Origin of the sequence: Acidithiobacillus caldus ATCC 51756, from assembly GCF_000175575.2 — a bacterium.
Taxonomy (GTDB): Bacteria; Pseudomonadota; Gammaproteobacteria; order Acidithiobacillales; family Acidithiobacillaceae; genus Acidithiobacillus_A; species Acidithiobacillus_A caldus.
In genome coordinates, this window is the sequence record NZ_CP005986.1 from 733,623 (window position 1) to 847,807 (window position 114,185).

Genomic DNA, 114,185 nt, shown 5'->3' on the forward strand with positions numbered 1-114,185 from the left:
GCGGCCCGCCACCAGAGATACCCTGTCCACATTGGGGTTGCTCTGGGCAATACGCATCAGATCGCGACCGACGCGCATGGTCTGGGTAATTCCGCTGCCTACGGGCGTGCGAAAAGGGACCACAAAAATGCCCTCATCCCAATGGGGCAAAAATGCCGTCGGTAACTGCGTACCGGCAATCCCACCCACCAGGATCAAGCCCAGCACCATGGGGACTGCCAGCCACGGTCGACGCATGCCCCGGATCAGCCACCGCCCGTAGTGACGCCGCAGCCAGCGCTCGCCCACGAGGCGGTGAACCCGTCTGGCGCGAGTGGCAATCCACAGGGCAAACACCGGACTGACGGTCATGGCGATGAGCTGAGATGTGATCAGGGCAACGACGATAGCCACGGCCATATGCCGAAAGAGTAGACCAACGGTGCCGGAGAGAAATATCAGCGGCAGGAACAGCACACAGGCGGTCAGAGTTGCCAGCGTCATCAGGGGGATGATGCCGCTGATCCGGCGCAGGGCCATCTGTCGCCGCTCTTGTGCATCGCCCTCCAGCCCATGGACCCCGCGTTCGACTATGACGATGGCATGGTCGATGAGCGCACCGATGGCCGCGGTAATACCGCCCAGCGTCATGATGTCGATACCGAGACCAAGGCCGTGCAGTACCAGCATGGTCGCCGCAACCGCCAGCGGCACGACGGCCAGTGTTGCCAGTGCGCCATCCCAGCGGCCCAGAAAAAGGTAGACGATGACAAAAGCAATCAGCGTGCCGAGGCCTAGCGCGGTCCACACGTCGCTCAGGCTGGATTGGATGAGGTGGCTAAGGTCATATATGGGTACCAGATGCATTCCCGGTGGCAGGGCGGCTTTCAGGGACTGCATACGCGCCTGCACGGCCCGGGCCACGGCGACCTGGTTTGCACCCTGCTGGGCAGACACATCGATCAGCAAGGCATGGCGATACCCGGCAACGGCGGCCTGCCGAATCAGGGGTGGTGGACCGATGCCGATCTTTCCCAGGGCGCCCAGTGCCAAAGGCGCATGTACTCCTGCGGCATTCGCCGGTCCCAGCGGCAGAGTGACCTGCGCAAGGCCGTGGATATTGACCGGACGCGGTACCGTGGCCAGTACAAACTGCTCGTGAAAGGCATTCAGCACGCCCGAGAAAAAAGGCCCCTGTTGATCACGCAGCGCCGATACGACCTGCGCTGCCGTCAGGTGGTACTGTGCCAGACGGCGCGGATCGAGCTGAACCCTTACCTCCGGCCAACCCCGTCCTGTCGCGTCCACGTGGTAGACGCCGGGTATGGAAAGCAGCGCCGGTCGGATGGCGAAGGCAAAGGTGGGCATCATCGCCGAACTGTCCACTCGATTCGAGACCAATGCGTATTCCGACAACGCGTAGATATTTGGCGTCATCAGACGCACGCTCATTTTTGCACCGGGGGGCAAGACGATGTGCGACAGGCGCGCCTGTAGCATCAGATAAGCGAGATCCGGATTCGTGTGCGGCCCGAAATAGACATGTAACTTGGTCAGCCCATTGCCCGTCTGGGAGCGGACGAGGGTCACCCCGGGCTCCCCTTTAGCCGCCTCTTCCAAAGGGCGCGTGACTTCCAGCAGCATGAACTTTACGGGCAAATCCTGGGTGTGTACCAATACCGATACCTTGGGAAAATCCACCGCTGGAAATATGCTTTCGGGCATCTCCTGAAAACTGATCCAGCCTGCCGCAAGTAAGAGACCGACAAGCAACAAAACGGTGAAGCGGGTATCCCACAGAAAACGGAGATACGCGCGGATCACTCGCGAGTCTCCAGAGGTGAGTGCGCGCGTAAACGGGTACTTCCAGACACCACGACCTGCTCACCTGGTCTTAAAGCGCCGCTTAGGTAGGCAACCCCGTGTTCCACGCCCAGCACCCGAACCGACACCCCCTGCGCGCGTCCGTTTTTGTCCAGATAAACCAGAGGCTTGGCACCGTGCATGACCACTGCCGCAGCCGGAACCCGGAGCACCGGCCTTTCCGACGTCTGCAATTGGATGGAAAGCCATTCTCCCGGTAACACCGGGGCATGTGGGGGGAGGTGAAGGATGACCGAAACCAGGCCGGATTGGCGTGCACTGCTGCCGATACTGTGGATCTTGCCGATTCCATGCCAGCGATGGGCGCGTAGGGCGGCGGGCTCGCCCGGGTGGAGGCGAAAGACGAGTTCTGGAGGAACCAGGGCCTCAACCCAGGGTTGCGCGCGACCACTGATGCTGGCGATGGGAGTTCCGGCGGCGACCACCGTCCCCGGTGCGATGAGGTAGCGGATGTTTCCCGTAAATGGGGCCGTAAGCGCTTGATCGACCGCCACCGCCCGAAGCGCCCGCGCATTGCCAAGAGCCTGCTCGTAGGTAGCTCGAGACGCCTCCACCGTGGCTCTGGCCACGACCCCGTCTTTCAACAGCTGCTCGTCGCGCCGCAAGGCGGTCCGGGCGTATTCCACCTGCGCCTCTGCGGCACGCAGGCGCGCCTGCAAACCTGGGGCGTCGACATGGGCAATGACCGTACCCGCCGCAATGGTTCCGGTTGGTGGGAAAGGGCCCGTGATGCGGCCGGTCATGGGCGCCGTCAAGGTCACCATTCCCACGCTCTCCACCTGTCCCATGACCGGTATCGTCCGACTCCAGTTGGATTTCTGCACCGTCGCGAGGGTAACGGGAACGGCCCAGGCGGGACGGACCCAGAAAGTGATGAGGAGTAAAAGACAGAATTTTCGGATACCTGGGCGCGCGTCGGTCATGAACATGATGGCGTCCTGATTCCTGTGTGGCTATTGGGGTAGCGTCCCGTATCCAGCTCCAGTTGCGCTCTGGTCAGCTGCACAGCGACGGCTGCAGTGGAGAGATCAAGCCGCGCACGTACCCAGGCGCCCTCTGCCTGGGCCAGATCCAAGGCGTTTAGTGCGCCAGCAAAGTACCCCTTGCGTGTCATGGCATAGACCCGCTCTGCCTCTCGTTCTGCCCTTCGCGCATTGACCAGGGTTTTCTGTGCTGCCACGGCAGCGCCATAGTTCTGGGCAAGCTGGCTCCGTATCTGCAGGATGAGCGCCCGCCGTGCCGAGCGCAGTGCGGCCAGCTGCTCTTGCGCCGCTGCGATCTGCTGACGCTGGGCCCCGAACCCAAAGATGGGCATGCTCAGGCTAATGGAGCCTTGCCAACCAAGATCCTTGCCACGGGGAGCGGTGGCCGTATCCACGCCGTAAGCGCCATACGCGCGAATCTTGGGTTGAATCGCACCGCGTCGTACCGCGACCTGTGCCTGCGCGACATCGATCTGTTGTTTGGCAACCTGGAGTAAGGGCTGTGTGGCTTCTGCCTGGGCTGCCAGTACCGAAAAGGAAGGGAGGACCGGGATCGAGCAAGGCAGGGGTGCCAACACCCAGGTGCTCCTGCGCGGTCGCCCCATCTGCAGATTCATCACCTGCATGGCTGCCTTGGCTTCTGCTGCCGACTGCCGCAGGCCGGTACGGGCTTGGTTACGCAAAAGTTCGGTCTGCACTAGGTCGAGCCTGGACACGGCACCTGCACGGTAGGCCTTGTACGTGTCCCGGTAGAGTTTTTCATCGGTACTGAGGGTGCTTTTCCAGATGCGCTCCTGCGTCATCAAAGTGGCGACGCGGTAGTAATCGTTGACCACCCGGGCGACGACCATCCAGCGCGTTGCCTGCAATTGTAAGCGTGCCACCGCCGACTGATCCCTGGCAATCTTGGCCAGGGCACGAAGCTCGGCATCGTAGAGTGGGAATGAAACCCGCACCTGGGCGATGACCTCGCGCGGACCATTGGCGGAGACAAACAAGGGCTGCCCCGCGCGACTCTCAGACCAGATACTGCCCGTAGCCAGGGAAACCTGGGGCAGGAGCTGCGCATGTGCGGCACGGGATAGGTCGCGGCTGGCGGAGGCGTTGTGCGCCGACTGCTCGATTTGCGGTTGCGCATGCATGGCCTCTGCAATCGCCATGGGCAGCGTCAGGGTAGAGGCATCGGCACGGACTGCGGCCAGAGCCAAAAGTGAGAAAAGTAGCGAGCGGAAGGCGTCGGGTATCCCGGCGGTCACGGCTTCCCAAGGCCCAGAGAAGTCCGATACCACCGTAGGTGGTTTGCACGGGAATAGGAGCCGGAACTAGCCTCGGCTTGCATTTTTTGATGAATAATGGTGGGCACCACGGTGGTTGCGACCATCGGACTCTTGAGACGACCAATGCTAACATCTCGCCGGCTCTACCTGTCAAGACAAAAGGCATTCTGCATGGCGACCCATCCGAAATCCATCTGTGGATGAATCTGCACCTTGGCACCTCGATGCCATCCAGTTCAGGCAAGGGCTCCTGGCTACTTGAGCGCCCGCCGCAGTCCAATGTGGAGGCATCCACTGTTATTTTTTCTAGGGGTAATGGGTTTTGATGACAGAAAATCGGGCTGAAGAGTCAAAATAAAGGGAAAATCAGACTCGCAATTCCCATTCACCTGAGATTCAGGCGGATTTGTCATCCTGCGCGATCAGATTGTTTGGCACTGATCGATGTGCGTTTTTTATGACATGTTTGGCGTGAGTTACAGCCCTCAGAACACCATCAAGAAATAGGATTAACACGCCTATTTTATGGCTTAATCGGTTATCATAGAAATTTTTTAGCCGATTATAGGGGCTGGGCGAGGGGCAGGACAATTAATTTCCCATCCTGGTTTGTATAGGAGCTAGAGGAGCGTAGCGAGAGCCCTGCAAGATCACCTGTCGCTAGACGAGACGTCTCTGGACGCGACCACAGCCGCTGCCGGCGGAGTCCTGGCCACGCAGATCGCCCGGGAGATCCGGGCGCGCAACCAGCGGGCAGAGGGGTTGTCCGCTTCGGCGGGAGTGTCCGACGATCCTGCGGGAGATGGCGGGGCGTGTTGCCTCCCTTCTCCAGCCTTTGGGGGCTGGCCGGGCGTACCGTGAGCGGCTTGGCCGATATCGATGCCGGCCCGGCTACGCTGACCAGATGGACTCGCTGGAGGTCATCACCCCCATCGACAGGACGCATCAGGAATAGGCGGCAAGGCAAGCCTTATCGGGCACACGAATGCATTCATTGACGGGTCTAGGGGGTGGGACCTATGCTGAAACCCATGTCGGGAAAGAGGGTTACCATGCATACGGAACGTCATGTACGTTTTTTTCGCAATGGTCGCAATCAATCGGTGCGTATTCCCCGTGAGTTCGAGATGGACGCGCAAGAGGCCATCATGCGACGTGGGGATGATCGCCTGGCTATCGAGCCCAAAAGACGCAAAGGGCTTCTGGCCACTCTGGCGAGTCTTTCTGCCCTGGATGAAGAGTTCCCGGATACGGATCGCGATCTTCTCCCACTGGATGACATCGAGTTGTGAGTAGGACCCGTCGCTACCTGCTGGACACCAACATTCTCTCGGATTTGATCCGGCATCCACAGGGTATATAGTGGCACAGAGGATTGCCGTTTTCGGCTGGGCGGCCGTATGCACCTCCATTGTGGGAATTTGTGAATTATGGTATGGCGCAGCCAAGAAAAATTCTCCCCGACTCACGAATGGATGAACAATATTATCGCGGCCACAGATGTACTCCCCTAGGAAACGCCGGCCCAACATTTTGCCGCCTGTGGCCAGCCCATTGGTCCGAATGACTTGCCGATCGCCTCCCATGCTCTGATAGCCAAGACCATATTGGTGAGCGCCAATGTGGGCGAGTTTTCCCGAGTGCCTGGGCTCATAGTCGAAAATTGGCTGTAGCGATCAAAAAGCTTCTACAGCAGGGTCTGCAACCCATAGAACCTAGCGGCTCTATGGTAGATGGCTCTATATATTGGTTTCCCGCGAGGATCCTTCAGTTCTTGCTCTGTGGCCTGACCACGAGCACCGCACAGTGGGCATGATGCACGATGTCCGTGGCCACGGAGCCCAGCAGCAGGCGTCCGAGTACGCCCTGGCCGTGACTGGCGACGACGATCAGGTCGACGGCGCTGCGCTGTGCTTCCTGCACGAGGGCGTGACCGATGCCCTCGGAACTATCGATGAGTAGCGTTTCGGTCGCTTTCAGCTTGGGATCGCAGTGGGACTTGAGCTTTTGCAGCTCCACCTCGGCCAGCTTGCGCAGCCGTGTCATGAGATCGAGATCCGGCGGCAGGATCTCTTCCGGCAGTTGCAGGTTCATGGCCTGGGGACTGAAGACGTGTGCGATGGTGAGTCGGGCCCCGTGCAGCAGCGCTTCGCGACTGGCCCAGTGGAGCGTCTGCTCCGCCGCCGGCGAAAAATCTACGGCGGCCAGGATGTGGCGGATGGCTGCGTCCATGTCAGGATGCTCCTCCAAGCAGCTCCCACAGCGCGTCCGGCGTGAGCAAGCGGTTGTCGCTGTCGCGTCGCGCCCGATATTCCAGCATGCCTTGGGCCAGCAGTTTGTCGCTCACCACCACCCGGTGGGGCAGGCCGATGAGGTCAAGGGTGGCAAACTGTACTCCCGGCCGTTCGTCGCGATCGTCCAGCAGTGTTGGAATCCCGGCGGCCTCCAGACGATCGTGAAGTTCGAGGGCGGCAGAGAGTACCGCCGGGGATTTGCGACCGTTGATGGCGACGATTCCCACCCGGAAAGGTGCCAAGGCCTCGGGCCAGACGATCCCGCGCTCGTCGTGGGACTGCTCTACGGTTGCCGCAACGATGCGCGATACGCCGATGCCATAGCAGCCCATGAGCACGGTCTGCTCCCGGCCACCTTCGTCCAGTACCCGTACCCCGAGTCTTTCGCTGTAGCGGGTGCCCAGTTGAAAGACGTGTCCCACCTCGATCCCGCGGCAGATTTCCAGACTGCCGCCGGCGCAGCGGGGACATGGGTCGCCCGCCTGGACCAGGCGCAGATCCGCCCATGCCTCGGGCCAGGGTAGATCCCGTCCCCATTGCAGGTGGAGCCAGTGCTTATCGCGTTGGTTGGCACCGCTGCTGAAATCCTGCAGGCCACGCAGGCGCAGATCCGCCAGCACCGGTAGGCCCGCAGGCAAATCCCGGGGACCGATGAAGCCCACAGGGGCACCGGTGTGTTCCTCTGCCTCCTCGGCCGTGGCCAGACGCAGGCGCGCACAGCCCAGATGCCGTTGGGCTTTGATGAGATTGAGTTCGTCATCGCCGCGCAAAAGCAGGAGCAGAGGACGGTCGTCGGCCATCACCAGGATGGTCTTGACGATCTGGTGACGCCCGATGCCGAGGTGCTCAGCCTGGGCTGCGACACTGCGGATATCCGGGGTTTCGGTAAGCACGGCTGCCGGTGTGTCGACGGCGGGGGTGGCGGCTGCTTCCGGGTTCTCGGCACTCTCGGCCAGTTCGACATTGGCGGCGTAATCGCAGTGACGGCAGAAGGCAATGGCGTCCTCGCCGGAGTCGGCCAGGACGTGAAATTCGTGGGAGCGTTTGCCGCCGATGGCGCCACTGTCCGCCTCCACGGCCCGAAAATCCAGGCCGAGCCGCTGAAACACTCGGCAATAGGCGTCGTACATGGCGCGGTATCCCTCTTCCAGGGACGCCTGATCCATGTGAAAGGAGTAGGCATCCTTCATGATGAATTCGCGGGCGCGCATGAGGCCGAAGCGCGGGCGGATCTCGTCGCGGAATTTGGTCTGAATCTGGTAAAGGTTGACGGGCAGCTGTCGATAGGAGCGGATCTCGCGCCGCGCCAGATCGCTGATGACCTCTTCGTGGGTGGGCCCAAGACAGAAGTCGCGCTGGTGCCGATCCTTGAGGCGTAGCAACTCTGGGCCGTACAGCTCCCAGCGCCCCGACTCCTGCCACAGCTCTGCCGGCTGGACGACGGTCATGAGGATCTCCTGGGCGCCGCTGCGGTCCATCTCTTCGCGCACGACCTGCTCGACCCGGCGCAGAACACGCAGACCTAGAGGCAGCCAGGTATACAGACCTGAGGCCAGGCGCCGGATGAAACCGCCGCGCAGAAGGAGCTGGTGGCTGACGAGCTCGGCCTCGGCCGGCGTTTCCTTGAGCAGGGGAAGAAAGCTTTGGCTGGCGCGCATGATACTTCCTGAAACGAGAACAATGCGCCAGTGTAAGGAAAGGGTTGGTTCTAAGGAAGAGTGTTCCTATCTGCGGCTCGACAAAGCACAGTTGTCGCCTTAGGATTCGCAAGGAGATTTTTGGGGGGAAGACGGTGAGCGAGCACGTAATCCTGGCGGCTGTGGATGGTTCACAAAATGCCCTCATCGCCGCTGGTGTGGCGGCGCGTTTTGCGCAGTTGCTTGGCGGTCGCCTGGGCCTGGTGACGGCCCTGCAGGTTCCGAGCGTGCCCCTGGGTTTTGGTAGTGGACTGTTCTCTGGCGACCTCAAGCAGAAGCTTCTGGAGGACGCACGGGCCGAGGCCGAAGAAAATCTGAGCGGTGTCGCCGCCCGTATTCAGGAAGGATGCGGACTGGCCCTGCCCGAGTATTTCATCGTCCAGGGCAGCCCCGAGATCGAGATCCCCAAAATTGTGGCGGCCGATGAGCGCATCATCATGGTGGTGGTGGGTCAGCACGGCTTTGGCACCGAGAGCAAGCCGCGCGGCCTGCCCCATGCCTTAGGTGGGCTCGGCGCCAAGCTCAGCCTCGCCTTGCGTATCCCGGTACTGCTCGTGCCCGCAGACGCCGCTGAAGGCCAGATCTGCGGGGGTATTTTGGACTTGCGTCTGGGCAAGTCCCAGGCAGAGGACTGAGCGCCGTGGAAATCTTCCTGCCCATCGCCCACATGGATATCAATATCTTCCTCATCGTGGCCTTTGGCCTGCTCGTCGGATTCCTGTCCGGGCTCACGGGAGTGGGTGGCGGCTTTCTCATCACGCCCTTGCTCATTTTTGTGGGCGTCCCGCCCCTCATTGCCGTGGGCACGGGTGCGGCACAGATCGTTGGTGCTTCGGCGGTAGGCAGCTACGCGCATTGGCGCATGGGCAATGTCGATATGCGCATGGCACTAATCCTCTTGCTCGGCAGCTGGACGGGAGGTCTGGCGGGCGTGCGGGTGGCGCGCTGGTTGGAATCCTCGGGGCACTTTGGTCTGGTGGTGACCTTTCTGTATGTCGGTTTGCTGGGCTTCATCGGCCTGTCCATGCTCTTCGAGTCGCTCATGGCCATCCGCGGGGCCCGTCGGCCACCCAAGGCGGCGGGCGAGTCCAAAGCCTCCTGGACTGCACGCCTACCCTGGCCGATGGAGTTTCCCGTTTCGGGACTGCGGATTTCGGTCCTCCTGCCCATTTCCCTGGGACTTGCGGTGGGCGTGCTCACGGCCTTGATGGGTGTGGGCGGTGGCTTTGTGATGGTGCCCATCATGCTCTACGTGCTCAAGATGCCCACCAAGGTGGTCGTGGGAACCTCCCTCTTCCAGTTGCTCTTTACCACGGCCGAGGTGGGCATCCTGCAGGCGGGAATGAACCACGCCGTCGATCCCTATCTGGCTCTGGCCTTGGTGGTGGGCTCGATCTTTGGGACCCAGTTTGGTGCGCGCCTTGGTGCGCGGATGCCCGGTGAGCAGCTACGTCTGGTGTTGGCCCTGGTGGTGGTGGGAGTGGCCGTGAAGATGGGGCTCGGGCTGATTCTGCCGCCCGAGCACATCTTTCAGGTCACGAGGGTCGGATGATGCGGCTGGGACGGCTTCTTTTGCCAGTGTTCTGTGCCTTGGCGTTGGGCGTTGGATCGGCGACCGCTGCGGATGTCGGCGCGGCGACGGCACCGGCCCTCGTGGTGGGCACGGGCATCGACAAGATAGCCGTCACCAGTCGCTTTACCGGTCGGGAATTGTTGGTTTTTGGAGCCCTCTCGCATCCGGGCGCCGTGGTCGTGGTGCTCCGTTCCCCCCCAAGTGCTCTGGCCGTCACCCAGAAGGTTCAGACCGGACCCATCTGGCTCACCGGACAAAAAGTCACCGTGCAGAAGCTTCCGGGAGTCGTGCAGATTGCCGCATCGGCACCGCTGGCGAGTCTGCTTCCAGCGCAAAAGCGGCAACAATTGGGCCTGGATCTTAGGGATCTCGTGGCCAGGGCGCAGTTTGTGCCGGAACCTCGGGATCGTCGGCGGTGGGAACAGGCGGTATTGGCCGCAAAGGAACGGACCGGGAGCTTCGCCCTGAAGGAACATGCGGTAAAGATCAGCGATGGCCGCCTCTTTTCGGTGCGCCTCGATCTGCCGGCCTCCTTACCCCTCGGACGGTATTCCTTGACGACCTATCTGATCCGCGATGGCCAGGTTCTGGCCCAGAGTGACGAGCGCATCGATGTGGAGCAAGTCGGCCTGGAACAGTGGGTAGCCGATGTGGCCGAGCGCGAGCCTTGGCTGTTCGGGATTGGTCTGACCCTGCTCCTTGCGGTCCTGGGTCTTGGTCTTGGCATCGTCATGCAGCGACGCAGCGGCAGTTAAAAAACAGCATCCGCCATGAAAAAAGGGGGCCTAAGCCCCCCAGGACGAGCGCTGGCGAATGGCTCGGTCGCCAGTCTGCTCAGTGACTCTCGTAACCCGCCAAGTGCGTCAGCCGATGGCGGAAGACCCAGATCTGATAGGCGTTGTACATGATCATGACGGGAACGAAGCCGGTCATGAACAAGGTCAGGATGGCCAGATCGTTGGCCGGATTGGCGCCGGCAGCAATGGTCCAGGTCTGCGGCACGATATAGGGGAAATTGGTCGCCCACATTCCGCCCCACATCAGGACAACGATGGCTCCGCACCAGAGCAGGGCGGGAAAGTCGCGGTGGGCCGCATGTGCCATCATCATGCGGAAGGCGGAAAACAGGATGGCCAACAGCAGGATCAGCCAACCGAACCAGCCCGACCCCGTCCACTTGGCTGCGTCGGGCATGATGGCGTAGGACCAGACTAGGGTAATGACCACCGCTACTAAGGCCAAGTAGGAAAAAGTCGTCGCCCAGGCATAGGCCTTTTGGTAGATGGGATCATCTTGCTTGAAGCGGGCGCAGAGATAGAGGGTGCCTGCAAGACCGCCGGCGATGACGGCGGCAATACCGGTCCAGATGCTGAAGGGGCTGAGGAAGCTCAAGGCGTTGCCGGAAAAATGCGGGACCGTGTTGGCAAAGGGATCGTTGGCGACCTGAATACCCTGGGCGTTGCCCTTGGACATGGGGAACCCGAGCAGGGTCGCTCCCAGGGCCACGCCGGCGAAGAAGGCGGCAACCAGACTGCCCAGGCCGAACATCTTGCCCCAGAAGGCCTTGCTGCCCTTGGCATGGACGTGGAACTCGAAGGCCACTGCCCGCGAGATGATTCCCCAGAGGGCAAACATCAAGGGGATCATCAGATAATTGAAGGTGGCGCCATAAACGAGGGGAAAGGCGCCGAAGATCACCCCACCGGCGACCACCAGCCAGGTCTCATTGGCGTCCCAGGTTCCGGCCATGGACGCCATGACGGCGGCGCGGTCATTCTCGTTCTCGAGCATCAGGGAAAAGACACCCGCGCCGAGATCGGCACCATCCAGAACGATGTAGATGACAAAGAAGAGGCCCAGCAGGATCCACCAGAAGGTCCCGAGGGAGCTGTGTATACGCAGGATTTCGCTGATACCATTCATGATGTTCTCCGAATGCCGCGGGACTTGCGGGTCCCGCGATGATGCCAAGAGGGGTTAGCGTGTCTTTTCCAGAGTCGGCTTGGCAAAGCTCGGCTGCGCAATTCCGCCGCCGCTGGCTGCCGTATCGGAACTGCCCACGACCGGACTATCCAGATCCGGACCCTTCTTGATGATGCGGGAAAAGAAGTACCAGGCGCCGCTCCAGACCATCAGCTCAAAGGCGATGTAACCCGCAAACCAAAGACTCTCAGCGCCCACGCTCATGTGGCTGACACCCTGCCAGGTGCGCATGAGGCCGTACACCACCCAGGGCTGACGCCCGATCTCACGGGTCCACCAGCCGGTCCACACGGCCAGATAGGGCAGAAAGCCGCTGAACACCATGAGCCGCAGAAAGTTGGGATGGCGGCGCAGCTTTTCGGCCGTCAACTCCCCGCGCAGGCGCAGGAGATTACCCCACAAGGCCATGAAAAAGAGGAAAAAGCCGATGGCGACCATGATCCGGAAGGCATAGAAAGGTACCCAGACATTGGGCCGATCCTTGACGGGGAAGTGATCCATGCCCGTCACCACACCATTCCAAGTGTGGGTCTCCAACAGGCTCAGGACGTGGGGAATCTGGATGCTGAACAGATTCTTACCCGCCTGTACGTCGGGAATGGCGATGAGATTCCAGCTGGTGTCCGGCTCGCCGTTGGCAAGATAGGTGTGGAAATGTCCTTCCATGGCCGCAAGAGAGGTCGGTTGGTCGGCCGCCACCTCTCGACCCAATTCGTCGCCGATGAAGATCTGCAGGGGCGTGATGACGATGAGCGCGAGCAGGGTGGGCTTCAGCAGGGTGGTGAAAAGATCGGCATTGCGATTCTTCAGGATGAACCAGGCCGACACCGCGGCAAAGAAAAAGAGCGAAAGCTCCAGAGTGGCGATCCACATGTGCGGGAAGCCGATGTCGAAGTTGGGGTTGAAGATGGCGGTCCACCAGTTGGTCACCTGGAAGAGACCGTTCTTGAGTACCACTCCCGTCGGCGTCTGCATCCAGCCATTGGCCACCAGAATCCACATGGCCGAGAGGCTGGAGGAGAGTGCGACATTGAAGGTAGAGAAGAGGTGCATCCCCTTGCCGATCTTGCCCCAGCCGAAGATCATCAGGCCGATGAAGCCCGCCTCGTACATGAAGGCGGTGATGGTCTCAAAGCCCAGGATGTTGCCGAAGAAAGGCCCCACGGCCTGGGAGAAAGGCCCGTAGAGGATGCCGAAGGCCATCTCCATGGTGACACCGGTGGCCACACCGGCGCCGAAGTTGACGATGAAGAGCTTTTCGAAAAAGCGCTGTAGGCGGTACCACTTTTCGTTCCCCGAGCGCAGCCAGGCCCACTCCAGAAGAAAGAGCAGCCAGGACATGCCGATGGTCACCGGCGTCCAGAGGATGTGCATGGACGTGATGAAGGCAAAGTCCAGACGGCTGAGCAGGATGGGGAGGGTATTCTCCAGAATCATGTCGTTTCCCTCGTGAAAACTCTAGGATGTTTTGCGGTAAGCAAAAGGGATGAAAGCAGCTTTTGTTCCAGATAAAAACGCTCAGATTATCTGGTAATATTAACAGATGGTTATCTTATTATCGGTCGGGCCGCTTCAGTTCGGCTGGTTTATATGCACCATTCTGGCTGGTGCATATAAACCGGTCTGGTGTTTTTCCCGGAAGATCCATGGCGGTATAGGGTCGGTGAGCGTCGCCCATGAGGCCCGTTCTGTCCGCGCCTAGTTCGTGCCTAGGAGGCGGGTATGGCCTTCACCTGGGTTTTTAGCCGAAGGATGCGGAGCTTCCAGCGCCCATGCGGGGGCGGCAGGAGCTTGGTCAGGCGTTGTTCCAGCAGCCGTCGAAAAGCCCGCTGCGTGGTGGCTGAGCGGTCCAGTTGGTCGAGCTGCGGGTAGGATAGGAGGGTGTTGGTGATCACGGCTTCCACCGCACTTTGTGGCAGAGTGGGTGCGAGCGACCCTGGCGGACCCGAGAGCTCGGCCAGCGGGCGGATCTCCAGGGCGCGAAGCGCACCGTCGATACGCACCGTAGCGCCGTAGTTACCCAAGGCGAGGGTGTGGGTCTGCAGGGTGGGCGCTGGTGGGCGAGGCACTGGGCTGGGCGGTGTCGGTCTGCCGGTGAAAAAGAGCAGACCGCCCACCAGCAATAGCGCCACCAGCACACCGAGCCAGAGTCCACGACTGGACTTCGTGCTGGTCCTTTTTATGGCCATGGCTGCTCTCCCCTGCGGTTTGTGCCCATACGCTGCAGACTCTATCATGAAGCTTGGAGGGAATCGCGAGAGTTCCCGTGGACCCAGCCGCGAGTGCTTAGGAGGGAGCTGGATGGGTGAAGGTCAATTACGCCGCGAGGGCGGCAAGTTCGGATTGCTGTACGCAAGCCTGGGCGCCATCGTCGGATCGGGCTGGTTGTTTGGGCCACTGCATGCCGCCCAGCAGGCCGGACCCCTGAGTCTCGTCTCCTGGCTCATCGGTGCCGCTGCCATTCTCCTGCTGGCGCTGGTCTATGCCGAACTCGGTCCGCTCATCCCGCGCAGCGGTGCCATCGTCCACATCAGCCACTTGGGTAATGGTTCACTGCTGGGCTGGATCTGGGGCTGGATCCTGTTCTTTTCCTACGTGACCATTGCGCCCGTGGAAGTCACGGCGGTCCTCACCTACGCCAACAATTATCTGCCGGGCTTTTTGCAGGAAGGTGCCCAAGGCTTGCTCAGCCGCCGCGGTTTCGTGGCTGCGGTACTGCTTCTCGGCATTTTCGTCGCTTTCAATTTTCTGGTGATCCGCTGGGTGCTGCGCATCAACAGCGTAGCTACCTGGTGGAAGCTGCTCATTCCGGCGGCGACGGTCTTCGTGCTCGTATCCTTGTCCTGGCATCCGGAAAACCTGCACTTGCTGCCCAGCCACGGTGCCCTGGAGAGCATGTTCGCCGCCGTGGCCACCAGCGGGATCGTCTTCAGCTTCTTCGGTTTCCGTCAGGCCATCGATCTGGCCGGAGAGAGCAAGGACCCTGGGCGCAGTCTGCCCGTCGCTGTCATCGGTGCCGTAATCCTCAGCGCCCTCCTGTATGAGGGCCTACAGTTTGCCTTCCTGGTAGCCGTGAACCCCGCGGATCTGAGTCACGGAGGCTGGGCGGGGGTGGACTTTCCGGGGCTCACGGGGCCCTTCGCCGCCCTGGCTCTGGCGGTGGGGGCCGGTTGGTGGAGTACGGTGTTGTACATCGATGCGCTGATATCGCCCGCCGGCACCGGCTTCATTTATGTGACCTCTGCTGCGCGGGTGAGCATGGCCGCCGGTGAGATGGGGGTGTTCCCACGCTTTTTCACGCACATCAACCGCTTTGGCGTGCCGTGGCGAGCGCTGCTGCTGGTCTATGGCGTGGGGATCCTGTTTTTCTTTCCCTTCCCGTCCTGGCAGAAGCTGGTGGGCTATATCTCCTCGGTCACGGTGCTGTCCTATGCCCTCGGGCCCATCGTTCTGCTGCAGTTGCGCCGTGCCATGCCGAAGGCGCCCCGGCCGTTTCGCCTTTGGGCAGCACCCATCCTCGCACCCCTGGCCTTTATCGTCTCCAATTGGATCATTTTCTGGGCGGGCGTTAAAACCCTGAGTTTTACCTTCACGGCTCTGGCCCTGCTCCTCGGTCTCTACCTGCTGCGTCGGCTTTTCACGCCCGCGCCGGAGCGCAAACCGCTGGGACTGCGCCACATGTGGTGGGTCTTCCCCTACTTTGCTCTGCTGTGGCTGTGCGGTTATCTCGGGCCCAGGGACTTGGGTGGGCTCGGTCACATAACCTTTTTCACGGATATGGCCATCGTTGCCCTCCTGAGTTTGACGGTGCTGCGCTTGGCCATGACCTTTGCGGTCCCCGATCGGGAGATTTTGCGCTACATGGCCGAGATCAACGAAAGCAAGGCGGTGACGGGACCCTGAAATCGCTGCGTCCGCCGCGGGTACTCAGGGGTTAGGGCGCCCCTGGGCGATGGGCCCGTACGATGCCATTCAGCCGTCGTAGCGGAGGGAAAGGTCCAGACTCCGGACGTCGCGGGTGAGGCTGCCGACGGACAGGTAATCCACGCCTGTGGCCGCCACCTCCCGCAGATTGTGCAGGCCGAGATTGCCTGAGGCTTCCAGGGGAATCCGGCCGCCAACCCGCTCTACGGCGCGGCGCAGGTCGGCAAGGGCAAAGTTGTCCAGAAGGATCATGTCTGGCCTGTGCGCGAGGGCTTCCTCCAGTTGCTCGAGGTTTTCCACCTCGATCTCGATCCGAGTAAGGACCGGCGCCAGCGCACGTGCGGCTCGAAGGGCAGGGCCGATCCCGCCCATGGCGGCGATGTGGTTTTCCTTGATGAGGATGCCATCGAAGAGCCCCAGGCGATGGTTGTGTCCGCCACCGATGCGAACCGCGTACTTCTGCGCGAGACGCAGCCCGGGCAAGGTCTTGCGCGTGTCCAGCAAACGTGCGGGCAGGCCCTGGAGCAGCTGGACATGCTGCCGTACCCGACTCGCGGTGCCCGAGAGCAACTGCAGAAAATTGAGCGCCGTGCGTTCCGCCGTGAGCAGGGGGCCGGCCGGGCCCTCCAGAGTACACAGTACGGTGTCGGCGGTGAACTCCGTCCCTTCGGCTACCAGCCAGTGGCAGCGGATCTCGGGGGAACAGTACCGAAACACGGCGTCGGCGTAAGGACGACCGCAGAGGATACCCGGCTCACGGCTGAGGATGTGGGCGTGCAGCTCGAGCTTCGGCGCGATGAGGGCAGCGCTGAGGTCGCCGCTGCCGATGTCCTCGGCCAAGGCGCGCTCGACGCTGAGTTCAAGATCGGTGGGGAGCATGCTCACGGGCGGTCAGCCTCTCCTGTGGGTTCTGCTGTGCCCATTGGCTTTGCTGGGCACGGCAGGGCTTCGTATCCCGGCATTGTCCAGGATCCGGGTGTCTGGGATCCCCGGGCACTAGGCCAGTTCACGCAGACGCGCTTCCTGCGCCGCCAGTTGCTGAAGGGCACGCTCGAGTTCGTCCAGGCGTTCTTCCTCCTTGACGACCACGGCAGCGGGGGCGCGCTCACGGAAACTGTCCTGGGCGAGCTTGGCGCGGGTTTTCTGCAGATCCTGCTCAAGTCGCCGACGTTCCCGTTCCAGCCGTCCGCGCTCGGCCTCCAGGTCGATGACTCCGGCTAGGGGGACCAGCAAACGGAGGTCGCCCACCAGGGCCAGCGCCGCCGGCGGGGCCTCTTGCCCGTCCTCCAGCCAGTCCAGGCTACTGAGCTTGCCGAGACTGAAAAGCCAGGGCGAGAACGCTCGGACCCGTTGCCGGTCCTGCGCCGTGCCACCCTGCAGCAGCAGGGGGAGGGGGCGCGCTGGCGGGATGTCCATTTCACCGCGGATGGAGCGTAGGGCGGTGATGAAGGCCACGAGCCAGTGTACTTGCGCCTCGCTCTGCCTGTGAATACGGTCGAGGTCGGCCTTGGGGTAGGGGGCCAGGGCGATACTGGGACCGCCAAGGCCCACCATGGGCGCGACCCTCTGCCAGAGCGTTTCGGTGATGAACGGCATGAAGGGATGGAGCAGACGCAAGCCGGCCTCGAGAACGCGCAGCAGGGTGCGCCGGCTGCCACGCTGCTGGGCGACCGTGAAGTCCCCCTCACCACGCAGCGCAGGCTTGGCAAGTTCGATATACCAGTCGCAGTAGTCGTTCCAGAAAAACTGGTACAGGGCCTGGGCGGCGTCGGCAAAACGATACTGATCGATGGCGTCGTTCACAGCGGCCTCGGTCTCCTGCAGGCGGCCGATGATCCAGCGCTCCGGGGCGAGGAGTTCGCTCTCGCCCTCGAGGTCGTCCACGTGTTCCACCTGCATGGTGGCGAAGCGGGCGGCATTCCAGATCTTGTTGCAGAAATTGCGCGAGCCTTCGACGCGCTTGAGATCGAAGCGGATATCCCGTCCCTGGGTAGCCAGGGATGCCAGAGTGAAGCGCAACGCGTCGGTGCCGTAGGCGGGAATGCCCTGGGGGAATTCCTTGCGGGTTGCCTGTTCGATCTTTTGCGCCATGTGCGGTTGCAGGAGTCCCTGGGTGCGCTTGGCCACCAGCGCCTCCAGATCGATGCCGTCCATGAGATCCAGGGGGTCGAGAACATTCCCCTTGGATTTGCTCATCTTCTGGCCCTCGCCATCGCGCACGAGGCCGTGCACGTAGACTTCCCGGAAGGGCACCTCGTCCATGAAACGCAGGCCCATCATCACCATGCGCGCGACCCAGAAAAAAATGATATCGAAACCGGTGACCAGGACGCTGGTGGGATAGAATTCCTGCAATTCCGGGGTCCTTGCGGGCCAGCCCAGGGTGGTGAAGGGCCAGAGGGCGGAACTGAACCAGGTGTCGAGCACATCGGGATCGCGCTCCAGGGGAACGGTCATGCCGTAGTGCCTTTGCGCCTCGGCCGCTGCCGTGGCTTCATCCCGGGCCACAAAGACCTGACCGTCTGGTCCATACCAGGCGGGGATCTGATGTCCCCACCAGAGTTGACGGGAGATGCACCAATCCTGGATACGGTGCATCCAGTCGAAATAGGTCTTGGTCCAGTTCTCCGGCACAAAGCGCAGCCGGCCTGTCTCCACTGCAGCGATGGCCGGCTCCGCCAGGGGAGCGACGCGCACGTACCACTGGTCGGTGAGGAAGGGTTCGATGACGGCGCCGGAACGATCGCCGCGGGGTACCGTCAGACGGTGTTCGTCGGTGCGTTCCAGCAGACCCTCGGCTTCCAGCTGCGCAATCACTGCGCGTCGTGCGGCATAGCGGTCCAGTCCCCGCAGGGCCTCGGGGATGGGGGCCTGCCAGTGGGCACCGAAGACCTCGCCCTCGCTGCGGATGTGCGCGTCGGGCGTGAAGACGTTGACGAGGGGCAGATGGTGCCGCTGCCCCAGCTCATAGTCGTTGAAGTCGTGGGCTGGGGTGATTTTCACGCAACCGGAGCCGAACTCGGGATCGACATAGTCGTCGGCAACGACGGGAATCTCCCGACCGACGATGGGCAGGCGTAGGCGGCGACCCACGAAGGACCGATAGCGCGGGTCTTCCGGGTGCACGGCGACGGCGACGTCGCCCAGCAGGGTCTCGGGACGGGTGGTGGCCACCACCAGCTGGCCGCTGCCGTCGACGAGGGGGTAGCGAATGTGCCAGAGCTTGCCCATCTCCTCCTCGCTCAGTACCTCGAGGTCGGAGACGGCCGTCTGCAGGACGGGATCCCAGTTTACCAGACGCTTGCCGCGATAGATGAGGCCCTGTTCGTAGAGGCGGACAAAGACCTCCGTGACCGCCTCAGACAGGCCGCTGTCCAGGGTGAAGCGTTGTCGACTCCAGTCGCAGCTGCTACCCAGCCGACGGATCTGGTGGACGATGCGGTCTCCCGATGCCTCGCGCCAGCGCCAGACGCGCTCCAGAAAAGCGGTCCGGCCCATCTCCCGTCGTTCGAGGCCCTCTCGCTGGAGCTGTCGCTCCACCAGCATCTGGGTGGCGATGCCGGCGTGATCGGTGCCCGGTTGCCACAGCACCCGCTCACCGCGCATGCGATGGGTTCGCACCAGGACATCCATCAGGGTATCCTGAAAGGCGTGCCCCATGTGCAAGGTGCCGGTGACGTTGGGTGGGGGCAGCATGATGCAGTAGGCAGGACCGTCGCCCCTGGGAGCGAATACTTTGTGCGTTTCCCAACGTCGGTAGCAGTCGTCTTCGATCTCCGCGGGCGCGAAGGGACGATCGAAAATGTCCGTCATGCCTCTCTTCCTGGATTGGGGTTGGCTTCGGCTTCGGCCACATCGGGATGCAGGGCCTGATCGAATCCCTCGTGCAGGACCTGCTGCAGGATATTGGGCAGGCTATCCTGCAATTCTTTGCTGATGCTCTCGCGCAGACGTATGCCCTCCAGGGAAAGGGCGCGCAGCACGGCAATGCTGACCTGCTCTTTCCAGACCTTTTGCAGGTGTTGGGTAAGGCGTTCCTCGAGTTCGCTCAGTACCCGCCGTTCCACTTCCTGGAACAAAAGGGTCTCGAATTCCTGGAGGAAGTCCATGTCCAGTGCTGGGCCAGCGGCTTCGGCTTCGGCGGCTGGGGTTCGGGCGCCGGCTGCCTCGTCCGCCGGGGTGGCGCTGTAATGAAAGGAGAGATTGCGGATGCGCTCCAGGGCCTCGGCCAGGTCCGCCTCTTCCATGCTGGTGGCTGGCTGCGCATCGCCGGCGGATGCGGTCACTTCGGATGTGCTGGCGCCAACGTTCACCGGGCTGGCGATGGCCTGCTCAGCTGCCACCCTGGGCACACGGTCAACGGGGTGGTATTGGTCCGCATCCTCGGGATCGACGACCGATGTCCCCGCGCTTGCGGGTACGGCCGGAGTCTCCAGGGTTGGCGCTGTCTGCGCTGGCGCCGTGGGCTCGTGCAGTTCGTCCCCCGCGGCCGGGTCTGGCGCCAAAATGGGCTCTGGATCGGGTAGCGGCCCCCGTTCGTCGGTGTCTGGCGCCTTGGGTTCCACCGTACTGCGTGAGCCGTGCCACAGGGGTGGCGGTAGTCCTTCGCGGACCAGATTGGTGAGCAGGAGCGGCTCCACGTCCTCGGGGAGCTCTTCTACGGCGAGAATGGGTTCTTGGCGCGAAGGGGATGACATGGCTGAGCTCCGTCAGGCTTCCAAAGTGTAGGTCTGTATAGTGTAGCCTGCCTCGCGCAGGATTCGGTACCGCTGGCGGGCGTCCGCCACACCGGACTCGTCCGGAGGGATGAAATCGAGCAGGCGCGCTGCATCCGGCAAGTTTCCGGGGAGTTCGCGCAGTCCCACCAGAGCCAAGGCTGGCGCCGGCCGCAGCACCGAAGCGTCGGTGCCGGCATAGAGGCAGACGGGTTCCTGCGGGTCGCGTCCGTGGGGCGTGAAGGCGCCGGCCTGATAGGTCCAGAGGAGATCGTCCATGCTTTCGGCCAACTCCTCATCCCGGCAGAGGATGTTGACCTGACCCAGTACCTGCCAGGCCTTGGCAACGACTCGGCAGACGGCACGGTGCTGCTCCGTTGCCGTGAGCAGATTCGCAGGCAGGCGGTAAAAGCTGGCGCTGGGCAAGGGCTAAGTCTCAGCGCGGTTTGCTGGCACGCCGCCTGAGGTATTCCACCAGAAGCGGCACAGGCCGGCCCGTCGCTCCCTTGTGCTCGCCGCTTTTCCAGGCGACTCCGGCGATGTCCAGGTGCGCCCAGGGGATATCTTCCACGAACCGCGAGAGGAAACAGGCAGCGGTGATGGTACCGGCTGGGCGGCCGCCGACATTGCTGAGATCGGCAAAGGGGCTTTTCAACTGTTCGTGGTAGACCTCGAAGAGCGGCAGTTCCCAGGCGCGATCGAGGCTTTGGCGACCCGCCTCCAGCAGATCCTGGACCAGCGTCGCGTCGGTGCCGAGCACCGCGGCCGTCTGGTGCCCCAGGGCAATGATGCAGGCCCCCGTGAGGGTCGCCATGTCGATGATGGCCGCCGGCTTGAAGCGGCGGGCGTAGGTGAGGGCATCGGCGAGAATGAGCCGCCCCTCGGCATCGGTATTGAGGATTTCAACGGTCAGGCCACTCATGCTCTTGTGGATGTCTCCGGGCTTCGTGGCCTTGCCATCGGGGAGATTTTCCGATGCGGGAACGACGACGCTGAGGTTCAGCGGCAGACGGAGGTCGGCGGCGGCACGGATGGCGGCCAGGGCCGTTGCCCCACCGCACATATCGTATTTCATCTCGTCCATCTTGTCGGCGGGTTTCAGGGAGATACCGCCGGCATCGAAGGTGAGCCCCTTGCCCACCAATACCAGCGGGGCGGCAGCGCTGTCGGCACCACGGTAATGCAGGACGATGAGGCGCGGTTCCTGGCGCGAGCCCTGGGCCACGCCCAACAGGAGCTGCATGCCAAGCTCCTCCATCTGCGCCGGGCCGAGGATTTCGGCCTCGATCCCGCGGCTGGACGCCATGGCCTCGGCCTGCTCGGCGAGCCAGGTGGGGGTGCAGACGTTGCCCGGCTCATTGGCGAGATCTCGCGCCCACGCCGCAGCCTCGCTGGTGATACGGGCGGCGTCGGCGGCGGCGAAGATAGCCTCGCTTTGCGGGGCGAGGTGATCGTCCACGGCCAGGGTTAAGGTCTGCAATTCCCGGCGCGCAGTCTCGGCGGGCGCTTTGTGATGATCGAAGCGATACTGTCCATCGGCGATGGCCTGTACGGCGATCTCGGCCAGCGCCGCCGGCTCGCGCGTGGGGACGTCGAGATCCAGGCCGAGGAGGGTGGCATGGACCACGCCCTTGTCGGCCAGTGCGCGACCCGCCGCGAGCATGGCTTTCTGGTAATTCAGGGCGGAGATCTTGTCGGACTTGCCGACACCCACCAGCAGGAGGCGGGCGGCCTGGATACCCGGGACATCGTAGAGGGTCAGAGTTTGACCGCATTCGCCGCGGAAATCCCCCTGCTCCACGCGCTTCTTCAGCGCGCCGGAACCCGCCTCATTCACGGCCGCCGCTGCCTTGGGCAGGTCGCCGTCGGCAAAGAGGGGGACGATGAGGCAGTCCAGAGGGTCACGGCAGGGATCGACGGTGCGGACTACTATCTCCAAGGCTTCTCTCCTGTGGTAATCTTTGCCGTAAGGTGACGGCGAGGGGACAGCAATATGGGCAAACATAAGCCGTGAGACGCAGCGGATCAAGTTTGCAAGGCGGCTGCCTCCGTGGAGTCTGGCCTTGAGCCGTATCCACGCGCGGATCCTGCGTGACCTTTTGCGGGTCTTCGTCTTTGGCTGTCTGCTGGTGCTGGGAATCCTGGCCATTGGTCAGCTGAGTCAGCTTCTGAGTCAAGTGGCGTCGGGACAACTGCCCCTGGGGGTTACTTTGCAACTTCTGGGACTGGCGACCCCGACCTTGCTGGTGACGGTGCTGCCACTGGCCTTTTTCTTTGCTCTGTATCTGGTTTTTTCCAATCTCTACCGCAGCAACGAGATGATGGCCATCCGCAGTGCTGGGCTGAGTCTCCTGGATTTGCTGCGTGCCTTGGCTTTGCCCATCCTGGTCATCGCCCTTCTCGAAGCGTTGCTGTCCTTGTCCTGGTCGCCCGCCGCCCAGCGGCAACTGCAGGCGGAAAGTCTGCGGCTGGCCAATGCCGCCGCCGAGGCCCTGATCCAGCCCGGCAGTTTTGCCCGCATTGCCGGCGGACACATCCTCTATGTGGGTCAGTCGGCGCCCGGTTCGGAGCACCGCTATCGGGAGATCTTCGTGGATCTGGGTGGCAAGGGTGAGCCGGATATTGCCACCGCTGCCTTTGGTGAAATTCGCAAGGACCAGGATGGTGGCATCGCTTTGGTGCTGATCCAGGGGCACCGCTATCTGGGACAACCCGGTACCGCCGGCTTCAAGATCCTGAGTTTTGTTCACTATCGCATAGCGCTGGCGGCCCCTCAGGGAAGCTCGGATCAGGGTATCCATTGGGCGGCTCTGGATCTTCCGCAGGTGCTCCAGGCCCTGCGGGAACCACGATACGCCCGCCATGCCCTCGCCGAACTGGAATGGCGGCTCATCTGGCCCCTCCTGATCCCCGTTCTCGCCCTGCTCGCCATACCCTTGGCCTTCGGCGGGCCGCGCGGCGCGGGACGGGCCTCGGGTGCCTTGCTGGGGATCCTGACCTTGCTCGCGGCCAATAACCTGCTGGTTTTCCTGAAGGAGGGCATCATCCAGGGGCGTATCGGAGGATTTCCCGGCCTCTTCTGGGTGCTGCTCCTGTTGGGCGCGCTGGCGGCCTATGCCTTCTGGCGGCGTCAGGGGGATCGCCCCGTGCTGCCCTCCTGGTTGGGGCTGTTACGCCCATGAAACGTGCCGATCGCCTGCTCTTTCGCGGTATGTTGGGCTACAGCACACTGGTGCTGTTCGTTCTGCTCGCACTGATGTTTGTGGCCAACCTCATCGCCAAGTCCGGTGGACCCGGCCACGGCAGCTGGGACATGGGCAAGCTCGTGACCTATATTTCCCTGCAATTACCGGACCTTGCCTACAATCTCATTCCCCTTGCGCTGCTGCTTGGTGCCTTGATCTGGGTCAGCCTGCTCAACAGCCACTCGGAGCTCGTCGCTTTGCGCATGTCCGGATGGTCTTTGTGGCGCCTGCAGCGGCCCCTGCTCTGGGTTGGACTATGGGGAGCGCTGCTGACCTTTGCCCTGGGTGAGTGGGTAGTCCCCTACACGGCTCCCGCAGCGGAGGCCATCTGGGCCAATGGTGGGCAGGGTAGTGGTTTTCAGGCCCTTCCCGACGGCGGAGTCTGGCTGCGCCAGGGGGACCAATTGATCCAGATCCGCGCCATAGCTGCCGACGGGAGACGCCTGGAGGGCCTGCGCATCGTCATCACCACGCCGAGTCTCGATGCGGTCACGCGCATGCTCGATGCCAGGGAAGCGTTGTATCGCGACGGCGCCTGGCAGCTGCAAGGGGTACAGAGTCACGTCCTGGGGGCGCAGCGCATCGTCTCCACGACGCTCGTCCAGCAGCCCTGGGATGTGCGTCTGGACCCCGGTACCTTGCGCAGCTTTTCCCATCCGACGCGCACCATGACGCTGCCGGCGCTCTGGGAAAGCTACCAGAATCTCCAGGGTAGCGTGCTGAGCATGAACCGCTTTGCGCTGGCTTTCTGGAAGCGGGTGACCTATCCCTGGGTTGGGCTCGTCATGATCTGGCTGGTCGTTCCCCTGGTCACTCGCAATCCACGGGGTGGCGGTCTGGCTGGGCGCATATTGATGGGTCTCGTTCTCGGCTTGGCCTTCCATTTTCTGACGGAGATGTCTGGGTTTATCAGTATCTCCGGAGGCATCCCTCCGGTTTTTGCCACGGTCTTCCCCTTGGCCCTGTTTGCGAGCATTGCCTGGGGATTGCAGCGTTATTACCGCTGAGGGAACCGGTCCTGTGGATCGTCAGGGTGTTTTTTGGCGTTTTGCGTCTAATTAGGTGCAAGTCCCGGAGACGGAAGACGGAATGCGCAACGTGCGGCGTCGAACGCCAGACCGCAGTGGTGCGATACACGGCCTACATGGGACGTTTTATGGGAGAGTGCGATGGAAAAGCCGCTGTTGATCCATAGATTGCAGGAATATCACCAATGGCGGCACCACATTGCTGCGGCCGTTCAGGAAATGGCGCGATTCAGTCTGAGTCTGGAGCTGCTTCCCAGCGGTACCCTCCTGCGGATGGAGAGTTTGGCCCAGGAAATACTGGACGATCAACTCAAGATATCGTTTTACGGTGAATTTGCCCGGGGCAAGTCGGAGCTCATCAACGCGCTGTTTTTTCACGATTACGGTGCCCGGCTGCTGCCTTCGGGGCCGGGTCAGACGACCATGTGCCCCGTGGAAATCCGGGCTACCTCCGGCCAGGCTGCCCATATGGAGCTCCTGCCCATACGGTCCCGAAGTCTGCGCGGCTCCGTAGAACAGCTCAAGCGTTCCCGTGAACTCTGGACGGTGTTGCCTCTGGATAGCGATACGGCGCAAGCCGCGGCCATGGCACAACTGACCGAGACCCTTTGTGTGGGACTCAGTGAGGCCAGGCGTTGGGGGCTCTGTCCGCCCCTGGATGGTGCCAAACCCGAGCAGAGCCAGTGCCCATCTTGCGGTGACGGCAAGGTCCGCATACCGCGGTGGCGCTACGCGCTTCTGCGTCTGGACCATTCGGTTTTGCAAGCGGGCCTGGTCATCCTGGATACCCCCGGTCTCAATGCCTTGGGTAGCGAGGGTGACCTGGGCCTGGAGCTGGCGCGCGATGCCGATGCCGTGATTTTCGTGCTGGGTGCCGATACCGGCGTGACGCAGAGCGATCTGGAAATCTGGGAGCAGGCTCTGGGACGCAGCCCACTGCTCAACCAATTGGTGGTGCTCAACAAGATCGATACCCTGTGGGACGAGCTCAAGCCCGAGGCGGAAATCGATGCCATGGTGGAGCAGCAACGCCAGGTCGTGGCGCAGCGCCTGAATCTTCGTCCCGATCAGATCGTCGCGGTATCCGCCCAGAAGGGGCTCGTGGGGCGCATTCGCAAGGACGAAACCCTGCTGCACCGGAGCGGACTCGAGGGTCTCGAGCGCGCCATTGCCGAGGTGCTGTTGCCGGGCAAGCGCAAGGCCATCGAGGAGAATACGGGTCGACTGTTGCGGCGGGTGCTGGTGGACCAGCAGGTCTTGTTGGACGAACAGATCCAGAATCTGCGCACGGAAATGGAGAGCATGCGGCGTCTGCAGGCCCAGACCGGAGAGCAATTGCCGCGCCTTTTGGAGCGGCAGCGTAAATTGCTGGAGAGCTTTGCCCGCGATCGCAGCAGCTTCCTGCGCAAACAGCAGGAGTTTCTGGAGTTGTCCCGCACCTGGTCGCTGGAGTCCCTGGCCATGGACGGTCTGGACGGTCTGATCGAGGAGGCGCGGGCGGAGTTGCTAGCGGCCTGGACCACCGTCGGCATCTACGATCGGTTCACACGCTTTTTTGCAGAGACCATCGCCCAGTTTGACCAGGCTCTGGAGCGCGCCAATCGCTTGTCGGCCATGATGCTGGAGGCCTATCAGGGACTCGAGCAGCAGTATCTGCTCCCGCGTCTGGATACCGTCCCCTACGCGCTCTTGCCGCGGCGCGCCGAGCTCCTGTCCTTGGCCGACAGTTACGAGCGTTTTGGCAAACGTCTGGAAATCGCCGCCAAGCCCCAGGGCGTGGTGGTGCGCAAGGCCTTTCTCAGCCTCGCGGCGCAGATTCGCCGTTTTGTCGAGGCCACACGCCGGGATCTCACGAGCTGGGTGGATGAGGCCCTCGAACTGATGAACCGGCAGCTGGTCCTGTATGCCGAGCAGTCCGACGAGAAACTCCGTGCTCTGGAGTCCATTGTCGAATCTTCCGTGAACATCCAGCCCCGCATCGAGGCCCTCATGGGCAAGGAGCAGGTATTGCAGCGCCAGGCCCAGGAACTTCAGGCCCTGCGTGACCGGCTCCAGAACCTGTTCCGCTGGACCGAGGAGGATTCGCAGGGGTTCCACACCCTGCGCCTGTCCTCTTGACGGGAGATGCGCGGGCTCTCGGTGAGCGGCGCCGGAGTCAGTGCGTTTGCGCTGCCTTTTGGCGGATGACTTCCTCGTCGAAGGCGCGATCCAGGGTTTCCGATAGCTTCAGTACCTTGCGGAACAGGGCTGGATCGGAGTCATCCGCCTGACTGCGCAGACGCAGGGCGGCCAGGCCGTCGAAGCTGCGGGCGCGATCCACGGGCGCGGCGATACCGTCGCAGGCATTGCCGGAATAGATGGCCACCAGGATCTCCTGCGCCAGGGGGTCTTCCATTTTCCCCGCCTTGGCCTCGGCAAGGAGAGCGTCGAGATCCCGTCCCGAGGTGAGGGTATAGCCCAGATGGGTGTCGAGAAACTGGATCAGTTCGGCGTAGGTCATGTCGGTTCTCCTAAAACGGACGGCTAAAAATCGGTACTCAGGAAAGCTCGCGGGTGCTTCGGGCTGCCTCCAGTCCGCTGTCCAGGGACAGGCCACACTGACCGGCTACCCGTTGGAAATAATAGAGAAGGTCGATGGGTACGGTCACCCCGTCGAGAAACCGCAGGGCGTGGAAATCGGCGGTGAGGACGATATCCACGAGGCTCATCTCCTCGAGGTAGAACTTTTTTTGCGCCAGAATGCGGGCAAGTTGGCGCAACCGACCCCGGCGCTCCAACTGTTGATAGGCGCCGTAGCGATCGTTGGCCAGGGCCTCTGGTCCTTGACCGAAACGCCGCTCGCACTCCTGCCGATACCAAGCGAAGTCCTCGGGATCCGCAGAAATCTCTGGATAGAGGGGGAGGATCGGCGCCAACAAGCGTTGACGCAGCGGCTCCAGTTCGGCGCGCCAGGCCACGAAGGCCGGCCACTCTGCCATAAGCGCCGGATTTGCAGGGGTTCTCCCCAGTTGCGCGTCCAGTTCCGGCAGGGATTCCACCGCCCCCGTCCAGCGGCGACCGTCGCCATCCACGAGCACCGGTAGATCGGCGAAACCCAGGTCGAAAGCCGTTTCCAGATCCCGAAGCGGGCGCGGTTCCAGGCGCAGGTTCAGGCCGCGCCAGGCACAGAGGAGGCGCAGACGCAGGCCCGCTGCGTCCGCGTGGCGAAAGTAGAGCACCGCTTCAGACAAGGGTCACTCGCGCCAGTACCGCCTGCCACTGGCTCTCGCTGATGGGGACGATGGACAGGCGATTACCCTTGCGCACCAGCGGGTTGTCGGCGAATTCGGGCATCTCGCGCAGGGACTCGAGGGAGACGGCTGGCACACAGTGGGCAAGGTAGGCGATATCCACCAGATCCCACCGGGGGTCCGCAGGGCTTGAACCGGCATCGTAATAGGGGCTCTGGGGGTCGAACTGCGTGGGATCGGGATGGGCCTCCGTGACGATCCGAGCGATGCCGACGATTCCGGGAACCGGTACGCGCGAGTGATAGATGAAGACCTCGTCACCCACCCGCATCTGCCGCAGAAAATTGCGGGCCTGGTAGTTACGGATCCCATCCCAGGGCTCCTGTCCTCGGGCCTTGAGATCGTCGAGAGAGAAGGCTTCGGGCTCGGTTTTCAGCAACCAGTGGGCCATGGCTCACAACCGAATCTGCAGCGTGCGGCCAAGGCGCCGGCCAATGAGCGTACCGAGAACCTCCCCCAGTTCCTGGTCAGTCTGGGTATCGCGCCAGCCCCGATCCGTGTGCTGAAAGCGCGCCGGACCATCGCTGCAGGCGAGCCAGATCTGCTCCACGGCCTCCTGGCGATTGAGGACGATGGTGCTGGAGTCTGGTAATTCCAAGGTCAGGACACTGTCCACCAGATCTGCCTCCACCTCGGGGGCGTTGCCCTCCAACTGGCCGAGAATCTGCTCCAGGGTGCGTTCTGCCGAAAGCGCAAAGGTTTCGTCGGACATGCGGTTCTCCCATGACGGATCGGCACATGATGGCCTGTGCTACCCATCGTCGCAAGCGGCAGGCCCGGATCCGCCACCCCGTTGGCGCAAGAGGCGCAGGAAAGCGTCACCGAAATTCTCCAGCTTGCGTTCGCCAACCCCGGGGATGGCGGCGAGGGTGGCGCGATCGCGGGGTTGGCGTCGGCGGATTTCCTGCAGGGTGATATCGTGAAAGATCACGTAAGGCTGTACTCCCCGCGCGCGCGCTAGCTCCAGCCGCAGTGCCCTGAGCGCCTCCCACAGCTCGTCTTGGGGAGCGCTGCCCGGCGATGCAGTGGCGTGCTTTGGGCGATCTTCTTCTGCCGGTGCGCGAATCCAAACCTCCTCCTCGCCGCGCAGGACGGGGCGTGCGCGCGGCCCGAGGCAAAAGCCGCCGTGCCCCTCCGGGTGGGGCAGCACCTGACCGCGCAGGGCAAGGTGGCGAAACAGGCTACGCCAGGTGTTGGCGGGGAGGTCGCGACCGATGCCGAAGACCGACAGCTCGTGGTGCCCGAAGGAGCGCAGCCGGGGATGATCGCGTCCCAGGAGTACGTCGATGAGGTGCTGGACACCGAAGCGCTGACCGGTGCGGTGTACGGTGGACAGAGCCTTTTGCGCCGCCTCGCTGGCATTCCACACCGCTGGTGGCGCAACGCAGTTGTCGCAGTTGCCGCAGGGCCGATCCAGATGCTCACCGAAATACGCGAGCAGCTCGCGGCGGCGGCAGCCCACGGTTTCGCACAGCCCGAGCATGGCTTCCAAGCGCTCCAGCTCCAGGGCCTTGTGGGCGGCGTCGGCTTCCGATTGCTGGATCATCTGCCGCAACTGCACGACGTCCTGCAGACCGTAGTGCAGCCAGGCATCGGCGGGCAGACCATCCCGCCCGGCGCGGCCCGTCTCCTGATAGTAGGATTCGAGGCTTTTGGGCAGATTGAGGTGGGCGACGAAGCGTACGTCGGGTTTATCGATGCCCATGCCGAAGGCGATGGTAGCCACGACGATGCGTACCTCATCGTTTTGGAACATGGCCTGATGCCGGCGACGGGTGGCGGCATCGAGCCCCGCATGGTAGGGCAGGGCCGACAATCCCTGCTCCTTCAGCCATTGCGCCGTCTCCTCCACCCGTTTGCGCGACAAACAATAGACGATGCCCGAATCCTTTGCATGGTATTGATGGATGAAGTGCAGGAGTTGCTGGCGGCCACTCTCACCGCCACTTTGCAGGCGATAGTGGATATTGGGTCGATCGAAGGAGCGCTGGAATACCGGCGCCTGCAGTAGACCGAGACGGCTGCGGATTTCCTCGCGGGTGCGGGGGTCTGCCGTAGCGGTCAGGGCAACCCGTGGAACGCTTGGAAAGCGCTCGTGCAGCAACTGCAGGCGCAGATATTCCGGACGGAAATCGTGTCCCCACTGGGACACACAATGGGCCTCATCGATGGCAAAGAGGCTGATGTCGAGACGGGCCAGCAGGCGCAGACTGCGCTCCTGTAGGAGTCGCTCCGGTGCAACGTAGAGGAGTTTTATCTCTCCCCGGCTCAGTGCTTCCTCGATGCGTTGGGTCTCGTCCACCCCGAGGCCCGAATGCAGGGCATGAGCGCTGACACCATACTGTTGCAGCGCCTGAACCTGATCCTCCATCAGGGCGATGAGGGGGGACACGACCACGGCCGTGCCCGGCAAGGTCAGGGCCGGTACCTGATAGCACAGGGATTTTCCGCCACCCGTGGGCATCAGCACCAGGGCATCCCCGCCTCCCAGGAGCCTGGCGATCACCGCATCCTGAGGCGGACGAAAATCGCTGAATCCAAAAACGTGCTGCAGTATGACGCGCGCAGGCTCGAGGATGTCGGTCATGGCCGGATTCAGGGCCTAAACTCCCCCGCCGCGGGAGCGCGTGGAAGGTCCGTTGCCGCCACGATCAAGGATGCGGTCATGAAGACCATCGCCGCACTCAGGAAAAGGGCGAGGAAAAGCGCGATGAGTATCGCCGTCAAGGCCTTGCTCAGTGCCACCAGCCCCATGAGATGCAAAAGCGCCCCCAGGAGTCCGGCCACCAGTGCCAGGGCAATCCCAGATACCACCAGGGCGAGGAGAACGACCAGGCCGAGGACCAGGGGAAAAAACAACCAGCGCAGGCGATCACCGTAGATACGCAGGGCGAGGCGATACGCCTGGACAGGGGCAAAGCTACCGGTACCGTACAGAGCAAAGGCGTACTGATACCAGGGCGAGACGAGAACCCCAAGGAGCACGATCAAAAGGTAGTTGGGGCTCAGGAAGAAATGGATCACCGCCGCCGCCGGCGCACCCGGGGGTGGAGAGGGATAGATCTGCTGGACCACAGAACCATACAATGCCGGGAGGAGGGCGATGAGCCAGGTATCGGAGCGCAACAGCCAGCCCGTGAAGGCAGCGAAATCGGCTTTCGAGCCCGCCAGGGCCAGACCGATGGAGCGAAAGATGGCAACGATGAAGGCATTGACCACCAGCAGGAGGATCAGTTGCCAAAGGAGTGCCAAGCGAGCCACGAAGTGCTGTAGGAGCCCGACGGCTACGAGGGGTAGCAGTGCCAACAGTCCAGCGAGGACAAAGAGCCAGACGAAAGACCAGAAGCGCTGGCGCAGCAGGCGCCAGGCCAGACGCATCGCTTCACCATAGCCTTGGGCGGTGGGAAGATTCACGGTTTCCATGGGTACGCATCCTTTGTGGTGGACGGGCTCGATATCATTCGCTGGCCTCCGGCTGGGCGTAGGCGGGACAGCTCACCTGAACCACCTCGACGGGAAGAGGTGAAATGCGCGCCGCACTCAACTGCCGGCCCCAGACACAGCCACTATCCAGGGCGAGCAAGTGCGGTTGCTGCAATAGCCCTTGTGTCGCCCAGTGCCCGCAGACGACGGCCATGTCCGGCTGGCGCTCGTGCAGGAGCACGTGCCAAGGTTGGTAGGCGCTGTCCGCCGGCGTCTTGCTGGGCCAGAAGAAGCGTCCGTCGGCGCGGACCCGCCGCGCGCGGGTGAAGACCGCCACGCGAAAGCGTTGCGCGTCCATCTCCGTGCGGCAATCCTGCCAACGCTCCGGCGCCGGAGCTTCCCACAGGTCGCGGAGAAAGCTGCGCCATCGCCGGCCCTGTAGGGCCTGTGCCACCGCCTCGGCATGCCCCAGGGCGTCGTCTACGGACCAGTCCGGGTGGATGGCGGCGTGTACCAGAAGCCAGGGTCGCTCGGGAAGCTCTAGCAGCAAGGGTGCGTGGCGCAGCCAATCCATCCAGGCTTCCGCCTCCTTGTCGGCAAGGAGGCTGGCCAGGGTGTCGCTCTTTTTGGCGGGCACGATGCCGGCCCAGCGCGAGAGGGCGTAGAGGTCGTGGTTGCCCAACACGAAGGAGACGTGCTCGCGCATGTCCCACAGGCGCCGCATGACCCCAGCGCTGTCGGGGCCGCGGTTGACGAGGTCGCCCGCCGGATAAAGGCGATCCCGCCTGGGGTCGAAACCCGTCGCATCCAGCAGGCGCTCCAGAGCATCGCGGCAACCCTGGATATCGCCCACGGCATAGGACGCGCGCAGCTCCGTCGCTGGTGCCATCAGTAGGTGATGACCTGATCGCTCATCTTGCTGATGCGCACGAGCTCCTTCATTCCCGCCGAGACGACCCCCTCCAGCAGTGGCCGGGGGGGCGTTTGCGGCAGCCACTCCAGGCCCACGGCGCGAATCTCACCGCCCAGTTCGCGGATTTCCGCCAGGAGGTCGCGCTGGATGGTGTGTCGTGCCGTGTGGTCATCGGCGTCGGCCAGAGCCAGGGAAAGGGCATCCTGAGTCAGGAAGATGCTGATACCGATCTCGTCCGCCAGGGCGCTGGCGGCCATGCGCAGGGCCTGAAGCACCGGATTGCCGTCGGCATCGGGATGGGATTTGATGATGAAGGTCCAGTGCATCCGAGTTTCCTGCGTGGTGATGTCCAATCCTGCCCGTCGTCAGGAGCAGACGGCGCGCGGTCCAAGACGATATGGGCCACGGCGATATGGTAAAGATTAGCATAATCGCCGCGTTCCTGAAGGGTTCAAGGTGCTCGGCCGGTGGTCGCTGCTTCCGTGCCAGACTCGGCAGAGGGGTCGATGCGGCCTCCCGGCGCATCCCCCATGGTCGCGAATCCGCTTCTCGGTTACACTGGAGGCGACCTTTTGGATAGGAAGCAGGAAACGGCATGGCTGAGCAAGAACCCACCTTCATGATCGAACGCATCTACGTCAAAGATCTGTCCTTCGAGTCTCCCAACGCCCCTGCGGCCTTTACCATGACCGAAGCGCCCAGCGTCGACGTTGGCCTCAACACCAGCACGCAGACGGTGGACCCGGCCAACGGCTTGACGGAGGTCACCCTGACTGTGACGGTCTCCGCCAAGGGTGGCAGCACCACCTACTTTGCCGTGGAAGTGCAGCAGGGAGGCCTGTTCCGCCTGCAGAACATCCCCGAGGAGCACATGCCCATCCTGCTGGCCGTGCACTGCCCCACCATACTCTTCCCCTACGCGCGGGAGGTGGTGGCGGATCTCGTCAGTCGTGGCGGTTTCCAACCTTTGCACCTGCACCCCGTCAATTTTGAAGCCCTGTATCAGCAGGCACAGCAGGAGCAGGGGCAGCACACCACCCAGTAAATGTCGCACTGGCTCGTCTGCGGAGCTGGGCACTGGGGCACGGCCCTCGCCGTTTACCTGGCGGGTCGTGCCATACCGACGCAGCTCTGGGGGCATCGACGTGAACATCTGCCCGGCATGGGCGGAGACCTTGCACCCATCTTCCCCGGTGTGCCGCTGCCAGCAAGCCTGCAGATCACGGCAGAGCTCGAGCCGGCCCTGACGGATGCCGAGGTCTGGCTCATCGCCGTCCCCAGCCACGCGCTGCGCGGGCTCCTGCGCCGCTTGCGTGGGTCGATGGTGCCATCCCCCCTTGCCCTGGTCTTGGCCAGCAAGGGGCTGGAGCTGGATACGGGAGCTCGCCTCGATGAAGTCGTGGCCGAGGAGTTTCCAGGCGTGCCACTGCTGGTGCTTTCCGGGCCGAGCTTTGCCCAGGACATGCTGGCGGGAAGGCCCCTGGCCATGACCCTGGCCGGTCGTGACGACGACATCCGCGAAGCGATACGCCAGCGTTTACGCAGCGCCCAGCTGCGGCTTTATCCCAGCGCCGACGTTGCCGGTGTTTGCCTCGCCGGCGCCATCAAGAACGTCCTCGCCATTGCCGCCGGGATCTGCGATGGTCTGGGCCTTGGCGAAAGCGCCCGTGCCGCCCTCATCACCCGGGGACTGGCGGAACTCCAGCGCATTGGCACCGCTCTTGGGGGCCAGCCCGAGACCTTTACGGGGCTGGCTGGAGCCGGTGACCTGATTCTCACGGCCAGCAGCAACCTGTCCCGCAATCGCCGACTGGGGGTGGCCTTGGGCCAGGGTCTCGGTCTGGAGGCCGCGCGTGCGCAAATCGGAGAGGAGGTGGAAGGTGTGCGCAGCAGCCGTGCCCTGTATGGGCTGGCTCTGCGTCTGGGCGTGGAGGCGCCCATCAGCGAACAGGTCTATCGCGTCCTCTACCAAGGAGAATCGCCGCAACGGGCCAGTGTGGCGCTGATGCAGCGGGGGCTGGAGGGGGCGGCGCCGATAATGCCGCACCGGGATATGGGCTGACCATGGCCATATTCCGTCTGCCGGGCGCTACGGGCACGAGCAAGCGCGTTCCCTTTGCGCCCTTTCGCACCATTGGCTTTTTGCTGGTGCAGTTTGTCGTGCTCGCCCTCCTGCTTTTGGGCGTGTTGCTGGTACACACCAATCAAGATCTGGCAACACTCGATGCCTATACGGCCTACATGACCCAATTGGCCCAGATCGATGCCGAGGCAAGCCAGACCTGGGTTACGTCTGGCAGTACCCAGGCGCTGGAGCAGCTGCGGCAGGGTCTCGCGCGCATGCCGCCGCAGCTGCTGCGCCACCAGGGCGACGCGCAGGCCCTGGAACACCTGCGCGATCTGGCAGCGCGGGCCTCCCCTCGCGAGTTTCCCGAGGTGATGTCGGCTCTGGCAGATCTCAGCCTCAGCGAGCATCGTCGTGGATGGCACCTGGTGTTGGCCGCCGGTCGGGACGCTCGCTATACCCTCATCGGCACGGGTGTCGCTCTCCTGGCCTTCATGATCTTCGTCCTGGTCACTCTCGCATTTTTCCGTTTGCGTATCCTGCGGCCCTTGCGCCGGCTTCAGGAGGCCATGCACTCCCTCGAAGTGGGAGCCTTCGCGCGGGTTGCAGAGGGTCAGGCCGATCCGGGCATCAGTCCTCTGCTGCATTACTACAATCAGATGGTCGGGCGCCTGGAAGAGCTGGAGCGCCAGCGCCGACAGTATCTCCAGGATCTGCAGCGCGAGGTGCATCAGGCGGCACACACCCTCATCGCCCAGCAGGCGGCCATGGCGCGCTCCGAACGTCTGGCAGCAGTGGGAGAGGCAGCCGCCGCCTTGGCGCATGAACTGCGCAATCCTCTGGCAGGGCTGCAGGTGGGTTGTGCCAATATCCGTCGCGAGATAGCGGACGCGGACATCAACGAGCGTCTCGGCCTCATGGAAGATGAGCTGCGCCGGGTCAGCCGTCTGCTGGATCATCAGCTGCGCGGTGCCCGTCAGGCGCAGGAGGCTGGCCAGTGGGTAAACCCGGCGGAGACCCTGGAATCCCTCATCAATCTGCTGCGCTACCAGGTGCCCGGAAATATCCGGCTGACCTTCCAGGCCGAAGCCACGGGCCGCTGCCTGCTGCCTCTGGATCACTTTCGCCAAGCGGTGTTGAATCTGCTGCTCAATGCCATCCAGGCCCTGGGAAGCGAGGGCGGCGAGATTCGGGTCCAGCTGTCGCGCCGCGATCCGGATCTCGAGCTTGCCGTCTGCGACAATGGCCCGGGTTTTCCCGAGACGCTGTTGCGCGAGGGCATTCGGCCCTTTGCCAGTACCCGGGAGCAGGGCACGGGCCTCGGCCTCTCCATGGTACGTCGTTTTGCCCGCAGTCTCGGCGGTAGTATCCAGCTTGCCAATGCCGAACCCCAGGGCGCCGTGGTGGTCTTACGTCTGCCCTGTCCTGAAAACACCGCAAAGGAACCTTCCTGAATGGCCGACCCGCTACTCATCATTGAGGACGAGATCTTCCTGGGACGGGAGATGCGGCGCTATTTCGAGAAGGAAGGCTGGGAGGTGCACTGGGTCGAGCGCATAGCCGACGCCGAGCAGATCCTCAAGGAGGGCCTGAATCCCCTGGTTACCCTGGCGGACCTCAACCTGCCGGACGGCAACAGCCTTGATCTTCTCGAAAAGACCCGTGAGCGCGGTGGGGGCGGTGAGTGGATCTTTTTGACCGCCTACGGTAGCGTGCCCGACTCCGTCCGCGCCCTGCGCCTGGGCGCTTACGATTTTCTGGAGAAGCCCTGCGAGATGGAGCGCCTCGACATGGTCCTGCGCTCGGCGGCGCGCGGCGCCCGGGCACAGCGGCGGGTGGCCGACGACACGAGTCATCGCTCCCAGCGCTATCATCCCAACAGCTTCCTTGGCGATAGCCCTGCCGCCCTGCGGGTACGGGAAATCCTGGGACGCCTGGGACAGGTCCCGTACAGCGCCCTGATCATTTCCGGCGAAACAGGGACGGGCAAGGGCCTTGCAGCGCGCATCCTGCACTACAGCGGGCAGCGCTCCGATGGTCCGCTGATCGAGCTGAACTGTGCCGCTCTGCCCCGGGAGTTGCTGGAGTCGGAGCTTTTTGGTTACGAACCCGGCGCCTTCACCGGCGCCAGTTCGCGCCATCGCGGGCTGGTGGAGCAGGCCCATGGCGGTAGCCTATTTCTGGATGAGATCTCCGAAATGGACCTGGATCTCCAGGCCAAACTCCTCAAGGTCATTGAAGACAAAAGCCTACGGCGATTGGGGGCGGATCGGGTGCAGCAGGTGGACGTGCGCTTTTTGGCAGCCAGCAATCGCGATCTGGACGCCATGGTGGCAGCGGGACGCTTCCGGGCCGACCTCTACCACCGCCTCAGCGTCGTCCGCCTCGAGTTGCCGCCTCTGCGCGAGCGCAAGCAGGATCTGCGTATTCTCGTTCCCCACTTCATCGCCGAATTCAATGCTCAGGCAGGCAAGCGCGTGCGTTACGTCAGCCCCGCCGTCTGGGAGGCTCTGGAGCACTACGACTGGCCCGGCAACGTGCGCGAGCTGCGCAACGTGGTGGAGCGGGGCGTGCTCTTTTCCGAGGGCGAGGAACTGCCCTTGGAATGGCTGCAACTTCCGGGACGCGGCGCCACATCCTGTCCTGCACCGGGATCCTGTCCCGTGGAGGATGACCGGCAGATCATCCTTCCCATCGACGGCAGCATGGATCTCGACAGCATGGAACGTCTGATCCTGCAGCGGGTGCTCCAGCGCACCGACCATAATGTGACCCAAGCAGCGCGGGTCCTGGGCGTCACCCGGGAGACGCTACGGTATCGCATCCGCAAATACGCACTGATGGAAGACGGCGACGCCTGACTTTGACGTCACCCGGGCGGGCGCGCTACACTCCGCGACACGGAGAGATGGCCGAGAGGCTGAAGGCGCTCCCCTGCTAAGGGAGTATGGGGCTAAACACTCCATCGAGGGTTCGAATCCCTCTCTCTCCGCCAGCATTTCGAGGAACCCTGGCGCGCTTACTCATCGACGGTGCCAGGGTGGTCCGTCTTTTTGGCGACCAAAGCCTCATTCACGAGCGGCTGCACACACCGATGGCTTTTCTGCCCACGCCGATCAGCGCGAGTCGCTCGCCTGGCAGTAGGCGCTGCGCCCGACGCAGGTCATTATAGTGCACGGCGATCACGAACCTGGTCGGTGAGAGCGAAAACGGCATAGGCACGAGGGAAGACGGCGGCGAGGATTCAGGTAACTGCCATCCGAGTACGTCGCCGTGCCTGTGTAGCAAACGCCATGGTGTGCGCTGAATCGGTCCTCAAACCTCGCTCACGTTACTCAGGCCCAGGCGGGTCATGCGTCGCCACAAGGTAACTCGATCGATACCAAGCTCTCGGGCTACGGCACTGCGGTTATTGGCATGTTTCTGAAGCAGATTGATCAAGGCGTCGCGCTCCTCGTCCAAGGGTCCCGCCGAGGCTTGACCCTGACCGATCTGGTTTTTCTGTACTCGCTCGACAAAATCCTGCGGTAAATCGGCCAGTTCGACCTCGTTGCCCGTGGCGCAGATGCTGGTGTACTCCATGATATTGCGAAGCTCGCGCACATTGCCCGGCCAAGGGTAGTCGAGGAGCAGGTGCTTGACCTGGGAACCGAGTTTACGCGCGTTGCGTCCGCCAAACTTGGCAAGAAAATACTCGGCAAGCAGGATGATATCCGAACGCCGCTCCCGCAGCGGTGGGACGTGCACGGGTATGACGTTGAGTCGATAGAAGAGATCGGCACGAAAATCACCGCGCTCTACCGCCGCCTTCAGCCCCTGGTTGGTTGCGGCTACCACTCGCACATCCACCTTGCGAGTTTTCATCGAGCCAATGGGCTCAAAGGACTGTTCCTCCAGAACCTTCAGCAATTTTGCCTGATGCGGTTTGCTCAGTTCGCTGATCTCATCCAGAAACAGCGTGCCGCCATCGGCCGCGGCAAATCGTCCGATGCGATCGCCGACTGCGCCCGTGTACGCACCTTTGGCAGCACCGAAAAATTCCGCCTCCCAGAGATTCTCGGGAATGGCGGCGCAGTTGACCTCGACCAAAGGTTTGCGGGCGCGCAGGCTGCTGTCGTGGAGCAGACGGGCGAGCATTCCCTTTCCGGTCCCTGACTCGCCTTGGATGAGGACGCTGGCGTCGCTTTGCGCCACTTGTTCGATCAACTCGATGGCGCGCAACATCTGCGGGTCGCGACTGTGGATGCCCGCGCGTGACTCGCCGGAGAGGCTGCGTTCAGCCTGCCGCAGGGTCGTTACGTCTTCGATGAAAAAGACCCGATACTTTCGATCCCGTTGTCGTACCATGCGGGTGCGCAAGGCGAGGATCCGGGTTTCGTTGTCGTTGGTCACCACGCGATCCCAACTGACGCAACTTTCCGCAGGACGACTTACCGCATCCCCATGACCAGCGGAAATGGACGCCCGCACGATCTCCTTCTGCAATTGTAAATGTGGAATCTCACGTAAATGGGTGGCCCGATTGATCCCCAAGAACTGATCCGCAACGGAATTGAAATACAGAATGTTTCCCTGTTGATCGGCAATCATCATGCCGAACGGGATATTGTCTATCAGTTGCGGCATGACGGCCAACAGGACGTCCCGAGTCTTGCTATCGAGGTCAGTCATTGGTTCTCCTGCGGCGGAGGGCCGTAGCCCCCCGGATAGCCATATGGCCCATAATCCGGCCCAGGATAGGGAGGCGGATATCCAATCTCGCCAGCATAGCCTCGGCTGGGCGGTAATGGCAAAGGACGTGGAGGTCCAGAATATATGCTATTCTCGTTTGCCCAAGGAACCATACTGGCGAAGAAGGAGAACGGTGGCGACACGTTCTTGTTGAGACTCCAAAAATCCGCCTGCATTTGCCCCGTTGCCTGGGCCATGTAGTTGGTGGATGCCGTCATCCTGCGCATGTCGCTGGCCATGCTGTCCATATTCCGTTGGACATTGGGGCTGAGGGCTTGCACCTGCTTGGTCATGGCGCGTAGGTCGCGGCTCATTTCTACGGCCAGATAGAATTCGTAGGCTGCCAGCACCATGAAAGCGGTCAGGCCAGCAAAGACGATCAGACGAAGCTGGCGATCCGAGAGTCCTGCGAGGTTGTGATGATCCGCAGAAGACGGTTGAGAATCTTGGGTCATTTACGCTTTTCCTTGGTTCGTGTCTGCTGCGCGAGCAGTTCCTGTGCAAGAGGAGGGTCGAGGCGCTGCAAGATCGGTAGCAGAGCACCGGCTTCGAGAGGACGACCCTCGGCGATTAGAGATTTTGCTGCCAGATAGTAGTTTTTTGCCGCGAGCTGCGGACGTCCGGTCTGATAATAGATATTGCCGAGTTCACCATACCAGCGTGGCTGAGGATGTTCCTTGATAAGTTTCTCATACGCCGTTATGGCACCATTTATATTCCCATGCCAATAGTCTGCTCGTGCCTGAATGGCAAGACGGTCCAGCTGCGCGTTCTGTTCCTTGGAAGACGATTTCCCTGGCGCCTTCTTTGCGATGTTCTGGGCTTGTTTTGCTTTGTTTTCAGAGCGCTCGGTCTTGGTTTTTGCCGGCTCTACCTTCACGGCATCTGCCGCGATTGCGGGAGGGAAATTGCTCAAGACAAAAACAACGACCATGGTGACTATGGAAATCTGCCCAATTTTTCCCATTGATAAACTCCTTGCAGTCATTTTGCCAGCTCTGCCTGCAGCTGCATGGCCGCCTCGGGATTCAATCGGGTGAGGATAGGAATCAGTGCTGCAGCCTGCGCGTAGCGCCCCTGCGCCAATAACAACCGCCCGGCATGGCCGTAGGCGTTGCCAGCAGCAATTCTTTGCCCAGCAGCCCAGAGCACATTGCCGAGCTCACCGTAGAGTGCAGCGCGATCGGGATCTGCTTCGATCAACGCACGGTAATCGCCAATGGCCACCGCATAGTCGCGCAGCCAATACGCCTGTCGTGCCGCCATGAGCAGGGTGAGTTGACGATCGCTGAGACGATTTTCCGAACTCGTGGTGGTCGTCGGCGCATGGCCTGGTATCTCAGCCTCGTGCGTTGGCAGGGGGGCAGTTGCCGCCGGCGTTGGCGCAGGGGCCGGGTGGACCGCGGCGGGCTCGACTGTTTTACCGCGCCAGTCTGCCCAATGGCGTGCAAGGTAGGCGCGTACGCTTTGCCAGTCCTGTTGCCAGGTGCCGGGATGTTGGGCGATGGCAATGCCAATGAGCACGATCGCCACCAAAAGTATAAGAAAGAGCAATCGTGCCAGAAAAGCTCGCATATCAGGACTCCTGCCGAGGTGGTGATTTCATCGTCATGGTACGAAGGGTCCCGGAGGCGGGGGCACATCCATGGAGGAACTGGCGGCGGGCGGCGGCAGGGTACCTGTAGCCATTTGTGGGGTAGCCGACGCGTCGTTGGGATAGCCATAGTAGGCACCCTCAGGCGGGTATGCAGGCTCCGGTGCTGGATAAGCGGGAGCAGGATATCCACTGGGACCCATATAGGCGCCGCCGTAGTAGGCCGCATATGGACCATCGTAGGCACCATAGCTGCCGGTGCTAAAGGTCATGGGACCACCCCTTGGCCGCTGAATATGCATGCTGCCCATACTCCAGGGACCCATGCTGCCGGAAAACGGTCCACCCCAGCCCGAGAATGGGCCGGCAAAATTCTCCATGGGTCCCCACCCTCCCCAAGGCCCCCAGGCAAGAGCAGAGCTGCTGGTCAGCACAGTCATCGCTGCCAGCGTGAGGGCAGCGGCGCGACGCGATTTCATCCGTAACACGATTCGCTCCTCCACTCACCACCAACCCATGGGAGACATCGGTCCCCAGGGTGACATCGGACTGCCCCAACCCGACCATGGACTCCCGCCCCATGGTATTCCGCCACCCCAGGGTCTGCCCCAACCGGACCAGGGCGTGCCGCTACCCCAGCCGGACCAAGGCTGTCCCCAGCCGTCCCATGGGCCACCGGAAAAGCTCATGGGACCACCGTGGGGAAACTGCATGCTGAAGCTGCCCATATTCCACGGGCCGAAACTGCCGTTTCCCGGTCCCCCGTAGCCACCCCAAGGTCCGGCATAACCATCCCAAGGGCTGCCGTACCAGCCTCCGCCCCAAGGCATCCCTCCGCCCCAGGGCATTCCTCCACCATCCCAAGATCCCCAAGCAAGAGCAGAAGCGGGTAGGGCCAAGATCAACAACGTAGCAACGGCTAATGGTACTTTTTTCATGACGATGCACCTCTCGAATCGACGGGACGATGAGCGTCCCAGCACAAAATCACCGCGATCCCCGGGGATCTACTGCCAAGGCGGCGGCGCATATGGGCCAGGACCCACGGGTGGACGGCCAGGGCCGTAGCCGGACGGGGGCCCATAGGGCATGGGTGGGGGCGGTGGCGCCATCGGTCCTTGCCATCCACCGGCTGGGTGCCCGCCCATCTCCGGCAGGGGTGGATAGGGCCCCTGGGGTGGTGGACCGTAGGCCTCTGCCTGTGGGCCGTAGGCCGGTGGCATCGCGTAGGGCTCGGGGTAGGGACTGGGACCCATGGGTGGACGGCCAGGGCCGTAGCCGGGCGGAGCCCCATAAGGCATGGGTGGAGGCGGTGGCGCCATCGGCCCCTGCCATCCCCCGGCCCATCCCCCAGCGGGACTCGCATGCGTAGCGGACAGTGGAGGGTATGGCCCCTGTGGCGGCGGACCGTAAGCGGGCGTCCTTGGTCCGTAGGCTGGCTGGGGATAGGTACGTGGGGGCATCGGCGGATAGCCTTGTGCTCCGGGCGCCGTCCAGTACGGCTGTGCCATGGCGGGGTAGGGGGCACCCTGGGATGCGGCGGGATAACCGCCCATGGAGCCGTTACCACCAGATTGCGGACTGCTGTTGCCGGCACTCAATTCTTCTGGAGATACGGGGTAGGGCCCGGGAGGTGGCGGCACGTAGGCAACGGCTTCGGCTCGTGGGGCCAGGGGCGCTTGAGCGATACCGTTCCACTCCGGTGCGGTGCCATCGCTCTGCACCCCCCCACGCGACGGTATGGAGTCGTCGCTGGGAGCGGGCATTGCGGACGGACCAGTATCGCCTTGCCAGGGAATCATCCCGGAAGTACTGCCGCTGCCCACGGTGGTGTAATTCCCATCGTAGGGCGCGGCGACAGCGCCACTGCCGACGAGGAGACCGGCGAGCGCCATCAGGGCTCGGAGGCGATTGGTGGAAGGTTTAGGGTACATACGGATTCTCCTCGAGGCAGTTACTTCGTGAACAGGCGCGTAAGAAAACGGCGCCACGCGGTGACAAAAGCCCGGAGATCCTCCCAAAGGCTATGCCAGATCAATGACAGCAGGGCAAAACCATTGCCGCCGCGATGCTTCGTCCGCTGCGGACGGGTGCCGCTGTCCACCTTTTCGCTACGGGTAAGGGGCATCTCCCCAGGATGGACGACGATCCAGTTGCGGCGACTCATGGGAAATGGTGGCTTCCCCCTCATCGTGCCGTTATCCAGGTCGATACTGGCCGGACAAAAAGCGCGGCGACCACTGACGCAACCCATGGGAATGACCAGCAGGGTGAGAATGGTCGACACCATCACCCCAAAGAGCAGGGAGATACCCATGCCGCGGAAAATGGGTGAGGTGATGATCTCCGCCGAGCCCAGCATCAGTGCCAGAGCGGTAATGACGATGGGACGGGTACGGGTGGCACAGGCTTCGATCAGCGCATCGAGCACGGGATAGCCCTCGGCGACCCGCTGCTGGGAGTAATCCACCAAGAGGATCGAATTGCGCACGATGATACCGGCCAACGCGATGAAGCCGATCATCGAAGTAGCGGTAAAACTGGCGCCAAAGAGCCAGTGTCCCGGCAAAATCCCGATCAAGGTCAATGGAATGGGGACCATGATGATGGCAGGAATGATGAAATTGCCGAACTCCCAGACCACCAGCATGTAGATCAGCACCAGGGCGACCAGGAAAGCCGCGCCCATATCGCGGAAGGTGGTATACGTCACCGTCCATGCCCCCCCCCATTTGATGGCGGCACGGTCCCCACTCGGCTGACTGATCCAGTCGATTCCCAGAGCCTTGCCCGTGGGCGCTAGGTAGTGACGTAGGGCGGACTGGACTTCGAGCATGCCGTACAGAGGGGCATCGAGACGTCCCTGGGTATCCGCCATGACGTATTGCACCGGGCGAAGATCCTGCTGGTATATGGGCGCCTCTGCGGGGACGCGCTGGAAATTGCCCAGACTGTACAGTGGCACCACCCCGTAGTGCGGCGAAGGAATCGGCAGGTTGGCCAGATTCTGTACATTGCTGCGTAGATACAGAGGTGCCTGCAGGAAAATCGGTACCGCCAGAGTCTGTCCGTAGGGATGGAAATCCCCCAGCTCGTAGCCGCCCATGACCAGGGCCAGGGTATCGTTGACCGTGGCGTTGCTGATTCCTGCCATGCCGGCGCGGGTGGCATCCACACGGAAGGCAAGCAGGTCGTGGGGCGCCATCAGGGTGTTATTGACGTCCGTCAGGTTCCTGCTGTGTTCAAAGACCGTGGTCAGATGTTTGGCCACCGCATCCCGAACCGCTGCTGATGGACCGTAGACCTCGGCCACCACGGGCGCCAACACCGGAGGACCCGGCGGCGTCTGCACCACCTGAAGCCGTGCTCCCCAGCTCTGCGCCACGGCTTCGATACGCCGTCGCGCCTCCTTGGCCAAAGTCGAACTGGAAGCAGAGCGATCGCCGCTGTCCACCAACTGCACGTGGATCATGGCCTGCCAAGGCTGGTTACGCAGGTAGTAGTGGCGAACCATCCCATTGAAATCGTAGGGTTCCGGCGTGCCCACGTAGCTTTGCAGGGCAACGACATCGCGCATGCCCCGTAGCCTTTCCTCAATGGCGTAGGTCGCGTTGGCGGTATCGGCCAGTGCAGTGCCCGCGGGCATGTTCACCACCACATCGAATTCATCGGAATTATCGTGGGGGAGCATGGTGAAAGGCACCCATTCCACCACGAACAAGGCTAAGCTCCCGAAGAAGGCGACGACGATACCGGCGAGAAACAATCGGCCGTAGAGCTTGCGCCGTACCAGCGGAATCAGGGTCTGGGCGAAGAATTTGCGCAACCAGGCCGCTTGCCGTGCCTCGCGATGGTGCATCTTTTCGAGCACCCGCAGATTGGGCTTGAAGCGCACGATCAACCACGGCGCCAGAGCAAAGGCGATGAGTAAGGAAGAGAGCATGGCCACGGATCCCAGCACCGGAATCGGAGCCATGTACGGACCCATCATGCCGCCCACGAAGCCCATGGGCAGCAGGGCTGCAATGACCGTGAAGGTAGCCAGGATGGTGGGATTCCCCACTTCGCGTACGGCGTCGATGAGGGTTTCCGTCGAAGTGTTGTTCTCTTGTAGCCAACGACGATAGACGTTTTCGACGATGACGATGGAGTCGTCGACCAGAATACCGATGGAGAAGATGAGTCCAAAAAGGCTGACGCGATTGATGGTGATGCCCAAAAGCCACGCCGCGAACACCGTAATCAACAAGATCAGCGGAATGGTGATGACGACAACGGCGGCAGCGCGCCAGCCCAGGGTGAGAAAAATGAGTGCGCTGACGGCAGCAGTGGCCACCAACAGCTTGAAGAGGAGTGAGTTGACCTTGTCGTTGGCGGTCTTGCCGTCATCCCGAGTGATGCTGACGTGGACATTCTCTGGAATGACAGACCCCTCCAGGGAATGGATCCGCGCAATCAGCGCCTCGGCAACGCTCACGGCATTGCTGCCGGCCGTCTTGGCCAGGGCAATGGTCACCGCTGGAGCGTTGTGAATCGGCTCGCCCCTGTGCGCTGCACCGGTGCTGTAGGTAACGAGGCTGTGGGGAGCGATGGGACCGTAGTGCACGCTCGCCACCTGGGAGAGGTACACCGGTGCCCCATGGAAGACGCCGACGACGAGATTCTCAACCTGCCGTGGGCTGCGCAGGAAACCACCGCTCAGAATCGCCAAATGCTGGTTGTTACCCTCGGCGCTGCCACTTTGCGACTCCTGATTGGCGGAGCGCACCACCTCGGCAACGGCCTGGGGCGGCAGGTCATAGGCCGCCAAACGGCTTGGCTGCACATCGATATTCAGCGCGTCGGTAGCGCCGTGAACGATAAAGCTCTCGCCAGTGTCGGGAACCTCCTTCAAGCGCTTCAATACGCTCTGGGCGATTTCATCGAGGGTTCCCGGGCCCACACTCTCGGACCAGAGCGTAAAGGTCATGAAGGGGACGCTGTTGATACCCTTGGCGCGCACCAGGGGCTTGCCCGCCCCGACGGGGATACGATCCATGTTTGCGGCGAGTTTGTTGTACACCGCCACCAGAGCCGGGGCCATGTGTTCGCCCACCTCAAAGCGCACCGTGACCATGGCCTCGCCCTGATTGGAAACCGAATACACGTGGCGCACGCCCGGCAGTTCGCTCATCAGCTGCTGCAGGGGGTCTGCGACCATGCGTGCGACTTCTCCGGGCGAATGCCCAGGGTAGGGCACGAAGATGTCCACCATGGGCACGGATATCTGCGGATTGGATGCCCGCGGTGTGGAAACCAAGCCCAGAATACCGGCGGCGAGCAGCACCACGAGCGAGAGCGGCGCCAAAGGCGAGTTGATGAAAATACGGGCAATGCTGCCTGCGAGACCAAGGCTTTTCTTCTCCGGCGCTTGCGGAGTGGGACTGCCGTTGCAGGTGCTCATGCATCCGCTCCCGAAGCAGTGCGCAGCCGATAGCCGGAGCCAATCCCGGCGGGCGGATCGTTGACCACGATCTCTCCAGGTCGTAATCCCGACAGCACTTGCACCATGCCGTTACCCAGGGGTTCGCCCAAGCGCAAGACGCGCAGTTGCGTGACGCCGCGCACGTCCACCAGTACCGAGGGCAGACTACGGCCGGGCAGCAAGGCCGACTTCGGGATGGCCACACCAAGGGAGGTCGACCGTGCAGCGGGCAGATGCACCGTCACATAATCACCGGCACGAATACCGGTGTCCGGCGGTAGAGCGAGCTTGACGGCTATGGTATGGGTCTGCGCATCGGCCTGGGGCGCGATCTGTATCACCCGCGCGTCCACGGAACGCCCATTGCTGGCGACTTCCAATGCCTCCCCAAGCCGCAGGCCCGCGCTCATGCTGGTGGGAACCTGAACCAGGACCTGCGCTGGTCCAGCCCCGCCCAAGACCAGAAGCGACTGGCCGGGCTGTACCACATCGCCCGGGTTCACATCCTTCTGCAAAATGACCCCGTAGAAAGGAGAGACGCCGTACGCGTTGCGGATCTCGGCGTCGATTTCGCGAATGCGATAGGCCGCCGATTGCAGCTGGGCCTGCGCCTGCAAGGCGGCGGCGCGGCGATTGTCCAGGGCTGCAAGATAATTGGCCCAGGGATTTTGCTGGTTGCCCATCATGGCAGCGAAGGCCTGACCAAACCAGGCGAAGGGATTCCAGGGATTGGCGCCGCCGTAGTTGTAGAGCTGCACCTGATACTGGGAGTAACCATTGTCCACTGCCACCTGTGCGGCCGCATAGGCAGCCTCCGCCTGTGCCCGTTGTGCCAGCAGACCGGCGGTATCCAGCGCAACGACCACCTCGTCGCCGCGAACCGGCGTGCCCGCAGGACCGGCAACGTACTGTACGCGACCGCCCGTCTGCGCCCGCAACACCACAACCTGCCCAGGAATGGCACGGGCACCCAGGACCGGACCCAAAGCCGGCGCTTGGTGTACCTCGATCAAGGTCGGTGCGGCAAAGGCAAGGGTCGGCACAAGGCCGAGCGCCAGCATGGGCAACCAGCGAATTACGGTAAAGCTTCGAGAGGTCATTTTGTCTACGTTCCTGAAGAATGTTCGCCATTGGGTTAGCATAGTTCGTGCCTAATAGTAACGTATTGTTTTCTATGCAATAATAAAATATCGATCGGTGATCTGTTGCACGACGGAAGGGTGTTTATAATGAAAAACAAAGAGATGATCTGTTGCAGGGGGAGCGTTGCGTTGCAGCACTCTTGGTCATCGATAGCGTGTGAGTCCAATTATCATCGTGGATTCAGACGGTTTTACGCGCTCGCGGAAATCGTCTGCTGCACATGCAACGGCTGCAACAGGCGTAATATCGCAAGTGCATAATAAAAACAATGCGATATGTAATACCGTTGCAAAAAGAAAGAAGTCCGACCTCTAATATATAATGAAAAAACATTGGGTTATAATTTGGCACGGACTGTGCTTGCCGTCATCTCAGTAATTCTGGAATGGGATTGCCGGGTGTCGAAAGGGGCGCAAAAGGCGCTCCGGACAACGACAGAAGATGGCGACTATGCGCAGGAGTACACCAATCATGAAGATGAAGAAAAGGTGGATGTTTGGTTCGGCCGCGGTTCTGGGGGTGTCTGCCCTATTGGCCGCGGCGCCGGCCTTTGCCTGGGGTCCGTGGGGTGGTATGCCCTGGGGAGGCGGCATGCCCTGGGGCGGGGTGAGCAATCCCTTTACCGGCAGTAGCGGCCCTTTCAGCGGCTACGGCGGCCCCTTTACTGGCAGCAGCGGACCCTGGGACATGGGCAGCATGAGCTTCAACGGGCCCCATGGTGGCCCGATGAATTTCAACAGCGGTCGTTATGGCAGCTACGGGCAAGGATTCAATGGCTACTACGGCGGTGCCTATGGCGATGGCTATGGTCAAGCCTATGGCCCGAGTGCTCCTTATCCCGCCTATCCGGGTTACGGACCTCAAGGGGCTTATGGGGCTTATCCTCAGCCAGCACCCGGTTACGCCCCGGCCTACCCACCGGCGCCAAACTATGCGCCGCCCGCTGGTCCCTATGGTTACGGCCAGCCCTATCCCGGTTACGCGCCCAGCTACAACCCCTATGGTTACGGGTATCGCTGAGCCGCAGAGACAGAGTGGGCAGACCAGGATGTTACCCGCCAGGGGACCCCGTCCGTCGGCTCGGGCCCCCATTCGATCGTCACGATAGGAGTGAAGCATGACAAGCAATGAGAAGGACCTGCACGCCAGCGAGGACGAGACGCCGTCCGTTGGCGAAGGACCCGACGCCGAGCGCAGCGTGCACGAGCACGGCGATGCCGTGTCCGAGACGGCGGCGTCCGAGGCCACCCGTCTGGCTGCGGGGAAGGAATCGGAGGGCGAGGCCGTGCCATCCGGGACGCAAGCGCCGCAGGTGACTCCCACGACGGGAACCACGGCACCCAGTTTTGCGTCCCAGAGTTCGGGCACGACGGCACCCTCCCTTGGCTCTGCGGGGGGTGGTACGACTCCGCCCGGAGGCACCACGAGCTATCCGCCGCTGCCGCCTCGGCAACCCAAAAAAAGCGCGGTCAGCCGGCTGCTCTCATGGCCCGCCCTGGTTGCCCTCCTGATCATCCTAATCATTGCGCTGTTCATCTGGGGGATTAGCGCCCACCAGAAAAGCAGTGCCCCGAAAGTCGCCGAAAAGACCCTTACCGTTGCTCCCATTGCTGCACCTGGCATGGCGGCAGGCTCGCAGGCGGCACCTAGGCTCAGTGCCGAGCAGCGTCAGGAGCTCATGGCGGCACGTGCCGCCTATTGGCAGCACGACATTCCCGCTGCCATCGCGAAGTATCGGGCACTGATCCGACAGGTCCCCAATGCAGCCTTTGCCTACGGTGAATTGGGCAATGTCTATTATATGGACGGTGAGCGGCACAAGGCGGCGGAAAATTTTTCCCGCGCAGCCATGCTGTTGATTCGGCAGGGTCAGGAACAGAGGGCCGCGAGTCTGGTTCCGGTGCTTGGGACCCTGGATCCTGCCTTGGCACAAAAAGTTCAGGAAGCGCTGGCGCACAGTCCTGAAGATCGGGGCTACGGCAGCGAGGATAGATATTAGCGGAATGGGTCCCCTTTTCCGGGCAGAGTCATCTCTGCCCGTTTTTCAGCGGCACTAGACCCGGGCCATCACCGAAAAGCTTTTGACGAAAGGTGTGGCCATGCGTGGATCTTTCAACATGCTCTTGTAGTCCCCCACCTTGAACTTGATCTTGCCGGTAGTGAAGGCCATACCTAGGCCCGTCATGCCGGGCGGGCTCGATATCCACTTCATCCACTGATCGACGCTGGCACGAATGTCCCAGTTCAGCGCTTGCCCTTGATAGGCGCCGGCACTGGCCACCTGCCCCTTGAGTACCTGAAGAAATCCGCGAGGCGCTTCCTCCTCCACGAAGCCGTAGGCGATGTTGGAGGCAAAGTCGATTTGTCCCAAGGCCTGGGCCAGGTCGGGTTCTCGGTTCCACTCAGCGGCAAATCGTTCCATCCATGCGGGCGAAAATAGTTCTGCCATGCGTTGACTCTCCTTGTATCTGTCAGACGGGGCACGATGCCCCGTGCGCATGGCTCAAGCAGCTTTCGTTCCCACGCTAGGGATATCGTATTAAGCATAAAAAAACAATAGGATAGTAATCGGGTTGCGATAGGATTGGCGAGAAGCCGTTGCAGGTGCAACGCGGTATCCGTAGCTTGCAACACCCCCCCCCCCCGAATGGATCCAAGCCGGCGTTGACGGGATCCAGCCAGGGTCCTGAAGTTAGCCGAATTGGGTTGGCAGATTGGCGGATCTCGTACCGGGTTCTCCGCCTCCCTGGGCTGTGGTCGCTTGACAGCCGGTGCTTGTCGGTAGGGGGTAGGGATGGATGTTCGCGATGGTGCGCATCGCCAATTCACCCTTGTCGCTCCCAGGAAACACCTGCGAGCCACCCGGGGGGCTCAAAGCCCGATAATTACAGTAGGCACATACCTTGCTTGTAACGCTGTGTACTTGGGTGACAAGGAGATCCACGCATGTCGGTTGGCAACTCCAGACGGCTGATTCTGGCGGTGGTGGCGGGGGCTCTGCTGAGCACGAGCGCGGCACTGGTGGAGGGCGGAACCCGGTATACGCAGCTTGCAGGCCCGAACACGGTGTCCCCGACTTACCGCGTCAGTGATGCCGATTACCTACGCCCCTACCCGTATCCCTATCCCTACGGCTACAGCCGCAAGGCCTTGCGCATCTACGGGCGTTGGAAACGGCATCTGGAAAGGAAGGAGGAGAGGGCCGATCGCCGCTACTGGAAGGCACGGAGAAAATACGACGACCGAGTATATCGAGCGGAGCGGAAGTACGACCGCTCCGTATATGGGTACTGAAAAGAGGATATTGACCATGCATTTACCTTCAATGCGCCCCCCTGTGGGCTTGCGCTACCGTGGTCTGCGCTTTGGACTACTGCTTGGCCTGGGTCTGATCCTGTCCGGCTGCTATGCGGCAGTCCAGCCAGGCCCCGGAGGCTACTACAATGCTCCTCCCCCGCCACCACCGCCGGGCGGTCCGGGAGCGCCACCCCCGCCGCCACCGGGACCACCTCCGCCACCGCCTCCCGGCTGGTAAAGGGTCGGGTGCGGCCCCCGACAGGGTGTGTGTCTATTCTGCCGGGTGTCCATGACCTTCAGGCTCGTTCGAGCGCTTCTCGGGCTCAGGATCGAGGTCACGGCCTGAGTAGCGCCGGCGGTCACGCCCCCTTCGGGGGGCCGCAGAACGCTCTCCGTTGGAAAAAGCCCTTCCAGGAGGACGGCGGCAGTCCGGCGACATGGACGGCCAAATCCTCTGCTCGCGCTCTGGTTCCGAATTCGAGGCGAGCTTCGCCCAAACCCTCACGGAACGGCAGAACCCGCCTTGGTAAACCTAGCCCCAGACGCCGACAATGAACGTCCCTGCCGAACGCTACCGTGGCACCATCCACGAATCCTTCGTCGACGACCACGAAGACCTGCTCTTTACCGACCTCGCCCGTTTCAAGCAAAAGCTCGCCGATTGGCTCGTCTTCGACTACGCCGAACGACCACACCATCGATTTAGCCAACGACCACCGCTATCCTTCCTCCGGCAAGATTACCACGAGTACCAAAAGTGGTGGACTCGAGCACCACGAGACGCGCGTGTCGGAAGGTCTGTTATACTCCTCGCGGGAAGGCCCACGACAGCGAAAGGACAATACCATGAAACTCTCCTTCCACGGCGCTGACCGTAACGTTACCGGCTCTTGTCACTTGCTCGAGGCTCGGGGCAAGCGTGTACTCATCGACTGCGGCATGTTTCAGGGCGGTCGCGAGCTGGACGAGGAAAATGCCGACGATTTTGGCTTCGATCCTCGCTCCATCGACCTGCTTTTGCTCACCCATGCCCACCTCGACCATTGTGGTCGGATCCCGTTGCTTGCCAAGCGTGGATTTCGCGGCGAGATCATTACCACTGCCGCTACTCGCGAACTCACTCGTGTGGTTTTGCTCGACTCGGCCCACCTGCAGGAGGAAGATGCAGAACGTCGCCAACGCCATGCCAATCGCCACGGGGAAGCGAGCGCTCAGCCTTTGTATACCACCCTCGATGCCCTCAACGCGCTGGAATTCTTTGGTCGGACTGCGGAGTATGGTCAGAGCCTGGAACTTGCCCCGGGGTTGACAGCTACCTTCTACGATGCCGGACATATCCTCGGATCGGCGAGTATTCGCATCGAAGCGCATGGTACGGGTGCGCCCAAGTCCATCATTTTTTCCGGAGACCTTGGCAATGCCGGGCGCGCCCTTCTGCGTGACCCCCAACTCCCGCCGCGAGCCGACAGCGTGGTCATGGAAACCACCTATGGAGATCGCCTCCACAAGCCCATCGAGCCCTCTATTGCCGAGCTCTTTGCGGCGATCCGCGATACCCTGCAGCGAGGGGGTAATGTCATTATTCCCACCTTTGCCCTGGAGCGTGCGCAGGAACTCTTGTTTTACCTGCGCAGAGGTATCGAGGAGGGAGAATTACCGCAACGCCTGCCGGTCTTCCTGGACTCTCCCATGGCCATTTCGGCTACGGAAATCTTCCGACATCATCCCGAGTGTTACGGTGAGGAGGTGGATGCACTCTTTCGAAAAGGCCAAGACCCTTTCGCTTTGCCTGGGCTGCGCTTCGTGCGCGAGACGGCCGATTCCATTGCGCTCAACCGCTTGGTTGGCGGGGCGGTGATCATGGCCGGTTCGGGCATGGCAACCGGGGGGAGGGTGCGCCATCATCTGCGCCACAACCTCTGGCGAAGCGATTCGAGTGTGGTTTTTGTCGGCTATGCAGCCCGCGGAACCCTGGCGCGCTTGCTCATCGACGGTGCCAGGACGGTCCGTCTTTTTGGCGACGAAATCCCCGTTCACGCGCAGCTGCACACCATCAACGGCTTTTCTGCCCACGCCGATCAGCGCGAGTTGCTCGCTTGGCAGCAGGCGCTGCGCCCGACGCGGACCATTCTCGTGCACGGCGATCCCGACAGTATGGATACCTTCGCCGCATTGCTGAAGGATACGGAGGTCAATCGGCCGGCTCAGGGGGAGGTCATCGAGCTCTGAGGCACCGACCGCCGCCCCTGCTTCTTGCGAGATTGCCCCAGCAGCAAAGGTGATGGACGCATACAGATCCTTGACACTGGGGCGACAGCGGCCGACAATGCCGAGCTTCATCCGCCCACGTGGGCGTTGCTTAATGATTCGGGAGTTGGTTCCGTGGCAAATAGTGCTCAAGCGCGCAAGCGCGTTCTGCAAAATGAAAACCGTCGGCGGCACAATGCCAGCCTGCGGTCGCGTATGCGTACCTACGTCAAGTCGGTGCTGAAGGCGGTGCGTGAGGGCGACCAGGAGCAGGCGCGCCGTGCTCTGCATCAGGCTGAATCCATCATCGACAAGACGGCCAGCAAGGGTATCGTCCACGCCAATACCGCAGCGCGGACCAAGAGCCGGCTTTCGGCCCGCGTCAAGGCTCTGGGCACCGCGCAGTCCTGACAATCCCGATGGGCGCCCCTTGCTGCCGTTTGCGGGGCGGGGGGCTCTGGCCAGTTTTGGCGCCTCAGTCGTCCAGCAAGGCGCGCAGGCGGGAACAGGCCGCCGTCGCGCTCAGGGCTTCCTGCTCTTCCGCACCGCTCGCCCAGTCCAGCAGTTCACGCGGTAATTCCTGCAGAAAGCGAGAGGGTTCGGGCGCCTGCGCCTCACCATAGCGCTTGCGTCGGCGGCAATAGCTGAGACTCAGTTTGTGTCGTGCCCGCGTCACACCGACATAGAAAAGACGGCGTTCTTCCTCGATCTGGGCTGGCGTCTCGCTGTTGCGGTGCGGCAAGAGTTCCTCTTCCACACCCACCAGAAACACGCGGGAAAACTCCAGTCCCTTGGCTCCGTGCAGGGTAGACAGACGCAGTACGTCGCGCTCCTCGTCGTCCTCGTCGCGCTCCAGGATGTGGATGACGCTGAGGCGATTGAGTAGCTCCGCCAGGTTTTTCGGGCCGTCTTCCTGCTCCAGCAGCCGTGCCATCCAAGCCAGCAGTTCTTCCAGATTCTCCCACTTGCGCCGAGCCTCGCGCTCATCGCCCTCGTTTTCCAGATAGCGACGATAGCCGATCTCTTCCAGGAGATCGCGTAGCGTTGGCATGAGCTCGCTTCTGGCGCAGGCTTCGGCGGTCCGGTTCAGCCAATCGCCAAAACTGCGCAGGGCGAGCAGCGGGCGTTCGGCGAGATCCAGATCCTCTTCCCAGAGTGCGGCAAAGAGCGACATCTGCCGCGCTTTGGCATGTTCTCCCAGGGTTTCCAGGGTTGCACTGCCGATGCCTCTGCGGGGGGTGTTGACCGCCCGCAAAAAGGCCGCATCGTCATCGGGGTTGGCCAAGAGACGGCAGTAGGCCAAAAAATCCCGGATCTCACTGCGCTCGAAGAAGGATATGCCGCCGGATAGTTGATAGGGGATACGCGCATTGCGTAAAGCCGTCTCGAAGGGGCGGGACTGATGATTACTGCGGTAGAGTATGGCGTAATCGCGATACTCGCCCTGCCGCTGGAAGCGATCGCGCAGGATGGCATTGACGACCTGTTCCGCTTCATCGGTTTCGTCTCTGGCGACGATGACCTGAATGCGGTCGCCCTCACCCAGACTGCTCCAGAGTTTTTTCTCAAAGAGATGGGGATTGTGGGCGATGAGGTGGTTGGCTGCCTGGAGAATGCGTCCGGTGGAACGGTAGTTCTGTTCCAGTTTGATGAGTCTCAGGTCGGGAAAATCCTGGGCCAGTCGCTGGAGGTTGTCGGCGGCGGCGCCGCGCCACGAGTAGATGCTCTGATCGTCGTCCCCCACGGCCGTCAGATTCTGTCTTTTTTTCAGTAGGTTTTGCAAAAGTCGGTATTGCGCGCCGTTACTGTCCTGATACTCGTCCACCAGGAGGTACCGGATCCGCTCCTGCCAGCGTTCCTGCGCTTCGGCAAAGCGGCTCAAGAGCTCTGTAGGCAAGAGGATGAGATCGTCGAGATCCACGGAGTTGCAGGCCTTCAGGGCGCGCTGGTAGGGACGATAGACGCGCTGGGCCAGTTCATCGAGACGGTCCCGTATGGGCATATCCTCGGGCCCATGACCGTCGTTCTTGGCTTTGGAGATGCGCGCCTGAATGCTCTCGGCCAGATCACTGGGCCCCTGCATCTCACGCAGGAGATTGCGTACCAGGGTGAGGCTATCGCCGGGATCGACGACGCTGAAGTTCTCGCGATAGCCCAGCTGCGTGATGTCTTGGCGCAGGATCTCGAGCCCCAGGCGATGAAAGGTGGAAATGGTCAGCCCGCGGGCAGAGCGCCCTTCCAGGGACTGCTGCACGCGCCCCTTCATCTCCCGCGCGGCCTTGTTGGTGAAGGTCACGGCGGCGATATGGCGAGGCTCGACCCCGTGATCTTGAATGAGGTGGACGATCTTGCGGGTGATGACGCGGGTCTTGCCGGAGCCGGCGCCGGCCAAAACCAGGACGGGCCCGTGCACCCGGGCTACGGCTTCCCGCTGGGGACCGTTGAGGTCAGCGAGGGCCGCGCTCATACCCCTTCGCGGGCGGCGGAAGCGGCAGCCGAGTCGGCGGCGGGCGGGCTGCTGGCGAAACCGCCGCGGTACGCCCACCAGATGATGACGGGCCCCAGGACGATCATGGGGACAGACAGGAATTGCCCCATGGTAAAGGGTCCCCAGACAAAGCCCAGCTGGATGTCCGGTTGCCGGGCAAACTCCGCCAGGAAGCGAAAGATGCCGTAGAAGAGAACGAACATGCCACCGACGGCACCGGCGGGTCGGGCCCGCCTGCTGTAGACGGCCAGGATGATGAAGAGCAGTACGCCTTCCAGTAGGAATTCATAGAGCTGCGAGGGTTGCCGGGGCTGTGGCCCACCCGCCGGGAAGACCATCGCCCAGGGCAGGTGAGAGACACGCCCAAAGAGCTGGTCGTTGATGAAGTTGGCCAAGCGGCCAAGACCCAGGCCGATGGGCACGGCGGGCGCGATGAAATCCAAGGTCGGAAGGAAGGCGTGCCGGTGGTTTCCCAGAGAAAAGATCCAGCAGGCCAGCACCACTCCCAGGAGGCCGCCGTGAAAGGACATGCCACCGTCCCATATGGCCAGGGCCTTGAGGGGATGGTCCAGGTAAAAGGGCAGGTTGTACCAGAGCACATAGCCTACCCGTCCACCAAGGATGGCGCCCAGGGCAACGTAGAACTCCAGATCCACCACCTCGCCCTTGTGCCAGCGCCAGTGGTCCTGGCGACCGCGACGGATCAGCCAGAAGGTGGCGATGACAAAGCTGATGATTTCCAGTAGGCCATACCAGTGGATGGTCAGGGGCCCCAGCTGGAAGCCCACGGGATTGATGTCGGGATAGTGCAGCATGGTAGCCCCCTTACGCTGGCGCCAAGATGGCCGAGGCCCATGGCCCTGTCAAGCCATCAGGATGGTATCTGCATGGTCACGCAATGCAGACTGCCATGCTGCCGGGCGAGTTCGAGACAAAGGATGGGGACGACCTCGCGCTGTGGAAAAACCTCGGCCAACCGTTCCATGGCCACGGCATCGGCAGCGTCGTCGTAGGTGGGGAGGAGCACAGCACCATTGATGATGAGGAAGTTGGCGTAACTCAGGGGCAAGCGCGTGCCCGCTTCGTCGTAGCGTGCCCTGGGCCAGGGCAGAGGCACGAGGTGGTAGGCCCCGCCATCGGCGCGTGGAAAGCCAGCCAGCTCCGCCGCCATTTGCTGCAAAGGCGCAAAGTGGTTGTCGTCCGGATCGTCGCAGGACTGGTAGGCGATGGTGTCGGTGCTGCAGAAGCGGGCCAGGGTGTCGATGTGGGCGTCGGTATCGTCGCCCTCCAGATAGCCGCTCTCCAGCCAGAGCACCCGCTCGGCCCCCAGATACTCGCACAGGCGTGCGCTGATCTCTTCCCGCGACCATTGCGGATTGCGATTGGGCGAGAGTAGGCAGGCACTGGTGGTGAGCAAGGTCCCGGCGCCGTCGCTGTCGATACTGCCGCCTTCGAGAATCATGCCCAGAGTACGCAAGGGAAGATCGCCATAGGCACCGGCCTGGTGCAGGCGCCGTGTGAGCAGGTTGTCCCGGTCTGCTGCAAACTTGAGTCCCCAGGCATTGAAGCCGAAATCGAGCAAACGGCGGCGGCCATCCGGGGCACGCAGCGTCAACGGTCCGTGGTCACGGGCCCAGGAGTCGTTGCTCGGCGCCACGACGAAATGGCAGCGATCGGGACTGGCGCCGGCATCCAGCACCCGTGCGCGCGCCTCAGCCAGGCTCTCGGTATCGTGGCAGACCAGGAGTACGTCCTCGTGCTGGCTGATGGCCAAGGCAATCTGGGTGAATACGGGCAAGACCAAGGGCAGCCGCTCTGCCCAGTCCGTGTCCCGGTGTGGCCAGGTAAGCTGCACCGCAGACTGCGGCGCCCACTCGGCGGGTAGCGTAAAGGTCATGGTAATCTCCTCTGGGGATCCCATGATACGGCCTTCGCTGGCTTTTCGACAGAGCCGGCGGCGCGCTAGACTAGGGCCATGGCAGCCCCACAGGAACGTCTGGATCGACTCTTCTCTCGCCTGGGATATGGCAGTCGCTCGGAGCTGCGCGAATGGTTGCGGGCGGGACGGGTTTCGGTGGGGTCGCGGCCCGTTGGCTCGCCAAGTCTGCGTGTGGACCCCAAGTTGGTGCAGATCGACGGCCAGCCCCTGGACCACCCCGAGGGCCTCTACCTGCTCTACCACAAGCCCCGGGGCAAGGTCTGTGCCCACGGCGAGCCACGCAGTGTCTATGGCGATTTTCCCGCAGCCTGGAGTGTGCGGCGTCCGGCCATCAACACGGTGGGACGCCTGGATGCCGACACCAGCGGCGTTTTGCTGGTCACCGACGATGGCGGCTGGCTGCATCGTTGGACCCACCCCCGTCGGGCGGTACCGCGCACCTATCGCGTCGGCCTGGCGGAGCCCATCACCGACGGGGCGCTGGCGCAGTTGCGGTCGGGCAAGCTGCTGTTGGCTGGCGAGACCAGTCCGTGTCTGCCCGCCGACGTGGAGGTCCTCGCGCCACGACATCTGCGTCTGACCCTGCGCGAGGGGCGTTATCACGAGGTCCGGCGCATGCTGGCGGCCCTCGGCAATCGCGTCGACACCCTGCACCGCGAGGCCTTCGGTCCCTTCCGGGTGGACGATCTGCCGTCCGGCAGCTGGCGTCTGCTCGATCCCCACGAGGCCTCGCTGCCATGAATCCGATCTGGTCGCCGCACGTCACCGTTGCCGCCATCGCCGTCGATGATCGCGGTCGTTTTTTGTTGGTGGAAGAAGTCGTCGACGGCCGCCGCTGTCTGAACCAGCCCGCCGGCCATTGGGATCCCGGCGAAACGCTGCTGCAGGCGGTGGTGCGGGAGACCCTGGAAGAGACCGGTTACGCCTTCGCGCCCGAGTACCTGGTCGGAATCTATCACTGGGAGCATCCCCACAAGGATCTGACCTATCTGCGTTTTTGCTTTGCCGGCCGGGCCGACTCGCGGGACGAGTCGCGACCTCTGGACGTCGGCATCATCGGTCCACTCTGGCTCAGCCCCGCGGAACTGGAGGCGCGCCGCGACCAGTGGCGCAGCGGCATGGTCGGTCGCTGCATTGCCGACTACTGCGCGGGAGAGCGCTATCCCCTGGAACTCCTGCACTGCCTTGCCGCTGACGCCTGACGGCGACGCGCATTTTTGGTATATTCGGAAAAAATCTCATTGAGATACCCAGATGATTGACGCAGATGGCTATCGTCCCAATGTCGGGATGATCGTATGTAACGACCACAATCAGGTGCTCTGGGCCAAGCGCGTGGGCGAGAATGCCTGGCAGTTTCCCCAGGGCGGCATCGACGGCAACGAGACCCCGGAGCAGGCCATGTTCCGCGAGCTTCAGGAAGAAGTGGGTACCAGCAAGGTAGTCATTCTTGGGCGGACACGGGGCTGGCTACGTTATGAGGTCCCCTGCACACGGCAGCGTGCTGCGCGACGGCGCTACCGCGGTCAGAAGCAGATCTGGTTTCTGCTGCGTTTTCAGGGTAGTGAGGAGGACATCAACCTCGCTACGGCACACCCGGAGTTCGAGGATTGGAAGTGGGTGGACTATTGGCGGCCGGTGCACGAGATCATCGCCTTCAAGCGCCGCGTGTACTGGCAGGCCTTGCAGGAGTTGGCTCCACTCATCGGCACGGGACCGGCACCCATGCCGGCCCCGCGTTGTCCCGAGCCCGCCAGAGTGGGGTCGCGGGGACGCCTGAGAACGGCCACGAGAGCCGGCTGAGGCAGCAGCCGGACCCCAGAGTTCCGGCTTACTTCTTTTTGGACAGGCAGGAACGCATGAAGGCCTTGCGCTCCTCACCTTTCTTGCCCTTGGCCTGCTGATTGCACATGCGCATCTTTTCTTGCTGCGCCGTGAGCTTATGGGGTTCTTTCGCCTTTTCCTTGGCGGGCATCTGCGTCATGGGCATGTTCCCCATGGCGCCACCGTGGGTAGCGGCGTTGGGTTCGGCCGCGACGGCGGCACCGGCCAGCAGGAAGCTCAGGGACAGCAGGCTCGCACTGATCTGTTTCAACATGGTTTCTTCTCCGTCGTGTGGTGGGTACCGCGACCGGGATTGTAGCGTTTGGCCGAGAGTGCCAGCTAGGTGTAAGGCTTTGTATACACGAATTATGATGCTTGGAACGTTGCGGTCACATCGCCTGTCCATCCAGCGCCTGGGTGCGGTCCATGCAGACGCCGGAGTGCTCGAGGTTCGGTACGCACCGACCCGGGTCTCGCCGCGATGCTGCGGCGTGTGGCCTCCCAGCGCTACTGTCGCAGCCACAGAAGGGCAGGATTTTGGCTGAATCGGGCGGGCGCGTGAGCCGGATCGACGCCGGCCGCCGGCGGATCGAGGCGATCGCTGCAGACCTGCCTCCCGGTCGATTTCTACTGCTCAATCTGGCCATCGGTCTTGCCCATTTTCTGGTGCTCTTCAATGCGGGCGCCTACCTCGCCATGATTCCCGAGGTGGCCGGGGCCTTGGGCGTCAATGCGAACTTTGCCATCTGGCCACAGACGGATTTTTTTGTCGGCATGGCGTTGGCCGCGCCGCTGTCCCTGTGGCTTGCGGCACGGCAGGGGGAGTCGCGCAGCTTCCTCCTGATCTTTGCTGGCTTTGGTATCAGCGCCCTGGGCTGTGCCGAGACGACGGAGTTTTGGTCTTTCATCCTGGCCCGCTTCGCCATGGGTTTTTTTGGCGGTTTGAGCATTCCCCTGTCTCTCGCGATATTGCGGCATCGCTACCGCCCTGGCCACGAAAGACTGGTCAGGTCCCTTTGGGGCGTGGCGGCCCTGACCCCCTTCACCCTGGCGCCTGCCGTGGGCGGATGGCTCTGTACCTATTGGGGCTGGCGCAGCCTCTTCTATCTGGACGGACCGCTGGCCTTGGCGCTGACGGGCTTCGTCTTCCTTGCCCTGCGGGGTTTGCCGTCCCTGCCTGTGCGGGTGCGTTCGATGGACTGGCCGGGGCTCATGCTCTTGGCAGCGGCTCTCGCCACGACCCAAGTCACCCTGGACCTTGGGACCTACCTGGACTGGTGGCACAGCGCACACTTTTGGATCCTCACGGTCATCGTTGCGATCCTCTGGGTGACCCTGTGGCTCTGGGAGTGGCAGCATCCGCAACCGCTGGTGGCGTATCGACTCTTTCGCCATGGGAATTTTTTCCTTGGAGTGGTGGGTGTGTTTGCTGGTACCCTGCTTTTTCAGGGGATGATGGCGCTGCTCGTGGTGCAGGCGCAGTTGGTCTGGGGCTACACGGCCTTCCTTGCGGGAGTCCTGGTCTTGCCCATGGCCGTTACCGCCAAGCCCGCTTCCCTGATCAGCCAATGGGCGCTGAGGCACTGGGATGCCGGGCTATTGGCCGCCGTCGACCTGGCTGGGCTGGCCTTGAGTTGTTTTCTCATCGCTACTTACGACCGCGACGCCTCCTACACCGCCTTGCTCTGGCCACAGTTTGTCTTGGGTTTTTTTCTTGGCGGACTTTTTCTGCCTTTGACCCGGCTGGCGCTGGGTGCTCTGCCGGAAAGTGAGGCCGAACGGGGTCTTGGCGTATTCAACCTGTTCCGGGTTGCCGCCCAGGGCTACGGCATTCCCATTCTGGTGGGCTGGCTGGCGCGCGTGGAGCAGGAGGTCCACCATTTCCTGGTGGAGCCGGGTGTCGCATCGGCCCGCCCGTGGCAGGCGGCGACGCGTGCACTGTTGGCGCGGGGACTGTCGCCCCCCGCTGCCAAGCTACAATTGGCCAGAGAACTCAGTCGGCACGCGAGTTTTCTCGCCTTCAATGCCCTCTTTTACGCCTGTGCCTGGGCATTTCTGGCACTTTCTGCGTTACTTCTGATCTTTGCTCGACCGACGACCACAGCCGTGACACCGTCACCGGCCGAATGGATGCGTGAGAAAATGGCAGAGCCTGCATAAGTTCACAAACCTTTGGCACTTCTTTGGCGAGGGAGGAGTGCCATGCAGGTTCAACATGTCGGGTACCGGATCCGAGGGTTTTACCGGGTAGCGGGCTTGGGGCATCGTTGGGAGATGACTCCGAAAGATGCACAAGAGCGACTCAGAATTGTACAGTTCTGGGACAAACACGGTTTGGTGGCCGCCTGCGATGCCTTTGGGGTGTCCCGAAGGACGCTCTATCGGTGGCGAGCGGCCTTGAAGGCCGAAGGCGGCAATCCCGCCGCCCTGGCCAGCCAGTCCAGCGCGCCCAAACGCCGACGCAGCCCCAAGACCGACCCCAGGCTGGTAGCGGAAATCCGGCGGCTACGTATCCTTCACCCCAATCTCGGCAAGGACAAGCTGCACGTCCTGCTGCGCCCCTGGTGTGCGGAGAAGGGTATCGCGCTGCCATCGGTGTCCACCCTCGGCAGAATCATCGCCCGTGCACCGGATAAAATGCGCCACAGCCCCGCGCGCCTCGATGCCCGTGGTCGCCCCAAGCCTATGCAGCGTTCTCGCAAGCCGCGCAAGCCCAAGGGGGTGGCCACCACTGCCTTGCAGTGCCTGGCGGTGGACACTATCGAGCGGGTTCGCGACGGGCTGAAACGCTACCTCGTCACCTTCATCGACCCAGCCAGCGCCTTTGCCTTGGCCGTCGCTTTACCCAGCAAAGCCACACGCCACACCCAGGCGGCCCTCGCCGCCGTCCTGGATCTGCTCCCGCAAAAGCCCCAGGTGCTGCTCTCCGACAACGGCTCCGAGTTTGAGGCGGGCTTCGCCCAAACCCTCACGGAACAGCAGATCGCCCGTTGGTATACCTACCCCAAGACCCCAAAAATGAATGCCCATGCCGAACGCTTCAATCGCACCATCCAGGAATCCTTCGTCGACTACCACGAAGACCTGCTCTTCACCGACCTCGCCCGCTTCAACCAAAAACTCGCCGAGTGGCTCGTCTTCTACAACGCCGAACGACCACACCATCGACTCGGCCAACAACCACCGCTATCCTTCCTCCTGCAACATCAGCCCCAGTGCCAAAGGTGGTGGACGCATACAGAGCCTTGAACCGGTCGGGCGGCTGAGGTAATCTCGCGTTCATAATCTTATTGAAACGCGTTACTGCACCGTCTATCCTCAAATCCAGCGGTATTGGCCCACATGCCACCCATATCCATCTTTTCTTCGGCGATACCAGCATCGCCCTCCAGTGATATCCGAGGAGTTTTCTCCCATGAGTGACGCCATCCTATACGTCTCCGACGACAGCTTTGAGAACGATGTCCTCAAATCCAGCAAGCCTGTACTCGTGGATTTCTGGGCGGAGTGGTGCGGACCCTGCAAGATGATCGCGCCGATCCTCGAAGAGGTGGCCAAGGAATATGCCGATCGGGTTACGGTGGCTAAGTTCAACATCGATGAAAACCCCGCCACGCCGCCGCAGTACGGCATCCGCGGCATTCCCACGCTCCTGCTGTTCAAGAACGGCAAGCTCGAGGCCACCAAGGTGGGGGCGCTGAGCAAAGCGCAGTTGCAGGCCTTTCTGGATAGTCAACTTTGAATACGCCGCGTCCCCGCCGCAAGGCGCCCCGTGCGCCCAAGTCCTTTCCCAATGAAGATATCCTCGTAGAAGAAGAGGAAGCCTTTCTCCCCGCCCCCGGGGCCAAGACCATGAATCTGAGCGAGCTCAAGCGGAAGTCTGCGGCCGAGCTCGCGGTGATCTGTCAGGACATGGGTCTGGATGGCACCTCGAGGCTCAAGAAGCAAGAGATCATCTTCAATATCCTCAAGGCCCACGCCCGCAATGGCGACGCCATCTACGGCGATGGGGTGCTGGAGATACTCCAGGACGGTTTCGGCTTCCTGCGCGCGGCGTCCGGCTCCTACATGGCCGGGCCCGATGACATCTACGTATCACCTTCCCAGGTGCGGCGTTTCCATCTGCAGACGGGCGATACGGTGTCGGGACAGATCCGCCCGCCCAAGGAGGGCGAGCGGTATTTTGCCCTCCTGAAGGTGGAGAGCATCAACTTCGAGGGCCCCGATGCCACCCGCAACAAGGTCAATTTCGATGACCTGACGCCGCTCTTTCCAGAGGAGCGGCTGCGCCTGGAGTCCGACAACATTCCCTATGGCGAGGTGGCGCCGCGCATCATCGATCTCGTCTCGCCCATCGGTAAAGGGCAGCGCGGTCTCATCGTCGCTCCACCCAAGACCGGCAAGACCGTGCTCCTGCAGCAGGTGGCGCACGCCATCACCGCCAATCATCCGGAGTGCTACCTTATCGTTCTGCTCATCGACGAGCGGCCCGAGGAGGTCACCGAGATGCAGCGCTCCGTCAAGGGTGAGGTCGTCTCCTCCACCTTCGACGAGCCAGCCACCCGCCACGTCCAGGTGGCGGAGATCGTCCTCGAAAAGGCCAAGCGTCTGGTCGAGCACAAGCACGATGTGGTCATTCTGCTGGATTCCATCACCCGCCTTGCGCGGGCGTACAACACCGTCGTGCCGTCCTCGGGCAAGGTCCTCACGGGCGGCGTGGATGCCAACGCCTTGCAAAAGCCCAAGCGCTTTTTTGGGGCGGCGCGCAACATCGAGGAGGGTGGTAGCCTGACCATCATCGCGACGGCCCTGGTGGAGACGGGCTCGAAGATGGATGAGGTGATCTTCGAGGAATTCAAGGGCACCGGCAACATGGAGGTGCATCTGGATCGGCGTCTGGCCGAGAAGCGCACCTATCCGGCCATCAATATCAACAAATCCGGAACCCGCCGCGAAGAGCTGCTGGTCCCCGCCGACATCCTCAGCAAGATGTGGATCTTGCGCAAACTCCTGGCACCCATGGATCCTCTGGAGTCTATGGAGTTTCTGCTGGACAAGGTCAAGGCGACCAAGAACAATGCCGAGTTTTACGACTCCATGAATCGCTGAGGTCCCCGGCGGTGGCCCTCACGCTGGACGCACCGGTGCTCGGGGGCTATACTTTTCAGCTTGCAAAATTCACGAGCGCTATGCCATGAAAGCCGATATCCATCCCCGATACGCAGAAATCACCGTGACCTGCAGTTGCGGAAACAGCTTCAAGACGCGGTCCACCGCTGGGCGTGACCTGCACATCGATCTGTGTTCCGAGTGTCATCCCTTCTATACGGGCAAGCAGCGGGCCGTTTCCGCCGCCGGCCAGGTGGAAAAGTTCCGCAAGCGTTACGCCAACGCGGGCAAGTAAGCCGTGGCGGATGCGAAGTCCGCTCGGTCCCCGGATATCGGGGGTGGAGCGGCCGACGCGCAGCGGGCGGAAGCACTGCGCTCCAGGGCCCTTGCCTACCACGCCGCGGCTCCTGCGGGCAAACTCGCCATCGAGGTGACCAAGCCGTGTACGACCCAGGCGCAGTTGTCTTTGGCCTACACCCCCGGGGTCGCAGCGCCGGTGCGGGAGATTGCGCGGGATCCTGAGTTTGCCTACGACTACACGGCCAAAGGTAATCTCGTCGCCGTGGTAACCAATGGCACCGCGGTTTTGGGGCTGGGGCGGGTAGGCCCGCTGGCGGGCAAGCCCGTCATGGAAGGCAAGGCGGTGCTCTTCAAGCACTTTGCCGGTATCGATGCCTTCGATATCGAGGTGGAAGCACGGGATGCCGATCACCTCATCGACGTCGTCACCGCCATCGCGCCTGGCTTAGGTGGCATCAATCTCGAGGACATCGCCGCCCCGGACTGCTTCCGCGTGGAGCGCGAACTGCAGGAGCGCCTGGATATCCCGGTGTTCCACGACGATCAGCACGGCACGGCCGTCATCGTCGCGGCCGCCCTGCGCAATGCCCTGATCGTTCAGGAAAAGAACCTAGAGTCGGTAAAAGTGGCCATTGTCGGTGCGGGAGCTGCGGGCGTGGCCATTGCGCGCATGCTGCAATCCATGGGGGTTCAGCGTTGTTTCCTGAGCGACGTGCATGGGGTATTGCATCGCGGTCGAAAGGATCTAAGCCCCTGGCACGACGACCTCGCGGTGGCGCCCGAGGACTGGACGCTCGCCGAGATGCTCGCGGATGCAGACGTCGTCATCGGCGTGGCGGTGCGGGGCGCGATTCCCGAGGCTGCACTCCCAACCCTGGCGCCGCGTCCCGTGGTGTTTGCCCTCGCCAATCCAGACCCCGAAATCGACCCACGTCGGGTCCGGCAACTGCGTCCCGACGCGGTCATTGCCACCGGTCGTTCGGATCTGCCCAATCAGGTCAATAACGCTCTCGGTTTCCCGTACCTCTTTCGCGGTGCCTTGGACTGTCGAGCGCGCCGCATCGACACCGGGATGTTGCTGGCTGCCGTGGATGCCCTTGCCGACCTGGCTCGTGAGCCCGTGAGCGACGCGGTGCTCGCCGCCTACGATCTGGCTCCGGACAGTCTGCGCTTCGGGCCGGAGTACATCATCCCCAAGGCTCTGGACCCGCGCCTGCGCGAGCGCGTGGCCGCGGCCGTTGCGGCGGCGGCTCGTCGCAGCGGCCAAGCGCGCCGCTGAGACGGCCTCCGGGTCACGCTTTTTGCGGTGACTCGGAGCCCTCGCTACAATCCAACACCGTGCTGTTTTTCTGGCGGGCCTCGGGCCCGCAGTCCGTCGCGAGGTACCCATGCGTTCCGATACCATCAAAAAAGGTTTTGAAAGGACTCCCCATCGCTCCCTGCTGAAGGCCTGTGGGGTGACCGACGCCGATATGGATAAGCCCTTCATTGGCGTGGCCAACTCCTACATCGACATCATCCCGGGCCATGTCCATCTGCAGGAGTTTGGACGCATCGTCAAGGAGGCGATTCGCGCGGCAGGCGGGGTTCCCTTCGAATTCAACACCATTGGTGTGGACGACGGTATCATCATGGGACACGATGGGATGCGCTACTCCCTGCCCAGCCGCGAGCTCATCGCCGATGCCATCGAGACGGTGGTTCAGGCCCACCACCTGGACGCCCTGATTTGCATCCCCAACTGCGACAAGATCGTCCCCGGCATGCTCATGGGCGCGATCCGTTGCGATGTGCCCACGGTCTTCGTCTCGGGCGGGCCCATGGAGGCGGGGCATCTGGCGGACGGTACGCCCATCGATCTGGTGACGGCCTTCGAGGCCGTCGGTCAATTCAAGCGCGGTCAGATCGACGCCCAGCGACTCAAGGAGATCGAGGACAAGGCCTGTCCCACCTGCGGTTCCTGTTCCGGCATGTTCACGGCCAACAGTATGAACTGCCTCATGGAGGTGCTGGGGGTGGCACTGCCGGGCAACGGCACCATTCTGGCGACGGCCAGCGCGCGGCGGGATCTGGTGCGTCGGGCAGCCGAGCGGGTGGTTGCCCTGGCCATGGCGGGTGGGCCCACCATGCGGCAGATGGTGGACTTCGAGGCCATCGACAATGCCTTCATCCTCGACATGGCCATGGGCGGATCCACCAATACGGTGCTGCACACCCTGGCCCTGGCGCGGGAGGCGGGCGTCGACTATCCCTTGGCTCGTCTCAACGAACTGGCTCAGCAGGTTGCCTATCTGGCCAAGGTCTCGCCGGCGTTGTCTACGGTGCACATCGAGGATATCGGCCGCGCCGGGGGTATCCCGGCCATCCTCCACGAGGTGCACACCCGCAACCCGCGGGTCCTGCACCTGGACAAGCCCACCGTGAGTGGCCAAAGCCTGCGCGAGATCGTCGAGGCGGCGCGGGTCAAGGACAGCAAGATCATCCGTCTGGCGACGGAGCCCTTCTCGCCCACGGGTGGTTTGCGGGTGCTCTTTGGTAATCTGGCGCCGCAGGGCAGCATCGTCAAGGTGGGAGCAGTCTTGCCGGCAATGCGCCAGTTCAGTGGCCCGGCCCGCATCTTCGAGAGCATGGAGTCCGCTTCGGAGGGGATTCTCGCGGGGCAGGTGCAGCCTGGCGATGTGGTGGTCATCCGCTATGAGGGACCCAAGGGTGGCCCAGGCATGCCGGAGATGCTGACGCCGACGGCCAACATCATGGGCATGGGCCTGGGCGAGTCCGTGGCCCTCATCACCGATGGCCGCTTCAGCGGCGCCACCCGCGGTGCCTGTATCGGTCATATCTCGCCGGAAGCCGCAGAGGGCGGACCCATCGCCCTCATCGAAAACGGCGATATCATCGATCTGGACCTCGATGCGGGCAAGATCGACGTGCGTCTGAGCGAGGCGGAACTGGCCCGGCGGCGCAGTCAGTGGCAACCCCTGGAAAAACCCCTTACCTCACCCTGGCTGCGTCGCTATCGCAAGCTCGTCACCAATGCCGCCATGGGCGCCGTGCTGGAGTCTTGAGGCCGATGGGTGCTGCGTCGCGACAGGGCATTGGTGTCTATGTGGACGCCGAAAACATCCGCTACAACGGCGGCTACGCCATGCGCTACGATGTACTGCGGCGCTTTGCGGGGCGCGGTGACGATGCACGCCTGTTGCGTCTGAACACCTACATGGCCATCGATGAGGAGCGTCTGCGTCGGGATCCGGACTATCGCGATGGTATCCGCGGCTATCAGCAGGCGGTGCGTGACCTGGGCTGGAAGATCATCGAGAAGCCGGTGCGCTGGTTCACGGACGAAGAGGGGAATCGTCTGTCCAAGGCCAATGCCGATCTGGACCTTGCGGTGGATGTCATGCTGCAGTCCGAGCGCCTCGACCAGGTACTCCTGGTCACTGGCGATGGGGACTTTCTGCAGGTGGTGCGCGCCCTGCAGAACCGCGGTTGCCGCGTCGAGGTGCTGGCCTTTCGCAACGTCTCCCGGGACTTGCAGCACGAGGCGGATGCCTTCTACTCCGGTTTCCTGATCCCGGGCCTCTTGCCTGTGCGCGGCGACACGCGGGTGGCCTGGGGCGAATTCGGCTCGCGCATCCGCGGTATCTGCACGCGCTGGGAGGAAGAACGCGGTTTTGGTTTCGTGCGCTTCCTGCGCCAGATTTCCGATCGCCTGTGGGTGACGGATACGCGCCAGGAGGAATCGCCCTACGCCTCTGCCTTTCTGCATATCTCCGATTTGCCTCGCGATCTGGACGTGTCGGATCTGCCCAGCCGCGATATCGTCCTGGAGTTCGATCTCGAGCCCAGCGAGATGGAGCGCGGTGGATTCGTCGCCAAGCGCTGCTCCGTGCCCTATCGCTACGACGGCCGTCCACTGCCCACAGGACAGGCCGGACGCAATGCCGCCGAGACGACCACACTCCAGCAGACGGCGTCGGAACCGGTCGGTGAAGCGGCGACGGGGACTTCGTCGGGGGTTGCCCATGGCGAGGTTTCCGGGCCAGCGGAGGCCGTACTGGATGCCGGTGCAGAGGACTGATCCAAAGTCCCTTTCGGGACGGCACCCCTTTCCTCAGGTTTCGTCCACGGAGCGGATGAACACGGCGCTGCGCCGTTGCAGGTTGTACAAGGCCTGACGCGGCATGGGCAGGTCGCTGATGTCGGCCCGTTGAAAGGCCCGCTCAAGAAACCAGTGACTGCTCTGGGTGCTGAGGACGAAAAGGCGGCGAAGTCCCTGTTGTCGCGCCTGTAGCAGGCAGTACTCCAGCAGGGCCTCGCCGCGTCCCTGGCGGCGATAGGCATCGTCCACCGCAAGACAGGCCATTTCCGCCATGCTGAATTCCGGGTAGGGGTAAAGGGCGACGCAGGCGATGATCTTGCCGTCGCGTTCCATGACGATGAAACGGTCTATCTCTTGCTCGAGGCGCTCGCGACTGCGGCGTACGAGGATGCCCGCCGCTTCCATGGGACGGATGAGGGCGAGAATGCCCGGAATATCCTCGAGCCGAGCGCCTCGTAGGTGCTCGAAGGGATCTCGGGAAATCATGGTGCCCAGGCCATCGCGGGTGAAGAGTTCGCGCAGCAGGGCGCCATCCACCCGCCGCGGGATGAGGTGGACCCGATCCACACCGGCGCTGCAGACGCGGCGCGCGCTGTGCAGATGCTCGAGGACGGCGGGATCGGCCTGGGGAATATCCAGGAAGCCATCGATCTCCGAGAGGGTGATCTGCCGGGTGAGCTGTCCCGCCGCATCCACCACGCCGGGAGCGTCGGTATAAAAAATGAGTTTGGCGGCCCCCAGGGCAGAGGCGGCAGCCACGGCGACGTCCTCGGCGCGGATGTTGAACAGTGTCCCCGTCGGCGACACGCCCACGGGGGAGAGCAGGATGACCTCGTCCGCGTCCAGGTGCCGACGCATGGTCTCGACGGCGACGCGGCGCACGGCTCCGGTATATTGGTAGTCCACACCGTCGAGAATGCCCAGGGGGCGGGCGATGATGAAGTTGCCGCCGATGACCTCGAGACCGGCGTGGGCCATGGGCGAGTCCAGACGGCCCTCGGAGAGGATGGCTTCCACCTCCAGGCGCGCCCCGCCCACCGCTTCCCGTAGTGCGGCCATGATGGCCGCCGTCGTAATCCTTTGGCCGCCGACCCGCTGCGATTCCAGACCGTGGCGAGCGAGCGCAGCATCGATCTGGGGCCCGGCGCCGTGCACCAGGACCAGGCTCACCCCCAGGCTATTGAGCAGGGCGAGATCTTGGGCAATGCCGGCGACGCTGCCGTCGGCAATGGCGTCACCGCCGAAGTTGATGACGAAGATCTGGCCGCGAAAGCGGTGGATATAGGGTGAGGATTCCCGAAAATGGCGGACGAAGCTCTCACCGGCCATGTTTAGCGGACGGCAGGGCGCTGCCTAGAGTACCACCGGACGGCTACGCCCGGTGCTGCGCCGGGCCGCGCGTTGCGCGTGCTCGTCGGGGGTCCAGGCGCGAATGGCCAAGGCATGGATGTGCGGGATACGGGCGCTGACATCGTACACCAGGCGATGGCGGTCCAGGGCCGACAAGCCCTCAAAACGACGACTGACGACGGTCAGCTCGTAGTGCCCACCTTCACTGGCACCGCTGTGACCGGCGTGTGCTTCGGTGCGGTCGCGGACTTCCAGGAGCTCGGGCGTCAGCGCTTCGCGCAGGGCTTTTTCCAGCAGGGTTTTGCTCATGGGAATACCACCTTGTAGGGACGTACACTGACGTCGGCATAGACACCGGCAGCAAGGTACGGTTCCGCCGCAGCCCAATGCTGGGCCTCTTCCAGGGACTCGAAGCGAGCAACGATGAGACTGCCCAGATAACCGGCGCTGCCGGGATCGTCACGGTCCACCGCCGGGAAAGGGCCCGCCGTCAACAGGCGACCTTCGGCCTGAAGTTGATGGAGCCGGGCCAGGTGATCGGCGCGGGCAGCAGCCCTCTTGGTCAGGGAGTCGGGATTGTCGATGCCGATGATGCAATAGTACATGGTCGGTTCCAGCGCGATGCGATGATGGTTCTATGGTAGCACAGGGAGGGACGGGACGACCCCGTTCGGGCGCGCCTAGGACTTGCCACCGTCGCTGCTTTCCGCGGGCAAGGCGCGGGAGATGAGTACGGCCTGAAAGACGACGAAGATCACCGTCAGGGCCAGCAGACCAAAGAGTTTGAAATCCACCCAGAGGCTGGTGGGCAGTGTGTAGGCAACGACCAAGTTCAGCACGGCACCGAAGAGGAAAAAGGCGATCCAGTAGGCATTGAGGCGGCGCCAGAATGCCCCCGGCAGGGTGGCCGGCAGCTGTGCGCCCATCAAGCGCTGCAACAAGGGCTCGTCACGCCAGTGGGTGAACAGCAAGGCAGCCGCGAAAAGGAGATACAGGATGCTGGGTTTCCACTTGATGAAGAGATCGTTGTGCAGATAGATGGTCAGACCGCCGAATATCAGGATCAGCAAGGTCGACACCCAGGTCATGGTTTCCACCCTTCCCTGACGGCGCCACTGCCACAGCATGAGCAAAACGGAAGCGACGATGAGTACCTCCGTTGCCGTGTAGATGCCGTGGAGCTTGTAGACCACGAAAAAAAGCAGGATGGGCAGAAAGTCGACCAGGAGTTTCATGACGCCGCGATTCGCTGTAGGGTTAAGGTCCGTATTTGAGCATAGCGGGGAGGATTTGCCCAGTGGAAGGTCGGGAGTTCCTGGAATGGCTTGCGCACAGTATGGAGGGGCAGGGATCCGCTGCGGGTCCCGATTTTGCCGACAGCATCGCCGCACGCTGGCGCCATCGCCCCTGGGGCGGGCACCTGGAGGCGGTGCGACGTGCCGATCTGCCCGACCTGGACAGTCTCTTGGGCATCGATGAAGCCAAGGCGACCTTGTTGGAGAACACCCGCCAGTTCGTAGCCGGATTGCCTGCCAACGACGCCCTGCTCTGGGGTGGGCGTGGCACCGGCAAATCCTCTTTGGTCAAGGCCCTCCTGGGAGCTTTCCACCCGAATGGTCTGCGTCTGGTAGAACTGGATGCCGCCGGCATTCTCGATCTGCCCGAGATCCTGGCCGCTTTGGCGGTAGCCGACCCAGAGGCACGCTATCGCTTCATCCTCTTCTGCGACGATCTGTCCTTTGGCAGTGAAGATCCCGCCTACAAGGCCCTCAAGTCCCTGCTGGATGGTGGGGTGGAGGCGCGGCCGGAAAACGTCCTGCTCTACGCCACCAGCAACCGACGGCACCTGCTGCCGCGCCACTTTGCCGACAACGAGGAATACCATCGCCACGGTGAGGAGATCATCCCCGGGGAGACGGCCGAGGAAAAAATCAGCCTGTCGGAGCGCTTTGGCCTGTGGCTGGGTTTCTACCCCTTCGATCAGGAACAGTATCTGCGTATCGTCGCCGAGCACTTACGCCTTTTGGGGAGCAACGCCGACAGCGCGCTGTGGCGCGACGAGGCCCTGTGCTGGTCGTTGCAGCGCGGCTCACGCAGTGGCCGGGTGGCGCGGCAGTTTGCACGCCACTGGGTCGGATCCCGGGCCTTGGCCGGGGGCCAGGGTTTTGGGTCTTAGGCCGGGGCGCGGGAACGATCGAGATGCTTTTGGATGGTGCCCAGCAGCTGGGCGTGAATCTTGATGTTGCCGGCGACGATGTTTCCCGACTCCAGATAGCTTTGCTCGCCGTGAAAGTCCGTCGCAACACCGCCGGCCTCCTGAACCAGCAGAGCACCCGCCGCCATGTCCCAGGGTTTGAGATTGAACTCAAAAAAACCGTCGTAGCGCCCGGCGGCGACGTAGGCCAGATCCAGGGCCGCAGAGCCGGCCCGGCGCAGTCCGGCGGTGTGCTGCATCAGGTCCTTGAAAATGGCCAGGTAGTCGTCCAGATAGCTGAAATCGCGAAAGGGAAAACCGGTGGCGATGAGACTCGGATCCAGGTCGCGCACCGCCGACACGCGCATACGGCGATCGTTGAGGTGCGCACCGCTGCCACGACTGGCCGTAAAGAGTTCATTGCGCAGAGGATCGAAGATGACGGCGTGTTCGAGGCGGTCGAAGTGGCGTACCCCGATGGAAACGCAGAGGGTTGGTACGGCGTGGATGAAGTTGGTAGTGCCGTCCAGAGGGTCGATGATCCACTCGTAGTCGCGATTGGCGATACGGCTACCCTCCTCGCCGAGGATACCGTGATCGGGGTAGGCGCGCTGGATGGTCTCGACGATGACGGCCTCGCAACGCTGGTCGATTTCGGTAACGAAGTCGTTGTGCCCTTTGCTGGATACCTGCAGTTCGTTGACCCGATCGATGGCCCGGTTGATGATGTCGCCCGCCTTGCGCGCAGCGCGCACGGCCGTAACGAGAATGGGGTGTTGCATGACAACTCCGCTGGCTGGGAATGGAGAGTAGATGGCTGAGTATAGGGAAGAAGACGGATCCCTGCACGGAAAAGCGCCACTGGCGCCGGATCTGCGCATCGTCCTGGTGGAAACCAGTCACCCGGGCAATATCGGGTCCGCCGCCCGCGCCATGAAGGTCATGGGCCTGGAGCGCCTGGTCCTGGTGCGGCCGCACCGTTTCCCCGATGCCCAGGCGACGGCGCTGGCCTCGGGCGCCGAGGATCTTCTGGAGCGCGCCGAGGTGTACGACGATCTTGCCGCGGCGCTGGCAGACTGTCGGCGGGTCTATGGGACGACTGCTCGCGATCGGCACATCGCTTGGCCGCAGTTGACGGCACGCCCGGCGGCAGCGGAAATCGTGGCCTTGGGTGCTTCGGCACCGGTGGCCATTCTGTTTGGCAACGAGCGCGTCGGGCTCAGCAACCGCGAGTTGGACCTTTGCCAGTGCCTGATCCAGATTCCCACGGCCGAAGCCTACCGCTCCCTCAATCTCGCCCAGGCGGTACAGATCCTGGCCTATGAATTATTGCTGGCGCAGCGGGAGACACGGCACCCGGCGCCGAGTGTGCTGGAGACGGCGGCCCCTCGGGCCGCCATGGAGGGTTTCTATGGGCATCTGGCCCAGGTCCTGCGTCAGGCGGGATTTCTCCAGGCACCGCGTGAGACGCACATGATGCGCCGTCTGCGCAGGCTCTTCGATCGCGCCCGGCCCGACCTCAACGAAGTGTATATCCTGCGGGGCATCCTCACCGAGGTGGAGCGCTGGGCGCAGATGGACAAGGGCGATGGGCATCGTCTCTAATGCTCCGATGACCGCGGATGGCAAGGGCAGGCTAAGGGAGTGAAAACGCATGGCCGGTAGCTGGCGTGAGGAAATGGAAGCCATCTTTGCCCGCGATCCGGCGGCGCGCACGCGCCTGGAGATCCTGCTCACCTATCCTGGTGTGCACGCCCTGCTGATCTACCGGCTGGCACATCGGCTCTGGGTTCACGGCTGGCGCTTGCCGGCACGGCTGCTGTCGGCCTTTGGACGCTGGGCCACGGGCATCGAGATTCACCCTGGCGCACGCATCGGCAAAGGCTTTTTCATCGATCACGGCATGGGGGTCGTCATCGGCGAGACGGCGGAGATCGGCGATGACTGCACCCTCTACCATGGGGTCACCCTGGGCGGTACCTCCTGGCAGCCGGGCAAGCGGCACCCGACCCTGGGCCGGGGGGTGATCGTCGGCGCCGGTGCCAAGGTGTTGGGGCCGATCCGGGTGGGTGACGGCGCCCGGATCGGCTCCAATGCCGTGGTGGTCAAGGACGTGCCCGACGGGGCTACCGTGGTGGGCGTACCGGGTCGGATCGTCAACAAGGGTGCGGGATCGGCACAGTTCGATGCCTATGGTCAACGCGGTCAGATGCCCGATCCGGTGGCGCGGGCGGTGGAGTGCATGCTGGAGCACATGCACCGGCAGGATGCCGAGATTGCCCAGCTGCGGGAGGCCTTGCGGCAGCTCCAGCCGGGAGCCGGCGAGATTGCCGTGGAGGAGTTGCACTGTAGCCTGGATGCCGAGGCGGCGGAGACGGATGTGCGGGAGGGAACCTCGGACCGGAATAGTTGACTAATTCGGTAGGAATTAGTAGGATGCTCACCAGAGTGAGGTAAGGCAATGAAACTGACGACCAAAGGCCGCTACGCGGTCACTGCGATGCTCGACTTGGCCCTGCACCAGGATGGTGGGGTGGTGACCGTCGCCGACATCTCGCAGCGGCAACAGATATCGGTGGCTTACCTGGAGCAGCTTTTCGGTCGTCTGCGCCGGCGGGGTCTGGTGGAGAGTGTGCGGGGTCCCGGCGGTGGTTATCGCCTTGCCGATCCCACGGCGCAGATTCCCTTGACGCAGATCGTCGAGGCGGTCAACGAGTCCATCCACACGACGCAGTGTGGTGGGGATCCGGTGCAGTGCTGCAAGGGCGAAGGCCAGCAGTGTCTGACCCACGATCTCTGGGAGGCCTTGGGACAGCAGATAGCGGCTTTTTTGGGTGGCATCACCCTGGCTCAGCTGGTGGCGGAGCAGCGGCGCAAGGAGGCGCAGGTCGCCGCACCCCTGCGCCTGGCAGCGCGAGCCCGACCCGGTGAGCCTCTACACGGTTGAGGAGAGTGTGACGATGAATCAGGTCAAGTCCCTGTCGGAGGTAAAGACGCAGATGCTGCACAACGGCCAGCACCAGCGCCCCATCTATCTCGACTATCAGTCCACCACGCCGGTAGACCCCCTGGTGCTGGAGCAGATGCTGCCCTACCTGACCCAGGAATTCGGTAACCCGGCGAGCCGGTCGCACAGCTATGGCTGGGCGGCCGAGGAGGCGGTGGAGCGGGCGCGGGCGCAGGTGGCGGCAGCCATCCACGCCGATCCCAAGGAGATCGTCTGGACTTCGGGAGCGACGGAGGCGACCAACCTGGCCATCAAGGGTGCGGCGCATTTCTATTCCGGCAAGGGCAAGCACCTCATCACCCTGCGTACGGAACACAAGGCCACCCTGGACACCTGTCGGCAATTGGAGCGGGAGGGCTTCGAGGTAACCTACCTGGACGTTCAGGAAAACGGCCTGGTGGATCTCGACGCCTTCGTCGCTGCCCTGCGCCCGGACACCATACTGGCCTCCGTGCTCTTTGTGAACAACGAGATCGGGGTCATCCAGCCCATGGAAGCGATCGGTCGCATCCTGCGCGAGCGCAAGATTCTTTTCCATGTGGACGCCGTACAGGCCCTGGGCAAGGTGCCCGTGGACGTGGAGGCCATTCACGCCGATCTCATGAGCCTGTCCGGTCACAAGATCTATGGCCCCAAGGGTATCGGTGCCCTCTATGTGCGGCGCAAACCGCGGGTCCGGGTCGAGGCGCAGATCCACGGTGGCGGCCACGAGCGCGGTATGCGCTCGGGCACCCTGCCGACGCATCAGATCGTCGGCATGGGAGCGGCAGCGGAGCTCGCCGTGCAGTCCATGGAGAGCGACTCGCGGCGTATCCGCCAGTTGCGCGACCGGCTCTGGCGCGGGATTCAGGAGCGGGTTGAAGAAGTCTACGTCAACGGCGACATGGAGCATCGGGTACCGCACAACCTCAATGTCAGCTTCGCCTTCGTCGAAGGCGAGTCGCTGCTCATGGCCCTCAAGGGCATTGCGGTATCCAGTGGTTCTGCCTGTACTTCGGCAAGCCTCGAGCCCTCCTACGTGTTGCGCGCGCTGGGCAAGTCCGATGAATTGGCGCATAGCTCCATCCGCTTCGGTATCGGTCGCTACACCACGGAGGAGGAGATCGATACCACCATCGAGCTCATCGCCGCCAAGGTGGGTAAGCTGCGTGAATTGTCTCCTCTGTGGGAGATGCATCAGGAAGGTATCGACCTCAACAGTATTCAGTGGGCGGCGCACTGAGTTTTTTGCCCGTCGCAAGATCGGAATCGAGAAAGGAGTGAACTACCATGGCCTACAGTGAAAAAGTCATCGATCATTACGAGAATCCCCGCAACGTCGGGAGTTTTGACAAGGGCGACGAGTCCGTCGGTACCGGCATGGTTGGCGCGCCCGCTTGCGGTGATGTCATGCGTCTGCAGATCCGGGTGAATGCGCAGGGCATCATCGAGGACGCCCGCTTCAAGACCTATGGCTGCGGTTCGGCCATTGCCTCCTCGTCGCTCGTGACGGAGTGGGTCAAGGGCAAGACCCTGGACGAAGCCATGACCATCAAGAACAGTCAGATTGCCGAGGAGTTGGAACTACCCCCGGTAAAGATCCACTGCTCGGTGTTGGCCGAGGATGCCATCAAGGCGGCGGTGCAGGATTACCTGCAGAAGCACGGCAGTGCTGCCGGTGAAGCGAAGGTCGCAGCCGAAGCCGCGAGTCACTGAGGCGCCAGCATGGCCATCGTCCTAACGGAACGGGCTGCCGAGCAGGTGCGTCGCAGCATCGCCAAGCGCGGCAAAGGGCAGGGCATCCGTATCGGGGTCAAGACCAGCGGTTGTTCGGGGCTTTCCTACGTGATGGAGTTCGTGGATGAGCCAAGACCCGAGGATCGGGTGTTCAGCCATGCCGATGTGCGCCTCTTCGTGGATCCCAAGAGCTTGATTTATCTGGACGGGATGGAAGTGGATTTCACCCGGGAGGGGCTGAACCAGGGCTTTCGCTTCAACAATCCCAACGTCAAGAACACCTGTGGTTGCGGCGAGAGCTTCACGACCTGATGGCCCCGCTGCGTTGTCCCCAGTGCGGGGCAGAATGCGCTACCTGTTCGGTGCTCTGCCCTGCCTGCTCTGCCCTGCTGCCCTTCGATCCTTCCTGCAGCCTCTTTGCCAGTTTGGGGCTGCCGGAGTCCTACGCCTTGGATGCGGCAGATCTGCGCGAGCGCGCCCTGGATCTGCAACGGCATCTCCACCCCGATCGCTTTGCTCGGGCGTCCGCATCCCTGCAGCGGCGCTCCCTGGAGTGGAGTACGCGGATCAATGAGGCCGCAGCAGTGCTCGGGGACCCCCTGCGACGTGCAGACTATCTTTTTGCTCGACGTTTTGGGCATTCGGCTTTGGGTGAGGCGCAAGGCAGTATTCGCGATCCCGAGCTCCTCATGCGCCAGATGGAGTATCGCGAACAGCTGGAGTCCATTGCCAAGGCGCGGGATCAAGCGGCTCTGGATGACCTGCGCCGACAGATCGGGCAGGATGAACAGAGCCTGCAGCAGCGAGTCGCCGCAGCCTTCGCGCGGGAGGACAGCGACGGCGAGGCCTTGGCTGCGGCCCTTCAGGAATGGCAGTATCTGCGCAAACTGCGGGCAGAATTGGAGCGCAGGGAAGAGTCCTGGGATTTTGCCTAGGGCAGTTGGGCGCATAGCACGAGGAGGGACGTATGGCGTTGATGCAGATTGCCGAACCGGGACAGAGCCAGGCTCCCCATGAGCGGCGTCTGGCCATCGGTATCGACCTCGGCACCACCCATTCCCTGGTGGCAACGGTGCGCTCGGCCATACCCGAGACCATTCCCGATCTGGAGGGGCGGGTGTTGTTGCCCTCCGTGGTGCATTACGCTGCCGATGGGCGGGTCGAGGTGGGCTACGCGGCCCGCGCGGCTGCCGTGGAGGATCCCCACAATACCATTGCCTCGGTGAAACGTTTCATGGGCCGGGGGGCGGCGGATGTCGGCCGTCTTGCGGGGCATCTGCCCTTCGAGATCGTGCCGGGGGAGGGCATGGTGCGGATTCGCACCGTGGCCGGGGACAAGAGTCCCGTGGAGGTCTCGGCGGAGATCCTCAAGGCCCTCAAGGAGCGAGCCGTCGCCGCCCTGGGCGGGGAGCCCCAGGGGGCGGTCATCACGGTGCCGGCCTATTTCGATGACGCCCAGCGGCAGGCCACCAAGGATGCGGCTGCCCTGGCCGGTCTCCCGGTTTTGCGTCTGCTGGCGGAACCGACGGCCGCAGCGGTGGCTTATGGTCTGGACAAGGGCTCCCGTGGTCTCTACGCCGTCTTTGATCTGGGCGGCGGGACCTTCGATTTTTCGCTGTTGCGCCTGCAGCAGGGCGTCTTCGAGGTGCTCGCCACCGCCGGCGATGCCGCTCTGGGTGGTGACGACATGGACCATGCCATAGCCGAGCATCTGCTGGAGGAGTTTCCGGATTTTGCCCGCGACCCGGGCTTTCGGCGCCAGAGTCTGCAGCTTGCGCGTGGTCTGAAAGAGCGTTTGAGCGAGGTGGATTCGGCCACCGCCCAGCTCGTCCTGCCCACGGGCGAGAGCCGTAGCTGGACCTTGCAACGCAGTGATCTCGAGTCCTGGATCGCGCCCATCTTGCAGCGAACCCTGGCGCCTTGCCGCCGGGCCCTGCGCGACGCGGGTGTGGAGCGCTCGGCCATCGACGGGGTGGTGCTGGTGGGCGGTGCCACCCGCGTTCCCCTGTTGCAGCGCATGGTTGCCGAATTCTTTGGCCGGGAGCCCCTGACGGACATCGATCCCGATCGCGTGGTCGCCCTGGGTGCAGCCATTCAGGCCGACGCCCTGGTGGGTAACCAGGGTGAGGACCTCCTGCTCATGGATGTGCTGCCCCTGTCGCTGGGCCTCGAGACCATGGGCGGGCTGGTGGAGAAGATCATTCCGCGCAATACGCCCATCCCGGTGTCGCGCGCCCAGGAGTTCACGACCTTCAAGGATGGTCAGACGGCCATGTCCATCCATGTGCTGCAGGGTGAGCGGGATCGGGTGGAAGACAATCGTTCTCTGGCCCGCTTCACCTTGCGCGGTATCCCTCCCATGGTGGCCGGCCAGGCGCGCATTCGCGTGACCTTTCAGGTGGATGCCGATGGCCTGCTGGCCGTCCGCGCCGAAGAAACCAGCACGGGGGTGCGTGCCGAGGTGCAGGTGAAGCCCTCCTACGGCCTCGACGACGCCGCCATCACCCAGATGCTCCAGGATGCCCTGCAGAACGCCGCCGACGATGTCGCCCATCGCCGCCTGGCCGAGGCCAGGGTAGAGGGTGAGCGGGCGCGTGAGGCCCTGGCCAGCGCCCTGACCGCCGATGCGGCCCTGCTTGCGGACGCTGAGCGCCAGGCCATCGAGGCGGCCCGGGACGATCTCGACCGGGCCCTCGCCGGAAGCGATGCCGATACCATCACCGCCGCCATGGAAGCCTTGGAGAAGGCGGCGGAGGTTTTGGTGGAAAGGCGTATGAACCGTGCCGTGCGCAGTGCCATGGCCGGCCACTCCATCGACGAATGGAAGGATTGAATGACCCACATCCGAGTCCTGCCGCACCACGAACTCTGTCCCGAGGGCGCCGAATTCGATGCCGAACCGGGGGAGAGCATCATCGAAGCGGCGCTGCGCAATGGCGTGCACATCGAGCACGCGTGCGAGATGTCCTGCGCATGTACCACCTGCCACGTGATCCTGCGCGAGGGCTTCGATAGCCTCGAACCCGCCGAAGAAAAGGAAGAGGACCTGCTGGACAAGGCCTGGGGCCTGGAACCGACCTCCCGATTGAGCTGCCAGGCCAAGGTGGGCGATGCCGACCTCGTCATCGAGATTCCCAAGTACACCATCAACCTGGAAAAGGAGCGGCACTGATGCGTTGGACGGACACCCAGGATATCGCCATCGCCCTGGATGAAGCCCATCCCGATGTGGATGTGGCCCACATCCGCTTCACGGACCTGCACCGCTGGGTGACGGAGTTGCCGGAGTTCGCGGACGACCCGGAGCGCTCCAACGAGGGTATCCTCGAGGCCATCCAGATGGCTTGGCTCGCCGAGCGGGACTAGGCGCGGGGCGTGGCGAGAATCGTCGTCGCCCTGTCGGGTGGGGTAGACTCGGCGGTGGCAGCAGCGCTCCTCGCCGATGCGGGTCACGACTTGGTGGGAGTCACCCTGCGTTTGTGGCCTCAGAGTCGCTGCTGCGACGAGCGCGATATCGAAGATGCCGCGGACCTGTGTGCGCAGCTAGGGATCCCCTATCGGGTGTTGGACTATCGTCAGCGGTTTCGCGAGGCCATCGTCGAGCCCTTCGTTGCCGATTACCTGGCCGGACGTACCCCCAATCCCTGCGCGCGCTGCAATCAGCTTCTGAAATTCACTGCCCTGTGGCAGGAATCGGCGGCGCTCGGAGCCGATTTTCTGGCGACAGGGCATTACGTGCGCCTGCGCGAGGTGGGGGACGACTGGCAACTCCGGCGTGCCGTGGATGAGCGCAAGGATCAGTCCTACTTTTTGTTTGCCGTCCCCGGGGAGCTCTTGCCCCGGCTGCGGTTCCCCCTCGGGGAGTGGCGCAAGGAGGAGGTGCGCACCTGGGCACGGCAGCGCGGTTTGGCCATCGCCGCCAAGGGCGATTCACAGGATCTCTGCTTCATCCCCGATGGCGACACCGGCGCCTTCATCAAATCGCAGACGCAGGTGGAGGTACGGCCAGGGGACATTGTCGATGCCACGGGAGCCGTGCTGGGACAGCACGAGGGTCTCGTCCACTACACCGTCGGCCAGCGCCGCGGTCTGGGTGGAGGGGCAGCGGTGCCGCGCTATGTCCTTGCTCTCGATGCCAAGCACAACCGGCTGCAGGTGGGCCCTGAAGCCGCCCTGTTCCGCGGCGAGGCGCGCTTGCGCGACTGTAACTGGTTGACAACACAGAGCGTAGCACTGGACACTCCGGTCACGGTCAAGCTGCGCTACGCAGCGTCCCCGGTCCCGGCGACGCTGCGGCTGCTGGATGGAGCGGCGGCACACCTGCGCTTTGCCACACCACAGCGGGCCATTACCCCGGGGCAGGCTGCCGTGTGCTATGATGGCGATCGGCTGCTGGGCGGCGGTTGGATCGCGGACGGATGAGGCATGCGTTGGAATTGGGTTCTGAAGGAGGGGCGGGAACCGGTGTCCGATCTCGAGCTAGGCAAGACCGTCTATCGCATCCTCGTGGTGGAGGATGAGGAAGGCATCCAGGAGCTTTTGCGTCTGAGCCTGCAGAAACAGGGCTTCGACGTGACCTGCGTGGCGAGTGTGGAACAGGCGGAGGAGCATCTTCGGGATCCCATGCCCCACCTCATCGTGCTCGACTGGATGCTGCCCGGTGAAAGTGGAGTTGCCTGGTGTCGCAGCCTGCGGCGGGCGGAGCGGACCCAGAGCCTGCCCATCATCGTGCTCACCGCCCGGGGCGAAGAGGGCGATCGGGTCCACGGACTGGAGTCCGGCGCCGACGACTATCTGTCCAAGCCCTTTTCGCCGCGGGAACTGGGCGCCCGGGTGCAGGCGCTGCTGCGCCGCAGCTACGGAGGGCTCACTCCAACCCACGTCCGCATTGGTGAACTGCTGGTGGACATCAAGGCCCACCGGGTCACCCTCGACGATGAACTGGTGGGTATGGGCCCCACGGAATTCCGCATGTTGCGCCTCTTTGCCACCAATCCCGACCGCGTCTATTCCCGGGAAGCCCTGCTGGACCACATCTGGGGTCGGCAGAGCTTCATCGAGGAGCGCACCGTGGATGTCCACATCCGCCGCCTGCGCCGTGCCCTGGCCAAGGTGGGCTACGCCAATATCATCGAGACGGTGCGCGGTGAGGGCTATCGCTGCAATCCCTTGGCACCGCGCGGGCTCCTGGTGGAGGAGGATGCGTGAGTTTTCTGCGGGCCTGGTTCCCGCTGCTGCTGCCCCTGAGTCTTGCCCTGCTGTGGTGGTGGGGACGGGTTCCGCTGCACCAGATCGCCGCCTTTCTCTGGTTTTCGGCCTTTGTCTCGGCCCTTTGGGTGGGCTGGCATCGGCAGCAGGCCCTACGCTTTCGCGCCTGGTTTCGGGAAAAACGCACCAGCATGCCGCCCTTGAGTGCGGGCATCTGGGAGGAAACCTTTGCTGAGGGCTACCACTGGCGCCGGCATCAGGAGATCACCCAGCGGCAATTGAGCGCCCAGATCGTGCAGTTGCGCGATGCCCTGCAGGCCATGCCCGATGCCGTCATCCTCATGGACGAGGACGGCCGTCTGCTCTGGGTCAACCCGGCGGCGGTGCAGCTACTCGGCCTGCACTGGCCAGACGACCTCGGCAAACCCTTTGCCTACTGGCTGCGTCTGCCGCAGATGCGCCAGTTTCTGAGCGGCGAGGCAAGCACGGCAATCCAGATGCCCATGCCGCGTGATCCGGAGCGGATAGTGGAGGGCTTGCGCTACCCCCTGGGCGATGCCGGGGCCCTGGTGCTCTTTCGCGACATAACCCGCTTGCGGCAACTGGAGCAGGTGCGCCAGGATTTCGTTGCCAACGTCTCCCACGAACTGCGCAGCCCCCTGACGGTCATCCGCGGATTCCTCGAAAATCTCCTGGACGGCCCCCTGGGTCGTGACGCCGAGGTCGGTCCGCAACTGCGGCTCATGGAGGCACAGAGCCAGCGCATGCAGTCCTTGGTGGAGGATCTGCTCTCCCTGGCCCGCATGGAATCGACGGAACCCGACCCGCAGCGCCTCCAGGAGCTCCTCCCAGCCGAACTTCTGCACCGCAGCCTCAATAGCCTGGCTCCGCGGATTCAGGAAAAAGCGCTGCGACTGGCGTTGGAGGTGGATGAGGATCTGGCCATCCTCGCGGAACCGCTGGATGTTCAGAGCATCGTCCACAATCTCGTGGACAATGCCGTGAAATATTCCGCCGCCGGCGGGCTGATCCGGATAGCTTGGAGTGAGACGGCGACGGAACTGTGCTTTACGGTGGAGGACCAGGGCGATGGCATCGCGCCGGAGCATTTGCGGCGCATCACCGAGCGCTTCTATCGGGTCGATCGCGGACGCTCCCGACGCGTCGGCGGGACGGGTCTGGGGCTCGCCATCGTCCGCCATGCCGTGGAGCGGTACCGCGGACGGCTGGAGATCCACAGCGAGGTGGGTCGCGGTTCGGTCTTTCGGGTCCATTTCCCGTTGGCCCTGGGGCGGCGCCGAGAGGTAGAGCGCGAGCCGGAAAACACCGTCGCTGTCATCAAAGTGTCATAAAATGCCGTTATAATCGGTCGAGTTTTTTACTCGGATGGGGGAGAACATGGCGGAGCAAGGCAAGGCCAAGATCACGGTAAGCCACCTGGATTTTTTTTACGGTAACAACAAGGCACTGAAAGATATCAACATCGAGCTCCCGGAGAAGCAGGTGACGGCTTTCATCGGTCCCTCGGGCTGCGGCAAGTCGACCCTGCTGCGGGTGTTCAACCGGATGTATTCCCTCTACCCCGGGCAGCGGGCCGTTGGTCAGGTGCTGTTGGACGGAGAGGACATCCTCAGCCCCAGCATCGACGTGAACCTGCTCCGCGCGAAGGTGGGAATGGTCTTTCAAAAGCCCACGCCCTTCCCCATGTCCATTTATGACAACATCGCCTTCGGCATCCGCCTTTACGAAAAACTGCGGAAAGTCGAGATGGACGAGCGGATCGAGCAGGCCCTGCGCCAGGCAGCCCTCTGGGATGAAGTCAAGGACAAGCTCAAGGCCAGTGGTCTGAGCCTCTCGGGCGGCCAGCAGCAGCGCCTGTGTATCGCCCGGGCCGTGGCGGTCAAGCCCGAGGTCATCCTTCTGGACGAGCCCACGTCCGCCCTGGATCCCATCGCCACCCTGAAGATCGAGGAACTGGTGAGCGAACTGCGCGATCGTTTCACCATTCTCATCGTCACCCACAACATGCAGCAGGCAGCCCGCGTCTCCAATTTCACGGCCTTCATGTACCTGGGGGAGATGGTGGAATTCGGTCCGACCCAGCAGCTCTTCACCAACCCACAACAGAAGCAGACGGAAGATTACATCACCGGTCGCTACGGCTAAGGAGTCGAACATGGACAAAGAGCCCCACATTTCGCAGCGTTTCGACGAGGAACTTCAGGGTGTGCACGAACTGGTCTTGACCATGGCGGGCGTGGTGGAGGAGCAGTTCGCCAACGCCATGGTGGCCCTGCAGCACCAGGACAGTGAATTGGCCAACGAGATCATCTCCCGGGATGCGGTGGTCAATGGCTATGAGGTCCGCATCGAGGAGGAGTGCATCGGCATCCTGGCCCGGCGGCAACCGGCAGCCGGCGACCTGCGTCTGGTGATGACGCTGATCAAGACCATTGCCGATCTGGAACGTATCGGCGACAAGGCCGCCAAGATTGCCAACATGGTGCTGTCCATGGGCCACGGTTCCCAGGCGATCCACGCCAATTTTCTGCGCGATGTGCACGCCATGGGGGAATATGCGCTGCGCATGCTGCGCGAGGCCATGGATGCGCTGGCGCGGGCCGACGCCGATGCGGCCATCCGCATCGCCCGAGGCGACGAGGAACTCAACCAGGAGTACCGCGGGGCGACGCGGCGTCTCGTGACCTACATGATGGAGGATCCCCGCACCATCACCGCGGCCATCGACGCCCTGTTCATCGCCAAGGCGGTGGAGCGGGTGGGCGACCATGCCCGTAACGTCTGTGAATACGTGATCTACCTTGCCAAGGGGCGCAATGTTCGCCATATTCCCCTGGAACAGGTTGCCAAAGATCTGCAGAAAGGAGCTTCATGACCCTGCCGTCGTCCTCCCCCGAACCTGCGCTCCTGGCTGCCGTCGACCTTGGCTCCAACTCTTTTCACATGGTGGTGGCGCAGGAGTGGGGGACGGAGCTCCGGCTTCTGGATCGTCTGCGTGAGGGCGTGCGTCTGGCCGAGGGCCTGCGTCCGGACGGCAGCCTCGACCCAGCCGTGGCGAGTCGCGCCCTGGAGTGTCTGGCGCGTTTTGCCCAGCGCTTGCAGGGAGTGCCGCCCGAGCGCGTGCGGGTCATCGGCACCAATACCTTGCGCCTGGCCACCCGTGCCGAAGACTTCGTGGGCGCCATCGAAAAAACCCTCGGTTTTCCGGTGGAGATCGTCGCCGGACGGGAAGAGGCGCGCCTGATTTATCTCGGTGTTGCCCACAGCCTCGCCGTGGATGCCCGTGAGCGGCGGCTGGTGGTGGATATCGGCGGTGGCAGCACCGAGGTCATTGCCGGCACCGGTTTTCAGCCCTGGATCACCGAGAGTCTGAATTATGGCTGCGTGGCTTCGACACGCAGCTTCTTTGCCGACGGCCGCATCAGCGAGGCTGCCATGGCGGCCCTGCAGAATCGGGTGCGGCTGGCCATCGAACCGAGCCTTGGCGATTATTTTCGCCACGGTTGGGATCAGGCGGTGGGCTCTTCGGGCACCATCAAGGCGGTATTGCGCATCCTCAGTGAGAACGGCCAGGGCACGCGCATCACCCCCGGCGGTCTGGAGTGGCTGCGCGCGCAGGTACTCCAATTGGGACAGATTTCTGCCCTGCACAAGCTGCGCGGACTGAAGAGCGATCGGGCGGCGGTCTTCCCCGGCGGACTAGCCATCCTCCTCGCCCTCTTCGCCTCCCTGCGGATCCAGGAAATGCGTTTTTCCGAAGGGGCCTTGCGGGAGGGAGCGATCTACGATCTGCTCGGGCGCATCCACCACGAGGACAGTCGTGAACTGAGCGTTGCCAACCTCCAGCAGCGCTTTCACAGCCAGGTACAACGCAATGCCGAAGTCGTGGAGTGGGCAGGGCAGCTGTTTGCCGCCGCACGTCACGCCTGGGCGCTGCACGATGGCCACCTCGCCTGGCTGCGCTGGGCTGCGGCCACCCACGACATCGGGCTGGACATCGCCCACTCGGGCTTTCACAAGCACGGTGAATACATCTGGCGCAATGGCGACATCGCCGGATTCTCGCGACGTGAGCAGAATCTCATCGCCTGTCTGGTGCGCTGCCAACGCAAAAAACTCCTGAGTCTCTCGCAATTGCAGGCCTTGGGAGTCGCGGCGGAGGATGTCGAGGGACTGCAGCGACTGGCCGTGCTCCTGCGCCTGGCCATCGTCCTGCAGCGCGGTGCTACCGGTCTCGACCACAAGCCAAGCCTGACCATTCGTGGGCGGACGCTGGAGTTGCGCTTTCCCCCGAACTGGCGTACCACCGCCCCCTTGTTGGCCGCAGATCTGGAGCAGGAGCAGATCCTGGTCAATCCCGATTTTCAGGTGCTCTGCTAAACCATCGCCCGCAGGGAGGGGAATCCCATCGATCTGTTCAATGGGCTCCTGGAGAGCCTCGGTTACGCGCCAATCACCCTCGACATGGTGATCGAGTTCTTGCGCCACTACGGCTACGGGATCCTCTTTCTCGGAACCCTGCTGGAGGGAGAGGCGGTGGTGGTCGTGGCCGGCGCCCTGGCCCAGGCGGGTATCCTGGAATTGCCGTGGGTGATTGCCGCCGCCTTTGCCGGCAGCACCATCAACGATCAGGTCCTGTACCAGGTGGGGTATCGTTACGGGGATCGCGTGCTGGGATGGATTCCGCTCTTCCTGCGGCGTCATGTGGTCAAGGCCGAGGGGCTGATCCGCCGCTACGGCAATGTCATCACCCTGGTGTTTCGCTTCATCTATGGCACCCGCACCATCACGCCCATCCTCCTGGGTGTGCACCGTTACCCGCCGCGTCGCTACCTGTGGATGAACCCGCTGGCCGCACTGATATGGGCGGTGGTGTTGTCGGTGGTGGGTTATCTCCTCGGCGCCTCGCTGCGCCCGTTGCTAAGGAACGTGCACAACGTTCAGCTGGCGCTTCTTGGGCTACTCATCGTCGGAGCCATCGTCGCTTGGTGGCTGCACCGGCGGCGCTGAAGCGCCGAGGATGGGGGCGCCGGTCTGCGGCGATTGCGGGCGCAAGCATTCTTTGGTATAAACCGCCAGGGCTCATGGGCGAGGGCTTATGGGCCCAAATTCACACACCGATCGGCGCAGGCGCGCGGGTGTCCTTCGGGATCGTCGTCTGGGATCGGTGGCGGACAGCAACCCCTACGCAGGAGCATCTCCATGAGCAGTCCCAATGTCAGCATGCGCGCTTTGCTGGAAGCCGGTGCGCACTTCGGTCACCAGTCGCGTTATTGGCATCCCAAGATGGCCCCCTACATCTTTGGTGAACGCAATCGCATCCACATCATCAACCTCGAGCATACCCTGCCCATGCTGCGTACCGCTCTGGCTTTCCTCGAGCAGGTCTCGCGCAAGCACGGTCGCGTGCTGTTCGTGGGCACCAAGCGTCAGGCGCGCGAGGCCATCGAGGAGGAGGCGCGCCGCTGTGGCGCTTTTTATGTGAACCAGCGCTGGCTGGGCGGGACCCTCACCAATTTCAAGACCATCCGGCAGTCGCTACGTCGCTTTGAGGAGCTGGAGCAGATGAGCGTCGATGGCACGCTGGAAAAACTCACCAAGAAAGAGGTGCTGACCCTCACCCGCGAGCGGGAGAAACTGGAGCGCAGTCTGGGCGGCATCAAGGATATGACCGGTGTGCCCGATGCCCTTTTCGTCATCGATGTCGGGCACGAGAACATCGCCGTTGCCGAGGCCAAGAAGCTGGGGATCCCCGTGGTTGGCGTAGTGGACAGCAACTGCGATCCATCACCCATCGACTACCCCATCCCCGGTAACGACGACGCCACCCGCGCCATCCGCCTCTACGCGAGCCTGGCTGCGGATGCCATCCTCGCCGGTCGTCAGGGCAGCGAAGCCGATCTCCTGGACGATTTCGTCGAGGTCGAGGAAGAAGTCATCGAGATCGACGCCGACTGAACGGCGAAGTCGCCCGAATCACGGACACAAAGGAGCAGCTATGGCTATTTCTGCGCAGCAGGTCAAGGAATTGCGGGAGCGCACGGGCGCCGGCATGATGGAGTGCAAGACGGTCCTGACGGAGGCCGACGGCGACATGGAGGCGGCAGTGGATCTCCTGCGCAAGCGGGGGCTCGCCAAGGCCGACAAGAAGTCGGGCCGAGTGGCCGCCGAGGGACGCATCGCTCTGGCGGAAAGTGCCGATGCCCGCGCGGCGGTGGTGGTGGAGGTCAATTGCGAGACGGACTTCGTCGCCAAGAACGAGGCCTTCGTCGCCTTTGCCCAGGACTGCGCGGCGGCGGCGCTGGAGCGGGGGCTGACGGAGGTGGCGCAGCTGCTGGCCGACGCCGAACTGGAAGAGCGGCGCAAGACCCTGGTCAGCCAGTTGGGTGAGAACATCGCCGTGCGTCGTCTGCAGCGCCTGGAGGTTTCCCAGGGACGTCTGGGCAGCTATCTCCACGGCAATCGCATCGGCGTGCTGGTGGCCCTGGAAGGCGATGGGGCCTCGGAGGATCTGGGCCGCGATCTGGCCATGCACGTGGCGGCCTCCCGTCCGGAAGTGGCCTATCCGGAGCAGGTTTCCGCCGAGCGTCTGGAGCGGGAAAAGGAAATCTATCGCGCTCAGGCGGCGGAGAGTGGCAAACCCGCCGAGATCGTCGAGAAGATGATCAGTGGTCGGATGAGCAAGTTCGTAAACGAGATCGCCCTCGTGGGCCAGGCCTTCGTCAAGGATCCGGACCGGAGCGTTGGCGACCTGCTCAAAGCGCACCCGGGGCTTCGCGTGACGGGCTTCGTCCGCTTTGAGGTGGGTGAGGGCATCGAGAAGCAGCAGGGGCCGGATTTCGCCACGGAGGTCATGTCCCAGGTCCGGGGTGCCTGAATGGGACCCGCCATCCGTTACTCCCGCATCCTTCTCAAACTGAGCGGTGAGGCCCTCATGGGAGAGGGCCAGTACGGTGTGGATCGTAGCGTCGTGCAACGGATGGCGGCCGAAATCAAGAGCGTGGCCGATGCCGGGGTGCAGGTGGCTCTGGTCATCGGTGGCGGCAATATCTTCCGGGGCATGGCCAAGGCCGCCGAGGGCATGGACCGGGCGACGGCGGACTACATGGGTATGCTGGCGACGGTCATGAACGCGCTGGCGGTGCAGGATGCCCTGGAGCACCTGGGGCTGCCCACGCGGGTGCAGTCGGCCCTGCACATCGAGCAGGTGGCGGAGCCCTACATCCGGCGGCGGGCCATCCGTCACCTGGAGAAGGGGCGCGTGGTCATCTTTGGCGCCGGTACCGGCAATCCTTTTTTCACGACGGACACAGCGGCTAGCCTGCGGGCGGTGGAGATCAATGCCGAACTGGTGCTCAAGGGCACCAAGGTAGATGGCGTCTACACCGATGATCCGGTCACCCATCCGGAGGCCATGCGCTATCGTGAGTTGACTTTCAATCAGGTGCTGGAGCAGGGGCTGCAGGTCATGGACGCCACGGCCATTACCTTGTGTCGGGACAACGACATGCCCATCGTCGTCTTTTCCATGAACAAGCCTGGCGCCCTCATGCGGGTGCTGCAGGGTGAGGAGGAGGGGACCTTGGTGCAAAGAGAGGTGTCATGAGTATTGCGGAAATCAAGAAAGATGCAGAGCAGCGCATGAAGAAGAGCATCGAGGCGCTGAAATCGGAACTGACGCGCCTGCGCACAGGAAGGGCCAGCGCCGGCTTGCTGGACCACGTCGAGGTGGACTACTACGGGTCGCCCACGCCCCTGTCGCAGGTGGCCTCCATTTCCGTTGCCGATGCCCGCTCTCTCCTGGTGACGCCCTGGGAAAAGCCCCTGATCCCCAAGATCGACAAGGCCATTCGTGACGCGGGCCTGGGCCTGAATCCGGTGGCTGGGTCGGACAATGTGCGGGTGCCGCTGCCGGCGCTGTCGGAAGAGCGGCGCAAGGAAATGGTCAAGATCGTGCGCCAGGAAGGTGAGGGTGCGCGCGTGGCCATCCGCAACATCCGCCGCGATGCCATTGCCCAGGTGAAGGATCTGCTCAAACAGAAAAGCATCTCTGAGGATGAGGGGCGGCGCGCCGAAGAAGAGTTTCAGAAGCTCACGGATCGCTTCGTCGACGAGGTGGATGGCGTGGTGGAGGCCAAGGAATCGGACCTCATGGAGGTCTGATGACCGGGCTGAATCGCAGCACGACCCTACCGCGCCACCTCGCCATCATCATGGACGGCAATGGACGCTGGGCGTACCGGCGTCACCTGCCGCGCGTGGCGGGGCATCGACGCGGGGCGGAGGTGGTGCGCGAGATGGTGCAATCCTGCGCCGAACTGGGCGTGGCGCACCTCACCCTCTTCGCCTTCAGTACCGAGAACTGGCGGCGCCCGCCGCTGGAGGTTCGTCTGCTGATGAACCTGTTCCGTCTCATGCTGCGCCGCGAGGCGCGCCGCCTTCACGAGCATGGGGTACGGCTGCGGATCATCGGTGATCGCCGGGCTCTGGAGGCGGACATCGTGGCCCTCATCGAGGAAGCGGAGACGCTCACCGCCAGTAACGATCGACTCACCCTCAACCTGGCCGTCAACTACGGTGGGCGCTGGGACATAGCGCAGGCGGCCCGTACCGCCGCCTTGGAATTGCAGCGTCGTGGAGGGGATCTCGCTGAACTGGACGAGGCAAGCATCGCGCCACACCTCGCTTTGGCCGATAGCCCCGAGCCGGATCTGCTCATCCGCACCGGCGGCGAGGAGCGTATCAGCAATTTTCTGATCTGGCAGATGGCCTACACGGAATTCTATTTCACTGAGGTGCTCTGGCCGGATTTCGATCGCGACGCGCTGGAGCAGGCGCTGCGGTCCTTTGCGCAACGGCAGCGGCGTTTCGGCCGCACCGGCGATCAGCTTCTGGACGACGCTTGCAGCAGCGAATAGTCACTGCTGCGCTGTTGTTCCTGGTTTTCGTTCCTTTGGTGTACTGGGCGCCCGCGCCCATCTTCCGCCTGTTCCTTGCCGGCGTTTTCCTGCTCGCGTTGGACGAATGGCTGCAGCTCGCGCAGCTGGGACGGCATCGTCTCTGGGCCCTTCTGGGGAGCCTCGGCTTTCTGATCCTCGTCTTTTTTTGGCGCGGCGGCATCTGGCTTTGCGCTGTTGCCGGCATATTCTGGCTGCTCATCCCCATCGTCCTGCTGCGTGCCCGTACTCCCGCAAAAGTGCAGAGGGCGCCGCGGTGGATGGCGCTACTCGCCGTGCCGGCGCTTTTCCCTGCCTTTCTCTTGGCGGCGATCCTTCAGGGGCAGCGTCCGCCACTGCTCTTGTGGGTCATCCTCCTCGTCAGTGCCACGGACATTCTGGCGCTGGCCGTGGGCAAGACCTGGGGGCGCAAGCCGCTGGCGCCCTGGCTGAGTCCAGCCAAGACCCGAGAAGGTCTCTACGGTGGCTTGCTTGCCGGACTGATGATGGGCACACTGGGGGCAATGGTCCTGATCGGCAGGGATCCCCATGCACTGGTGGGCGGTGCTGTGCTGGGCTTGCTGGTGGCCGCTTTTGGCGTGGTGGGCGATCTCCTGGAGAGCCTGCTCAAGAGGCGCAGTGGTCATAAGGACAGCGGCAGGATCCTGCCTGGTCATGGCGGTGTGCTGGATCGGATCGATGCGATGCTGGCGGGAATTCCGGTATTTGTTCTGGGTCTGATAGCTCTGGGTTGGTGGAAATGACACGCGGAATCTGTATCTTGGGGGCCACGGGCTCCATCGGCAAAAGCACCCTGGACGTGATCGGCCGGCACCCGGAAGCGTTCCGGGTCCTCGCCTTGACGGGTAACCATCGGGTCCAGGAAATGCTGGAGATAGCCCTGCGGCACTCGCCGGAGTTCGTGGCCATGGCCAACCCGGATGCGGCGACGGCGCTGCACACGGCCCTGGTGGCAGCGGGTCGCGACGATATCCGCGTGGGCAGTGGGACGGAGGCCTTGCTGGAAGCGGTGCGATGGCCGGGTGTGTCTGAGGTGATGGCGGCCATCGTTGGCGCTGCGGGCCTGATGCCGACCCTCGCCGCCGTGCGCGCAGGGCATCGCGTCTATCTGGCCAACAAGGAGTGTCTGGTCATGGCCGGGTCCTACTTCATGGAGGAGGTGCGTCGGCACGATGCCACGCTGCTCCCCATCGATAGCGAACACAATGCCGTCTTTCAATGTTTCGGGGACCCGAAAGGCGTGCGCCGCATCCTGCTGACGGCATCGGGGGGGCCCTTCCGGACTTGGCCCCTGGAACGCCTGCAGGACGTCACCCCGGAGCAGGCCTGTGCACACCCCAACTGGGTGATGGGACGGAAGATCTCCGTGGACTCGGCGACCATGATGAACAAAGGCCTGGAGGTCATCGAGGCACACTGGCTGTTCTCCCTCCCCGCAGACCAGATCGATGTGCTGATCCACCCGCAGAGCATCATCCACTCCATGGTCGAATACCTGGATGGGTCGGTGCTGGCGCAGCTCGGCAATCCGGACATGCGCACACCCATTGCCCACGCCCTGGCATACCCGCAGCGTATGCACAGCGGCGTATCCTCCCTCGACCTGGCGCGCGGCCCTGCCCTGGAATTCGAGGAGCCGGACCTTGCGCGCTTTCCCTGTCTTGGTCTGGCCTTCGCGGCCCTCCGTGCGGATGGAGCAGCGGCTACGGTGCTCAATGCGGCCAATGAGGTGGCGGTGGCGTCTTTTCTGGACGGTCGCTTGCCCTTTTCCGCCATTGCCCGTCTCGTGGAGCAGACCCTCACGGATTACCAGCCGGCGCAGCCAACGGATCTCGACGCTGTGCTGGACATCGATGCCGAAGCCCGCCGGGTCGCTGCGGCGCACCTTGGGCTGGCAGCCGCCTGAGCGTCTGCTGTTCATGGGCCTGTTGCTCACCCTGTTGGCCTTTGTCATCGCCATCGGTCTGTTGATTCTGGTGCACGAATCCGGCCACTTCTGGGTGGCCCGGGCCATGGGTGTCCAGGTCCTGCGTTTCAGCATCGGCTTTGGCAAGCCGCTGCTGCGCTGGCAACGCAGTCCCGAGGATACCGAGTATGTCCTTGCTGCCATCCCCTTGGGGGGCTATGTAAAGATGTTGGGGGAGCAGGATGGCTCCACCTTGCCGCCGGCGCAGCGGGCGCGCGCCTACGATCAGCTGCCACCGGCGCGGCGATTTCTCATTGCCCTGGCGGGACCGGCGGCCAATTTCGTGCTGGCCGTGGTCGCCTATGCCGGCGTCGCAATCATCGGCATTCCCGGTCTTGCTCCCGTGGTCGGCACCGTGGCCCCCCATGGCCTTGGACAGCGCGCCCAGCTCGTGCCCGGCGACCGTATCCTGGCGGTGAACGGACATGCGGTCAGCACCTGGGAGGATCTGCGCATGGATCTCCTGGCGGCGGCAGTGGGTAGCGAGCGTCTGCAGTTGCGCATCCGCAGTCCGGATGGTCGGCTTGAGTCCCGCGAATTGTCGCTGCAAAAACTGCCCCCAGACAGTGTTGGTCCCGATTTCATGGAAAAGGTGATGGGACTCGGTCCCTATCTGCCGCCCGTGGTGGGTGCGGTGCAGGCCGACAGTCCGGCAGCCATGGCCGGCCTGCAGCCCGGCGATCGCATTCTGGCTGTGGACGGCAGGCCCGTATACAGCTGGCAGGATCTGGCCCGTCGCATTGAATCTTATCCGCACCAGCGTCTGCTGTTGCGCCTCGAGCGCAAAGGTGTCACCCAGGTACGGGCCGTGACCACCGAATACGTCCTCGATGCCAAGGGGCAGCCCCAGGGACGGATCGGGATCGTCATGGCACCGCTGCCGGCGGACCTCATCGTGCGCAAGGAGCGCGGCCCACTCGCAGCCATGGCCTACGGCGCGCGCCAGACCTTCCGTATGTCGGTCCTGACGGTGGAGATGCTGGGACAGATGATCTCGGGCCGGGTCTCGCCCAGCAACATCAGCGGTCCCATCGGCATCGCCGAGGCCGCTGGGCAGAGTTTTGCCGCGGGTCTCGCCCCGTATCTGGCCTTTCTCGCACTCATCAGCATCAGCCTGGGGGTGCTCAACCTATTGCCCATCCCCATCCTCGATGGCGGTCACCTCGTCTTCTGCGCCGTGGAAATGGCGACGGGTCGCCCCCTGCCGGCGGCGGTGGTGCAAAAAGCGCAGATGATCGGTATAGTGCTGCTTCTGATGCTCATGTCCTTCGCCTTCTACAACGATATTCTGAGACTGTTGAAACCGTGAAAAAAATCAGCCTCGTACCTCAAGCTTCCAGCGTCCTGGTCGTAACGGCGGCGATCGTCGGTAGTGTCTGGGCTACTCCTGCCCTGGCCTTCGCGCCCTTTACGGTCAAGAATATCGAGATCCGTGGGTTGGAGCACATCGCCCCGGGTACAGTCTACAACTATTTGCCGATTCACATCAGCGAAACCGTGGACGATCAGAAGGCGCAGCAAGCCATCAAGGAACTGTACTCCACCGGGTTTTTCAAGGATGTCACCATCGCCCGTTCCGGAGACGATCTGTTGGTGGTGGTGCAGGAACGGCCCATCATCGCCAGCATTCGCACCAAGGGCATCAAGGCCTTCTCCAAGGATGAACTGCAGGGAACCTTCAAGGGCATCGGTCTCGAAGAACGGCATATCTTCAACCGTGCCGTCCTCGATCAGGTGGTGCAGGGATTACAGCAACAATACGAGGGCATGGGCTATTACAATGCCAAAATCACCACCCACGTCGAGAAACTGCCGCGCAATCGCGTGGCCATAGATATCGATGTGCATCAGGGTGAGCAGGCCACCATAAAACAGGTCACCATCGTCGGGAATCATGCCTTCAGCGAGAGCCGGCTGCGCGGGTTGTTCTCCATCGGTGCGCCGGACGCTTTTTCCTTTTTTACCAAGAACGATCGCTACTCGCGGGAGAAGCTGGAAAAAAGTCTGGAGAAGCTCCACGATTTCTACCTCGACCGGGGCTATCTCAATTTCGCCATCGAGTCCTCCCAGGTACAGGTTACGCCCAACCGTCGCTACGTCTACATTACCGTCAATATTCATGAGGGGCCGGTTTATCGAATCAGCAAGGTCGAGTTGACGGGTAATCTGGTCCTGCCGCGCAAGGATCTGGAAAAGCTGGTGGAGGTCAAGCCGGGTGAGCGTTTCTCACGGGAGCGGATCAACGCTACCAATCAGGCCATTGCGGAAAAGCTCGGCGATTATGGTTACGCGTTTGCCAATACCACGCCGGTACCCGAGGTGGACGAGAAAAAGCATGAGGTCGCCATCGATTTTCAGGTGGATCCGGGCAATCGCGTCTACATCCGGCGTATTGAAATCAGCGGTAACGACAAGAGTCGGGATTACGTCATCCGCCGTCAGTTCCGCCAGATGGAAGGCGCCCTGTACAATCGCGAACTGATCGATCGCTCCAAGCTGCGTCTGCAACAGACGGGTTTCTTTGACAAGGTGGATACCAAGACGGTGCCGGTGCCCGGACATCCCGACGAGCTGGATCTGGATGTGCACGTCAGCGAGCGACCGACGGGCAGCTTCAGCGTGGGTGTGGGCTACTCCAACGCCCAAGGCTTCCTCTTCAATGGCTCCATCAGCCAGAATAATTTCATGGGTACGGGTAATGCGCTGTCGTTCTCTGCCAACGTGGGCGGCCTGGGTACGGCGTACAACCTGTCTTTTACCAATCCGTATTTCACGCCCGATGGCATCAGCCTGGGCTTCAATCTCTATCGTAACGACACCAATCTGTCGACTCTGGCCATCGCGCCGTATCAGGAGATCGACTACGGCGCCTCGGTGACCTTGGGTATACCGGTGCTGGAGTACGTCTACGATTACATGACCCTGGGCTTCGATCATACCAACATCAATCTGCAAAACGGCGCGAATTATCCGCTTTACCAGAACTACATCGATCTGTACGGCAATTCGGCCAATTCCATTACCCTGGGTAATGACCTGGTCTACAACAGCACCAACTCGCCCATCTTCCCCACCAAGGGCGTGTACGGTAGCCTGTCGTTGAAGGCAGCGGTGCCACCGGGAAAATTGCGTTTCTACAAGGCCGAGATCAAAGCCAATTATTATCATCCCTTCACCTCCTGGTTGTCTGGGGGGTTGGGTGCGCGTTATGGCTTCATCAATAGCTATTCGGGCAAACCGGTGCCCTTCTTCGATAACTTTTATCTGGGCGGGCCGACCACCTTGCCCGGGTACCAGACCTATGCCCTGGGCCCGCAGATCGACGGTTATCCTGTGGGTGGTACGCGTGAGCTCCTGCTCGATGCCAACCTCTATTTCCCCTTGCCGGGCCTCCAGGACAACAAGAATTTTCGTATGAATCTGTTCGTTGCCAGCGGCTGGGTATATGGCGTGAGTGCCGATTCTGCGGGCAATTTCCAGTACACCAACAACTATTTCCCGAGCCTTGGCAATCTGCGGACCACAGCCGGTGTGGGCTTTCTGTGGATCAGCCCCCTTGGCCCCCTGCGCCTGTCCTTGGCCATTCCCCTGGACAAGAAGCCGGGTGACCTGACCCAGCCGCTGCAGTTCACCGTAGGAAACGCCTTCTGATCATGTGGTTGCGGAGGCACGGGAACCGGCTCTGGCTGTCTGTTCTGGCGCTACTGCTGCTTGCCTGGACGCCCGGGGCGATAGCCGAAGGCATAAAGATTGGCTTCGTGGACCTGGACAAGGCCCTGCGCGAGTTGCCCGAGGCGCAGGCGGGGGCGGCCAGCCTCAATCGACAAATCGAGGCGCGGCAGAAGGAAATCGAGGCCAAGCGTCAGGAGATCGACAACTTTCAGCGTAGCCTCGAAAAGGATTTCCCCAAGCTCAGCAATGCCCAGCGCCAGGAGCGGGAGGCGCAGTTGCAGGCCATGGTCATGAGCCTGCAAAAGTATCAGCGCAAGGCTCAGGACGAAATCAGTGTGCAGCGCAATGAGATCCTGGAAAAGATCCAGAACCGCCTGGTTCACGTGGTGAGCCAGATCGGTCAGGCGGGTCACTACACCCTCATTTTGAACGACAAGTCCGTGCTGTACGTCAACGGCGCCATCGATCTGACCCAACAGGTCGTGGCGGCCATGGAGAAACAGCCGGCAAGCAAGGGCGACCGGAAATGATCGGTTGGCGGGAAAGGCCGTGAGCAGGTCCGCTACCACATCGGCAAGCCTCGCGGAATTGGCGCAGGTCGCCAGGGCCGAGTTGCGCGGTGACGGCCACTTCCAGATACTGGGAGTAGCACCTCTGGAAGCGGCGGGACCCCACGACCTGAGCTTTTTTCAACCGCCCCGTTCACCGCAGATCCTTGCCGAGACCCGCGCCGGTGCCCTCATTCTGCGGGAGCAGGAACTCAGCCTGTACGAAGGCAACGCGCTGGTGAGCAGAAATCCGTACGCAAGCTTCGCGCGTGTGCTACAGCATCTCTATCCGGCGCCTCGGCCGGCGCCAGGGGTGGACGAGGGGGCCTGGATTGCCGTCGATGCCCACATCCACCCCGCTGCCCGCATCGAGGCCGGAGTACGGGTGGCTTCGGGGGCGGTGGTCGAGGATGGCTGTTGGCTGGAGACGGGTGTGGTCGTCGGTGCTGGTGTGCGCCTTGGCGCGGGCTGTCACCTCTTTCCTGGGGTAAAGGTCTATGCGGGCGTCCAAATTGGGCCCAACTGCAGTATCCACGCCAATGCCGTCATTGGCGCCGATGGTTTCGGCTTTGCTCCAGACGGGGATGCCTACCTCAAGATCCCGCACATCGGCGGAGTGCGCATCGGTCGCGATGTGGAGATCGGCGCCAACAGCTGCATCGATCGCGGGGTGATGGCCGACACCGTCATCGGCGATGGCGTCAAGATCGATAATCTGGTGCAGATTGGTCATAATGTCCGCATCGGCGAGCATACCGTCATTGCCGGCCAGACCGGAGTGTCGGGCAGTACGACCATCGGGGCACACTGTCGCATCGGCGGCCAGGTGGGCTTCGCCGGCCACATTCGCATCGCCGATGGCTGCATCATCGCAGGACAGAGCGCCATCACCCACGATCTGCGTACCCCGGGGGTGTACTCGGGAGTGCTGCCCGCCCGCCCTGCCCGACGCTGGCGGCGCCTGGCGGCGCGCTTCGACACCCTGGAGGAGTTTGTGCAGCGCTTCAAGCAATGGGAAAAAACGGCAGCGGCCCGTGCTTCTGCTCACCGGGAGGAGAGTGACGACTGATGGTGCAACTGGATATTCACGAGATACTGAAACGTCTGCCCCACCGCTATCCGTTCCTGCTGGTGGATCGGGTAGAGGAATTGCAGCCCAATCACTATCTGCGGGCGCTGAAGAACGTCAGTATCAATGAGCCCTATTTTCAGGGCCATTTCCCGGATTTCCCGGTCATGCCGGGTGTGCTCATCGTCGAGGCCCTGGCGCAGGCGGCAGCGCTGCTGGCCTTCGTCTCCGAGGAAAAATACGGCGAGAACGAGGCGGTATACTTTGCCGGTATAGACAAGGCGCGCTTTCGCAAACCGGTGGTACCCGGAGATCAGCTGATCCTGCTTGCCGAGGTCAGTCGTCGTCGCGGAGGTATGTGGCAGATGCAGACCACGGCACACGTCGGCGATACCCTGGTTGCATCGGCCATGCTCATGGCTACCTTGCGCGAGCGCGACGCATGAGCGCGGTGGTCCACCCGCAGGCCGTCGTCGACCCCTCTGCCCGCCTCGGAAGCGACTGCACCGTCGGCCCCTTTGCCGTGATCGGCGCCGATGTCGAGCTGGGTGAGCACTGCTCGGTCGGGGCCCATGCCGTCATCGAGGGTCCCTGCCGTATCGGCGCCCGCAATCGCGTCCACCCCTTTGCCTCCATCGGCAGTGCTCCCCAGGATCTGGGCTATCGCGGCGAGCGCACGGAGCTGGTGGTGGGGGACCACAATACCTTTCGCGAATTCGTCACCATCAACCGCGGCACGGTCAAGGGTGGCGGGGTAACCCGTATTGGTGACCACAACCTTTTCATGGCCTACTGCCACGTGGCCCACGATTGCCAGATCGGCAATCATGTGGTCATGGCCAATGCGGCGACGCTGGCCGGCCACGTCTGCATCGAGGACTATGCCATCCTCGGTGGCCTGTCGGCAGTGCATCAGTTTGCGCGGGTGGGGGCGCACGCGATTCTGGGCGGCGGGACCATGGCCCCGCTGGACGTGCCGCCCTACATGATGGCGGCCGGCAACCACGCCAGCCTGCACGGTATCAACGTCCGCGGGCTGGCGCGGCGGGGCATTTCGCGGGATACGATTCTGCAGATCAAGCGCGCCTATCGGGTGCTCTTCCGTTCCGGACAGCGTCTGGAGGAGGCCATGGAGGAGTTGGAGCGGCGCGGTCTCGATGCACCGGAAATCGCTCACCTCCTGGCCTTTCTGCGCGGTACCCAGCGCGGTATCACCCGGCCATGAAGACGCTGCGCACGGCCGTGGTGGGTGTGGGGCATCTTGGCCGCTTTCACGCCCAGAAGTATGCCGCCTGTTCCAACTTGCAGGGGGTATTCGACCAGGATCCCGAACGCGCGGCGGCGGTGGCAGCGGAACTGGGCTGCACCGCCTTTGCAAGCCTCGAGGAACTGCTGGCAGGGGTGGATGCCATCTCCATTGCTACGCCCACCTCGACGCATTTCGCCGTGGCAACGGAGGCGCTTCGGGCGGGCGTGCACTGTCTGGTGGAGAAACCCTTCACCCTGGACCTGGCCGAGGCCGAGGCCCTGGAAGCCCTTGTCGCCCAAGTAGGAAAGGTGCTGGCCGTTGGCCATATCGAGCGCGCGCACCCGGCCATCCGCCATCTGCGCGGCCGTGGCTTCGGCGCACCGCGCTATGTGGAGGCGGAGCGCCTGGCGCCCTTCAAGCCGCGCTCCCTGGATATCGATGTCATCATGGATCTCATGATCCACGATCTCGACCTGACCCTCTGGTTCAGTGGCGAGCACCTCCAGGACATCCGTGCCGTGGGTGTGGCGGCGGTCACGGACAAAGCCGACATGGCCAATGCCTGGGTCACCCTCGGCAATGGTGCCGTGGCCAATCTCGCGGCCTCCCGGGTAGTGCGTGAGCCGGTGCGCCGGATGCGGATCTTCTGGGAAGATCGCTACGCTTCCGTCGATTTCACGACGCGGCAGCTGCGCCTGGTGGAGCGGGGGCGTGGCTCCGTCCCCGGTATCCCGGGAGCGGAGGAGCAGGTCTTGGAACTGCCGGCGGAGGACGCCCTGGAGTATGAAATTCGTAATTTCCTCGGCGCCGTGCTCGGGCAAGAGGCACCCATGTGCAGTGCCCGGGAGGGGAGGCTGGCCCTTGCCGCCGCCCTCGGCGTGCGAGACGCCGTAGAATCGTTTTTGCATGCCAAGGAGGGCACCCCGTGTCGGGAGCCGTGAACCAGATGGAATCGTCAGCCCGTCCCGAACCCATTCCCATGGTCGATCTGCGCCAGCATTATGCGCCGCTGAAGGAGGCCATGCTGGCCGGTATCGGTACCATCCTGGATGGTGCGAGCTTCATTCTGGGCGAGCAGGGGCGGGCTCTTGAGGCGGAAATCGCCGCCTTCATCGGCGTTGGACACGGGATTGGCTGCGCCTCCGGAACCGATGCCCTGATGCTGGCCTTGCGCGCCCTGGATATTGGTCCGGGGGACGAGGTCATCGTCCCCACCTTCACCTTCATCGCCACCGCCGAGGCGGTGCGCTACGTGGGCGCCACCCCCGTCTTCGTCGATGTGGACGATCGCTATTATCGCATCCAGCCCGAGGCGGTCGCCGCTGCCATTACGCCGCGTACCCGCGCCATCATCCCGGTGCACCTCTATGGTCTCGGTGCGGACATGCCGGCGTTGCTGGAGTTGGCCGCGGCCCACGGCGTGGAGGTCATCGAGGATTGTGCGCAATCGCTGGGCGCCACCCTGGGCGGACGCAAGCTGGGGAGCTTGGGTCGCCTTGCCTGCTTTTCCTTCTTTCCCAGCAAGAATCTGGGTGGCGCTGGCGACGGCGGGATGGTGGTCACGGACGATGCGGAGTTGGCCCGCCGCCTTCGTGGCCTGCGCAATCACGGCTCTTGGCAGACCTATCGGCACGAGGTGCTGGGCTACAATAGCCGGCTCGACGAGATTCAGGCGCTGATCTTGCGCGAACTCTTCGTCCACATCGAAGCCTACACCCGTGGCCGCCAGCAGGCTGCGGAATACTACCGTGAGGCCCTGGCCGGTCTCGACCTGCGCCTGCCGGAAGTGCCCGCGGGACAGAACCACGTCTACCATCAATACACGATCCAGGTGCGCGATCGCGATGCCCTGCGCGCGGCCCTGCAGGCAGAGGGAATTGCCAGTGCCATCTACTATCCCATCCCGGGACATCGTCAGCAGGCCTTTGCCGATCTCGCCCCGGCCTCCTGTCCGGTGGCAGAGCGCCTCAGTGAGACGGTGCTCTCCCTGCCCATGTTTCCGGAGTTGCGACGGGACCAAGTGGAACGCATCGCGACGGTGATCCGCACCCACCTGCGGTCCTGAGGATGGGAAACTCGGTTTTCCTGATAGCGGTGGAGCGCTCGGGGGAAAATCTGGGACTCGACATCCTCCGCCGCACGCAAGCAGCGGGACTTGGCCTGCATTGGTACGGGGTGGTGGGAGCGCGACTGCAGGCGGCGGGCGTACGCTCCGTGGCCGACGGTGAGGTGTTGGGGGTCATGGGGTTCGTGGAAGTGTTGCGTCACTATGCCGCCCTGCGCAGGCTGTATGCGCGCATCGAGGCGGTACTGCGTCAGGAACGACCGCAGGCCGTGGTGCTCATCGATCATCCTGCCTTCAATCTGCGCGTGGCGCGCCTGGCAAAATCCTTGGGTATCGCGGTGCTCTACGTGGTGGGTCCGCAGATCTGGGCCTGGCGGGCGGGACGCATTGCCAAGATGCGGGAGAGGATCGATCGGATGTTGGTGCTCTTTCCCTTCGAGCGCCCGCTCTATGCCGAGGCCGGTATTCCCGTGCAGGTGCTGCCGCACCCGCTGCTCGCCCAGTGCCAGGCGGCGCCCAGCCGGGAAGCGGCGCGGGCCGCCCTGGGCATTGCCGCCGATGTGCCGCTTTTGGCCCTGCTTCCCGGCAGCCGGCCAACGGAGCTGCGGCGTCTGGCGCGAGGTATGGTGGAGACGGCACAGTGTCTGCGCGAGCGGCTTCCCCAGCTGGAGGTGGCCGTAGCCTTGGCGCGCGAGGATCTCCTGCCACTGTGGCAGTCTGCCCTGGGTGAGGAGCGCGGCATTCGCCTGGTGCTGGCCCAGAGTCTGTTGTTGTTGGCCGCCGCCGATGTGGTGCTGGTGGCATCGGGTACGGCAACCCTGGAAACGGCACTCATGCGGCGCCCGGCCGTGGTCGTCTACGCCATGCAGCCCGTCACCTTCTGGCTGGCGCGACGTCTGGTACGGGTGCCCTTTGTGGCCATGCCCAACATCCTGCTCCAGCAAAAAATCTATCCGGAGTATCTCCAGGATGCCTTCCAGCCAAAGATCGTGGCCGAAGCACTGGAGCGGCTGCTGGGTCCGGCGGGTCGCGCGCAATGCGCGGCACTGGAGGCGCTTCCGGAAAAACTGCGTGGCGACGACGATGCGGCCATTGCCGCCGCCCTCGAGGCGGTACTGGGGGGGGGACGTGCCTGAGCTGGAACACCGTGGTCGCGGCTGGGTCGGTCTCGATGAGGCGGGGCGGGGTCCTCTAGCAGGGCCTGTGACGGTGGCGGCGGTGATCCTGGCGCGGCCGCTGCCTGGCCTGGCGGACTCTAAGAAACTCAGCCCTCTGCGGCGCGCGGTACTCTCTCAAAAAATTCGTGCCGAGGCTTGGGCCTGGGCCATCGCTTCGGCGGGCAGCTGGGAGATAGAGCGGTATAATGTCTTGCAGGCTACCCTGCGGGCCATGGATCGGGCTCTGCGGGCCTTGCCGCCGGGGCCCTGGCGGGTGGCGGTGGACGGTAATCGAGCCCTGCCGCACTGGCAGGCCGAGACTCTGGTGCGTGGAGATAGCCGCCTAGACGCCATCGCGGCGGCCAGTATTCTGGCGAAAACGGCACGCGATGCCGAGATGGACGCCCTGGATCGGCACCTTCCGGGCTATGCTTTTGGCCAACACCGCGGCTATCCCACTCCCCTGCATCTGGCGGCGCTGCAACGGCTGGGTCCAAGTCTCATTCATCGACGCGGCTTTGCGCCGGTGGCGGCACGGACGAGGAGCGCATGAGCACTACGGGTTTCGTTCATCTGCACGTACACTCCGAGTATTCTCTGGAGGATGGCATCATCCCCATCAAGGCGCTGATTCGCCGTTGCGTAGACTGGGGTATGCCGGCCATTGCCGTCACCGATCACGGCAATCTGTTCGCATTGGTGAAATTCTATCAGGCGGCGCGGGAGGCCGGAGTCAAGGCCATCATCGGCAGCGAGGTGTGGCTCTGCCCGCCGGATCAGCCGGAAGATCCCAGCAGCCTGGTCTTACTCTGCCGCGATCGCACTGGCTTTCGCAATCTCAGCCGGCTGCTCAGTCGGGGCTATCTGGAGGGCCTGCGGCACGGTCGACCGCAGCTGCAGCACGACTGGCTGCAGGGGCACACGGAAGGCCTCATCGCGTTGTCCGCCGCTGCCCGAGGCGATGTCGGCAGGGCCCTGCTCCAGCATCAGCCAGACGTGGCGCGCCAATGGGCCGAGCGCTATGCCCAGTGGTTCCCGGAGGCCTTCTATCTGGAACTGCAACGCAATGGCGAGCCAGGGCAGGAGGCGTTGCTGGCGGCGACGGTGGATCTGGCCTATGCACTGGATCTCCCGGTGGTGGCCACCAACAACGCCCACTTTCTCGACGCCGAAGATTTCAAGGCCTTCGATGCCCGCCAGTGCATTGCGGCCGGCTATACCCTGGATGACGAGCGTCGTCCGCGACGTTTCAATCCCGAGCATCGTCTGGCCTCGCCGGCCGAGATGCTGGAGCGTTTCCGAGATCTGCCCGAGGCCTGTCTGCAGACCGTGGAAATTGCCAAACGCTGTACTGTGGAGCTTACCCTGGGTCGGTACGCCTTGCCGGATTATCCCACTCCCGATGGCAGTCCTATCGACGTCTACTTCCAGAAGGCCGCCGAGCAGGGCCTCGCGGAACGGCTGGAGGCTCTGGGTATCGATGGTGCGGCGGCGACGCCCTACCGCGAGCGTCTGCTGCGGGAAGTGGACGTCATCCGCCAGATGGGCTTCCCCGGTTACTTCCTCATCGTCGCGGATTTCATCCAGTGGGCCAAGGATCACGATGTTCCCGTGGGTCCCGGACGCGGCTCCGGTGCCGGATCGTTGGTGGCCTATGCCCTGCGCATCACCGATCTCGACCCCATCGCCTATGGCCTTCTTTTCGAGCGCTTTCTCAATGTCGAACGGGTCTCCATGCCGGATTTCGACGTCGATTTCTGCATGGAGCAGCGCGACCGGGTGATCCAGTACGTCGCCGATAAATATGGGCGGGACCGGGTCGGGCAGATCATCACCTTCGGCACCCTGAAGGCGCGCGCCGTCGTCCGCGATGTCGGTCGGGTGCTGAATCTCCCCTATGGTTTCGTCGATCAGTTGGCAAAGCTCGTACCGGGAGATCTGGGCATGACCCTTGCGCGTGCTCTGGAGGAGTCGGAGGAGTTGCGCCGGCGGCAGACGGAAGAGGACGACGTGCGTGAGCTCCTGGACATCGCTCTGCGACTCGAGGGGCGGCCGCGCCACGCATCCACCCACGCCGGTGGCGTGGTCATCGGCCCGGAGCCGTTGGCGGATCGCCTACCCCTGTTCAGCGACGCGACGGAGGGCAGCGGTAACGTCACCCAGCTGGACAAGGACGATGTGGAGAAGATGGGTCTCGTCAAATTCGACTTCCTCGGCCTACGTACCCTCACCATCCTCGACATCGCAGTAAAGGGCATCAACCGGGCCCGAGCGGCGGAAGGCAAGGCAGCCCTGGACCTGCAGAAGATCCCACTGGATGACCCGGCAACGTTTGCCTTGCTGAAGTCGACCCACACCGTGGCCGTCTTCCAGCTGGAATCCTCCGGCATGCGCGATCTGCTGCGCAGGCTGCAGCCCGACAATTTCGGCGATATCGTCGCCTTGGTGGCCCTCTTTCGTCCAGGTCCCCTGCAATCGGGCATGGTGGACGATTTCATTGCGCGCAAACACGGACGCGCGGCCGTGAGCTACCCCCACCCCGACCTCAAGCCGGTTCTGGCGGAGACCTACGGCGTCATGGTGTATCAGGAACAGGTCATGCAAGCCGCCCAGATTCTCGCCGGATACTCCTTGGGCGGTGCCGACATCCTGCGCCGTGCCATGGGTAAGAAGAAACCCGAGGAGATGGCCAAGCAGCGGGAAATCTTCCTGCAGGGCGCTGCGCGACGCGGTATCGACTCCCATCAGGCCGGTGCCATCTTCGATCTCATGGAGAAATTTGCCGAATACGGCTTCAACAAGTCGCACTCGGCGGCCTACGCCCTGGTGTCCTACCAGACGGCCTACCTCAAGGCGCACTACCCTAGTCACTTCATGGCGGCGGTACTCACCGCCGACATGGATCACACCGACAAGATCGTTGCCATGATTGGTGAGTGCCGACGCATGGGACTGGCCATTCTGTCCCCCTCGGTGCAGCACAGCGCCCTGGAGTTCTTGCCCGTGGCCGAAGGTATCCGTTTCGGACTCGGCGCCATCAAGGGGCTTGGCCGCGGTGCGGTGCAGGCCATTATCGCTGCACGGGAGGCCGACGGCCCGTTTCGGGACTTTTACGATTTTCTCTGCCGCGTCGACCTGCAGCGTCTCAATCGCCGTGCCCTGGAAGCCCTCATCAAGGCCGGTGCCCTGGATGATCTCGGACCATCGCGCGAATGCCTCCTGGCTTCCCTGGATGCTTTTCTCGAGGCCGCTGCCCAGACCCGCGCAGCCCGCGACAGCCAACAGATCTCACTGCTGGGTGCGGCAGAAGAGCAGCCCTCGGCTCCCCCGTGGCGCGAGGCACCCGCCTGGACCGGGATAGAGCGCCTACAGCGGGAGCGGGAGACGCTGGGTTTTTATCTCAGCGGTCACCCGTTGCTGGAACATCGACCGCAGTTGGCGGCCATGGGTGCCCAGGATCTGGGGGGCTTGACCGCCGGCAGCGGTCTTGTGCTGGTAGCAGGGATCGTCGTCGGACGGCGCAGTACCCGCAGCAAGCGTGGCGATCGTATCTACTTCCTCACCCTCGAAGACGAAGTGGGGCGCTGCGACGTCGTGGTCTTTGCCGAGACCTGGCAGCGCGCCGAGTATCGGGGCGAGGGCGATGCCCCCTTACTGGTGTTGGGTGAAATCGCCGAAGACAGCTACTCCGGCGGCCTGCGCTTGACGGCGCAGCGCTTGCTCGCCCTGGATCAAGCACGCACATTGCTGGCAGAAACCCTGGAGTGTCGCTTACTGGAGGGGACCCGTGCTGCCCAGTTGGCCTCCTGCCTGGATACCCCGGGAGGTTCACTGCGTTTACGCCTGTGGCTGCCCCTAGCCGATGGCGTCGAGGTGCTGCTGGAACCGGACGATCGCTGGCAGATCATGGCCTCCGATGAGGTCCTTGCCCGCCTTGCGCAGTTCGCGCCAGCCGCTGCCTGGCGCTGGCGTTTTGCGCCCCTGACCAAGCTGGTGGACAATGTCGTCTCCCTGGAAAGCAGCCGTGTCCTGCGGCGGCACCCGGCGTGAGCATGCGCAGGGCCCTGTGACAGAACACCAAAGCCCATGAAGGAGTGTCCATGAAGACCGGTTACCTGGATTTCGAGCAGAGCGTGGCAGAGCTGGAAGGCAAGGTGGAAGAACTGCGCGCCCTGAATCAGCCGGGTATCGAGGAGGATATCCGTCGTCTCGAGCTGAAGGCGCGCAAGGAATTGCAGCGCATCTACAGTAAACTGAGTGCCTGGCAGACCGTTCAGGTGGCACGACACCCGCAACGGCCCTACACCCTGGATTACGTGCGGGCACTCTTTACGGAGGTGCAGCTTCTGGCTGGCGATCGTGCCTATGCCGACGACCACGCCATCGTCGGTGGCCTTGCCCGTTTCCACGGACGCGGAATCGTCTGGATCGGCCAGCAGAAAGGCCGCGACACCAAAGAGAAAATCCAGCGCAACTTTGGTATGCCGCGCCCCGAAGGGTACCGCAAGGCACTGCGCCTCATGCGTTTGGCCGAGCGCTTTCAATTGCCGCTGTTCACCTTCATCGACACCCCCGGCGCCTACCCCGGCATCGGCGCCGAAGAACGTGGCCAGAGTGAAGCCATCGCCCGCAACCTGGCCGTGATGTCGGACCTTGGCGTTCCCATCCTGTCCACGGTCATTGGTGAAGGCGGATCCGGTGGTGCCCTCGCCATCGGCGTCGGTGACCGCCTGTTGATGCTGGAGTACAGCGTGTACTCCGTGATCTCCCCCGAGGGCTGCGCGTCCATCCTCTGGAAAGATGCGGCGCAGGCGGAGACAGCGGCTGAGAATCTGGGTATCACCGCGCGCAGGCTTTACAGTCTGGGCCTTGTGGATGAAGTGGTACCGGAGCCCCTGGGGGGTGCCCAGCGCGATCCCGAGGCCGTCTTCCAGGAGCTGGATCAACGGCTGGAGATTCACCTCAACCAGCTGCTGGCGCTGGACAAGGGCAAGCTCCTCAGTAATCGCTATGAGCGCCTCATGCACTATGGGGTGGTGGGCGCCGCTTGAGCGGGGGTGTGTGAGGGACGACATCGAGGCGCGGTTGCGCCGCCGGCTGTGGCTCGAGTGGGGCCTTGCGCCGACAAGGCCGGTGATCCTCGCTTTCAGTGGCGGTCGCGATTCCACGGCACTCTTCTGGGCTTTACACGCCATTGGTCAGGATTTCGTGGCGGCCCACGTGGATCATGGCTGGCATCCCCGAAGTGCAGAATGGGCAGCGCGCTGTGCTGAGGTGGCGGCGTCCGCCGGCGTTCCCTTCGTCCTGCGCCAGCTGGGCAAGGATCTCTGTGGTGAGGGGCCCGAGGACGTGGCCCGGCGCGGTAGATATGCCGCCCTGCAGAGCCTCCTTGGGCCAGGACAATTCCTGCTCACGGCCCAGCATCGCGACGATCAGGCCGAGACCTTTCTCCTACAAGCCCTACGCGGCGCCGGCGCCGCCGGTCTCGCCGCCATGCCCTGGCGCCGACCTCTGGGTTCGGGCGTACTGGCGCGACCCTTGCTGGATTGCTCCGGGCAGACCTTGCAGGGCTATCTGCACCGCCGTGGACTGCAGTGGATCGAGGATCCGGCCAACCGCGATCCGCGCTTTGCCCGCAGTCGGGTGCGGCGGCAATTCATACCGGCCTTGGTCCGTTGCGGTTGGTCCGATCCGGCCACGCCCATCGCCCGCAGTGCCGCCAATCTTGCCGATACGCTCCAGGTAGAAGCGGACTGGTTTCGCCGGATGTGGCGGGATTACTGCCGAGCATGCCCGGAGAAAGGGGCTGAGCCGCGCCTCTCCCTGGCTTTTTTGCGGACGCTGCCGGAGTCGCTGCACCGCGTGTTTTTGCGCCAGTACCTGCGCCATCGTCGCTTGTCGCCCCCCAATCACGAAGATTTGCAGACCCTGCTGGCGCGCACGGCGCAACCTGCCCACGGTCAGCGTCTAGCCTGGCCGGGAGTGGAGGCCTGGGTGCAGGGAGGCTGGCTGTGGCTGTGGCCAGCAGACCTCCACTGGGGCGAAGGCGGTCCCCAGGGCACCTGGTGGCCGCAAGCACCGGAAGGTGTCGGCTCGGGGTTTGCCTGGAGTTTTGGGGGAGAGGCGCCCGCGGCGACGCGCCTGCATCGGCTGGACCCCGCCGTGCTTGCGCGACCGCTGCGCTGGGAGCGTCCGCAGCCGGGCATGCGCTATGTGGACGCGGCGGGACACCATCGTCCCCTCAAGAAACTGTTGTTGGAGGCGGGCGTTCCACCCTTTCTCAGACCGCAACTGCCCCTGCTTTGGGATGCTCGGGATCGTCTGTTGCTGATGCTGGGGTTCCCCCGCGACAAAGGTCTGGGCGAAACGGCGGATGGGCCCCTGCGGCTCTGGCCGAAGCCGAATGACCAATGGGATTTTTCCCTGAAGTTCGAGGAACCGGGTCTCGGAGTGCGATGAAGCATGCCTTGACCTTGGGTTCATACCGACCGTATGGTATCTTAGAAAACGGTGGTTTTCATCCCAACAAGGAGCAGAATCGTGCAAGACAAGGCCTCGGAACCGACACAAAAGGATCTTTTCGCCCCCTGGCAGTTGGGGGCTTTTCGCTTGCGCAACCGCATCGGTCTTGCCCCCATGACCCGCATGTCCGCGGAAAAAGACAGCATTCCGCGCCAGGACGTGCTGGATTTTTTGGTGCGGCGGGCGGAAAACGGGGTGGCTCTCATTACGACGGAGGCCATCGTCAGCGATTACGAGAGCGCCCAGGGCTATCCGGGGCAGGCGCGTCTTCTCACCCAACGGCAGATCAATGCCTGGGCCACGGTCAACGAGCGCATCCGCGCCGCCGGCAGTGTCTCCATCCTGCAGATTTTTCACTGCGGACGGGTGGCCTGGCCGGAGGTCAACCCCGCCCAGCGCACCATCGCCCCCAGCGCCATCGCGCCGCGCCAGAACAATCCTTTGACCCAGGCGCCCTATCCCATCCCCGACGCCATGTCCGCCTACGACATCCAGCACAGCATCCAAGGCTTCGTCGAGACCGTCAAAGGGGCCATGGCGGCGGGTTTCGATGGGGTAGAAATTCACGGCGCCCACGGCTACCTCATCAGCCAATTCTTGTCGAGCTATAGCAATCGGCGGGAGGACGCTTACGGCGGCTCCCTCGACCAGCGTTTCCGTTACGCCCGCGAAGTGGTCGAAGCCGTGCGTCCCTGGGTGCCTCAGGATAAGTTGCTATTGTTCCGTATCTCCAATTGGGGTGTTGTGGATATGGACGTCTCCCTTTTTGCCGATGCCGAGGAATGGAAAGCGCTCATCGCCCACATCGATGCCTTGCCCATCGACGCCATCTCGGTATCCACCTACCGCTTTTCCGATGAGGCCTTTGGCAGCGGCATGAACATGGCCCAGCTGACCCGCACGGCGACGAAAAAACCCATCTTCATTTGCGGGCAGATTTACGATCGCGATACGGCGGAAGCGGCCCTGGCCGATGCCGATATGGTCCTTTCGGGAAAGTCTTTGCTGCTCAATCCCCACTGGGTGCAGGACATCCAAGCGCGCAAAGCGCTGCGCCCCTATCGCTCCGAGGAAGCGAACATCGCCTATACCAAGGAACCTCTACCGTGAAGGTTCGGTTCCGGCCGTCGGTCCCGTTGGCGCTGCGGCGCAAAGGCTCTCTCCCTTGGAGAGACGCTCCCAAATTTGGGCAAAACGCTGCGGGTCCGGCACCACCCGAGGCACTTTGTTCTGGCCGCCCAGCCGGCCTTCGGTCTTGAGCCAGTGGGCGAAACTCCCCGGGGCGAGGACGTGCAGCTCGGGAGGGGTGAGTTGCAGGGCACGGTGCTCGTCGTAATCGGCATTGCGCCGGCGCAGTTCCTCGTCGAGGGTTTTCGTCATGAGCTCGAGGCGTGGCCGAAGTTCGGCCGAAGGCGGCAAGGGAGCGGCGGACTCCAGCAAAAAAACGTGATGACCAAGGCCAGGTCGGTCCTCGGCGAAGGACGGCCCGACCATCCACTCGGCGACGGGCATGCCGCCTGTGGCGGCGGCGCGCGCAACGGCCGCAGCCAACTCCTCGGGATGGAGATGCTCGCCGAAGACCGAGAGGTAATCCTGCAGGCGTCCGACGATGTGAATGCGCGGCGGTCGCCGCGTGAGGACGCGGACGACGTCGCCGATGAGGTAGGACCACAGGCCGGCGGCGGTCGTGAGGACTAAAGCGTAATCCTCGCCGCTGACGCAATCCCGCAGCCAGTGCCGACGCGGCCGTTCCCGACCGAGTTCCGCGACGGGCACGAATTCAAAAAAAGCGCCATGTTGCAGGTGCAGGCGCAGGCCTGCTTCGGGCTCGCCGTCGGCGCTGGCGATGAAGGCTTCACTGGCGGCGTAGACCTCCCGCAGTTCGGCCCGGGTGCCCGTGAGGAAAGGGGCGAACAAAGGCCGGTAGGGGGCGAAGGGCACGCCGCCGTGCAGGAGCAGCTCAAGCCTTGGGAAAGGCGGGTTGCCGACCTGGGCGGCGACCGCCCGGAGGAGGAGCAGGAGCCAGCTCGGCGTCCCGGCCAAACGACGAATGTCGTGGCCAGGACTATCCGCCGCGAGGATGCGGAGCTTTGCTTCCCAGTCGCCAAGCAAGGCCAGCCGTCGGGGCGGATAGACAAAGGGGCGGGCCCACCGGGGTAGGGTGGCGGCGGCGATGCCGCTCAGATCCCCAGCCCGGATGCCGGGAGCGAGGGAGCGCAGATCCGTGCTTCCCCCCAAGAAAAAGAAGCGGCCACGCATTGGCCGCGCCCAAGGGCACGCGCGCTGATGCCACACCAAGGTATCCAATGCGGCGCGCCGCTGGGCCCGCAGCATCGTCCAACTCAAGGGCAGATACTTGCTGCGCCCACTGCTCGTTCCGGAACTCAGGGCGAAAAAAGGGATGCGGCCAGACCAGGTTTGGTTCTGGATCCGCGGAAATTCGGGTTCCCAATAGCTATGCCAGAAAGACTCATAATCGCGCAGGGGAACCCGGGACTGAAAATCGCGCACGCTCTGGATCCGCGCGAAGTCGTGGTCCTCGGCAAAACGGCAGGCACGCGCTTGACCTATGAGGTGCAGCAGGAGATGCTGCTGGCATTGCACCGGGTCCAGGGCATCGAGGTAACGGGCCCGACGCCGGGCGTAGTGTCGAAAGAACCTATCCGGCACTTCAGTCATTGGCCTTTCAGTTCCAGGCGGTGAGGGAAGCGCTGGACGACCGTCTCACGCCGCAGAGGCATCTGTATATAACGTCCTTCGCGCCAGTGTGGGATCTGATCGGCAAACTGCGCGCTACCCAGCCAGCCGTCTTGACCACCCAGGAGCACGCAGTGGTTGTCGTCCATATCTTCTAGGCGACAGAGGAAACGGGCCTGGGCGCCAAAGCTGGCGCGGTGCGGGCCGCGTACCAGCCCATGTGCCACCTTCATGAGCGTCTCGCGGGAACCACCGCTGGGCCATTGCTGGCCAGGCAAAAGGCGGCCCAGAAGGGGCAGCGATGCCAGCCAGTGAGCACTGTGCATTCGGTGTAGGTCACCCCAGCGGGGATGGCGATGCCAGCGGCGCTGAGCCAGCGCCACAGCACGTGTCAGGAGTCGCCGCCGTTGGCGGGACGGCAGAGCGCGAAGATCCTCGGGGAAAAAACGGCAGATGACCCCCCAATCCGATTCCCCTTTCCAGATCCCATCCACATGCCCAAGCTCTTGGAGTGTGGCTGCCAGGAGCAGCTCAAAAGCGCTGGCGCCGCGGCTTTCGACGGTATAATCCCCGGGCCAGTGTTGCAGAGCATGGCGTAGGTCGTCCGCGCGCGGCAGACCGTTCAGCTGTTCCGCCAGAAATTGCGCGAGCGCCCGCGCCCTGGAGGAGTGGACATCCCGTTGCCAGGCCATGAGCTGCGCTTTGGTGAGGGGTCCCTGACGGTCGCGAAGCAGTTGACGCAGGCGCTCCGCCCGATCGGGATTGCTGAAAAAGAGCCCGATGAAGTCGGCACCGGCGGGCTCGTCGTTGGCCGAGACCGCGATGTCCGCCGCCGCCGGACTGCCCATGACGGTGGAGTAGAAAGCACCCGCTTCGGTGCGCTGCACCCGCACACGGTCGGGGCATTGGTGCGGGTTGGCCGTCCAGCGCATCCGTGGGTCCCTTGGATCGCGCAGGAGGTCGGGATAGGCACTGGCGCGCCGTGGCAGGGTCGCCGCGTAGACGTGCTCCACGCCGCCTTGGCGATCCGCTGCCAGAAAATTGAGACCGGGCACGGACCAGGTCGCCAGGATCCGGCGCAGACTCCCTGCCTCCTTGGCCTCCATCAGTTCCAGCAGGGGCGTGAACTCATCGCTGGGACGGTGGCCCATCCAGGCGAGAGCCACTTTCTCCTGGCCTTTGGGCCAGAGGCGGGTGTCGCTGACCAGCGGCCCTACAGTAGTCCAGCGTCGCCAGACGTTTTTGGCGGGGAAGAAGCGTCGGCTGAGGCGAACGCGTTCTTTCCCGCAGATATCGTCGTCCTTCACGGCAAAGAGATCGCTGCTCAAGGAGCGCAGATTGGTCCCGCCCCAGGCCAGATCTCGGTTACGACCGATGCTGATGAAGGGGATACCTACGGGAGCAAGACCGACGGCGTCCATGCCCGGGGCATGGAGACCCAGGAGCAGCCAGGCATTGGGCAGGGCGAAACCCAGGTGCGGATCGCTGGCCAGCCAGGTGCTGCCCTGCGCACCCTCGGTCACGGCCAGCGCGTTGCTGCCACTCCGGGCTACGGTGAAAAGAGAGGCCAATTCGGCCCTGGTGGTCGTATTCGTGGCACCATGCGTGGATCCCGCCAGCAAGCGCCGCTGCCAACGACGTTGCCAGTGGGCTTGTCGACGCTGCCGCAGAAAACGCCCGAAAAGCAGCCAGTGGACGTCGGCCGCGATGACCCGGCTCATGCGGACGATGTCCAGCGGCGCCCAGGGGCGACGTTGTAAACCCAGCCAGCGAAACTCCGGTGGTCGCCGATCTTGTGCCGCAGCGTAGGCATTGAGGCCGGTGACGAAGGACTCCAGCCAGTGCCGGGTGCGGTCGGGCAGCAAGGCGAGGATCTCCGGGGCAGCCCGGCCGGGATCCAGGCAGCGGATGAGTTCGTCCACAGGGGTGAGCAGCGGGCCCAGGAGTTCGCCCAGGCGACCCTCGGCCAGGTAACGCAGGAGGTAGAGCTGCGTTTCCCGCAGATGGCATTGCACGAGGCCGATGGCAAGGGCCAGATCCCCATCGTTCTGGGCATAGATCTGGGGGATCTGATGTTCATCCCAGAAGATCTCCACCTCGGCCAGCAGAGGGAGACCATGGCGTGGAAACCGCTCCAGTCTGGTCCCCAGGGCGATGGGTTCTCTCCTGCCGAGAAAGGGCATACGTCGCCAAACCATTGGGACTCCTTCCCCCGGGGTGTCGTGCGCTCTTGAAAGGCATGGTAGCTGTCGTCCCGTGTACGAGCAAGGACAGGG

The 114,185-nt window shown here is 63.1% G+C and carries 109 protein-coding genes and 1 tRNA gene (1 of these 110 only partly in view); 68 read left to right on the forward strand and 42 right to left on the reverse strand.

Annotated features, from left to right (window positions below; all coding sequences use genetic code 11):
• The 3 genes in view from ACAty_RS03670 to ACAty_RS03680 are tightly spaced (each overlapping or abutting the next) and all read right to left on the reverse strand, a layout consistent with a single transcriptional unit that may run on beyond the window.
• Positions 1-1,803: the 5' portion of an efflux RND transporter permease subunit gene (locus ACAty_RS03670; protein WP_004870940.1), read on the reverse strand. The gene continues 1,266 nt to the left of window position 1, outside the view; 1,803 of the gene's 3,069 nt are visible here — the first part of the coding sequence; the start codon lies at positions 1,801-1,803; its stop codon lies beyond the left edge, outside the window.
• Positions 1,800-2,792, reverse strand: coding sequence for an efflux RND transporter periplasmic adaptor subunit (locus tag ACAty_RS03675; RefSeq protein ID WP_004870942.1), 993 nt, complete (start codon positions 2,790-2,792; stop codon positions 1,800-1,802). Before ACAty_RS03675 ends, ACAty_RS03670 begins: the two co-directional genes overlap by 4 nt.
• On the reverse strand, positions 2,783-4,102 hold the full coding sequence (locus ACAty_RS03680) for a TolC family protein (protein WP_004870943.1): 1,320 nt from the start codon (positions 4,100-4,102) through the stop codon (positions 2,783-2,785). The genes ACAty_RS03675 and ACAty_RS03680 overlap by 10 nt, the downstream gene beginning before the upstream one ends.
• A 1,073-nt stretch (positions 4,103-5,175) precedes the next feature.
• Between ACAty_RS03680 and ACAty_RS03685 the strand changes: the two genes are divergently transcribed.
• Positions 5,176-5,415 carry an antitoxin gene (locus ACAty_RS03685; protein WP_004870945.1) on the forward strand — a complete coding sequence of 80 codons (240 nt, stop codon included), beginning with the start codon at positions 5,176-5,178 and terminating at the stop codon, positions 5,413-5,415.
• Positions 5,416-5,890: 475 nt separating this feature from the next.
• On the opposite strand, the gene ACAty_RS03690 is transcribed toward ACAty_RS03685, so the two are convergent.
• Positions 5,891-6,355 carry a universal stress protein gene (locus ACAty_RS03690; RefSeq protein WP_004870948.1) on the reverse strand — a complete coding sequence of 155 codons (465 nt, stop codon included), beginning with the start codon at positions 6,353-6,355 and terminating at the stop codon, positions 5,891-5,893.
• 1 nt (position 6,356) lies between these two features.
• A complete protein-coding gene (locus tag ACAty_RS03695) occupies positions 6,357-8,075 on the reverse strand; it encodes a proline--tRNA ligase (RefSeq protein ID WP_004870950.1) in 1,719 nt (572 codons plus the stop codon).
• Between the two features lie 134 nt (positions 8,076-8,209).
• On the opposite strand from ACAty_RS03695, the gene ACAty_RS03700 reads away from it, so the two are divergent.
• From ACAty_RS03700 to ACAty_RS03710, 3 genes are read left to right on the forward strand one after another with little or no spacing between them, the layout of a single operon-like run.
• Positions 8,210-8,749 carry a universal stress protein gene (locus ACAty_RS03700; protein ID WP_004870956.1) on the forward strand — a complete coding sequence of 180 codons (540 nt, stop codon included), beginning with the start codon at positions 8,210-8,212 and terminating at the stop codon, positions 8,747-8,749.
• A gap of 5 nt (positions 8,750-8,754) precedes the next feature.
• Positions 8,755-9,666 carry a sulfite exporter TauE/SafE family protein gene (locus tag ACAty_RS03705; RefSeq protein WP_004870959.1) on the forward strand — a complete coding sequence of 304 codons (912 nt, stop codon included), beginning with the start codon at positions 8,755-8,757 and terminating at the stop codon, positions 9,664-9,666.
• Positions 9,663-10,442 carry a TIGR02186 family protein gene (locus tag ACAty_RS03710; RefSeq protein WP_004870961.1) on the forward strand — a complete coding sequence of 260 codons (780 nt, stop codon included), beginning with the start codon at positions 9,663-9,665 and terminating at the stop codon, positions 10,440-10,442. Before ACAty_RS03705 ends, ACAty_RS03710 begins: the two co-directional genes overlap by 4 nt.
• Positions 10,443-10,521: 79 nt before the next feature.
• Here ACAty_RS03710 and ACAty_RS03715 read toward each other — a convergent pair whose 3' ends face one another.
• The 3 genes from ACAty_RS03715 to ACAty_RS03725 form a co-directional block, all read right to left on the reverse strand.
• Positions 10,522-11,610: a cytochrome d ubiquinol oxidase subunit II gene (locus tag ACAty_RS03715; RefSeq protein ID WP_004870964.1), complete on the reverse strand. Its 1,089-nt coding sequence runs from the start codon at positions 11,608-11,610 to the stop codon at positions 10,522-10,524.
• A 54-nt stretch (positions 11,611-11,664) separates the two neighbouring features.
• Positions 11,665-13,107: a cytochrome ubiquinol oxidase subunit I gene (locus ACAty_RS03720; protein WP_004870967.1), complete on the reverse strand. Its 1,443-nt coding sequence runs from the start codon at positions 13,105-13,107 to the stop codon at positions 11,665-11,667.
• Positions 13,108-13,379: 272 nt separating this feature from the next.
• The gene (locus ACAty_RS03725) at positions 13,380-13,859 is read right to left on the reverse strand and encodes a hypothetical protein (protein ID WP_004870970.1); all 480 of its coding nucleotides are present in this window, start codon (positions 13,857-13,859) and stop codon (positions 13,380-13,382) included.
• 112 nt (positions 13,860-13,971) lie between these two features.
• On the opposite strand from ACAty_RS03725, the gene ACAty_RS03730 reads away from it, so the two are divergent.
• Entirely contained in the window at positions 13,972-15,573 is a 1,602-nt protein-coding gene (locus ACAty_RS03730; protein WP_004870972.1) for an APC family permease, read from the forward strand.
• A 69-nt stretch (positions 15,574-15,642) separates the two neighbouring features.
• Here the strand turns inward: ACAty_RS03730 and nadC are convergent, their stop codons facing one another.
• The 5 genes from nadC to ACAty_RS03755 form a co-directional block, all read right to left on the reverse strand.
• Complete coding sequence (gene nadC / locus ACAty_RS03735) at positions 15,643-16,473, reverse strand: carboxylating nicotinate-nucleotide diphosphorylase (protein ID WP_038471630.1); 831 nt, start codon at positions 16,471-16,473, stop codon at positions 15,643-15,645.
• A gap of 117 nt (positions 16,474-16,590) precedes the next feature.
• Positions 16,591-19,407, reverse strand: a complete 2,817-nt coding sequence (locus ACAty_RS03740; RefSeq protein WP_004870976.1) for a valine--tRNA ligase — start codon at positions 19,405-19,407, stop codon at positions 16,591-16,593.
• A complete protein-coding gene (locus tag ACAty_RS03745) occupies positions 19,404-20,291 on the reverse strand; it encodes a hypothetical protein (protein WP_004870978.1) in 888 nt (295 codons plus the stop codon). The genes ACAty_RS03740 and ACAty_RS03745 overlap by 4 nt, the downstream gene beginning before the upstream one ends.
• Before the next feature lie 12 nt (positions 20,292-20,303).
• Complete coding sequence (locus ACAty_RS03750; RefSeq protein WP_004870981.1) at positions 20,304-20,735, reverse strand: DNA polymerase III subunit chi; 432 nt, start codon at positions 20,733-20,735, stop codon at positions 20,304-20,306.
• A gap of 10 nt (positions 20,736-20,745) precedes the next feature.
• Entirely contained in the window at positions 20,746-22,248 is a 1,503-nt protein-coding gene (locus ACAty_RS03755) for a leucyl aminopeptidase (RefSeq protein WP_004870982.1), read from the reverse strand.
• Positions 22,249-22,372: 124 nt separating this feature from the next.
• On the opposite strand from ACAty_RS03755, the gene lptF reads away from it, so the two are divergent.
• The 3 genes from lptF to ACAty_RS03770 all read left to right on the forward strand — a co-directional run bounded on the left by lptF (position 22,373) and on the right by ACAty_RS03770 (position 26,700).
• Positions 22,373-23,491, forward strand: coding sequence for an LPS export ABC transporter permease LptF (gene lptF, locus ACAty_RS03760; RefSeq protein WP_004870985.1), 1,119 nt, complete (start codon positions 22,373-22,375; stop codon positions 23,489-23,491).
• Entirely contained in the window at positions 23,488-24,561 is a 1,074-nt protein-coding gene (gene lptG, locus ACAty_RS03765; protein WP_004870987.1) for an LPS export ABC transporter permease LptG, read from the forward strand. The genes lptF and lptG overlap by 4 nt, the downstream gene beginning before the upstream one ends.
• Positions 24,562-24,723: 162 nt before the next feature.
• On the forward strand, positions 24,724-26,700 hold the full coding sequence (locus ACAty_RS03770) for a dynamin family protein (protein ID WP_004870988.1): 1,977 nt from the start codon (positions 24,724-24,726) through the stop codon (positions 26,698-26,700).
• Positions 26,701-26,737: 37 nt separating this feature from the next.
• Here the strand turns inward: ACAty_RS03770 and ACAty_RS03775 are convergent, their stop codons facing one another.
• From ACAty_RS03775 to ACAty_RS03810, 8 genes are read right to left on the reverse strand one after another with little or no spacing between them, the layout of a single operon-like run.
• Positions 26,738-27,082, reverse strand: coding sequence for a hypothetical protein (locus ACAty_RS03775; RefSeq protein WP_004870989.1), 345 nt, complete (start codon positions 27,080-27,082; stop codon positions 26,738-26,740).
• A gap of 37 nt (positions 27,083-27,119) precedes the next feature.
• On the reverse strand, positions 27,120-27,812 hold the full coding sequence (locus tag ACAty_RS03780) for a glutathione S-transferase family protein (protein ID WP_004870990.1): 693 nt from the start codon (positions 27,810-27,812) through the stop codon (positions 27,120-27,122).
• Positions 27,805-28,263: an EVE domain-containing protein gene (locus ACAty_RS03785; protein WP_004870991.1), complete on the reverse strand. Its 459-nt coding sequence runs from the start codon at positions 28,261-28,263 to the stop codon at positions 27,805-27,807. Before ACAty_RS03785 ends, ACAty_RS03780 begins: the two co-directional genes overlap by 8 nt.
• Positions 28,264-28,266: 3 nt before the next feature.
• On the reverse strand, positions 28,267-28,584 hold the full coding sequence (gene cyaY / locus ACAty_RS03790) for an iron donor protein CyaY (protein ID WP_004870992.1): 318 nt from the start codon (positions 28,582-28,584) through the stop codon (positions 28,267-28,269).
• A gap of 39 nt (positions 28,585-28,623) precedes the next feature.
• On the reverse strand, positions 28,624-30,459 hold the full coding sequence (gene recQ / locus ACAty_RS03795) for a DNA helicase RecQ (RefSeq protein ID WP_004870993.1): 1,836 nt from the start codon (positions 30,457-30,459) through the stop codon (positions 28,624-28,626).
• 8 nt (positions 30,460-30,467) lie between these two features.
• Positions 30,468-31,295, reverse strand: a complete 828-nt coding sequence (locus ACAty_RS03800; protein WP_004870994.1) for a hypothetical protein — start codon at positions 31,293-31,295, stop codon at positions 30,468-30,470.
• Positions 31,296-31,329: 34 nt separating this feature from the next.
• Positions 31,330-32,184: a symmetrical bis(5'-nucleosyl)-tetraphosphatase gene (locus ACAty_RS03805; RefSeq protein ID WP_004870995.1), complete on the reverse strand. Its 855-nt coding sequence runs from the start codon at positions 32,182-32,184 to the stop codon at positions 31,330-31,332.
• Positions 32,184-32,534, reverse strand: a complete 351-nt coding sequence (locus ACAty_RS03810) for a hypothetical protein (protein ID WP_004870996.1) — start codon at positions 32,532-32,534, stop codon at positions 32,184-32,186. Before ACAty_RS03810 ends, ACAty_RS03805 begins: the two co-directional genes overlap by 1 nt.
• A 269-nt stretch (positions 32,535-32,803) precedes the next feature.
• On the opposite strand from ACAty_RS03810, the gene secB reads away from it, so the two are divergent.
• The 5 genes from secB to ACAty_RS03835 all read left to right on the forward strand — a co-directional run bounded on the left by secB (position 32,804) and on the right by ACAty_RS03835 (position 37,268).
• Positions 32,804-33,253 carry a protein-export chaperone SecB gene (secB, locus tag ACAty_RS03815; RefSeq protein WP_004870997.1) on the forward strand — a complete coding sequence of 150 codons (450 nt, stop codon included), beginning with the start codon at positions 32,804-32,806 and terminating at the stop codon, positions 33,251-33,253.
• Positions 33,254-34,270 (forward strand): NAD(P)H-dependent glycerol-3-phosphate dehydrogenase, encoded by a 1,017-nt coding sequence (locus ACAty_RS03820; protein ID WP_004870998.1) that lies wholly within the window; start codon positions 33,254-33,256, stop codon positions 34,268-34,270. It abuts the gene before it with no gap.
• A 2-nt stretch (positions 34,271-34,272) separates the two neighbouring features.
• The gene (locus ACAty_RS03825) at positions 34,273-35,727 is read left to right on the forward strand and encodes a sensor histidine kinase (protein WP_004870999.1); all 1,455 of its coding nucleotides are present in this window, start codon (positions 34,273-34,275) and stop codon (positions 35,725-35,727) included.
• Complete coding sequence (locus tag ACAty_RS03830; RefSeq protein WP_004871000.1) at positions 35,728-37,134, forward strand: sigma-54-dependent transcriptional regulator; 1,407 nt, start codon at positions 35,728-35,730, stop codon at positions 37,132-37,134. It abuts the gene before it with no gap.
• A gap of 41 nt (positions 37,135-37,175) precedes the next feature.
• Positions 37,176-37,268 (forward strand) — tRNA-Ser (locus ACAty_RS03835).
• Between the two features lie 320 nt (positions 37,269-37,588).
• Here the strand turns inward: ACAty_RS03835 and ACAty_RS03840 are convergent.
• The 8 genes from ACAty_RS03840 to ACAty_RS03875 all read right to left on the reverse strand — a co-directional run bounded on the left by ACAty_RS03840 (position 37,589) and on the right by ACAty_RS03875 (position 47,162).
• A complete protein-coding gene (locus ACAty_RS03840) occupies positions 37,589-38,944 on the reverse strand; it encodes a sigma-54 interaction domain-containing protein (RefSeq protein ID WP_004871002.1) in 1,356 nt (451 codons plus the stop codon).
• Complete coding sequence (locus tag ACAty_RS03845; protein WP_004871003.1) at positions 38,941-39,459, reverse strand: hypothetical protein; 519 nt, start codon at positions 39,457-39,459, stop codon at positions 38,941-38,943. The genes ACAty_RS03840 and ACAty_RS03845 overlap by 4 nt, the downstream gene beginning before the upstream one ends.
• Positions 39,456-39,971 carry a tetratricopeptide repeat protein gene (locus tag ACAty_RS03850; protein WP_004871004.1) on the reverse strand — a complete coding sequence of 172 codons (516 nt, stop codon included), beginning with the start codon at positions 39,969-39,971 and terminating at the stop codon, positions 39,456-39,458. The genes ACAty_RS03845 and ACAty_RS03850 overlap by 4 nt, the downstream gene beginning before the upstream one ends.
• Positions 39,972-39,988: 17 nt before the next feature.
• Positions 39,989-40,579 (reverse strand): hypothetical protein, encoded by a 591-nt coding sequence (locus tag ACAty_RS03855; protein WP_004871005.1) that lies wholly within the window; start codon positions 40,577-40,579, stop codon positions 39,989-39,991.
• Positions 40,580-40,612: 33 nt separating this feature from the next.
• Positions 40,613-41,077: a hypothetical protein gene (locus ACAty_RS03860; protein WP_038471635.1), complete on the reverse strand. Its 465-nt coding sequence runs from the start codon at positions 41,075-41,077 to the stop codon at positions 40,613-40,615.
• 528 nt (positions 41,078-41,605) lie between these two features.
• Positions 41,606-42,532: a hypothetical protein gene (locus ACAty_RS15770; RefSeq protein ID WP_038471638.1), complete on the reverse strand. Its 927-nt coding sequence runs from the start codon at positions 42,530-42,532 to the stop codon at positions 41,606-41,608.
• Positions 42,533-42,552: 20 nt separating this feature from the next.
• On the reverse strand, positions 42,553-46,041 hold the full coding sequence (locus tag ACAty_RS03870; protein ID WP_004871006.1) for an efflux RND transporter permease subunit: 3,489 nt from the start codon (positions 46,039-46,041) through the stop codon (positions 42,553-42,555).
• Positions 46,038-47,162, reverse strand: a complete 1,125-nt coding sequence (locus tag ACAty_RS03875) for an efflux RND transporter periplasmic adaptor subunit (RefSeq protein ID WP_004871007.1) — start codon at positions 47,160-47,162, stop codon at positions 46,038-46,040. The genes ACAty_RS03870 and ACAty_RS03875 overlap by 4 nt, the downstream gene beginning before the upstream one ends.
• 514 nt (positions 47,163-47,676) lie before the next feature.
• On the opposite strand from ACAty_RS03875, the gene ACAty_RS03880 reads away from it, so the two are divergent.
• Positions 47,677-48,225 carry a hypothetical protein gene (locus tag ACAty_RS03880; RefSeq protein WP_004871008.1) on the forward strand — a complete coding sequence of 183 codons (549 nt, stop codon included), beginning with the start codon at positions 47,677-47,679 and terminating at the stop codon, positions 48,223-48,225.
• Between the two features lie 97 nt (positions 48,226-48,322).
• Positions 48,323-49,204: a tetratricopeptide repeat protein gene (locus ACAty_RS03885; RefSeq protein WP_004871009.1), complete on the forward strand. Its 882-nt coding sequence runs from the start codon at positions 48,323-48,325 to the stop codon at positions 49,202-49,204.
• A 54-nt stretch (positions 49,205-49,258) separates the two neighbouring features.
• Here ACAty_RS03885 and ACAty_RS03890 read toward each other — a convergent pair whose 3' ends face one another.
• The gene (locus ACAty_RS03890; RefSeq protein WP_004871010.1) at positions 49,259-49,654 is read right to left on the reverse strand and encodes a hypothetical protein; all 396 of its coding nucleotides are present in this window, start codon (positions 49,652-49,654) and stop codon (positions 49,259-49,261) included.
• A gap of 497 nt (positions 49,655-50,151) precedes the next feature.
• On the opposite strand from ACAty_RS03890, the gene ACAty_RS03895 reads away from it, so the two are divergent.
• Positions 50,152-50,499: a hypothetical protein gene (locus tag ACAty_RS03895; RefSeq protein WP_038471641.1), complete on the forward strand. Its 348-nt coding sequence runs from the start codon at positions 50,152-50,154 to the stop codon at positions 50,497-50,499.
• Positions 50,500-50,861: 362 nt separating this feature from the next.
• Here ACAty_RS03895 and ACAty_RS16210 read toward each other — a convergent pair whose 3' ends face one another.
• Positions 50,862-51,212, reverse strand: coding sequence for a hypothetical protein (locus ACAty_RS16210; protein ID WP_153801801.1), 351 nt, complete (start codon positions 51,210-51,212; stop codon positions 50,862-50,864).
• A 136-nt stretch (positions 51,213-51,348) separates the two neighbouring features.
• Between ACAty_RS16210 and ACAty_RS03905 the strand changes: the two genes are divergently transcribed.
• Both ACAty_RS03905 and rpsT read left to right on the forward strand, forming a co-directional pair.
• Entirely contained in the window at positions 51,349-52,731 is a 1,383-nt protein-coding gene (locus ACAty_RS03905; RefSeq protein WP_004871012.1) for an MBL fold metallo-hydrolase RNA specificity domain-containing protein, read from the forward strand.
• A gap of 153 nt (positions 52,732-52,884) precedes the next feature.
• On the forward strand, positions 52,885-53,160 hold the full coding sequence (gene rpsT, locus ACAty_RS03910) for a 30S ribosomal protein S20 (RefSeq protein WP_004871013.1): 276 nt from the start codon (positions 52,885-52,887) through the stop codon (positions 53,158-53,160).
• Positions 53,161-53,224: 64 nt separating this feature from the next.
• On the opposite strand, the gene ACAty_RS03915 is transcribed toward rpsT, so the two are convergent.
• From ACAty_RS03915 to ACAty_RS03925, 3 genes are read right to left on the reverse strand one after another with little or no spacing between them, the layout of a single operon-like run.
• Complete coding sequence (locus ACAty_RS03915; protein ID WP_004871014.1) at positions 53,225-55,216, reverse strand: UvrD-helicase domain-containing protein; 1,992 nt, start codon at positions 55,214-55,216, stop codon at positions 53,225-53,227.
• Positions 55,213-56,052 (reverse strand): prolipoprotein diacylglyceryl transferase, encoded by an 840-nt coding sequence (gene lgt, locus ACAty_RS03920; RefSeq protein WP_004871015.1) that lies wholly within the window; start codon positions 56,050-56,052, stop codon positions 55,213-55,215. The genes ACAty_RS03915 and lgt overlap by 4 nt, the downstream gene beginning before the upstream one ends.
• A 56-nt stretch (positions 56,053-56,108) precedes the next feature.
• The gene (locus ACAty_RS03925; protein WP_004871016.1) at positions 56,109-57,134 is read right to left on the reverse strand and encodes an agmatine deiminase family protein; all 1,026 of its coding nucleotides are present in this window, start codon (positions 57,132-57,134) and stop codon (positions 56,109-56,111) included.
• Positions 57,135-57,212: 78 nt separating this feature from the next.
• Between ACAty_RS03925 and ACAty_RS03930 the strand changes: the two genes are divergently transcribed.
• From ACAty_RS03930 to ACAty_RS03940, 3 genes are read left to right on the forward strand one after another with little or no spacing between them, the layout of a single operon-like run.
• On the forward strand, positions 57,213-57,917 hold the full coding sequence (locus ACAty_RS03930) for a pseudouridine synthase (RefSeq protein WP_004871017.1): 705 nt from the start codon (positions 57,213-57,215) through the stop codon (positions 57,915-57,917).
• Positions 57,914-58,378, forward strand: a complete 465-nt coding sequence (locus ACAty_RS03935) for an NUDIX hydrolase (protein ID WP_004871018.1) — start codon at positions 57,914-57,916, stop codon at positions 58,376-58,378. Before ACAty_RS03930 ends, ACAty_RS03935 begins: the two co-directional genes overlap by 4 nt.
• Positions 58,379-58,430: 52 nt before the next feature.
• The gene (locus ACAty_RS03940) at positions 58,431-58,979 is read left to right on the forward strand and encodes an RNA pyrophosphohydrolase (RefSeq protein ID WP_004871020.1); all 549 of its coding nucleotides are present in this window, start codon (positions 58,431-58,433) and stop codon (positions 58,977-58,979) included.
• Between the two features lie 28 nt (positions 58,980-59,007).
• Here ACAty_RS03940 and ACAty_RS03945 read toward each other — a convergent pair whose 3' ends face one another.
• Entirely contained in the window at positions 59,008-59,274 is a 267-nt protein-coding gene (locus ACAty_RS03945; RefSeq protein ID WP_004871021.1) for a PsiF family protein, read from the reverse strand.
• 284 nt (positions 59,275-59,558) lie between these two features.
• Here ACAty_RS03945 and ACAty_RS03950 point away from each other — a divergent pair, with 284 nt between their 5' ends.
• From ACAty_RS03950 to ACAty_RS03985, 8 genes are all read left to right on the forward strand, one after another.
• Complete coding sequence (locus tag ACAty_RS03950; RefSeq protein WP_004871022.1) at positions 59,559-61,160, forward strand: MFS transporter; 1,602 nt, start codon at positions 59,559-59,561, stop codon at positions 61,158-61,160.
• A gap of 42 nt (positions 61,161-61,202) precedes the next feature.
• Positions 61,203-62,249: an integrase core domain-containing protein gene (locus tag ACAty_RS03955; RefSeq protein WP_038471648.1), complete on the forward strand. Its 1,047-nt coding sequence runs from the start codon at positions 61,203-61,205 to the stop codon at positions 62,247-62,249.
• Positions 62,250-62,415: 166 nt separating this feature from the next.
• The gene (gene trxA, locus ACAty_RS03960; RefSeq protein ID WP_004871024.1) at positions 62,416-62,742 is read left to right on the forward strand and encodes a thioredoxin TrxA; all 327 of its coding nucleotides are present in this window, start codon (positions 62,416-62,418) and stop codon (positions 62,740-62,742) included.
• Entirely contained in the window at positions 62,739-64,109 is a 1,371-nt protein-coding gene (gene rho, locus ACAty_RS03965; protein WP_004871026.1) for a transcription termination factor Rho, read from the forward strand. Before trxA ends, rho begins: the two co-directional genes overlap by 4 nt.
• Positions 64,110-64,194: 85 nt before the next feature.
• The gene (gene rpmE / locus ACAty_RS03970; RefSeq protein ID WP_004871029.1) at positions 64,195-64,404 is read left to right on the forward strand and encodes a 50S ribosomal protein L31; all 210 of its coding nucleotides are present in this window, start codon (positions 64,195-64,197) and stop codon (positions 64,402-64,404) included.
• A 3-nt stretch (positions 64,405-64,407) separates the two neighbouring features.
• A complete protein-coding gene (locus tag ACAty_RS03975; RefSeq protein ID WP_082179237.1) occupies positions 64,408-65,688 on the forward strand; it encodes a malic enzyme-like NAD(P)-binding protein in 1,281 nt (426 codons plus the stop codon).
• 109 nt (positions 65,689-65,797) lie between these two features.
• Positions 65,798-67,474 carry a dihydroxy-acid dehydratase gene (ilvD, locus tag ACAty_RS03980; RefSeq protein ID WP_004871034.1) on the forward strand — a complete coding sequence of 559 codons (1,677 nt, stop codon included), beginning with the start codon at positions 65,798-65,800 and terminating at the stop codon, positions 67,472-67,474.
• 5 nt (positions 67,475-67,479) lie between these two features.
• Complete coding sequence (locus ACAty_RS03985) at positions 67,480-68,490, forward strand: LabA-like NYN domain-containing protein (protein ID WP_004871035.1); 1,011 nt, start codon at positions 67,480-67,482, stop codon at positions 68,488-68,490.
• Positions 68,491-68,523: 33 nt separating this feature from the next.
• Here ACAty_RS03985 and argA read toward each other — a convergent pair whose 3' ends face one another.
• The 4 genes from argA to ACAty_RS04005 all read right to left on the reverse strand — a co-directional run bounded on the left by argA (position 68,524) and on the right by ACAty_RS04005 (position 71,096).
• Complete coding sequence (gene argA / locus ACAty_RS03990; protein WP_004871037.1) at positions 68,524-69,840, reverse strand: amino-acid N-acetyltransferase; 1,317 nt, start codon at positions 69,838-69,840, stop codon at positions 68,524-68,526.
• Between the two features lie 24 nt (positions 69,841-69,864).
• A complete protein-coding gene (locus tag ACAty_RS03995) occupies positions 69,865-70,170 on the reverse strand; it encodes a BolA family protein (RefSeq protein ID WP_004871039.1) in 306 nt (101 codons plus the stop codon).
• Positions 70,167-70,466 (reverse strand): YciI family protein, encoded by a 300-nt coding sequence (locus ACAty_RS04000; protein WP_004871041.1) that lies wholly within the window; start codon positions 70,464-70,466, stop codon positions 70,167-70,169. Before ACAty_RS04000 ends, ACAty_RS03995 begins: the two co-directional genes overlap by 4 nt.
• A gap of 75 nt (positions 70,467-70,541) precedes the next feature.
• A complete protein-coding gene (locus ACAty_RS04005) occupies positions 70,542-71,096 on the reverse strand; it encodes a septation protein A (protein WP_004871042.1) in 555 nt (184 codons plus the stop codon).
• A 62-nt stretch (positions 71,097-71,158) separates the two neighbouring features.
• Between ACAty_RS04005 and ACAty_RS04010 the strand changes: the two genes are divergently transcribed.
• Positions 71,159-72,037 carry an ATP-binding protein gene (locus tag ACAty_RS04010; protein WP_004871044.1) on the forward strand — a complete coding sequence of 293 codons (879 nt, stop codon included), beginning with the start codon at positions 71,159-71,161 and terminating at the stop codon, positions 72,035-72,037.
• Here ACAty_RS04010 and ACAty_RS04015 read toward each other — a convergent pair.
• Positions 72,034-72,837 (reverse strand): inositol monophosphatase family protein, encoded by an 804-nt coding sequence (locus ACAty_RS04015; RefSeq protein ID WP_004871045.1) that lies wholly within the window; start codon positions 72,835-72,837, stop codon positions 72,034-72,036. The two genes, ACAty_RS04010 and ACAty_RS04015, sit on opposite strands and share 4 nt — an antisense overlap.
• Before the next feature lie 31 nt (positions 72,838-72,868).
• On the opposite strand from ACAty_RS04015, the gene ACAty_RS04020 reads away from it, so the two are divergent.
• The 38 genes from ACAty_RS04020 (at position 72,869) to ACAty_RS04205 (ending at position 110,322) form a co-directional block, all read left to right on the forward strand.
• Positions 72,869-73,660 carry an RNA methyltransferase gene (locus ACAty_RS04020; protein ID WP_004871047.1) on the forward strand — a complete coding sequence of 264 codons (792 nt, stop codon included), beginning with the start codon at positions 72,869-72,871 and terminating at the stop codon, positions 73,658-73,660.
• Positions 73,661-73,709: 49 nt separating this feature from the next.
• Positions 73,710-74,468: a serine O-acetyltransferase gene (cysE, locus tag ACAty_RS04025; RefSeq protein WP_004871049.1), complete on the forward strand. Its 759-nt coding sequence runs from the start codon at positions 73,710-73,712 to the stop codon at positions 74,466-74,468.
• 48 nt (positions 74,469-74,516) lie between these two features.
• Entirely contained in the window at positions 74,517-75,002 is a 486-nt protein-coding gene (locus ACAty_RS04030) for an Rrf2 family transcriptional regulator (RefSeq protein ID WP_014002501.1), read from the forward strand.
• Positions 75,003-75,015: 13 nt separating this feature from the next.
• Positions 75,016-76,284, forward strand: coding sequence for an IscS subfamily cysteine desulfurase (locus ACAty_RS04035; RefSeq protein WP_004871053.1), 1,269 nt, complete (start codon positions 75,016-75,018; stop codon positions 76,282-76,284).
• Positions 76,285-76,331: 47 nt separating this feature from the next.
• Positions 76,332-76,757 (forward strand): Fe-S cluster assembly scaffold IscU, encoded by a 426-nt coding sequence (gene iscU, locus ACAty_RS04040; protein ID WP_004871055.1) that lies wholly within the window; start codon positions 76,332-76,334, stop codon positions 76,755-76,757.
• 9 nt (positions 76,758-76,766) lie between these two features.
• A complete protein-coding gene (iscA, locus tag ACAty_RS04045) occupies positions 76,767-77,090 on the forward strand; it encodes an iron-sulfur cluster assembly protein IscA (RefSeq protein ID WP_004871057.1) in 324 nt (107 codons plus the stop codon).
• Positions 77,090-77,713 (forward strand): Fe-S protein assembly co-chaperone HscB, encoded by a 624-nt coding sequence (gene hscB / locus ACAty_RS04050; protein ID WP_226047686.1) that lies wholly within the window; start codon positions 77,090-77,092, stop codon positions 77,711-77,713. The genes iscA and hscB overlap by 1 nt, the downstream gene beginning before the upstream one ends.
• Positions 77,714-77,745: 32 nt before the next feature.
• Positions 77,746-79,611 carry a Fe-S protein assembly chaperone HscA gene (gene hscA, locus ACAty_RS04055; protein ID WP_004871060.1) on the forward strand — a complete coding sequence of 622 codons (1,866 nt, stop codon included), beginning with the start codon at positions 77,746-77,748 and terminating at the stop codon, positions 79,609-79,611.
• The gene (gene fdx, locus ACAty_RS04060; RefSeq protein WP_004871062.1) at positions 79,612-79,950 is read left to right on the forward strand and encodes an ISC system 2Fe-2S type ferredoxin; all 339 of its coding nucleotides are present in this window, start codon (positions 79,612-79,614) and stop codon (positions 79,948-79,950) included.
• Complete coding sequence (gene iscX, locus ACAty_RS04065; RefSeq protein ID WP_004871065.1) at positions 79,950-80,144, forward strand: Fe-S cluster assembly protein IscX; 195 nt, start codon at positions 79,950-79,952, stop codon at positions 80,142-80,144. Before fdx ends, iscX begins: the two co-directional genes overlap by 1 nt.
• 9 nt (positions 80,145-80,153) lie before the next feature.
• Complete coding sequence (gene mnmA, locus ACAty_RS04070) at positions 80,154-81,200, forward strand: tRNA 2-thiouridine(34) synthase MnmA (protein WP_004871066.1); 1,047 nt, start codon at positions 80,154-80,156, stop codon at positions 81,198-81,200.
• A gap of 3 nt (positions 81,201-81,203) precedes the next feature.
• Positions 81,204-81,986, forward strand: coding sequence for a phosphate regulon transcriptional regulator PhoB (phoB, locus tag ACAty_RS04075; protein ID WP_198924226.1), 783 nt, complete (start codon positions 81,204-81,206; stop codon positions 81,984-81,986).
• A complete protein-coding gene (gene phoR / locus ACAty_RS04080) occupies positions 81,983-83,338 on the forward strand; it encodes a phosphate regulon sensor histidine kinase PhoR (RefSeq protein ID WP_004871070.1) in 1,356 nt (451 codons plus the stop codon). Before phoB ends, phoR begins: the two co-directional genes overlap by 4 nt.
• Positions 83,339-83,384: 46 nt before the next feature.
• Entirely contained in the window at positions 83,385-84,152 is a 768-nt protein-coding gene (gene pstB / locus ACAty_RS04085) for a phosphate ABC transporter ATP-binding protein PstB (RefSeq protein WP_004871073.1), read from the forward strand.
• Between the two features lie 10 nt (positions 84,153-84,162).
• Positions 84,163-84,882, forward strand: a complete 720-nt coding sequence (gene phoU / locus ACAty_RS04090; protein ID WP_004871075.1) for a phosphate signaling complex protein PhoU — start codon at positions 84,163-84,165, stop codon at positions 84,880-84,882.
• The gene (locus ACAty_RS04095; protein WP_014002504.1) at positions 84,879-86,387 is read left to right on the forward strand and encodes a Ppx/GppA phosphatase family protein; all 1,509 of its coding nucleotides are present in this window, start codon (positions 84,879-84,881) and stop codon (positions 86,385-86,387) included. Before phoU ends, ACAty_RS04095 begins: the two co-directional genes overlap by 4 nt.
• Before the next feature lie 84 nt (positions 86,388-86,471).
• Positions 86,472-87,017, forward strand: a complete 546-nt coding sequence (locus ACAty_RS04100; protein ID WP_004871091.1) for a DedA family protein — start codon at positions 86,472-86,474, stop codon at positions 87,015-87,017.
• A gap of 192 nt (positions 87,018-87,209) precedes the next feature.
• Positions 87,210-87,965 carry a 30S ribosomal protein S2 gene (gene rpsB / locus ACAty_RS04105; protein ID WP_004871093.1) on the forward strand — a complete coding sequence of 252 codons (756 nt, stop codon included), beginning with the start codon at positions 87,210-87,212 and terminating at the stop codon, positions 87,963-87,965.
• A 40-nt stretch (positions 87,966-88,005) separates the two neighbouring features.
• The gene (gene tsf, locus ACAty_RS04110) at positions 88,006-88,884 is read left to right on the forward strand and encodes a translation elongation factor Ts (RefSeq protein WP_004871095.1); all 879 of its coding nucleotides are present in this window, start codon (positions 88,006-88,008) and stop codon (positions 88,882-88,884) included.
• Positions 88,885-89,613: a UMP kinase gene (gene pyrH, locus ACAty_RS04115; RefSeq protein ID WP_004871098.1), complete on the forward strand. Its 729-nt coding sequence runs from the start codon at positions 88,885-88,887 to the stop codon at positions 89,611-89,613.
• Complete coding sequence (gene frr, locus ACAty_RS04120; protein ID WP_004871100.1) at positions 89,610-90,170, forward strand: ribosome recycling factor; 561 nt, start codon at positions 89,610-89,612, stop codon at positions 90,168-90,170. The genes pyrH and frr overlap by 4 nt, the downstream gene beginning before the upstream one ends.
• Positions 90,170-90,925 carry a polyprenyl diphosphate synthase gene (uppS, locus tag ACAty_RS04125; protein ID WP_004871101.1) on the forward strand — a complete coding sequence of 252 codons (756 nt, stop codon included), beginning with the start codon at positions 90,170-90,172 and terminating at the stop codon, positions 90,923-90,925. Before frr ends, uppS begins: the two co-directional genes overlap by 1 nt.
• On the forward strand, positions 90,910-91,707 hold the full coding sequence (locus tag ACAty_RS04130) for a phosphatidate cytidylyltransferase (RefSeq protein ID WP_004871102.1): 798 nt from the start codon (positions 90,910-90,912) through the stop codon (positions 91,705-91,707). The genes uppS and ACAty_RS04130 overlap by 16 nt, the downstream gene beginning before the upstream one ends.
• Complete coding sequence (ispC, locus tag ACAty_RS04135; protein WP_038471655.1) at positions 91,704-92,870, forward strand: 1-deoxy-D-xylulose-5-phosphate reductoisomerase; 1,167 nt, start codon at positions 91,704-91,706, stop codon at positions 92,868-92,870. The genes ACAty_RS04130 and ispC overlap by 4 nt, the downstream gene beginning before the upstream one ends.
• A complete protein-coding gene (gene rseP / locus ACAty_RS04140; RefSeq protein WP_226047685.1) occupies positions 92,818-94,239 on the forward strand; it encodes an RIP metalloprotease RseP in 1,422 nt (473 codons plus the stop codon). Before ispC ends, rseP begins: the two co-directional genes overlap by 53 nt.
• A complete protein-coding gene (bamA, locus tag ACAty_RS04145; RefSeq protein WP_004871108.1) occupies positions 94,236-96,581 on the forward strand; it encodes an outer membrane protein assembly factor BamA in 2,346 nt (781 codons plus the stop codon). Before rseP ends, bamA begins: the two co-directional genes overlap by 4 nt.
• A gap of 2 nt (positions 96,582-96,583) precedes the next feature.
• Positions 96,584-97,132 carry an OmpH/Skp family outer membrane protein gene (locus tag ACAty_RS04150; RefSeq protein WP_014002507.1) on the forward strand — a complete coding sequence of 183 codons (549 nt, stop codon included), beginning with the start codon at positions 96,584-96,586 and terminating at the stop codon, positions 97,130-97,132.
• A 19-nt stretch (positions 97,133-97,151) separates the two neighbouring features.
• A complete protein-coding gene (gene lpxD, locus ACAty_RS04155; protein ID WP_226047684.1) occupies positions 97,152-98,219 on the forward strand; it encodes a UDP-3-O-(3-hydroxymyristoyl)glucosamine N-acyltransferase in 1,068 nt (355 codons plus the stop codon).
• Entirely contained in the window at positions 98,219-98,665 is a 447-nt protein-coding gene (gene fabZ / locus ACAty_RS04160; protein WP_004871114.1) for a 3-hydroxyacyl-ACP dehydratase FabZ, read from the forward strand. The genes lpxD and fabZ overlap by 1 nt, the downstream gene beginning before the upstream one ends.
• Entirely contained in the window at positions 98,662-99,444 is a 783-nt protein-coding gene (lpxA, locus tag ACAty_RS04165) for an acyl-ACP--UDP-N-acetylglucosamine O-acyltransferase (protein WP_014002508.1), read from the forward strand. Before fabZ ends, lpxA begins: the two co-directional genes overlap by 4 nt.
• Positions 99,441-100,409 carry a Gfo/Idh/MocA family protein gene (locus ACAty_RS04170; protein ID WP_004871119.1) on the forward strand — a complete coding sequence of 323 codons (969 nt, stop codon included), beginning with the start codon at positions 99,441-99,443 and terminating at the stop codon, positions 100,407-100,409. The genes lpxA and ACAty_RS04170 overlap by 4 nt, the downstream gene beginning before the upstream one ends.
• A complete protein-coding gene (locus tag ACAty_RS04175) occupies positions 100,394-101,533 on the forward strand; it encodes a DegT/DnrJ/EryC1/StrS family aminotransferase (RefSeq protein WP_004871120.1) in 1,140 nt (379 codons plus the stop codon). The genes ACAty_RS04170 and ACAty_RS04175 overlap by 16 nt, the downstream gene beginning before the upstream one ends.
• Positions 101,534-101,535: 2 nt before the next feature.
• On the forward strand, positions 101,536-102,669 hold the full coding sequence (gene lpxB / locus ACAty_RS04180) for a lipid-A-disaccharide synthase (RefSeq protein ID WP_004871123.1): 1,134 nt from the start codon (positions 101,536-101,538) through the stop codon (positions 102,667-102,669).
• Complete coding sequence (locus ACAty_RS04185; protein WP_103415003.1) at positions 102,662-103,243, forward strand: ribonuclease HII; 582 nt, start codon at positions 102,662-102,664, stop codon at positions 103,241-103,243. Before lpxB ends, ACAty_RS04185 begins: the two co-directional genes overlap by 8 nt.
• Positions 103,240-106,740: a DNA polymerase III subunit alpha gene (dnaE, locus tag ACAty_RS04190; RefSeq protein ID WP_004871127.1), complete on the forward strand. Its 3,501-nt coding sequence runs from the start codon at positions 103,240-103,242 to the stop codon at positions 106,738-106,740. Before ACAty_RS04185 ends, dnaE begins: the two co-directional genes overlap by 4 nt.
• 50 nt (positions 106,741-106,790) lie before the next feature.
• Entirely contained in the window at positions 106,791-107,741 is a 951-nt protein-coding gene (locus ACAty_RS04195) for an acetyl-CoA carboxylase carboxyltransferase subunit alpha (protein WP_004871129.1), read from the forward strand.
• A 10-nt stretch (positions 107,742-107,751) separates the two neighbouring features.
• Positions 107,752-109,149, forward strand: coding sequence for a tRNA lysidine(34) synthetase TilS (tilS, locus tag ACAty_RS04200; RefSeq protein WP_004871131.1), 1,398 nt, complete (start codon positions 107,752-107,754; stop codon positions 109,147-109,149).
• 81 nt (positions 109,150-109,230) lie between these two features.
• The gene (locus ACAty_RS04205; RefSeq protein ID WP_004871133.1) at positions 109,231-110,322 is read left to right on the forward strand and encodes an oxidoreductase; all 1,092 of its coding nucleotides are present in this window, start codon (positions 109,231-109,233) and stop codon (positions 110,320-110,322) included.
• On the opposite strand, the gene ACAty_RS04210 is transcribed toward ACAty_RS04205, so the two are convergent.
• On the reverse strand, positions 110,314-111,891 hold the full coding sequence (locus ACAty_RS04210) for a GH3 family domain-containing protein (protein ID WP_014002512.1): 1,578 nt from the start codon (positions 111,889-111,891) through the stop codon (positions 110,314-110,316). The two genes, ACAty_RS04205 and ACAty_RS04210, sit on opposite strands and share 9 nt — an antisense overlap.
• Positions 111,888-114,107 carry a penicillin acylase family protein gene (locus ACAty_RS04215; RefSeq protein WP_014002513.1) on the reverse strand — a complete coding sequence of 740 codons (2,220 nt, stop codon included), beginning with the start codon at positions 114,105-114,107 and terminating at the stop codon, positions 111,888-111,890. The genes ACAty_RS04210 and ACAty_RS04215 overlap by 4 nt, the downstream gene beginning before the upstream one ends.
• Between the last annotated feature and the right edge of the window lie 78 nt (positions 114,108-114,185).

Bases quoted from the DNA above. Each gene is read 5' to 3' on its own strand.
- ACAty_RS03675 (WP_004870942.1), bottom strand. From the start codon at position 2,792: ATGTTCATGACCGACGCGCGCCCAGGTATCCGAAAATTCTGTCTTTTA.
- ACAty_RS03685 (WP_004870945.1), top strand. From the start codon at position 5,176: ATGCATACGGAACGTCATGTACGTTTTTTTCGCAATGGTCGCAATCAA.
- ACAty_RS03690 (WP_004870948.1), bottom strand. From the start codon at position 6,355: ATGGACGCAGCCATCCGCCACATCCTGGCCGCCGTAGATTTTTCGCCG.
- ACAty_RS03695 (WP_004870950.1), bottom strand. From the start codon at position 8,075: ATGCGCGCCAGCCAAAGCTTTCTTCCCCTGCTCAAGGAAACGCCGGCC.
- ACAty_RS03710 (WP_004870961.1), top strand. From the start codon at position 9,663: ATGATGCGGCTGGGACGGCTTCTTTTGCCAGTGTTCTGTGCCTTGGCG.
- ACAty_RS03715 (WP_004870964.1), bottom strand. From the start codon at position 11,610: ATGAATGGTATCAGCGAAATCCTGCGTATACACAGCTCCCTCGGGACC.
- ACAty_RS03720 (WP_004870967.1), bottom strand. From the start codon at position 13,107: ATGATTCTGGAGAATACCCTCCCCATCCTGCTCAGCCGTCTGGACTTT.
- ACAty_RS03725 (WP_004870970.1), bottom strand. From the start codon at position 13,859: ATGGCCATAAAAAGGACCAGCACGAAGTCCAGTCGTGGACTCTGGCTC.
- ACAty_RS03730 (WP_004870972.1), top strand. From the start codon at position 13,972: ATGGGTGAAGGTCAATTACGCCGCGAGGGCGGCAAGTTCGGATTGCTG.
- nadC (WP_038471630.1), bottom strand. From the start codon at position 16,473: ATGCTCCCCACCGATCTTGAACTCAGCGTCGAGCGCGCCTTGGCCGAG.
- ACAty_RS03740 (WP_004870976.1), bottom strand. From the start codon at position 19,407: ATGACGGACATTTTCGATCGTCCCTTCGCGCCCGCGGAGATCGAAGAC.
- ACAty_RS03745 (WP_004870978.1), bottom strand. From the start codon at position 20,291: ATGTCATCCCCTTCGCGCCAAGAACCCATTCTCGCCGTAGAAGAGCTC.
- lptG (WP_004870987.1), top strand. From the start codon at position 23,488: ATGAAACGTGCCGATCGCCTGCTCTTTCGCGGTATGTTGGGCTACAGC.
- ACAty_RS03770 (WP_004870988.1), top strand. From the start codon at position 24,724: ATGGAAAAGCCGCTGTTGATCCATAGATTGCAGGAATATCACCAATGG.
- ACAty_RS03775 (WP_004870989.1), bottom strand. From the start codon at position 27,082: ATGACCTACGCCGAACTGATCCAGTTTCTCGACACCCATCTGGGCTAT.
- ACAty_RS03785 (WP_004870991.1), bottom strand. From the start codon at position 28,263: ATGGCCCACTGGTTGCTGAAAACCGAGCCCGAAGCCTTCTCTCTCGAC.
- cyaY (WP_004870992.1), bottom strand. From the start codon at position 28,584: ATGTCCGACGAAACCTTTGCGCTTTCGGCAGAACGCACCCTGGAGCAG.
- recQ (WP_004870993.1), bottom strand. From the start codon at position 30,459: ATGACCGACATCCTCGAGCCTGCGCGCGTCATACTGCAGCACGTTTTT.
- ACAty_RS03800 (WP_004870994.1), bottom strand. From the start codon at position 31,295: ATGGAAACCGTGAATCTTCCCACCGCCCAAGGCTATGGTGAAGCGATG.
- ACAty_RS03805 (WP_004870995.1), bottom strand. From the start codon at position 32,184: ATGGCACCAGCGACGGAGCTGCGCGCGTCCTATGCCGTGGGCGATATC.
- ACAty_RS03810 (WP_004870996.1), bottom strand. From the start codon at position 32,534: ATGCACTGGACCTTCATCATCAAATCCCATCCCGATGCCGACGGCAAT.
- secB (WP_004870997.1), top strand. From the start codon at position 32,804: ATGGCTGAGCAAGAACCCACCTTCATGATCGAACGCATCTACGTCAAA.
- ACAty_RS03820 (WP_004870998.1), top strand. From the start codon at position 33,254: ATGTCGCACTGGCTCGTCTGCGGAGCTGGGCACTGGGGCACGGCCCTC.
- ACAty_RS03825 (WP_004870999.1), top strand. From the start codon at position 34,273: ATGGCCATATTCCGTCTGCCGGGCGCTACGGGCACGAGCAAGCGCGTT.
- ACAty_RS03830 (WP_004871000.1), top strand. From the start codon at position 35,728: ATGGCCGACCCGCTACTCATCATTGAGGACGAGATCTTCCTGGGACGG.
- ACAty_RS03840 (WP_004871002.1), bottom strand. From the start codon at position 38,944: ATGACTGACCTCGATAGCAAGACTCGGGACGTCCTGTTGGCCGTCATG.
- ACAty_RS03845 (WP_004871003.1), bottom strand. From the start codon at position 39,459: ATGACCCAAGATTCTCAACCGTCTTCTGCGGATCATCACAACCTCGCA.
- ACAty_RS03850 (WP_004871004.1), bottom strand. From the start codon at position 39,971: ATGGGAAAAATTGGGCAGATTTCCATAGTCACCATGGTCGTTGTTTTT.
- ACAty_RS03855 (WP_004871005.1), bottom strand. From the start codon at position 40,579: ATGCGAGCTTTTCTGGCACGATTGCTCTTTCTTATACTTTTGGTGGCG.
- ACAty_RS03860 (WP_038471635.1), bottom strand. From the start codon at position 41,077: ATGAAATCGCGTCGCGCCGCTGCCCTCACGCTGGCAGCGATGACTGTG.
- ACAty_RS15770 (WP_038471638.1), bottom strand. From the start codon at position 42,532: ATGTACCCTAAACCTTCCACCAATCGCCTCCGAGCCCTGATGGCGCTC.
- ACAty_RS03870 (WP_004871006.1), bottom strand. From the start codon at position 46,041: ATGAGCACCTGCAACGGCAGTCCCACTCCGCAAGCGCCGGAGAAGAAA.
- ACAty_RS03875 (WP_004871007.1), bottom strand. From the start codon at position 47,162: ATGACCTCTCGAAGCTTTACCGTAATTCGCTGGTTGCCCATGCTGGCG.
- ACAty_RS03880 (WP_004871008.1), top strand. From the start codon at position 47,677: ATGAAGATGAAGAAAAGGTGGATGTTTGGTTCGGCCGCGGTTCTGGGG.
- ACAty_RS03885 (WP_004871009.1), top strand. From the start codon at position 48,323: ATGACAAGCAATGAGAAGGACCTGCACGCCAGCGAGGACGAGACGCCG.
- ACAty_RS03890 (WP_004871010.1), bottom strand. From the start codon at position 49,654: ATGGCAGAACTATTTTCGCCCGCATGGATGGAACGATTTGCCGCTGAG.
- ACAty_RS03895 (WP_038471641.1), top strand. From the start codon at position 50,152: ATGTCGGTTGGCAACTCCAGACGGCTGATTCTGGCGGTGGTGGCGGGG.
- ACAty_RS03905 (WP_004871012.1), top strand. From the start codon at position 51,349: ATGAAACTCTCCTTCCACGGCGCTGACCGTAACGTTACCGGCTCTTGT.
- ACAty_RS03915 (WP_004871014.1), bottom strand. From the start codon at position 55,216: ATGAGCGCGGCCCTCGCTGACCTCAACGGTCCCCAGCGGGAAGCCGTA.
- lgt (WP_004871015.1), bottom strand. From the start codon at position 56,052: ATGCTGCACTATCCCGACATCAATCCCGTGGGCTTCCAGCTGGGGCCC.
- ACAty_RS03925 (WP_004871016.1), bottom strand. From the start codon at position 57,134: ATGACCTTTACGCTACCCGCCGAGTGGGCGCCGCAGTCTGCGGTGCAG.
- ACAty_RS03930 (WP_004871017.1), top strand. From the start codon at position 57,213: ATGGCAGCCCCACAGGAACGTCTGGATCGACTCTTCTCTCGCCTGGGA.
- ACAty_RS03935 (WP_004871018.1), top strand. From the start codon at position 57,914: ATGAATCCGATCTGGTCGCCGCACGTCACCGTTGCCGCCATCGCCGTC.
- ACAty_RS03940 (WP_004871020.1), top strand. From the start codon at position 58,431: ATGATTGACGCAGATGGCTATCGTCCCAATGTCGGGATGATCGTATGT.
- ACAty_RS03945 (WP_004871021.1), bottom strand. From the start codon at position 59,274: ATGTTGAAACAGATCAGTGCGAGCCTGCTGTCCCTGAGCTTCCTGCTG.
- ACAty_RS03955 (WP_038471648.1), top strand. From the start codon at position 61,203: ATGCAGGTTCAACATGTCGGGTACCGGATCCGAGGGTTTTACCGGGTA.
- trxA (WP_004871024.1), top strand. From the start codon at position 62,416: ATGAGTGACGCCATCCTATACGTCTCCGACGACAGCTTTGAGAACGAT.
- rpmE (WP_004871029.1), top strand. From the start codon at position 64,195: ATGAAAGCCGATATCCATCCCCGATACGCAGAAATCACCGTGACCTGC.
- ilvD (WP_004871034.1), top strand. From the start codon at position 65,798: ATGCGTTCCGATACCATCAAAAAAGGTTTTGAAAGGACTCCCCATCGC.
- ACAty_RS03985 (WP_004871035.1), top strand. From the start codon at position 67,480: ATGGGTGCTGCGTCGCGACAGGGCATTGGTGTCTATGTGGACGCCGAA.
- argA (WP_004871037.1), bottom strand. From the start codon at position 69,840: ATGGCCGGTGAGAGCTTCGTCCGCCATTTTCGGGAATCCTCACCCTAT.
- ACAty_RS03995 (WP_004871039.1), bottom strand. From the start codon at position 70,170: ATGAGCAAAACCCTGCTGGAAAAAGCCCTGCGCGAAGCGCTGACGCCC.
- ACAty_RS04000 (WP_004871041.1), bottom strand. From the start codon at position 70,466: ATGTACTATTGCATCATCGGCATCGACAATCCCGACTCCCTGACCAAG.
- ACAty_RS04005 (WP_004871042.1), bottom strand. From the start codon at position 71,096: ATGAAACTCCTGGTCGACTTTCTGCCCATCCTGCTTTTTTTCGTGGTC.
- ACAty_RS04015 (WP_004871045.1), bottom strand. From the start codon at position 72,837: ATGCAACACCCCATTCTCGTTACGGCCGTGCGCGCTGCGCGCAAGGCG.
- ACAty_RS04020 (WP_004871047.1), top strand. From the start codon at position 72,869: ATGGCTGAGTATAGGGAAGAAGACGGATCCCTGCACGGAAAAGCGCCA.
- cysE (WP_004871049.1), top strand. From the start codon at position 73,710: ATGGCCGGTAGCTGGCGTGAGGAAATGGAAGCCATCTTTGCCCGCGAT.
- ACAty_RS04030 (WP_014002501.1), top strand. From the start codon at position 74,517: ATGAAACTGACGACCAAAGGCCGCTACGCGGTCACTGCGATGCTCGAC.
- ACAty_RS04035 (WP_004871053.1), top strand. From the start codon at position 75,016: ATGAATCAGGTCAAGTCCCTGTCGGAGGTAAAGACGCAGATGCTGCAC.
- iscU (WP_004871055.1), top strand. From the start codon at position 76,332: ATGGCCTACAGTGAAAAAGTCATCGATCATTACGAGAATCCCCGCAAC.
- iscA (WP_004871057.1), top strand. From the start codon at position 76,767: ATGGCCATCGTCCTAACGGAACGGGCTGCCGAGCAGGTGCGTCGCAGC.
- hscB (WP_226047686.1), top strand. From the start codon at position 77,090: ATGGCCCCGCTGCGTTGTCCCCAGTGCGGGGCAGAATGCGCTACCTGT.
- hscA (WP_004871060.1), top strand. From the start codon at position 77,746: ATGGCGTTGATGCAGATTGCCGAACCGGGACAGAGCCAGGCTCCCCAT.
- fdx (WP_004871062.1), top strand. From the start codon at position 79,612: ATGACCCACATCCGAGTCCTGCCGCACCACGAACTCTGTCCCGAGGGC.
- iscX (WP_004871065.1), top strand. From the start codon at position 79,950: ATGCGTTGGACGGACACCCAGGATATCGCCATCGCCCTGGATGAAGCC.
- phoB (WP_198924226.1), top strand. From the start codon at position 81,204: ATGCGTTGGAATTGGGTTCTGAAGGAGGGGCGGGAACCGGTGTCCGAT.
- pstB (WP_004871073.1), top strand. From the start codon at position 83,385: ATGGCGGAGCAAGGCAAGGCCAAGATCACGGTAAGCCACCTGGATTTT.
- phoU (WP_004871075.1), top strand. From the start codon at position 84,163: ATGGACAAAGAGCCCCACATTTCGCAGCGTTTCGACGAGGAACTTCAG.
- ACAty_RS04095 (WP_014002504.1), top strand. From the start codon at position 84,879: ATGACCCTGCCGTCGTCCTCCCCCGAACCTGCGCTCCTGGCTGCCGTC.
- ACAty_RS04100 (WP_004871091.1), top strand. From the start codon at position 86,472: ATGGTGATCGAGTTCTTGCGCCACTACGGCTACGGGATCCTCTTTCTC.
- rpsB (WP_004871093.1), top strand. From the start codon at position 87,210: ATGAGCAGTCCCAATGTCAGCATGCGCGCTTTGCTGGAAGCCGGTGCG.
- tsf (WP_004871095.1), top strand. From the start codon at position 88,006: ATGGCTATTTCTGCGCAGCAGGTCAAGGAATTGCGGGAGCGCACGGGC.
- pyrH (WP_004871098.1), top strand. From the start codon at position 88,885: ATGGGACCCGCCATCCGTTACTCCCGCATCCTTCTCAAACTGAGCGGT.
- frr (WP_004871100.1), top strand. From the start codon at position 89,610: ATGAGTATTGCGGAAATCAAGAAAGATGCAGAGCAGCGCATGAAGAAG.
- uppS (WP_004871101.1), top strand. From the start codon at position 90,170: ATGACCGGGCTGAATCGCAGCACGACCCTACCGCGCCACCTCGCCATC.
- ispC (WP_038471655.1), top strand. From the start codon at position 91,704: ATGACACGCGGAATCTGTATCTTGGGGGCCACGGGCTCCATCGGCAAA.
- rseP (WP_226047685.1), top strand. From the start codon at position 92,818: ATGCCGAAGCCCGCCGGGTCGCTGCGGCGCACCTTGGGCTGGCAGCCG.
- ACAty_RS04150 (WP_014002507.1), top strand. From the start codon at position 96,584: ATGTGGTTGCGGAGGCACGGGAACCGGCTCTGGCTGTCTGTTCTGGCG.
- fabZ (WP_004871114.1), top strand. From the start codon at position 98,219: ATGGTGCAACTGGATATTCACGAGATACTGAAACGTCTGCCCCACCGC.
- lpxA (WP_014002508.1), top strand. From the start codon at position 98,662: ATGAGCGCGGTGGTCCACCCGCAGGCCGTCGTCGACCCCTCTGCCCGC.
- ACAty_RS04170 (WP_004871119.1), top strand. From the start codon at position 99,441: ATGAAGACGCTGCGCACGGCCGTGGTGGGTGTGGGGCATCTTGGCCGC.
- lpxB (WP_004871123.1), top strand. From the start codon at position 101,536: ATGGGAAACTCGGTTTTCCTGATAGCGGTGGAGCGCTCGGGGGAAAAT.
- dnaE (WP_004871127.1), top strand. From the start codon at position 103,240: ATGAGCACTACGGGTTTCGTTCATCTGCACGTACACTCCGAGTATTCT.
- ACAty_RS04195 (WP_004871129.1), top strand. From the start codon at position 106,791: ATGAAGACCGGTTACCTGGATTTCGAGCAGAGCGTGGCAGAGCTGGAA.
- ACAty_RS04210 (WP_014002512.1), bottom strand. From the start codon at position 111,891: ATGACTGAAGTGCCGGATAGGTTCTTTCGACACTACGCCCGGCGTCGG.
- ACAty_RS04215 (WP_014002513.1), bottom strand. From the start codon at position 114,107: ATGGTTTGGCGACGTATGCCCTTTCTCGGCAGGAGAGAACCCATCGCC.